Raw genomic sequence first — 87,884 nt, forward strand, 5'->3', positions numbered from 1 at the left:
CCAACAAAATCATCAAGTGAAGCTCTGCCTGAGCTCATAAAACTAATTAAACAAAATGGATATGTATTAGGTACAGTCAGTGATTTAATTTCTTCTAAACGAATCAATGAAGTTGAGAGCCATTTTAATTTTTGATAGAATAAAATAACCCACAAAAGTGAACAAAATCATTTAGGGTAGATTTGAAGTCACTGTAATAATATAAATGTATTTCAGGTGGGAAGCAGGAGGCTATTTAGTGAAAAAACAATACTTAAAAAACGGTTTGCGTGTCGTAACAGAAAAGCTACCAGCATGCAGATCTATTTCTTTTGGTATTTGGGTCAAAACAGGATCAAGAAATGAGAACATGCAAAACAATGGGGTCTCACATTTCATTGAGCACATGCTGTTCAAGGGAACAGATCGATTTTCCGCTGCTGATATTGCAGATTCATTTGATAGTATCGGTGGGAATGTGAATGCGTTCACTTCAAAGGAATATACTTGCTATTATACTAAAGTATTAGATCAACATTTAGATATTGCATTAGACGTGCTTTCAAGTATGTTCTTTAATTCAGTATTTGATCCAACCGAATTAAGGAAGGAAAAAAATGTAATTTACGAAGAAATTTCAATGTATGATGATACTCCTGACGAATTAGTTCATGATTTGGTGACTACTGCAGCATATAAAAACCACTCGCTTGCATATCCAATTTTAGGTTCTGAAGCTATTTTAGATCAATTACATAGTGAAGATTTGCGCAAATATATGAACAAACACTATCATATCAATAATACGGTAATCAGTATAGCTGGTAATATTGATGATTCAATTATTGAAAAGATTGAAAAATATTTTGGTGGATTTTCTTTAAATGGAGAAACTTTAACGTCTAATCCTCCAACTTTTGAAGCTGAGCAATTATATCATTATAAAGATACGGAACAAAATCATATATGTTTATCATTGCCTGGCTGTTCGTTAAAAGATCAAAATTTATATGCGATGACGTTATTGAACAGTTACATTGGTGGTGGCATGAGTTCAAGATTATTTCAGGAAATTAGAGAGAATAGAGGACTTGCCTATTCTGTGTATTCATATCATAGTGCTCATGAAGACAGTGGGCTGTTTACCATTTATATGGGAACCGCTCCAAAACAAACTCAATCTGTGTTGGATGTTACGACTGAAACGTTAGAAGCTATTCTAAATCAAGGCATGTCGGAAGAACAGCTAAGAAAAAGCAAAGAGCAATTAAAGGGCAGTTTGATATTAAGTTTAGAAAGTACTAGCAGTAGAATGAATAGACTTGGAAAAAGTGAATTAATGGTCGGAAGACATTTATCGTTAGATGAAATCATTGAGAAAATTGATTCCGTAACTACTTCAGAGATTAAAACGCTGCTAAGTAAAATGTTTAGTACACCATTTGCTATGGCTATGGTAGGTCAGAATGAAGATGATTATAAACATTTTAGGAGGGATCACCTTGTCATATAACGTACAAATTAAAAAAGTAGCAGCAGAGATCACATTTGATTTACCTAAAAAAATGACATCTTTAGCTAGTGGTTATGATCTAATTGCAGCAATTAACTCTCCATTAACGATCCAGCCAGGAGAAAGAGTATTAGTCCCATCAGGTATCGCAATTAGCATGCCTAACAATCTAGAAGCGCAGGTCCGCCCAAGAAGTGGATTAGCTTATAAACATGGGATTACTGCATTAAATTCTCCTGGAACGATTGATGCAGATTATAGAGGAGAAATTAAAGTATTGCTTATTAATCACAGCAAAGAAGAGTTTATCATACAACCAAAAGATCGAATTGCTCAGCTTGTATTTCAAGAGATACCAGAAATTCAACTAATAGAAGTCGAAGAGCTTACGGATACAGAACGTGGCGTAGGAGGATTTGGGCATACGGGAGTTAAAGCTGAAAATTAAATAAAATGTTGAAACTGAACTCGCCAATTGGCGAGTTTTCCTTTTTCTTATATGCTGATTATAGTCAGATAGCTTAGAGGGGTGAATGAAGATGGCTTTTAATAAGGAAATTTTCAAGGAATTTAAAAGTGATACTCCTTCAAATACTTTTTTAGATCAAAGACCTCTTTCAAATGACAGTACCATGCCTACCCTTATCGCGCAAATTACTTTTAACTGCTTAAAAACCAGAAGATCAAATCTGGTTAAATAGTATTTTTCATATCGATAACGATAATCCAACAAATGATGTTACAATATTTCATTTTATAATGAAAAATGAGGATATCATTTACTCTGCATCAACTGAAGTAGTTGAGGGAGGAGATGGGGATCAGTTTATTTTTTCACAGCAATACGTTGACAAAATTGAGGAGATAGAAAAAAATGTAACTTATAAAGTGATTGCGAATACTACAACAGGAGAAACTCAAGTTTTTTTACAGGGTCCAATTACGTTTACAGGTTCTAAAATAAATGATGATAAATAGTTTTGTCTATTGTTTACAGAAGTCTTATAAAGTTAGATGAAAATATTTATTTCACTAAAAGGCGAAACTAATCGTCTTTTTTTTAATGCTACATATGCTTGTTTATATACTTTTAAGACTCCGACAGAATTTTATTTATGTTATATCGGTATAACTTTTTTATTTTCCCAATCAGATCAATTTTGCGTGTTTTTTAGTTTGTAACTTAATCGTAGGCTTCAGCATATTATGAGTTATTGAAGGCGGCATAGAAAGGAGTTTAATGTTGATGTTAACAGGAATCCATGTTGCATTTTTAGGTGGAGATGCCAGACAATTAGAGGTCATTGAGAAATTTTCTGAATTGGATGCTTCCATAACATTAATTGGATTTGATAATTTAGAACCCAAATACAGTGGAGTTAAGCATGCAGAATTAAATGAAGAGGTGCTTAAAACCGTTGATGTCCTTATCCTTCATGCAGTAGTGGCAAATAATACAGGAAAAATAGATTCTATTTTCTCATCCAAGGAGCTGCAGCTTACTGAAAGTCATTTAAAAAGCCTTCCTAAACATGCTAAATTATATACAGGATTTTCAAAACCATATTTTAGAAGCTTATGTCAAGAAAATAGAGTTGAACTCATTGAGCTCTTTGAACGTGACGACGTAGCCATATACAATTCTATTCCTACAGCTGAAGGTGCGATTATGATGGCGATTGAAAATACGGATATTACAATTCATGGTTCAAGATGTATTGTTCTAGGGCTTGGAAGAACAGGGGTAACACTAGCAAGAACTTTAAAAGGAATAGGTGCTCAAGTGTCTGTAGGAGTACGTAGACATGAACATTTTGCTAGAGCATATGAAATGCAATTAAACCCGTTTTTATTAAGAGATTTATGCAAAGAAGTGACTGATATTGACTTGTTATTCAATACCATTCCAACTATGATAGTCACAGCAGAAGTCATTGCTCATATACCACATAGGGCAGTAATTATTGACCTTGCCTCAAAACCTGGTGGAACGGATTTTCGTTTTGCAGAAAAAAGAGGAGTTAAAGCAATGATCGCCCCAGGTTTGCCTGGAATTGTAGCCCCGAAAACAGCTGGACAGATCATAGCAAAAAGTCTAATTCAGTTGATATCGGAAGATTCTAGTGAATGGGGGAGTGAACATGAATTGGAAAAATAAAACAGTAGGATTTGCTTTGTCTGGATCACATTGTACAGTAGAGGAAGTGTTGCCAGAGATTCAAAGGTTTGTTGATGAAGGTGCATCAGTGATACCTATTGTTTCCGCAACATTAAAAAGTACGGATACTCGGTTTGGCAATGCAAAAGATTGGTTAAAAAAGTTGAAAGAAATCACAGGAAATGATATTATTTCTACAATTGTTGAAGCAGAGCCACTGGGGCCTTCAAAAAAACTGGATGTTTTGGTTATTGCTCCTTGTACTGGTAATACAACAAGTAAATTAGCTAATGCCATGACAGATTCTCCAGTCATCATGGCAGCGAAAGCACAGCTCCGGAATTTAAGACCTGTTGTATTGGCCATTTCTACAAATGATGGACTTGGTTTGAATGCCAGTAATATTGCAAAATTATATAATGCTAAAAATATTTATTTTGTACCGTATGGACAGGATAATCCAGAACAAAAACCCAATTCTTTAGTCGCAAATATGGATCTAGTCGTTGAAACTTGTGCGGCTGCTATAGAAGGTAAGCAAATTCAACCTATGATCATATCATATAATCCCTTATAAGAAAAAAACATGTTTTTGAAGACTAGGGGCAACAACATATTCAGAACCAAATGAGAGGAGTAAATAATAATGACAAATCAAAAATTATTCAATGTAGCTGTAGTTGGATCAACCGGTGCAGTAGGTGAACAGATCATTAAATTACTAGAAGAGAGAAACTTCCCTATTAATGAACTGAAATTGCTTTCATCTGCTAGATCTGCTGGAAATAAGATAGAATTTAAACATAAAGAAATAACAATAGAAGAGGCCACTCCAAATAGTTTTGAAAATGTTGATATTGCTTTGTTTAGTGCTGGTGGAAGCGTTAGTAAAGAACTTATTCCTCACGCAGTTGAAAGTGGGGCAATATGTATTGATAATACTAGTGCATTTCGAATGGATCCAGACACCCCGCTTATTGTACCAGAGGTAAATATTGATCAGCTAAATGAACATAAAGGCGTGATAGCGAATCCAAACTGTTCAACAATCCAAATGGTAGCGGCATTGAAACCATTATACGATCGTTATGGATTTTCTAGAATTATTACTTCTACTTATCAAGCTGTGTCCGGATCTGGCAGAAGCGCCATTGACGAAACATTGAAACAATCTAAGGATATAATTGAAGGTAACGAGGTGCAGCCTGATATTTTACCTGTTGGAGGCTTACCTGTTAAACATCAAATCGCATTTAATGCTATTCCTCAAATCGATAAATTTGTAGATAACGGGTTTACCTTTGAAGAAATGAAGATGATGAATGAAACGAAAAAAATTATGGGAGACGAATCACTAGAAATTACTGTAACTTGTGTTAGAATACCAGTCATTTATGGTCATTCTGAGTCCGTATATGTTGAGTTGAATTCAGATTTTGATATTGCAGAAGTGAGAACGATATTATCTGAAGCTCCGGGCATCGTTGTAGTTGATCAACCTGAAGAACAGAAATATCCACTTGCAACGGATTGCGCAGGAGAACTTGATGTTTTTGTTGGACGTATTCGTAAGGATTTAGCGAATCCTAGAGGTTTGAATATGTGGATTGTATCCGACAACTTATTAAAGGGTGCAGCTTGGAATGCGGTTCAAATCGCAGAATATATTGCAAAACAATCATAAAAATGAAACTATATTGGTCAATTTTGATATCTCATCATTTATGGGAACCTTTTATACTAGGGAATAGGTAAAAAGGTTTATAGTACTCTTTGCTAAGGCTCCTTAGATCGTATTCGAGGAGGAATGAAAAAGAGTGAGTATACTAGTTCAGAAGTTTGGCGGTACATCTTTGTCTAATGAATTTGCAAGATCACACGTGATAAAACATATTAAAAGAGCAGTTGAGCAAAAATATAAGCTTGTTGTTATTGTTTCGGCTATGGGCAGGAAAGGTGAGCCCTATGCAACAGACACCTTGTTAGATTTAATCAAAAAAAACGGGAATCAACTTCCACCGAAAGAAACAGATTTGTTATTAGGCTGTGGTGAAATTATCTCTGCCTCCATCATTTGTAGCTTATTAAATGATCATTCTATTTCTTCGGAGGTATTAACAGGTGCTCAAGCTGGGATATTAACGAATAATCATCATAATAAAGCATTAATTAAATCAATCCAGCCCAAACGGATCTTACAGCTGCTGGATCAGAACAAGGTAATCATCATAACAGGTTTTCAAGGCTGCAACGAAGCGGGTGATCTGACAACACTAGGCCGTGGAGGAAGTGACACATCTGCAACAGCAGTTGCATCAGCATTAAATGCTGAGATGGTTGACATTTTCACAGATGTTGATGGGATTCTAACAGCTGATCCAAGGATAGTGGAAGATGCGAAACCATTGAAAAAAGTATCTTATATTGAAATATGCAATATGGCTCAATATGGAGCTAAAGTTGTTCATCCAAGAGCTGTGGAAATAGCAATGCATTCAAATATACCACTTAGAGTGAGGTCTACTTTCTCAGAGGATGAAGGGACATTGGTTACAAATACGGAAACACTTCATGAAGAAAGCGTTGTACATGATCGATTAGTTACTGGAATAACCCATGTACCTCATGTTTCACAAATTCATATTACAGCAAGCCAAGGGCAATACGATTTACAATTAAAGGTTTTTAAAGCGATGGCACATCATCAAATAAGTGTGGATTTAATTAATGTAACTCCCTCAGGAGTCATGTATACTGTGTTTGATCATGAAATTGAAAAAGCGATATCAATATTGCGTGATTTAGGCTATGATCCGTTCTATCAATCCAAATGTGCTAAGGTATCGGTTATTGGTGGAGGAATTAATGGTGTTCCTGGAATCATGGCTAAAATTGTTGAGGCACTTACAGAAACGGATATTCAAATTTTACAATCAGCAGATTCAAATACTACGATTTGGGTACTAGTACATGCAGAATATGTGAAGAAAGCACTAAAATCTCTTCATAAAAAGTTCAACCTGCATAAATAGTATTATGATTTCCACTAAAAAGTAGCTTTTATGTGGCAAAGTACTTATAATAATCTTATGTTAATTACACAAATGTTTTTATAAAGGAGGAATGAAAGTGGATTTTGGAAGAATGATGACCGCAATGGTCACTCCTTTTGATCATAATCAGCACATAGATTGGGAACAAACAGAAAAACTCGTTGATTTTTTAATTGAAGAGCAGAGGAATGACTGCTTAGTAGTTTGTGGTACAACCGGAGAATCACCGACACTATCAGATGACGAAATGATGGAGTTATTCCGTAAAACAGTTCAATTTGCAAATGGACGTTGTAAAATCATTGCAGGGACAGGTAGCAATAATACATTTCATGCCATGAAAATGACCAAAGAGGCTGAAAAAACAGGTGTTGACGGTGTGCTATTAGTAGCGCCATATTATAGTCGACCTAATCAACAGGGATTATATGAACATTTTAAAACGATTGCAGAGTCTACAAATTTACCCATAATGATCTACAACATCCCTAAAAGATCAGGAGTAACAATTGAAGCTGAAACGATCATTCAATTATCGGAGATTTCAAATATTGTTGCTACTAAGGAAGCCCATAATGATCTTGATTTGATATCTCAAGTGATTGCAAAGACAGATGATGATTTTAAAGTATATAGCGGAGATGATGGTTTAACTCTACCTATGCTATCTATTGGTGCATATGGAGTAGTTAGTGTAGCAGGGCATATCATTGGGAAAGAAATTAAAGCTATGTTGTCTGCATATGTGAATGGGGAAATTAAAAAAGCAACTCAACTACATCATAAATGTCATGCCATATTTACAGGTTTGTTTTTATGCCCTAGTCCATCATTGACAAAATACGCCTTAGGATTATTGGATATGGATGTAGGAGGTATGCGTTTACCTATTACTGAAGCATCAGATGATGCTAAACAAATCATAAAAGATTTAATTGAAAAAAAATAATAAATTGAATTTACTGCAAAATCGTCTCCAATGTAAATGAGATGTGTTTATTGGAGATTTTTTTGTGGTTTAAATTTGTCTTGCGAGTTAAATATAACCTGCAATGATTAGATTGTATTTTTTTATTTTTATTGATTTTGAGAGCATTCAATAAAGCTAGACTGTACTTTTCCGGGTTATTTAAATTTTTTGGGAAACACTATACATAACGAGTTGACTTGAATAACATGCTTTCAATGTTGTATAATTATAGTAAGTGACTGGGTACGGTTATTTTTGGTTTTTGTTTTATTTAAATCGTCGTCAATTTGAAAATAATAGGAGGGACATTTTTTGTCTAAAAAAAATAATAAAATCACCATCTTTGCTCTTGGCGGCGCGGGTGAAATTGGTAAAAATATGTATGTTGTTCAATATGGTAATGATATTGTAGTAGTTGATTCTGGTTTGAAATTTCCTGAGGAAGATATGCTCGGCATTGATATTGTTATTCCTGATACGACTTATTTAAAGGAAAATATTGATTTAGTTAGAGGTATTATTCTTACACATGGACATGAAGATCATATCGGTGGACTGCCATATGTTTTGAAAGAACTGAATGTTCCAATTTATGGAACGAAATTGACTTTAGGATTAGTTGAAAATAAATTGCGCGAAGCGAATTTATTGGGTGCCACAAAAAGAATTCTAATCAATGCTGATTCTGAAATTACTTTAGGTAGTATGACTGCAACTTTCTTTAAAACAAATCATAGTATTCCAGACTCTGTTGGTGTCTGCTTAGACACCCCTGAAGGAGTAATTGTCCATACTGGTGACTTTAAATTTGATCATACCCCAGTAAATGATCAATATGCTGATTTGCATAGAATGGCTGAAATAGGTAACAAAGGTGTATTGGCTTTATTATCTGACAGTACAAATGCTGAACGACCTGGATATACAGGATCTGAAAAAAATGTTGGTGCTGAGTTGGAAAGAGCCTTCAGAGAAGCAAGTCAAAGAATCGTTGTAGCAACTTTTGCTTCTAACATTCATCGAATTCAACAAGTCATTGATGCTGCGGCAAAAACCAACCGATATTTGACAGTAATAGGTCGAAGTATGGTTAACGTTGTAGGTATTGCTTCAGAATTAGGTTATCTAATCGTTCCTGAAGGAATGCTGATCGAACCAGATGAAGTGAACAAATTAGCTGCTGATCGAGTTGTTATTTTATCAACCGGTAGTCAAGGCGAACCTATGTCAGCTCTGACACGTATGGCAAGATCAACTCATCGTAAAATAGATATATTACCTGGAGATACAGTCATTATTGCTGCTACACCAATCCCAGGAAATGAAAAACTTGTTGGAAGAACAGTAGATGAACTATTTAGACTTGGTGCAAATGTGATATATGGACCAGGAAGCACTTCTGGAGTTCATGTTTCAGGACATGGTAGCCAAGAGGAACTTAAACTCATGCTTAATTTGATGAGACCTAAATATTTTATTCCTATACATGGTGAATACCGTATGCTTAGACAGCACGGTAAATTAGCTGAATCCGTCGGTATTGAAGCAGAAAATATTTTTATTGTTGACAATGGAGATATAGTTGAAATTCAAAATGGAGCAGCAAGAAAAGCTTCTAAAGTACCTGCTGGAAATGTATTAATTGACGGATTAGGTGTAGGTGATGTAGGGAATATTGTACTTAGAGATCGAAAGCTCCTTTCTCAAGATGGAATTCTTGTGATTGTAGTCACTTTAAGTAAACAAGAGGGTAAGATCTTATCTGGACCAGATATCATTTCAAGAGGGTTCGTATATGTTCGAGAATCTGAAGGATTGCTTGATGAGGCGAATAAAATTGTTTCAGCAACTTTAAATAAATTAATGAGTGAAAATGTAAATGAATGGGCATCACTTAAAACACATGTTAAAGAAGCACTTGGACGATTTTTATATGAACAAACCAAAAGAAGACCGATGATTTTACCAATCATTATGGAAGTATAAATAAAAGAAATAGGACTTTTTTAGGATAAAACCTAAAGAAGTCTTTTTTTTCTCACATACTGGTGTAGAATTTCGTATAAATTTCTCTGCCTAACTCATACTATGAAGGATTCATTTAACGATGGAAGGAATGATATCATGAACAATAATCAAAAAGCAAGTGAAGTTGAGCCTCAAACAAATGATCAAAACAATAAAAATCCAACTGTAGAGAATATCCAACAACTAGGGCAAAATTCAACACTTCAAGCTGAATCAAATATATTTTGTATGACGATTATCGGTCAAGTTGAGGGACATATGGTACTTCCACCTCAAAATAAGACTACAAAATATGAGCACATTATTCCACAATTAGTTGCGGCAGAACAAAACGCAAAGGTTGAAGGTATTTTAATCATATTAAATACAGTTGGAGGAGATGTAGAAGCTGGCTTAGCGATTGCAGAAATGATCTCTACGATGTCAAAGCCGACTGTAACTATTGTGTTAGGTGGTGGGCATAGTATTGGTGTGCCAATCGCAGTTTCATCTGATTATTCCATTATCGCTGAAACGGCAACAATGACTATTCATCCGATTCGTTTAAACGGCTTAGTCATTGGTGTTCCTCAAACATTTGAATACTTAGATAAAATGCAAGAAAGAGTCGTTAAGTTTGTTACAGAACACTCAAATATTACAGAAGAAAAATTTAAAGAATTAATGTTCAAAACGGGTGAATTAACTAGAGATATAGGAACGAACGTTATTGGTTCCGATGCAGTAAAATATGGACTAATTGATACGGTTGGAGGATTATCTGAAGCAACAATGGAATTAAACAAAAAAATTGATGAATATAGACAAACAAAAAATGGAGGCATGGTTCAATGATTATGTATTCCATAGTTCCTCTAGATGATATCATTGAGGGAATTGAAAATAATGAACCTAGTCAAGAAATAGAATTAGATGGAGTTATTATGCAAGTTCAACCTATGAATTCTTATCAAGCTAGGATTGTTCGTTTAATTAGTCCCAATCCTCAGGATTATTTAAATCCAGCTTATTCTCCAGGTCAAACCATCTATTTTCATCCTCACATTGAAACATAATAGTTGAACAAGTCTTGAACACCTTTAGGAATAATGTGGTATAATTATATTTCTGGAGGTGTTCTTTTTGGCAAGAAAAAGAAAGAAGAAAAAATCAGTTAAAGTCAGCATGAAGTTTGAAATCTATGGAATTCTTATCATCATACTCTCCATAATATCCCTTGCAGGAAAAGAGTTGATTTCTGGGATCGGTGCTGTTGGACATGCATTTAGTTACATTTTTTATTTTTTATTTGGGACACTTTATTATATTCTCCCACTAATATTAATATATATTGGATTATATGTGATGATTAAGCGAGAATGGCCTTTGTCTTGGTCTTACAAGAAAACTGGAATTACGCTTATCATATTTGGTTTGCTCATATTTTTTCATATGGATTTACTTTCAAAGATGGAACCACAAGGTAATTACACAAGTTTAGACATATTGACAATTCCTTATCAAAATATGCTCGATCATTTATTGGATTCAAAAAGTGACGAGGCATTTATCAGTACTTTAGGGGGTGGCATGATTGGTGCTGTTTTATACGCAATGCTTCATTTTTTATTTGATGATCTCGGTTCACAGCTAATCATGATTACGTTCTTTATTATAGGAATAATGTGCTTAACTGGAATGTCATTTGTAGACGTTGCAAAAAATATAAAAACAAAAACCGCTAAAGTGAAACTGCCTTTTAAGCTTAAATTTAAAAATTTTTTTACCTTGTTTAAAGATTATAAAAATGCGAAATCGAATCGTCGATCATCTAAATATGAAGAGGATGAATTTGATGATAGTGATGATTTAGAAGAAAATTTTGTAGAAGAGTCTTTTCATGAAGCAACTATAGAAGACAAAAATGATTCTGACATAGCTACATTAGACCAACCGCCTTTTGAAAATGATAGTGGTGTTCAAATTAATATTGGCTCTAAGTCAAAAACTTTTGAAGTGAAAGAAAAAGTACCGACTCATGAAACACAGAAAGAAGAATTAGAACATCATTCTGATCAGGATGCTATGAATGAAAGTTTTCAGGTAACTTCAAGTCCAGCCAATACTAGTGAAGTTCAAGAGATATCCATAAAAACGGAATATTCTGATACATATCATTTACCTCCCATTAAGATATTGTCAAGCAAGATTAATGGTGGTGGAAAAAGCAGAAAAAGAAATCAGTATAGAACAAATGAAAAAAAGCTCGAAGCAACATTGGAGAGCTTTGGTGTAAGTGCGCGTGTAATAGATGTAGTTCCAGGACCTACAGTTACTAGATATGAAGTGCAGCCAGATATTGGTGTAAAAGTAAGTAGAATTGTTAGTCTTACAGATGATATTGCACTAGCTTTAGCTGCTAAAGACATTCGTATGGAAGCTCCAATTCCAGGGAAATCTGCAATTGGAATTGAGGTACCTAATTCAGAGGTTTCAGTAGTTACTTTAAAAGAAGTCATGGAGAGTTCCATTTTTTTAGAATCAAATGCAAGATTATCGATTTCATTAGGAAAAGATATTTCCGGGCAGCCTATTATAGCTGACCTTGCTAAAATGCCCCATTTATTGGTTGCTGGAGCAACAGGGTCAGGAAAGTCTGTTTGTGTGAATGGAATCATCACAAGCATATTATTTAAAGCAAAGCCTAATGAAGTAAAATTTCTTATGATTGACCCTAAAAAAGTAGAATTAAACGTATATAATGGAATCCCTCATCTGTTGGCGCCAGTTGTTACAGATCCAAGAAGAGCTTCTTTAGCACTTAGAAAAATTGTGAGTGAGATGGAAAATAGATATGAGTTGTTTTCAACTACAGGGACTCGGAATATAGAAGGGTATAATGAATATTTGAAACAAACACAAAGTGGAGAGCCATTGCCGTATATTGTTGTCATCGTTGATGAATTAGCAGATTTAATGATGGTTGCTGCGAATGATGTTGAAGATGCAATATGTAGATTGGCACAAATGGCAAGAGCAGCTGGCATCCATTTGATTATAGCAACACAGAGACCGTCAGTAAACGTAATAACAGGAGTTATTAAGGCGAACATACCTTCGCGTATTGCTTTTGGAGTATCCTCTCAAGTGGATTCTAGAACAATATTGGATTCAGTAGGGGCAGAGAAATTATTAGGACGAGGAGATATGTTGTTTCTACCAGTTGGTTTGTCTAAACCTATTCGAATTCAAGGTGCATTTCTCTCAGATCAAGAGGTTGAAACCGTAGTGAATTATGTTAAAAATCAGAGAAAGGCTGAATATAATGAAGATATAGTGCCTGAAGTGAATGATCAGGAAGAGGAAGAAACTGAGCCTAAAGATGAATTGTTTGATCAAGCTGTTCAAATCATTATTGAAGCAAAGCAAGCTTCCGTATCCTTATTGCAAAGAAAAATGAGAATAGGGTATACCAGAGCTGCTAGATTGATTGACTCTATGGAAGCAAAAGGTTATGTGGGACCATATGAAGGAAGCAAACCAAGAGAAGTGATGATTACAGCTGAACAATTAAATCAAAATCAGATGAGTTCATAAACGAATAGTTACTTTCAACTTTTCTCATAATAAGAAAAAGTATTCCACAATGGAAGTGAGAGAGGTTTGAAATATGCTGAATAAACGTTTGATACTCATCACCTTTTGTTTAATTATAGGTCTAATCACGACCTTTCAATTCAATTCCAATTTTGAAACAGAACAAACTTTTAGTGAAGCTACAGTGAAATATGGGTCTACTGGAAGTGATGTAAGAGAATTGCAAGGAAGACTTAAGCATTTAGGCTTTTATAATGGAAAGATTGATGGTGTTTTTGGAAGCAACACTAAGAAGTCAGTAACATGGTTTCAATGGGAATTTGGATTGGCTTCTGATGGCGTAGTTGGACCCAAAACAAAGCTTAAGCTTTGGGAAGCAACAAAAGCTTGGAAGCCTGAAGAAGATATACAAAACAATGTTACATATACGAATCATTCGGGTTACTCAACAAATGATTTAAACCTAATGGCCAATGCAGTTCATGGAGAAGCAAGAGGAGAACCATATATCGGTCAAGTCGCTGTTGCTGCCGTTATTTTGAATCGTATAGAATCTGAGAAATTCCCAAATACAATTTCAGGTGTGATTTTTCAACCGCTGGCATTTACTGCAGTTGCTGACGGGCAAATATGGCTTACACCAAATGAAGAATCTAAAAAAGCAGTAATGGATGCAATTAATGGATGGGATCCTACAGGAGGTTGTATATATTACTTCAATCCAGATACAGCTACCTCAGCTTGGATTTGGTCCAGACCTCAGGTGAAAAAAATAGGTCAGCATATATTTGCTAAATAAAATTGATTTTAATACAAATTAGCTTGTTCAATGAATTTTTATCACGTTTAGTTGAGCAAGCTATTTTTTAAAGTTTAATAAATCAAGAGAAGTTTTACAGAACACCATATTATGGTATACAATTTAAAGTCACTGAATAAATTGACAACAATCATAAATTAAAGGGGGAGTTAAGCTTGAGCAAGCCATTATTTGAGAGAACAAAGGTGAATCAAATCAGACTTCACGTTTTGCCTACCAAACGCTTTAAAACGTATGCCATTTCAGTTTATTTAGGTAGTCCATTATCTGAATCTACTGTTACGCCTTTTGGTTTAATTCCTTTTGTTTTAAGAAGAGGGTCTATGAAATACCCTGATACTAAACAGTTCCGAGAAAAATTAGATGACATGTATGGTGCAGGTTTTGGATTTGATGTCGTTAAAAGAGGAGATCATCAAATTATTAAATTTCAGATGGATGTCATTAATGATCATTTTGTAAATGAAAAAGAATCACTATTAAAACAATCGATGCAATTTTTAGGTAGCACCATCACAAATCCATATATTGAAAACGATGCATTCAGTAAAACATATGTGAGTGCAGAGAAGAATACGGTTCAAAAACGAATTGAAGGACTTATTAACGATAAAATTAGGTATGCTGCTGAAAGGTGTATACAAGAAATGTGTAAAAATGAACCGTATCGTTTATATGCTTTAGGTCAAATTTCTGATCTTCAGAAGATTACCTCTTCAACTTTATATGAAGAGTATAAACGATGGCTGCGCGATGCTGTTATTGATATCTATGTAGTTGGAGATACCTCATTAAATGAGGTGCAATCATTGATTGAACAATATTTTCCAATCCATAACAAACAGCAAACAGAGTATGAAGCAAAAGAAAGGTATATTAACTCATCACAGAAGCAAATCAAATCAGTGGTTGAAGAACTAGATGTAACTCAAGGTAAACTGAATATGGGGCTTAGAGCAAACGTTACTTATTCCGATACTGAGTATCCAACAGCGCTAATGTACAATGGAATTTTAGGTTCTTTTCCACACTCTAAATTGTTTGTAAATGTTAGAGAAAAGGAAAGTTTGGCATATTATTCCTCATCTAGATTTGAAGGGCATAAAGGAATAATTACCATTCATTCAGGTATTGAGATTAATAATTACGATAAAGCTGTTGAAATTATAAAAAAACAAATTGATGATCTAAGAAATGGCGTCATCAATGACATAGAATTAACACATACAAAAGCTATGATTTCTAATCAGCTTCAAGAAATTCAGGATTCTGCTTTTGAAATGATTGGATTCGACTTTAATAATATATTGTCAGGAAAAGAAAGAACAAGTGAAGAATTAATACAAGAAATAAATGAAGTGAATGTGCAAGCGATTTCAGCTTTTGCTGAAAAAGTTGATCTTGAAACGATTTATTTTTTAAGGGATAAGAAAGGGGAATCTTAAAATGAAAACTCTACCTTATGAAAAGCTGAATGAAACGATCTTTTTTAATCAACTTGATAACGGTTTAAAAGTTTTTATTTTACCAAAACCCGGGTTTAAAAAAACATTTGCAACTTTTTCTACCAATTATGGATCTGTGGATAATCATTTTCAAGTTGAAGGAAAAGAAAAAGTAAAAGTGCCAGATGGAATTGCACATTTTTTGGAACATAAAATGTTTGAAGAGCCGAGTGGAGATGTTTTTTCACAATTTTCATCACAGGGTGCTTCAGCGAATGCATTTACAAGCTTTGACCGTACAGTGTATTTGTTTTCAGCTACTGAACAGATTGATAATAATATTGAAACTCTGCTGAATTTTGTTCAAAACCCCTATTTTACTGCTGAAAGCGTGGAAAAGGAGAAAGGAATCATTGGACAAGAAATTAATATGTATCGGGATAATCCCGACTGGCGTTGTTATTTTGGTTTAATTGATGCGATGTATCACACTCATCCAGTACATATTGATATAGCAGGCACAATCGAATCTATTTCAAGAATAACAAAAGAGCAGCTGCTTGAGTGTTATTATACTTTTTATCATCCAAGCAACATGAATTTGTTTATAGTTGGTGGTGTTGAGCCTGAGCACATTATGCAAGTAATTACACAAAATCAAAATAGTAAGAAATATGAAAAACAAGGTGATATTGAACGTTATTTTGATAACGAACCAGCATCAGTAAAAGAAGCTAAAAAAATAACAATACTGCCTGTTTCTTTGCCAAAATGTTTGTTTGGTTTTAAGGAATCAGAATTGGAAACTGAACCAACTGGATTGTTGCAGAGAGAATGTGAAATGAAAATATTGATGGATATATTGTTTGGTTCTAGTTCTGGAATATACCAAAAATTATATGATGAAAAATTGATTACAGATCAGTTTTCACATGAGTATAATGGGCAATATGATTATGCATTTTCCATCATCGGTGGAGAAACAAGAGATCCAAAAACGCTGCTAAAAAGAGTTCGGGAAGAAATTGAGCATGTTATGAACCAAGGAATTAACGTGGTGGATTTTGAGAGAAGTAGAAAAAAGAAAATCGGCAGTTTTTTAAGGATGTTGAATTCACCTGAATCCATCGCAAGTGAATTTACAAGGTATCAATTTAAAAATATTGATATGTTTGATATTTTAAAGACTTATGAAAATATAAAACTTGAAAAAATTAACAATCGATTGCAAGCTCATTTTGATTGGGATAAAATGTCTGTTTCAATTGTTCAGAGTGAGGAGAGTAAATGAAATCATTATCGGAGATGACAGTGCTTATCACAGGTGGAAGCAGAGGTATTGGGGCTGCGATTGCAAAGCGGTTTTCAGAAATAGGGATTAATATTGTGATTCATTATTTAAATTCCCATGAATCAGCAAATGAAATTGCTCGCACATGTATTTCCAATGGTTCAAAAACAATAACAATTGCTGCTGACCTAAAATCAAATCAACAAATAGAGAGAATGAAGGAAAAGTTGGACTATCATGGTATGCAGCCTGATATATTAGTAAACAATGCAGGAGTTTCCCACTATGGTTTATTAACAGATGTAAATGAAAGCGACTGGGACGATGTTATTAATGTAAATTTAAAAGGGATGTTTTTAAGTACAAAAGCTTTTTTGCCTAATATGATCAATCAAAAATTTGGAAGAATCATTAACATTTCCTCCATCTGGGGTATTAGTGGTGCATCTTACGAAGTGCTGTACTCGACAACAAAAGGTGGAATGAATGCATTTACAAAATCATTGGCTAAAGAGTTAGCCCCATCTAACATTACAGTAAATGCAGTTGCACCAGGTGCTGTTGAAACAGATATGCTTGATAATTTAAATGATGAGGACAAAACCATCCTGCAAAATGAAATTCCTGCTGGAAGATTTGCTCAACCTGATGAAATCGCATCTTTGGTCTATTTTTTAGCCTTGCCTGAATCAAGTTATATTACGGGTCAAATCATTAGTCCGAACGGAGGTTGGTTGACGTAGTGCATTCTTGCTCAAAATGTTTTGAGCAACCTCTCCTTCGCATATTTCTTCTTACCTTTGTAAATATTATAACTGTTGATACAAATTCAACAAGGAGGAGGGATGGATATGTCAACCGTATTAGAAACATTTGACAAATGGAAACATTTTCTTGCTGATAGGGTAGAACAAGCTAAAAAAGCAGGAATGGGAGAAGATACGATTTCTAAACTTGCTTTTCAAATTGGTGAATTCCTCGACGACAAAGTGGACCCCAAAAATCCTGAAGAAAGATTGTTAAAGGAATTATGGGATGTTGGTAATGAAGAAGAAAGAAAAACGATGTCAAAGTTGATGGTAAAATTGGTAGAAAATACAACATAAATGAAATCCCCCACTTGGGGGATTTTTTAATGGAAAAGCACCCTTTTTTTTGATAAAATAAAAAATGTAAGGAGATAAATCACCAAAGTATCTAACAACATTCATAATTTGTTCATAGTTTTATAATTGACAGGCAGGTGTATTTTTTTGGAATATAAAAAATGGTATATGGAATATAAAATACATAGAAATCGACCAGGATTATTAGGTGATATTGCCTCAATAATGGGAATGTTAAATTTTAACATATTAACTATTAATGGAGTAGAAGATTCTAACCGAGGCATGTTATTAGAAACCAATGACGAGAATAAAATTGTAACGTTAAGAAATCTGATGGAAAATATTGATAATATTACATTAACTGCTTTGCGTCCACCTAAACTGGTAGATATTCTTGCTGTTAGACATGGCCGATTCATTGAACGTGATGATTCGGAAGATCTTAAAACTTTTCGTTTTACGCGGGACGAATTAGGATTGCTTGTGGATTTCTTAGGAGAGATTTTTAAGAGAGATGGCAATCAAATTATTGGATTAAGAGGGATGCCTAGAATCGGTAAAACGGAATCCATTATTGCAGGCAGTGTATGTTCTAAAAAAAGATGGATCTTTTTATCTTCTACTTTGTTAAGGCAAACTGTTCGAAGTCAATTGTTGGAGGACGAATTAAATCCAAATAATATATTTATTATTGATGGAATTGTGAGTACAATCCGTTCAAATGAGATGCATTACCATCTATTGCAGGAAGTAATGAGAATGCCATCAACCAAGGTGATTGAACATCCTGACATTTTTGTAAGAGAATCACAGTTTGATTATGATGACTTTAATTTCATTATTGAATTAAGAAATCATCCTGATGAAGAAATCGTAGTTGAGAATTTTACGAATCCTTTGAGTGACTTTTAGCTTTAAGTGCGAGTTTAACAAAATTTTAATAGGGGAGTGAAACATGTCTGAACTTGGTGAACTACTTAAGAAAGCTAGACTTGATAAGAATATCTCTTTAGATGAACTTCAAGAATTAACTAAGATACAAAAAAGATATTTAATTGCAATTGAGACAGGTGACTTCAATGCACTCCCTGGACATTTTTATGTCAAAGCGTTTATTAAAAGCTATGCTGATTCAGTCGGAGTTGATCGTGATCACGTGATGCAATTGTATCAGAACGACGTACCGACAGCTGCTAATCCTGGACCTAATGTAAGGAATATTCGCAGGAAAAAAAGAAGTTTTATAAGTACTGAAAAATTGACCAAATGGGCTGCCGTTTTTTTAGTCATATGTTTTATTGGATTAATTTTTGCAATCATTTATTACTTCTTGATAAGTGAAGATAAAGATCAGAACTTACTTGATGAAAACCCAGCTCTTACTTCCAAGCTAGAGGATGAACTAGCAGGTTCTCAGAATAATCCTGATAGTCCCATCGTTGATATCCAAGATCCTGAACCTGAACCTGAACCAGTTCCAGAGCCTCCCCCAGAACCAGAAGTTACTTTAGTCACAAGTGAAGGTGACACAAATACCTACACTGTATCCAATTCCGAAAAGCTTCAAGTTGAGATTAAAATCTTGAACAGAATATGGATGCAGGTTAAAAAGAATAACATAGATGGAGAAGAAATCCATCAGCAGCTATTTGAAACAAATCAAATAAACGAAATATTCCCAATTGAATCTCAAGATTCATTATGGATTCGACTAGGGAACGCTAATAATGCTGAAATTACCGTAAATGGAACTGTGATTGAGCAGGACATTGCAAATCCATGGAACTTTCAAATTAATTTGAAAAAATTTGACGAAAACCTAGAAGAAAATCCTGAGAGTGCTGCAGAATCCACGGATGAAAGCGCTAAAGAAGAAAATATAAATGAATAATCATTAAAAAGGCAGACTTGCATATAGTTTGCCTTTTTTGTAGTATAAAAAGGTAAAAATTTCTATAGGTGATGATTGTTGGAAAGGGGTAAGTATTATGGCTTCAGAATATTCATTTGATATTGTATCTAAGGTCGATCTGCAAGAATTAAGCAATGCAATCCATCAAGCAGAGAGGGAAATTCAAACTAGATTTGATTTTAAGGGAAGTAAAAGTGAGATTTCATTAAATGGTGAAGAAGTGACCGTCATTTCTGATGATGATTACAAACTACAAAGTGTCTTAGATATTTTAAAAACAAAGATGGTAAAAAGAAACGTTTCCGTTAAAAATTTGGAGTATGGTAAAGTCGAAGCTGCTGCTTCAAGTACAGTTAGGCAAAACATAAAGGTAAAACAAGGAATAGATCAAGATAATAGTAAAAAAATTAGAAAAATGATTCAGGATGAAAAACTCAAAGTAAAAACACAAGTACAAGGTGAACAAATTAGAGTGACCGGCAAGAATAAGGATGATTTGCAGAAAGTCATAAAAATGTTGAATGAGGCTGAATTAACGATTGAACTTCAATTTATAAACATGAGATAGAATTTAAAACACAGCTCCTACAAACTGGAATAAACTGTATTCTGGAGGGTTATTTTATTTTTGACAGCCTAATATGCATGTATTATACTTGTTAAGAATAAAATGCACATATATTTGGAGGCGCTATTGAATGAGTGAAAAAGTCAAACTAGTGACTCTTGGCTGTGAAAAAAATTTAGTGGATTCAGAAATCATGTCCGGTTTAATTCACGAACGAGGATACTCCATTACGGAAGATCAAAATGATGCAACCGTCATTATTGTGAATACATGTGGTTTTATAGATGCGGCTAAAGAAGAATCAGTAAACACGATCTTAGATCTTTCTGATCTAAAAACTACGGCTAGCCTAAAAGCTTTAATTGTTTCAGGTTGTTTAACACAAAGATACAAAGAAGAATTGATGCAAGAAATGCCAGAAATTGATGGCATTGTAGGTACTGGTGATTTTGATAAGATTAATCAAATCATAGACGAAGCCTTGGAAGGGAATAAACCTGCATATGTAGGCAATCCTATTTTCAATTATGAAACAGCATTGCCACGCAAAGTAACAACTCCTAGATATACAGCTTATGTAAAAATCGCAGAGGGCTGTGATAATGCTTGTACTTTTTGCAGTATTCCTATTATGAGAGGTGCATTTAGAAGCCGAAGTATAGAGTCTGTTTTAGCAGAAGTTGAACAGTTAGCTGAGCAGGGTGTAAAAGAAATTAGCCTAATTGCGCAGGATTCTACCAACTATGGTACAGATCTTTATGATCAATTTATGCTTCCGACATTGTTAAATCAGGTAAGTGAAGTTAAAGGTATCGAATGGGTTCGATTGCATTATGCTTATCCTGGTTTTTTTACGGACGAATTAATCGATACAATCGCTAAAAATCCTAAAATATGTAAATACATTGATATGCCTTTACAACACAGTGAAGATCAGATTTTAAAAAGAATGAGAAGACCAGGCAGACAAACGGATACAAGGGCACTGATTAAAAAGATTCGTGAACGAATACCAGAAGTTTCCTTGAGAACTTCTTTGATTGTTGGTTTTCCTGGGGAAACGGAAGAGGATTTTCAAAAACTATGTGATTTTGTGAAGGAAATCAAATTTGATCGTTTGGGTGTATTTACTTATTCTCAGGAACAGGATACACCTGCTTCTAGATTACCTGATCAACTTCCTGAAGATGTCAAAGAGCGAAGATCCAACATATTAATGGAAATACAAAGGGAGATTTCAAAAGAACAGAACAATAAACATATTGGTAAAATATTAGATGTTCTAATTGAAAGATACGATGGAAGAAATGATGTGTATATTGGACGTTCTCAATATGATGCACCAGAAATAGATGGAGAAGTATTTGTGTCGAACATAAAAGCTGACATTGGAGCAGTATACCCAGTTCGTATTACTCACTCTATTGAATATGACTTAACAGGGGAGGGGAATCTATGAACTTAGCCAATCGCATAACTTTGGCCAGGATTTTTTTGGTACCAATCATTATGTTCTTTTTATTGGTTAACTTAGATTTTCCACCTTTAGAATTTGCACAATTTGAAATAACTTACAGCCAAATCATTGCTACATTGATTTTTATTATTGCAGCAAGTACAGATGGATTAGATGGGTATATTGCACGTAAAAGGAAGATTGTATCAAATTTAGGCAAGTTATTGGATCCGTTAGCAGATAAGCTATTAGTTGCTGCTGTCTTAATTTCATTAGTAGATATGGAAAAACTAGATGCTTGGATTGCTATTGTCATTATTAGTCGTGAGTTTGCAGTGACTGGATTAAGACAAGTAGCACTATTGGATGGAAAAGTTGTGGCTGCAAGTAAATGGGGAAAATGGAAAACAGCTTCTCAGATTACAGCTATTATCGCATTGTTATTAAATAACTTTCCATTTACGTTCATAGGAATTCCATTTGATCTTATTGCTAGTTGGGTTGCTGTTATCATTACTGTTTATTCAGGTATTGATTATTTCGTAAAAAATAAATCTATCTTACATTTTTCAACAAATAAACAATAGGCCAGTTTTACTGCCTGTTGTTTTTGTTTTAGGAGGAGCATTGCATGAAAGCTGAAATCATTGCTGTTGGTACAGAAATTTTATTAGGGCAAATCGTAAATACAAATGCGCAATATTTATCAGAAGGACTAGCTCAACTAGGCATTGATGTGTATTTTCAAACCGTAGTAGGAGATAACAAACAAAGAATATATGATGTTCTAAAAACGGCACATCAACGTGCAGATCTAATTATTTGTTGTGGTGGACTTGGACCGACACAAGACGATTTGACAAAGGATATTTTTGCTGACTTTGTTGGAAAGCCGATGTATGTTCATGAGCCTTCTATGGAAAAAATGGTTCAATTATTTCAACAACGCGGGATAGAAATGACAGACAATAATATTAAACAAGCACATATTGTACCTGATTGTGAACCTTTGAAGAATGATACTGGGCTTGCAGTGGGTCTTGCTTTAACTCATAATCAACATCATTACATATTATTACCTGGTCCTCCTAGGGAGTTGAAGCCGATGTTTGAGCGTTATGCAGTACCTTGGCTGAAATCCCTCATAGGTGAGAAACTTCCATTGTATTCAAAGTACTTGAAATTTGCAGGAATCGGAGAATCTATATTAGAAGACCGACTAAAAGATTTAATGGAACAGCAAAAAGATCCTTCTATTGCTCCTTATGCTAAGGAAGGGGAAGTTTTAATTCGACTGACAACAAAAGCAGAGTCTGAACAGAAAGCCTATGAAAAAATGCAGTCAGTAGAGCAGGAGATTATGAATCGAGTTGGGAAATATCTTTATGCATCGGAGAATATTAGCTTTGAACAAGCTTTGATTAGTAAATTGGAATCTTTGGGTCTTAGTTTATCTGTTGCCGAGAGCTGTACTGGGGGGAAGCTTAGCGAACTCTTAACAAGTGTTCCAGGCAGTTCTTTAGTTTATAAAGGCGGTATTATTTGCTATAGCAATCAATTAAAGAATAAAGTGTTACACGTTCCTATGGAGGTCTTAGAAGGTGAAGGAGCTCCAGGAGCAATCAGCTCAGAATCTGCAGCATTATTAGCAGAAAACTTAAATCAACTCACGGATACAGACTGGTCTATTTCAATTACTGGCGTTGCAGGACCTACAATATCCGAAGGTAAACCTGTGGGACTGATCTATATAGGGATCAAGCAAAAAGGACGTCCTGCTGAAGTAAAGAAAATACAATTGCCAGGTAGTCGTGAGATGGTGCAACTAAGATCTGCCAAATATGCGTTGTATCAATTATGGAAGAAAATAAGGGAAATATAACAGAATGATATTTCCCAGGCAAGCGCATGAAATGATGCGAAAACCTTTGTTTCGACATGAAAATACATCGTTGGAACGACAATAAACTCTTGTTTCTTATTTTGGTTTCAGATATAATATTCATATCGGAAGCACCGTAACGAAGATTTTTCTTTGTTGCGGTTTTTTAAAAAACTTCAATCGAATATATGTTCGAAAAAATGCTTGGCAAGAACATAAAAACAAGGTATTATATGAGTATAAAGATGAAAAAAAGGAAGTGAGTTCTTTGACAGATCGTCGCGCTGCTTTAGATATGGCATTACGTCAAATAGAAAAACAATTCGGTAAAGGTTCCGTTATGAAATTAGGCGAATCTACTGGCACTCAAGTAGAAACGGTTTCAAGTGGAGCGTTAGCATTAGACATAGCGTTAGGAATAGGTGGCTTCCCTCGTGGAAGAATTATAGAAATCTTTGGACCTGAATCTTCTGGTAAAACTACTGTAGCTCTGCATGCTATAGCTGAAGCTCAAAAAGCAGGTGGACAAGCAGCATTTATTGATGCTGAACATGCACTTGACCCTGTTTATGCTAAAAAATTAGGTGTGAATATTGATGAAATGTTGTTATCACAGCCTGATACAGGTGAACAAGCATTAGAAATTGCGGAAGCATTGGTTCGAAGTGGAGCCATAGATATTATTGTTGTCGATTCTGTTGCTGCTTTAGTACCAAAAGCAGAGATAGAAGGCGAAATGGGAGATTCACATGTAGGGCTTCAAGCGCGCTTGATGTCCCAGGCTTTGAGAAAACTGTCAGGAGCTATTAGTAAATCAAAAACGATTGCAATATTTATAAATCAGTTGAGGGAAAAAGTAGGTGTGATGTTCGGAAATCCGGAAACAACACCTGGAGGAAGAGCACTGAAGTTTTATTCTTCTGTCAGACTTGATGTGAGACGCATAGAGACGCTTAAGCAAGGTAATGATATGGTAGGGAATCGAACACGTATAAAAGTAGTGAAAAACAAAGTAGCCCCTCCATTTAAACAAGCAGAGGTCGATATCATGTATGGCGAAGGGATTTCTCGTGAGGGAAGTATGGTTGACATCGGTACAGAATTGGATATCGTTAATAAAAGCGGAGCTTGGTATTCTTATGAAGGTGAGAGACTAGGACAAGGTAGAGAGAATGCAAAACAATTTTTAAAAGATAGTGTAGAACTTGCAGAAGAGATTGAAACAAAAATAAGGATAGCTACTGATTTGCTTCCGGATAAAGAGGAAGCAAAAGATGTTAAAGGTAACAAGGAAGAAGCTCCTTTAGCAACAAATGAATAATCTGTTGTGATCCTGAACGAATATCACTTGTAAAGCACCTTCCATGAAGGTGCTTTACTTTCATATATTAGGAGAGAAGATAGAATGACTACAGATTCTGCTGAAAATATGATTACCTTGGTTGAAAAACAAAAGAATAATCAAAATCGATACAATATTTACGTAAATGACCAATATGTATTTTCTGTTCATGAAGACATTCTGGTAAAACATCGTTTGCTTAAAGGTGAAGAGATAAACCAAACTAAAATGAAAAAAATCATAGAAGACGAGGAGACACAAATAGCCTATCGCCATGCGATTAGAATGATTTCTAGGAAACCCAAGTCAAGATATGAATTGAAGAAAAAGTTAATAGAAAAAGGTTACGAGGAAAGTCTTATTCATTCCGCATTAGATCAGTTAGAAAAAGAAAAATATATTGATGATTATAGCTACGCGGTTACCTTAGCAAATTATCGCATTAAGTACCAAAGGAAAGGTTTGAAGTGGATTGAACAAGAGTTGTCTCAAAAAGGAATCGAGAAAATGACAATTGCAAAAGTCACTGAAGAAGTTGACAAAGAAAGTGAATATAAAGCGGCTTATCACTTAGCTCAAAAAAGGTGGGAAAGGCACGATGGGGATACCATTCAAAAAAAATCTAAAATAAGTTCCTTTCTAATGAGAAGAGGATTTGAGTATTCTTTAATACGGAAAGTATTGCAGCAAATTGAAGAAGATGAAAGCCAAGAATGGTAGAATTACATTCATAACTTGACAACCTTAATTTATTAAAGATAAAATATTCATGTATATTCACCTATTTTTTTTCGCCAATTTTTATCAACATTCTGCCAAGTTTGAAAAACAATGATTAAATGAAAAAGTAAAAACGGATTAAAAAACCATATTATCCCAGGCTAACCCTTGGAGTTTTGTCAACGAGGAGGTGAAATGTATGGATCCCATCTTGACTGTCGTTCTCGTTGTTGGTGTTGGTCTAATGTGCTTCTTTATTGGTTATTTTATTCGCAAATCTCTTGCGGAAGCTAAGATCACTAGTGCTGAACATGCGGCTGAACAAATTGTTTCAAATGCGAAAAAAGATGCTGAAGCACTTAAAAAGGAAAATATATTAGAAGCTAAAGATGAAGCACACAAAATCCGAATCGAAGCTGAAAAAGACATTCGTGACCGTCGAAATGAAGTACAACGACTAGAAAGACGATTGTTGCAAAAAGAGGAATCGCTGGATAAAAAAATAGAATCTTTTGAGCGTAAGGAAGAAAAGATTGCCAACAAGGAGAAACAAATTGATGAAAGACAGGCACAAATTCAACTAATTCATGATAAACAAGTTTCTGAATTAGAGCGGATATCAAATCTTACCTTAACTGAGGCCAAAGACATTATATTAAATCGAGTTGAGCAGGAAACTCGACATGAAACAGCACAGCTTGTCAAAGAAATCGAACAAAGAGCGAAAGAAGAAGCGGATAAAAAAGCGAAAGATATCATTTCCCTTGCTATCCAAAGATGTGCTGCTGATCATGTTGCTGAAACTACAGTTTCCGTTGTCTCACTTCCTAATGAAGAAATGAAGGGTAGAATCATTGGACGAGAAGGCCGTAATATAAGAGCTTTAGAAACATTAACTGGTATTGATTTAATTATCGATGATACTCCTGAAGCAGTTATATTGTCTGGATTTGACCCAATCAGAAGAGAAATTGCTAGAACATCATTAGAAAAGTTAGTGGCTGATGGAAGAATTCATCCAGCTCGAATCGAAGAAATGGTCGAAAAATCAAGAAAAGAAGTGGATGAACGTATTCGTGAATACGGTGAGCAAGCTACATTTGAAGCTGGAGTTCACGGTTTGCACCCAGATTTAATAAAGATATTAGGACGCTTAAAATTCCGATCAAGTTATGGTCAAAATGTGTTAAGACATTCATTAGAAGTAGCTTATTTAGCTGGTCTAATGGCTGGCGAACTAGGAGAAGATATTACTTTGGCAAAACGTGCTGGACTTTTACACGATATAGGAAAAGCGTTAGATCATGAAGTAGAAGGATCTCATGTTGAAATTGGTGTAGAACTAGCGAAGAAATATAAAGAACATCCTGTAGTTATTAATAGTATCGCTTCACACCACGGTGATTGTGAAGCAACTTCAGTCATCTCCATGTTAGTTGGTGCGGCAGATGCGCTTTCTGCAGCAAGACCTGGAGCAAGAAGAGAAACATTGGAGACTTATATCAAACGTTTAGAGAAGTTGGAAGAAATCTCTGAATCATTTGATGGAGTTGAAAAGTCTTATGCGATTCAGGCAGGTAGAGAAATAAGAGTGATGGTTCATCCTGAACAAGTGGATGATGTTGAAGCATATCGACTAGCTCGCTCTATCACGACTCAAATTGAAGATGAATTAGAATACCCTGGTCATATTAAGGTGACCGTTATTCGAGAAACAAGAGCTGTTGAATACGCTAAATAGGATGATATTAAAAGTGGCTTATATAAGCCACTTTTATATTATCTAAAAAAAATTGAAATTACCTAAAACTCACCCTATGGTGATTTTTGTTTATAACATATGTTTAATGATTGAATATAGGCCCTAAGACAGGAGGAAAACAAAATTAAAGTATTATTTATTGGAGATATTGTTGGTTCTATTGGGAGAAAAGCATTGGAAGAAGTCTTGCCTAGATTAAAGCAAAAGTATTTCCCAGACATCATTATTGCAAATGGTGAAAATGCGGCAGGTGGTCGAGGAATTACTCGTAAAATAGCGAATCATTTTTTTGATTTAGGTGTGCATGGAATCACGATGGGGAATCATACATGGGATAATAAGGAGATTTTTGATTTTATAGATGATGAGAAACGATTGGTACGTCCAGCAAACTTTCCTGCTGGTACACCTGGAAGAGGTTTTTCAGTTATAAAAAATAGAAGTAAAGAACTAGTCATCATAAACTTACAAGGAAGAACTTTTCTTCCACCAATCGACTGCCCATTTGAGAAGGCAGATGAAATTCTTGAACAATTAAATCATAAAAATATATTAGTTGATTTTCATGCAGAAGCAACCTCTGAAAAAATTGCAATGGGTTGGCACTTGGACGGCAAAGTATCTGTTGTTCTTGGCACACATACACATGTTCAAACGAATGATAATCAAATTTTGCCAAATGGAACTGCTTATGTTACTGATATAGGAATGGTTGGTCCAAAGGAAGGTGTTTTGGGTATGGAACGAACAGCAGTATTAAGAAAGTTTAAAACTGCGCTTCCAGTTCGATTTACGCCTGCTGAAGGGAAATGGCAATTCCATGGTTCGGTTATACATATTGATGATGCTACAGGTCTAGCTAAAAAAATTGAGCTCGTTAGACTTGCTGAAGATGAAGTGATATTCGAATAAAATGTAAGATTAATAAATCTCTTTTCTTGAAAAGAAGGAATTTTTTTAATTTTCACGAATATTATTACTAATGCAAAGTATAGCCAAGGCAATCATTCCCAAGGAGGTACTGTCCATGGAAGTATTAAAAGTTTCTGCTAAATCCAATCCAAACTCCGTAGCAGGCGCACTGGCTGGTGTATTACGTGAGCGTGGAAGTGCTGAGCTTCAAGCTATTGGTGCAGGCGCACTAAATCAAGCGATAAAAGCTGTAGCTATTGCAAGAGGTTTTGTGGCACCGAGTGGGGTTGACTTGATTTGTATTCCTGCCTTTACAGATATAATAATTGAAGGAGAAGATCGGACAGCAATTAAATTAATTGTGGAGCCTAGATAATCCTAAATCTTATTGAACACCTGTTTACATTGTAGACAGGTTTTTTTATGTTTTAGAAGCGATTTTTTTGCTCTTTTTGAGCACTTATTCTATTTTTATATCAATTAGGAGGTTGTATCATGAAAATCATTGATGCTCATTGTGATGTGTTAATGAAAATGTATGAAAATGAGAACATACATTTTGATCATCACCTATTTCTAGATGTAACTAAATCTAGGCTATTAAAAAGCAATACATTAATGCAATGTTTTGCAATTTATATTTCCGAACAGATTAACAATCCAAACATAGATCATATTTTACAGTATGTTTATATATTTCACGATAAGGTGCTAAAACATAACAACTTTATTCATATAAAAAATAAATCAGACTTAAAATATGCATTAACAAAAAATAAAACAGGTGCTATGTTGACCTTGGAGGGTGTAGACGCGCTAGGAGGGAATCTAACTTATTTAAGAATACTTTATGAGTTAGGAGTTCGCTGCATTGGAATCACTTGGAACTATGGAAATTGGGCTGCTGATGGGGTGTTAGAGCCTAGAGGATCTTCATTTTCATTAAAAGGAAAAAAACTTGTTGAAATTTGTAATGATTTAGGGATTGTTCTGGATGTTTCACATTTAAATGAAAAATCATTTTGGGATTTTACTTCTTTCACAAACAAACCATTTATAGCATCTCATTCAAACGTATTTGATCTATGTAATCATGTACGAAACTTAAAAAAGAATCAAATTACAGAAATTATTAAAATAAATGGTAGAATAGGGTTATGTTTTTACCCGAGATTTGTCAATAATAGTGAGGATGCCTACATCAGTGATTTGTTAAAACATATTGAATATGTATGCGAACTAGGAGGAGAGCATCATTTAGGATTCGGTTCTGACTTTGATGGTATTGATCAATGTATGAATGATTTAAGGCATACAGGAGATTATATTACATTGAAGGAAACTTTATTGAAGTATTATCCAGAAAATATTGTGGAAGGTTTTATGTATAAAAATTGGTTTGATTTCTTTGAGGAAAACTTACCAAATAATTGAATTAGATGACTATTAATAGTAAAAATAGATTCTTTTATCGATTGATCTATTATTCGCATAGATATGATCTAAAATAACTATGTGTAATCTTTGTCAAAATCTATTGCTTTTTGTACCTTGAAATCTTAACATATTTATGAAACATATTTTAAAAATTTTGTGAAGTTTTTTTGAAAATTATATAAAATCTTATAGTGATGATTCGTTAAAGGAGTTGCATTTAGTGATTAGTCAATTGTCTTGGAAGATTGGTGGGCAACAAGGGGAAGGTCTTGAAAGTACAGATCGTATTTTTTCCACAGCTTTAAACCGTCTTGGTTATTATTTATATGGGTATCGCCATTTTTCCTCTAGAATTAAAGGTGGGCATACAAACAATAAGATAAGAATAAGTAAAAAACCTATACGCTCTATTTCTGATGATTTAGATATTTTAGTAGCATTTGATCAAGAAACGATTGATTTAAATGCCTATGAATTATGTGACGAGGGAGTTATAGTAGCAGACGCTAAATTCTCTCCAAAAGTACCTGAAGGTATTAAAGCGAGATTGTTTGCGGTTCCATTTACAGGGATAGCCGAAGAACTTGGAACATCCTTAATGAAAAACATGGTAGCAACAGGAGCATCTGCAGCATTGTTGGATTTACCAATAGATGTGATCAAAGAAGTAATCAAAGAAGAGTTTGGACGTAAAGGTGCTACAATTGTTGACAAAAATATTGAAGCGGTTTCCAAGGGAGCCGAATTTATTCAAGAACAAACAGGTGGACCTCTACCGGAACTGCAGATCGAGCCTGCAGATGGACAGAGACGTTTGTTTATGATTGGAAATGATGCGATTGGATTGGGTGCTTTAGTAGCCGGATGTAGATTCATGCCTGCATATCCCATTACTCCAGCATCTGAGGTTATGGAATATTTAATTAAAAGATTACCTAAATATAATGGTACTGTCATTCAAACCGAGGATGAAATCGCTGCAATCACAATGGCGATTGGAGCTAACTATGGTGGTGTACGTTCCTTAACAGCATCTGCAGGGCCAGGACTCTCCTTAATGATGGAAGGTATCGGTTTAGCTGGGATGACAGAAACTCCTGTAGTTATTGTGGATACTCAACGCGGGGGTCCAAGTACAGGATTACCAACAAAACAAGAGCAAAGTGATTTGAACGCTGTTATATATGGAACACACGGTGAAATTCCGAAGATTGTTATTTCTCCGAGTTCAATAGAAGAGTGTTTTTACGATACAGTAGAAGCCTTTAATTTAGCTGAGATATATCAATGTCCAGTAATTATCGTAACAGATTTACAATTATCCCTTGGTAAACAAACTGCTGAGAACTTAGAGTTCGAAAAGGTAGAAATTGATCGCGGTAAAATTGTAAGTGATATCGAGCCACGAGAAGATGGAAAATTATTTAAACGATTTGAAATTACTGAAGACGGAATTTCTCCACGTGCAATTCCTGGTACTAAAAATGGAATTTATCATGTGACTGGTGTTGAACATGATGAAGAAGGTCGTCCTTCAGAAGCAGCTGATAATCGTCAAAAAATGATGGATAAACGTTTAAGAAAATTAGAAAACATTCAAGTGACTAATCCAATTAAAGCAGATGCTCCACATGAAAATCCTGATCTATTAATTATCGGAATGGGATCTACAGGTGGAACTATTGATGAAGCAAGAACTAGATTAGAGAAGGATGGAATTTCTACTAACCATGCTACTGTTCGTTTAATGCATCCTTTCCCTACGAATGAATTAAAACCTTATATAGAAAAAGCGAAGAAAGTTGTTGTAGTAGAAAATAATGCGACTGGACAATTAGCTTCCCTAATAAAATTAAATGTTGGATACGCTGAAAAAATAGAGAATCATCTTAAGTATGATGGAAATCCATTTTTACCTTCTGATATTCATGAAACTTGTAAGGAGCTGAAATAGATGGCTACATTTAAGGAATTTAGAAATAAAATTAAACCTAATTGGTGTCCAGGCTGTGGAGATTTCTCCGTTCAAGCTGCGATTCAAAGAGCTGCTGCAAATACAGGATTAGAACCAGATGATTTAGCTGTTGTATCAGGTATCGGATGTTCAGGTAGAATATCTGGGTATATAAATGCAAATGGTTTACATGGAATTCATGGTCGTTCTCTTCCAATTGCTCAAGGTTTAAAAATGGCAAATCGTGAACTTACTGTCATTGCAGCAGGTGGAGATGGTGATGGACTTGCGATTGGTACTGGTCATACTGTTCATGCGATTCGTAGAAATATGAACATCACATACATTATTATGGATAATCAAATTTATGGTCTTACCAAAGGACAAACTTCTCCACGTAGTGCTTTTGGATTTAAAACGAAAAGTACACCTGAAGGATCTAAAGAAGGCGCATTACCACCATTAGAGCTTGCTCTATCATCTGGAGCTACTTTTGTAGCTCAATCTTTCTCAAGTAATTTAAAAGAAATGACCAATATTATTGAAGAAGGAATTAAACATGACGGATTTTCCTTTATCAATGTATTTAGTCCTTGTGTAACATTCAATAAAATCAATACGTACGATTGGTTTAAAGAAAATATTGTGAGTGTTGAAGATATTGAAAATTATGATTCTTCAGATCGAATTATGGCTATGTCTAAGTTGATGGAAAACGATGGAATGTTAACAGGTGTAATCTATCAAGATAAAACGAGAACAAGTTATGAAAATCATGTAGCAGGTTTTAAAGAAGAAGCGTTAAATAAACAAGATTTAGATTTATCTGAAGAAGAATTTGACCAATTAGTGGCTGAATTTAGATAATTTTTTGAACTTTTATGAAAGCATATGGTGAAAACCATATGCTTTTTTGTATAATTAAAAATTGACGGTATTTTTTCAAAACAAATGGGGTTGGGATGAATAGTACTAAAGGAAAAGTAACTTGATTTTTGGACATAATAGTAATAGAAATAAAAAGATCGTAAACTAGGGAGGAAGAAATCATCATGAAACAAGTTCCAGTTGGAGTATCTGCACGTCATATTCATTTATCTAAAGAGCATATCGAAATATTGTTTGGGAAAGATTATGAACTAACGGTATTGAAGGACTTATCACAGCCAGGACAGTACGCTGCGAATGAAACAGTGAAAGTGGAGGGAACGAAAAACTGTTTTGAAAAGGTTCGTATTTTAGGTCCAGCAAGAGGAGACAGTCAGCTCGAAATTTCCAAAACGGATTCATTTTATTTAGGTGTAAAAGCACCTGTACGTGAATCTGGTGATATTGAGGATTCACCTGGCATAAAAGTTGTTGGTCCTGCTGGTGAAGTAGAAATGGAAAAAGGGGTTATTATAGCTGCACGCCATATTCATTTTCATACAAGTGATGCTGAAAAATGGGGGATTCAAAACAAACAACTATTAAAAGTAAAGGTCAATGGGGAACGCCCTTTAATTTTTGAAGATGTCGTTGCTAGAATTTCGAATGACTTTGCTTTAGATATGCATATTGACACGGATGAAGCTAATGCAGCAGGTGTGAAAAATGGTGAAATGGCTGAGATTATTGATTAACAAATTACTCAATATTTTCCCTTTAAGCTCAGAAAAACACTAACGTTTAGCAAAAACTGTGGCATTAGTAAATCTTATACTGACAACAACTCTTCAGTCTTCGCCCTTGAAACTTGCAATCTTTAAAAAAGTTTCACCAGGTGTTATAATAAGAAGAATGTTTATTTTAGGTGAAAGGGTGTTGTACCATGTCTGTTAAATCCGATAAGGATTTTTCTATATATTTTAATCCACCTTCTTTAAATGACGCAAAAAAAAGAGGGAAAGAAGACGTAAAAGTGCATTATAATTTTTCTATACCTGAAGAAATGACAAGCTTTGGGGCAGGGAAAAAATATATGATTCGAACTTATGGCTGTCAAATGAATGAACATGATTCAGAGACGATGAAGGGTATGTTGGAGCAAATGGGGTATGAATCAACCGATGAGGCTTCAGATGCTGATATCATTTTATTGAATACATGTGCAATTCGTGAAAATGCTGAGGAAAAGGTGTTTGGACAGTTAGGGAGCTTAAAACATTTAAAGAAAGAGAATCCATCTCTAATTTTAGGCGTCTGTGGATGCATGTCACAAGAAGAAAACGTGATCAACCGTATTTTACAGAAGCATAATTTTGTAGATTTAATATTTGGAACGCATAATATTCATCGCCTACCACATTTAATAAAAGACTGTTATTTTAACAAAGAGATGGTTGTTGAAGTTTGGTCTAAAGAGGGCGATATCATTGAGAACCTTCCAAAAAAGAGAGAAGGTATGAGAGCTTGGGTTAATATTATGTACGGATGTGATAAGTTCTGTACGTATTGCATTGTTCCTTATACTAGAGGAAAAGAGAGAAGTCGAAGACCTGAGGATGTAATCGCGGAAGTACGAGATCTTGCACGTCAAGGTTTTAAAGAAATTACATTGTTAGGGCAAAATGTGAATGCATACGGGAAGGACCTTGAAGATATAAATTATCGTTTAGGAGACTTAATGGATGATATTCATAAAATAGATATACCTAGAGTTCGTTTTACAACCTCTCATCCGAGAGATTTTGATGATCATTTAATTGAAGTGTTAGCTAAAAAAGGAAACTTAGTAGAGCATATTCATTTACCAGTTCAATCTGGAAATACAGAAATGTTGAAAATTATGAGTAGAAAGTATTCCCGTGAACAGTATTTAGAACTTGTTGCTAAAATTAAAAAAGCAATTCCTGATGTTGTTTTAACTTCTGACTTTATCGTTGGCTTCCCCGGAGAAACAGAAGAGCAATTTGAAGATACAGTCTCTTTAGTAAAAGAAGTAGAATATGATTTTGCGTATACCTATATTTATTCTGCTAGAGAGGGAACACCAGCTGCTAAAATGAAAGACGATGTTCCTGAAGAAGTGAAGAAACAACGGTTACAGCGCTTGAATGAAACGGTAGCTGAGTCTAGTTATAAACAAAATGCGAAGTTACAGGGACAAATTGTTGAAGTGTTAGTAGAAGGAATAAGCAAAAATAATGCAAAGGTTCTAAGTGGTAGAACACGTACTAACAAATTAGTTCACTTTGAAGGAACAGCAGATCTCATTGGTGAATTAGTGCATGTTAAAATTAATAAAACAACCACTTGGTTTGTCAGTGGAGAGATTGTTAAACAAGCTGTTGTATAATTGGTTGCACCTTTATTATAAAATGGTAGGAGCGTGATTATTTTGTCCGAGGCAAAACAACGTTTGAATGAACATGGCATGCCAGAATATACCATTACTGAATTAGTTGTAAGAGATGATATTATGAAAAAAGCGAAGGAATTAGCTAGTTTAATCTCAACAACAGACGAAGTAAGAATGTATAAAGAAGCAGAGAAAAAAATAAATACCAGTGAAAAGATTCAAACCATGATTAGTAATATTAAGAAAAAACAAAAAGAAGTGGTTGCATTTGAATCATTTGAAAACCCTGAAATGGTGAGAAAAATAGAAACTGAACAAACAGAGCTTCAAGATGAGTTGGATAATCTACCGATAGTACAACAATTTCAACAAACACAAAGTGATATTAACTATTTACTTCAATTAGTTGTTTCTGTTGTTAGAGATACGGTTTCAGAAAAAATCAATCTTGATTCTGAAGTTTCACCACCACCTTCAAATTGCAGTGAATAAATCTAAAAATAAAGTGATTTACAAAATTAAAGCATTGTATTCTATGTTGATGAACAAAGAATGCAGTGCTTTTTTTGCAATAAATTGATATTGGAACAATGATCAATAAAAGGTCACGCAAAAAGCTGGAAACACATATTATACTGTGTTTCCAACTTTTTAAATACATTCTGTTATTTTAATAACGGTTGATACATCATTATGGCATGGTTTTCCGTGACATATTGATCTTCAATACATTCGTCATTTAAATTTAATACTTTGCGATGAATTATATTATGTCGTACGTAGTCTCCCCAATATTCTTGCGTAATTGCATGATCTTTTTCATAAATTTTATATTTGTGAATTGGTGGATGAGTTGTTCTCCACTCTCCAATCAATTGATCATTTTTTATATTGAGGTACAATTGATAGGTTTGACTAGTAGCGTTATAGATTTGTAGATCTAAATAGTTGTATACACATGTTGCACCACTACCAAAAGGTTGTGTGCGTTTTGCATCAGGGAATACATCATAGCTATGCCGATGACGTTCAGTTACAACTAGTGGTGTATGTAGTGTTATCCAGTAGATTAAATTTGAAAGCTGACATAAACCACCCCCTGTACCAGAGCTAAATTTTCCATAGTGTAAAATCATCCCATCCACATATCCTTTTTGCTTTGTTATTTTCCCAATTAATTTCCAATAGGAAAATGTTTCACCTGGTTGAATGGCTATATAGTTTAATTTTTGTATTGCAATTTTTAGATTCATCACTTTATTATGCTGCATCCACATGTCTACGTCTTTTAATTTTCTAAGCGTAGGGGTGTGATGTGAAATAACACAATACGGAAGCAAACTTTTATTATAAATTTGAGCAAATTTCTTTCTATTTCTTATCCATTTTAAATATCTTTTATATGTGTAATATTTTGAACCTAACCAAATACGAGACGAAGACCTAAGCTTAGGCCTTAAATGAATTAAAGGTTTAGTATTTATATTAATCACTCCATATATGTGAGCATATATTCTATTAAGTCGTATAAGTATCTTATCAAAAAACAATTTGCATGAAAACATAAGAAAGGAAAATCAAAATGAGAATAATTAATTTATCATTGTTTCTTTTATTGATGTTTATGTTAACCTCCTGTGGTAGTAGTGAGTTGAATTCACAAATTGAACAGCTTCAAAGTGTTAATAATGAATTATTAAATCAGGTCGATATAGTGATGGAAGAACTAGACTTGCTTAAAGAAGAAAACTTAAGTGTATTAAATCAAGTTGATCAAATGAATATAAAAAATGTACAGTTGCAAGAAGATATTAAATCATTACAACGTGACAACCAGAAATTACAGGCTGAAAATGCACAATTGAAAGATCAACTATTAGGTCAGGAAGAGGATGTTAATATACCGGAAGAAGCACCACAGGTTAATTTAGAAGATTTGATTTTAAACAAAGCAAATGAGGTGATATTACTTTTAAAGAATGAGAATATGGCACAATTGTCATCGTATGTGCATCCAAATAATGGAGTCAGAATTTCTCCTTATCCTTTTGTTAATGTGAATTCTGATTTAGTGTTTAGTGCAAATCAAATCTCAACTTTTATGACAGATAACAATGTTTATACTTGGGGAAGTTATGATGGTTCTGGTGAGCCCATTCAGCTCACTCCATCAGATTATTATAATGCTTTTATATATAGTGCAGACTTTGCGAATCCAGAACAAATCAGTTACAACCAAATATTAGGTGCTGGAAATATGATACAAAATAAAGTTTCCGTTTATCCGAATGCAAATATCGTAGAATTTTATTTTTCTGGCTTTGACCCTCAATATAACGGGATGGATTGGCAAAGTTTAAGTTTAGTTTTTGAAGAATACGACGGGGATTGGTATTTGGTTGGGATGATTAAAGGAGCTTGGACAATTTAAGTAGTGAAAATGTGTCAATAAGCTGAGCGCTTAAATATGAGAGGATTGAAATTGGATTAAATGAATGATTGAGAAAAATTAACAATAAGTTTTGATTGACAATTTAAATACTACAAATGTAATATATAAATATGTATTACGTTTGTAGTATTTTTATATGATTTTAAGGAGGCATAAATATGAAGATTTCAGATGCCGAGTGGAGAGTTATGGAGGAATTGTGGAAAAATTCTCCATTAACTTCATCAGAAATTATCGATCGGCTTAAGGATTCAAGTGAATGGAGTCCTAAAACGATTCATACTTTAATTAATCGATTAGTAAAAAAAGAGGTGTTGGGTGTGAATAAGGAAGGTAGATTTAAACAATTTCACCCTCTAATCTCTGCAGATGAATGCCGGAGACAAGAAACGACTTCTTTTCTAAAAAAGATCTACGATGGTTCTCGTCAAATGTTTTTATTGAATTTTATCAAAAATGAGAAGTTAACGGAGAAAGAAATTGAAGAATTAAAAGAGATACTTGAACAAAAAAAAGCAAGAGATTAATTCTTTTGAGTATTAGGAATTAGATACTTGCATCATTCAAGATTACATGTGCTTAACTTACTTGAATAAAAAGTGGGTGAATTAATGAATTTACAAGAATTATTTTTAATCGTATTACATTTTTCTCTCATAGGGAGTGTAGTAGCTTTAGTTATTCTCCTTATAAAAAAAGTGTTGAATGATCGTTTGTCTGCACATTGGCATTATTACATTTGGATTTTATTGATACTTAGACTTTTATTTCCTTTTAGTTTTGAAAGTTCTTTAAGTTGGAATAACTTCTTACCCTCGATAACAGAAAATACTTTCGATGAAGCTGTAGATACACCAGTTAATAGTCAGAATATCCTACCTTCTATAAATGTAGAGCCAAAAATAGATATCAATCAGCATGAAAGTTTAAATGAAATCAATGAACTCCCATTAAACTTTCAATCTAAGACAAATCTAACAAACTCATATTTACATCAAGAAGCGATCGGAATTGAAACTAATGAGTCATCATCAGAAAATGCTGCTGCAAAACAATTAATGGATCTCAAGCAAACACTAATAAATTTTTTTACTCTTAATACATTGGGGATGTTGTGGCTTTACGGTGCTTTACAAGTCTTTACGTTTTTATTCATCATCAATATAGAATTTAACTGGAAGTTATCTAAGAAAAAAAAATGTAAAGACGAAGAGGTTTTATCTCTACTAGAAGCATGTAAAAAGAAATTAATAGTGAATTCAAACGTAAAAGTTATTTATGATGAAAAGATAGATTCTCCTTCTATTGTTGGTTTTTTAGTACCGAAAATTGTGATTTCTAGGCAACTGTTTGAAAGCTTGTCAAAAGAGGAAAAGAAGTATGTGCTGCTGCATGAGTTGATGCATTTTAAAAAGAAGGATGTGTTTGTCCAATGGATTAGTATTATCGTTTTATCTATTCATTGGTTTAATCCGATTGTTTGGTACAGCTTTTATCGTTTACGTAAAGATTGTGAGTTATCTTGTGATGCATCCGTTTTATCCCAGTTAAAAAAAGATGAACAGTTGGCTTATGGAAACGCTTTGTTAAATGTTTTAGGAAAGGTATCAAAGCCTCCGCTCATTCCTAAAGCGATAGGGATGTCCGCTGGTTTATCAGATCTGAGATCCAGAATCATGAGAATTCATATGTTTAAAAAACAATCTATGAAATGGATAATGCTCTCTAGTGTTATAACTGCAAGTGTTGTGCTTGTAGGGTTCACTGTATTTGCTCCAAATAATAGTAGCAATGCTCAAAACACATTTGAAGCGGCAGATGGAAATATTCAATTTGATCAAATAACAGAAATTGAGCCTAAATCTATTGAACTCCAGGATTCAAGTTTCATCGATTTGGCGAAAGGAAAATGGAAAGATGCTTCAAGCATGAATCAGGCAGGATATCCTAATGATGCATCAACGGTTATCGATGACAAGATATATATAGCTGGAGGCTCTGTAGTTCAAGATGGGGTTTTTATATACTCTTCAAGTTTAGAAGTGTATGATCCTCTAACAGATTCATGGACACAATTGGCTAGTATGAATCAAACTAGAGACAATCATACAACAGTAGTGATCGATGGGAAAATCTATGTTATCGGCGGTTTTAGTTATGATGGAGAAGAGTTACGTTACTTATCAGATGTAGAGATGTATGATCCGGAGATGGATACATGGACACAATTGGCTGGTTTGAATCAAGCTAGAGCTTATCATGAAACAGAAGTCTTGGATGGAAAAATCTATGTTTTAGGGGGTCATGGAGATGGTGAAGATGATCGTGTACTGTCGAGTGTAGAAGTGTATGATCCAACAACAAATACATGGACACAACTAGCTACTATGAACGAAGCTAGATTTCATTTTGAGAGTGCAGTGATGAATGGGAAAATTTATGCTTTAGGTGGTCAGAGTGATAACGTTTTATCAAGTACAGAAGTATATGATCCAGCAACAGATACTTGGACAATGCTAGCCAAAATGAACAAAGGAAGAGAATTTTTCTCTGTAGAAATTATGAATGAAAAGCTTTATGCCGTTGGTGGATTCAATTCTAATTCTATGAGATCTAGAAAAGAAAATTATTTATCAAGTGTAGAAGTGTATGATCCAAAAACAGACAACTGGAATGAATTAGCTGATTTGAATCAAGCAAGAGACAACCATGCAACAGAAGTGATAAATGGTTACATTTACACTATTGGTGGATTTGGTGGAAATAATGATTTGAGGTATTTATCAAGTGTAGAAGTATATGATCCTGATACAAATCGATGGATTGAATCAGCGAATATAAATCAAGCAAGACATAACCATGCAACAGAAGTGATCAATGGTAAAATCTATGCATTAGGAGGTAATACGGAAGAAGAATATGTTACAAGATCTGTAGAAGTCTATGAGATGGGAGAAAAAGATGGATGAGATTATTGTTGAGTATCATTTTAAGTTTAGCTTTATTTAGCATTTTATATATGAACTTAGAAGGAAGTAATAATACAGAACCACAAGTGGAAGCGAACCCAAATCAATTAATGGATATTAAAAATGATCAAACACAAAACACAGAAAATCAACTGGTCAAGGTGGAAAAAGTCATTACAAAAGTTGATTTAGTAAATAAAGTAAAACAAATATTTCCAAACGAATTAGGGTCAGCTAAAATAGAAGATTTCACTTTTGATGGATACAATCCAGATAAACATGAGGAGTTTATATTGAATTATAGAAAAAATGGTGACGATGAGTATCACCCTTCGGATTTAAGAGGTACATTTTTATTTTATGGGAAAGAATTAACGCTAATTGCATTTTCCTTCGGTGGTGATGCAGCAACAGAAAATGCTGTGTTCCCTCCAATAGTTAACGTTGAAGAAAGTAGGGATGTAGCGGAAAAGTTTTTAGCTCAATTTTATGATATGAATGATTATGGTATGAAGATTAGTTATTATCAGGATTTTCAAAGACCTCTGACGAAACCTATTCAAACTGAGTTTGAGTTCTATAAAATGAAGGACGGAATCCGCATTTCAGACCAAGGGGGAAGAGTGCTTGTTCAAGGAGATGGGATGGTTCGAAGTTATAATTTCTACAATCAACCATACGAAAATTATTATGCTTCTCTACAAGAGCATACTTATGATTCTCCTAATGAAATGTTAACGGAGGAGGAAATTAAGAATCAATTAAACAATGATTTAAATGTACAATTGAAATACATTAGTAGATCTTATGGACTCGATAGTAAAGATATTTATTTAGCATATGTTATAGATCCTTCTATCTCTAAGATAAATGCACTAGATGGAACATATTCTTATTCTATAAACGGAGAATCCATGGAGATTAGTAAATTACAAGCTATATCAAAGTATCATCCTATACTAGAATCTAATCATAAATCAACATTTAATTTAAACAAAAACAATATCGAACAACACGCTTTGAAAATATTGGAACAAATATTAAAATTAGAACAGTCTGGGTTAAGTATTGAGAAAAATGAAGAACTTAGTGTTGAAAGATCATTGAAGTATTTGGTAACATACGATTCAAATCATTATGCAGAGATGATCATTGATGGGGTTACAGGAGACTTGTATTATTGGAGATTAATTGATGAAGTGGATTTGACAACACCAAGTGAAACGTCTGAATTAGTTCTAGATGAAGCTAGAGAAAATGCAATGGAATATATACATCAACTTTCTCCAGGTATATCTCAGCAAATTGTGTGGAGAGAGCACCCTGAAGACTACTCTACTGATAATGGTAATTATACATTCCAATTTTATAGATTAGTTAATGGGATACCATATGAAGGAGATAGAATCAATGTTACTATTTCTAAGCAGAATGGTGAATTAATGGGATATGTAATGTTTCTCGATCCTATGGATCAATTTCCTAAGGTTGACAGTGTTACAAGTGAAGAGGAAGCTTTATCTGCCTATCTAGATGGGATGTCAACAGATTTATATTATGAACATATATATACTGATTATTATGCTGATCTTGAAAAAGTACATTATAATCTAATTTACGAAGTTGATTTTACCATTGATTATGTGGATGCAATAACGGGGGAAAACGTATTAACCTATAGAGCAAATTCCTTCAAAGTACCTAATATTAAGGTCAGTCACCCTTGGGCAGAGGATGAAATTAATTATTTGATTCAATCTGGCTTTATCGTACCTGATGTTGATGGACAGATACGAGCAGATGAAGCTTTATCGGTTGAAGAAGGATTAAATATACTCATGAAATCTTTATATAATAAAAATTCTATTTCTAACTATGCTGAACGTTTAGGAGATTTTCAGACCTATCTCAACATTCGCTCGGATATGGATATCTATCCAATTGTAGAAAGTGCGGCTGTTAAAGGAATTATTGATACAGATCAAGAAACCTTTAATCTTGATGAGTTATTGACAAGAGAAAAACTTGCTTTCTGGTATGTTCAACTGTTAGGCTCAGACTTTATTGCTGAACAAGAGTTGGCATTCAACAACTTTGCTGATGAGCATCTCATTTCAGATAAATACGTACAACAAGTTAAAATCGCAAATGCATTTGGTCTTATTGCAATGAATGAAAATACTGAAATACGACCAAATGAGGCAGTTACTATAGCAGAGTTGGCTAAATCTTTTGGAGAATTATTTAAATTATCTATAATGATAAATAACGATAATAAATTCGTTATACATTAACAAAAGTACAAATAAGTTTATCTAAAATGACACACTTCCTAATATAATCACAGAGGAGTGTGTCATTTTAATTTCTTTTATATTAACAGTTAAAAACAACTGGATGAGTAAGTAGGGTGCATTTTTGATTTTTGATATATTACTCCTTAAATAAAAAGGAACATGTTAATATATAGAGGAAAATGTAATTTGATGTAGAATAACATCTGAATGACATCTGGTATGGATAAAGGAAGGTTAGTGTATTGAAAAAACTATTATTTCAACCAAAGTTAGCAACTAAAGCTGCCTTAATTTCACTTTTTGTTACCCTAGTTATGATTATACTATCATTATTTCGAGATACAACAATATCACTAATTTCTATATTATTAATGATGTTTACGATCATTCCTCATTATATCACTATCTTTTTTACAAAATCCTCAGACTATTTTGGTAACACTATACTGACTCTGTTTTTTTTCGTACATTTTATTTTTTATTTTCTCTTCTTGTATTTTGTTTTCATATTATTGCAAGTTGTTAAGAAACAACACCATAAAAATGAAATAGGATGTCTCATTATAATTATTTATTTGCTTTTGATATTCATGGTTACTATGTATTCTGTTGGCTCAATTTATAGTTAATTATTTTGAAAAATGAGTTATAGACTTTAGAAAAAAATTTATTACTAATGAAGAAGAAATTTGCAAGGAGAAGCTGATGGTACAAAAAAGTAATATATATTTTGGTCGCGTTATTTTTTAGAACTAATTATGATATGAATACTAAATGTAGAATGTTTTTATATAATGGTATTTTTAACGACGATGGCTCTTTTACTACAGTCATCACATTGATGAATATACTATTTACGATCAAAATGTGTTCTCTAATCAGTTTATTGTGGTTGGTTTTATTATGATAGGAATCCTTTTTTTGTTGGTATTTTTATTAAAGAAAAGGAAAGAGTGAATAAACAGTAATGATAAAAAGCAGATGATTATTTATGAAATTATGTTGATTTTGACTAATAAAAGTCAGGATAACATTGATATACCTAAAATTGATAAAGGTTAGAGTTCTAAATAGAACAAATGCTTCTGAATTTATTAAAGTGTATAAACACTAAGGGGATGAGTTAACACACATGGATATTGTAATCAGAGAGCTGATGGCTGAAGACCAGCATATTAAAATAGACTTAGATAATAGTTTTGTCGTTGACTCTGTCGCTGTTGTATCCTGCATAGAACAGCTGTTTAGTTATACAGTAAAAGAAGTTCCTACTTATATAAAAGAATATCCTGAAGATACAATTATCAAGGATTATTCTGAATTTATTGATAATCCAAAACAAATTATTTATTTGGCATTCTTAGGAGAAAAAGTTGTAGGTCAAATCATACTGAAAAAGTCCTGGAATCATTACGCTTATATCGACTACATCATTGTAGATAGTCAATACAGAAGAGATGGAATTGGTCAGAAACTAATCGAACAAGCTAAATACTGGGCGAGGACTGGTGGGATGCCAGGGATTTCGTTAGAAACACAAAACATTAACGTTAAAGCGTGCAAATTTTACGATAGGTGTGGCTTTAAAATAGGTGGAATTGACAATTATCTTTACAAAGGACTTGATCAACAAAGTAAAGAAATAGCTATATATTGGTATTTGTTGTTTGAGGAATAAATACAAAGTTACATTTTAGAGAATCATGAAAGTGAAATTTTACATAGATTATGATAAAACACTTACTTGTACTGACAAAAAATAATAATCCGTTATATTCCTTTTTATGAATAAATTTATATTTACGATATTGATATCCCTCCTGTATAATGACTCTTGAACATGCATTACATACTAACAAATGAGGATCATGGAGGAACTTATGAAGAAATATCGTAAGTATTTTTTTATTTTACTTGCATTGTTTTTAGTCGTTTCAGTTTCAGTTACTTTTATTAAAGTAGAAATATCGTATGAAAAACAAAACTCTATTATAGAAGATATATCAGATGATAAATATACTGATTTCATCTTTTTCAGATCGAATAATGAAATGTTGAATAATCTACTAACGATCATTCTCACTAGTACGGATAGTATAGTTGAAAAAGAAAGTTTATCTGATCTACATGCTTATGCAAATATTCTTGCTAGCAACCTAACGTTCAGCGCAGATTTGTTTGGTAATGAATTAGGAATGAAAGTGAGAAGTCAATATTATAATATTGATCGCTTGGCAACTAATTTATTGAATTACAAAGAATTGAATCATATTAACGTTGAAAAAGAAGTAGAGAACTTACAAACGGCTTTACATTTTTCAAAAAGAATCCAAGAAGCGTTGAATCAAATTTTAGAACAAGAAAATTTATATCGTGACTGGTTTTTGATAAAAGATAGTGAGCAAAAGAAAGCTATTTTACAGCAGCTGACCATTGATTTATCCAAACTACCAGAGTTGCAAATTGTAGATGCCAATAGCAAATCTTTTACTATACCTAGAACTTATCCGAGTTCAGGTGAGAAGCTGTTCGCGCACGAAGCAATAAACATAGCTAAAAACTTTTTAGATCCAAATAACGAAATGAAATATGATTATGGATATAAAATAAGCAAACAATCATTTCCCACATATGAAGTAGACTTATTTATAAATGAAGAAAAGAAAGGTAATGAAAGAATTGTATTTAATGTGGGCGTATACGATGGAAAGTTATATAGTGCACATCTAACGAATGAGGCTCACGCTGAATATGGTATAAAATACGATAAAAACATGTTTACATTTGAAGAAGGTAAAGAAAAAGCTTTGCAAATTGCAAAAGACATAGATCCTACAATGGATGAATTTAAGTTAGTTCATGCTGTTGATCACAAAGAGACAGCAACTTATACTTTTGTACCGATCATAAACAATATTGCAGTTCACTTTAAACCACTTGAGATTAATATACGATTAGATACAGGTGAGTTTACCCAGTTTGATGCTTCTTCTTACTTTGGTATAACAGATACAAATGTTACCACACCTGAACGAATTTTATCTATAGAGGAAGCAAGAAGTTATCTTCCAGAGCATCTAACCTTTGTAGACAAAGGGTTATTTCTAATTTATAACCGATATGGTGAAAAGGTATTAACATATGCTTTTGATTCAGACATAGGTACAACCACTTTTATTCATGTTGAAACAGGCAAAGAAGAGCTTGTTACGATACAATACGATTCACGTTCAATTTTAAAATATTAACTTTATAGGGGTAGAATATAATCTAGTGGATTCATATTCTATCCCTATTTATTATTCAACTGCATAGTTGTATTAATGAACCCGAATTTCCTAGATAATCAAAAAAGATTGACTTACAGAATGTGTTACACTATACTGTTGGTGTTACAGTATAGTGTAACACATTACCCAAAAGGTTGAAAAAGGAAGCGAGTGTTGAAAGTGTATACGGCAAAACAAATTACTGAAATGCTTCAGGAACAAGATTTTGATATCAACCTTCGAACGGTTAGATATTACACACAAATTGGTATTGTTCCGGCGTTAGAGCTTGTTGGGAATAAACGTGTTTATACTAACAAGCATTTAAATTATTTCCGAGCTATATTAGTTTTAGCTAAAACTGGAGAGTCCCTTGCTTCGATTCAAAAGAAATTACAACCACTCGATATAGAGGAAATCAAAAAGATTGGTGATCAAGCTGCATTTTTTCAATCTCATAACTTCCTAGAACATGAAACACATCAAGTAAGTGAAGATGTTTTAATTACCTTAAGTCCTAAAATCTCTGCTGAATTAAAACAGAGAGTGATTAATTCTGTATCACAAATCATTAAAGGAGATCAAAATAAATGATGAAACTTAAATGGGCAAAATCATTGATGGAAAATGAAGAGGGTACGAATTATCTCTGGATTCAATTTCAGAATGCTTATATTAAAAAAGAAGCCCGTTTAGCTATTCATCTTCCAGATGGCTTGCATCGTTCTCAGAATTTGAATGGGTATTTCGAAGATGAAGACGAAACAATTATAATTTATGAATTCACAGAAACAACTGACTTAGTGGTTGAGATCTTCACAGAAGAGTTAATTCCATGTGGAGAACGAACAATCTGTGTTGAAATGAGATTTATCGACGATAAAAATCAGCAAAGACAAATAAATGAATTCATCAAAATCCCATTAGTTAATGAGGATGAAGTAGATCTATTCAAATTGGATGAAGAAGTGGTTCGACGGGTGAAAAAATTCACTGCAGATTTTAATGAAGATAAAGAGAAGAGTGAAGAGTATGTTTTAAATCCATTAAATATAAGCCATGAACTGTCAGAATTAGAGGAAAAGTATAGAGTAGACTTCAATTTTAATGAACGGAGTGTTACCTTATGAATAAAGAACAAGAACATCCCCTTTTTACAGTAGAATATGAGTGTTCGTTAGGTGTAGTATATTATCGAAATGTAGTAGCAAGTGATTTTGAACAAGCTAAAACATATATCCATCAACAGCAACCAGATGTAATAATTAGAGCTGTTACTATGATGGAAGATGAAGCATAGATAGTATTGATACTCAAAAACTAGTAACCTTTGCTATCAATGGTAAATGGTCAGAGGCGGATGGAAAACTGTTCATTACTTCTGTATCAATCAATTTTATTTCCGAACTAATAAATATATAATCAATTCTCGATTTTGGACGAAGGGATGGATAAGTGTTTCCTGACCCAACACCCTTAATTTTCCAAACGTCCTGAAGTTGATTCGTTATTTTATTCCATGGTTTGGAACCTGCTTTCATATTCCAATCTCCCAAGAGTATGACCGGATATATAGCATTACATACGTGATTGATAATATAATTCGTTTGTTTTGCATGAAAATAACGATTTAGGCTCATGTGTGTCACCATGAATTGAAACAGCTTTCCGTTTATATTTATTGTTGTATCAAGCATTGACCTTTTTTCAACGAACCCTGGTACATAATTAAATGTATGACTTTTTTTAGTTAATATAGGGTATTTAGACAAAATTGCATTTCCATATTCCCTTGCAGTAGATGAATTTTTAGAAAGTATAGATAACGAAGGGCTATAGGCATGCTTTAACTTTAATCGATTTGCAAGCCAATAAATTTGATTTTGAAAATGACTTCTTTTTGAAAAATGTTTATCTACCTCATTCAACCCTATAATGTCAGCCTCACTTTCTTCAATTACATTTGCTATTCTATGTAGATCTACTTTTTTATCCATTCCTTCACCATGATGTATGTTATATGTCATGATTCTGATATTCAAAGATCAATTCCTCCTCTCAAATATTCGGTCAAGAATGAAGATTTTATCATATCTCATTTCGCTATTCGATATATTTTGTTAATGGACAATTTTTCATATTTAATTATACTAAACATATTACTATTTAAAATAGAAGGAGGGCCTTCTTCATGTTCAAAATGCTTTCCTTTATAAAGCCATACCGAATACATGCTAGTATTGCATGGATGTTTATGTTGATTGAATTATTACTGGAATTAATGCTTCCTTTTATTATCGCAAAAATGATTGATGATGGAATCCAAGAGTTAAAACTGGACGTGGTAATACACTGGGGGCTTGTTTTGGTTGCAGCCTCCATTGTAGTGTTTCTTTCAGGCATTATTAATACATTTTATGCTGCATATACAAGTCAAAATGTAGGATATGATATAAGAGAAAAATTATATAGCCAAATTCAATCTTTTTCACTATCTACTTTGACACGGTTTCAAACTTCAAGTCTAGTGACTCGTTTAACAAATGATGTTGCGCAGCTTCAACAGACGATATTTATGGGGTTACGTATTATGATGAAAGCTCCTTTGTTAATAGCCGGGGCAATCATAATGTCTTTCATTGTAAATGCTCGGTTGGCTATGTTTTTTATTATAGTAGTTCCATTACTCCTTTTTTTCTTAGTTTGGATATTTAAGAAAGCAGGAACTGCATTTGTTTCAGTTCAAAGAAGATTAGACCAAATTAACAGGATTATGAGAGAGAATCTAGGTGCGATCCGACTCATTAAAGTATTTTCACGAAAACAATATGAAATTAAGCGATTTAATAAGGAGAGTGTATCACTGCAGAAACAAACCATTTCAGCATTTCGCCTTATTGAAACCTCAACACCGATCACAATGTTAATCATGAATTTCATCATTATGACTTTTCTCTGGTTTGGCAGCATTCAAGTTCAAACTAATACCGCAACGGCAGGTGAAATTGTTGCATTAATTAATTATACTACGCGAATCATTAGTTTTTTATCTATCTTTTCTATGATGATTATGATATTTTCAAGAGCAAAAGCTTCTGCAGGACGTATCCATGAGGTGATGGAGACAAAATCTGATGACTTGAACATGAATGTATCATTTAAGAAAAATAGGGATGTTATAAATCATGGTCACATTTCGTTTCATCATGTTTCGTTTCAATATCCAGATGCTCAAGAATTCGCTCTGAAAAATGTTTCTTTTGAAGTGAAATCAGGGGAAACGCTGGCGATTGTAGGAGAAACAGGATCAGGAAAATCTACCATCGTTCAATTAATTGCACGTCTATATGATTGTTCTGAAGGAAATCTATGCATAGATGGTATGAATATTGAGGATTTTGCAGTCAAAAGTTTAAGGGATGATATTGGTTTTGTTCTACAGGAATCTCATTTATTCACAGGCACAATTAAAGATAATATAAAATGGGGTAACAAATTGGCAGCAGAAGAAGAGGTGATTGAAGCGGCAAAATCATCCCAGATCCATCATAATATTTTAAAATTCAAGAATCAATATGACACTCTAATTGGTCAAAAAGGAGTGAATCTATCTGGGGGTCAAAAGCAACGTTTGGCTATTGCCAGAGCATTGGTGAGGAAACCCAAAATTTTGTTATTAGATGATTGTACAAGTGCATTGGATGTAAAAACAGAGGCTAAATTATTGCAGTCCATAAAACCTATGAAATGTACTACAATCATGATTACTCAAAAAATCAGTACGGCAATGAATGCAGATCAAATATTAGTGATGAATAAAGGTGAGGTTGTAGGTTGTGGGAATCATGAAGAATTAATACACAATTGTTATTTGTACAGACAAATCTATGAAACTCAATATGGAAAGGAATAAAGCCTAATGCTCAAAGAGATATTAAAACCTTTTCAAATGCCAAGTCAAATATTAAAAGAAAATCCTATTGATAATACAAATAGAAAGAATATTGCAAAGAACAAACAAAGAGTTAAAAATTTGAATGGTACACTTCTAAAACTTTGGTTCATCATGTCGGAGTGGAAAAAACAAGTGTTTTTTGTCCTAGTAATGGTCCTAATAAGCTCTGGTTTAGGATTGCTTGGACCTCTTTGCGTAGGTTTTGGAATTGATAATTACATTGTGGCTTCAAATCAAAAGGGGTTAATTACACTATTGTTTTCTTTGGCAATCATTTATATTTTACATTCTATATCTGTTTGGCTGCAAAATGTACTGATGATACAAATTTCTCAAAATACAATATATAAATTAAGATCAAAGCTTTTTGAACATATTCATCTGCTTCCGTTATCTTTTTTTGACAAGAGGCAACATGGAGAGTTAATGAGTCGGCTTTCCAATGATATCGAAAATGTCAGCAATACATTAAATAGTTCAATTATACAAATTTTTTCTAGTGTACTCACATTAATTGGAACAGTATCCATTATGCTTTGGTTAAGTCCACTACTAACTTTGCTAACCTTCTGTGTAGTTCCCTTTCTTTATTTCGGAATTAAATTCATTACTAAATATACGGCTAAACTTTATAAACAACAGCAGTATAAAATGGGGTTATTAAATGGATTTGCAGAAGAAACTTTGTCAGGACAACAAATCATAAAAGTATTTTCACAGGAAGAAAAGGTAATTTCAGAATTTAAAATAAAGAATGAAGCTATATGTGAAGTAGGATTTTGGGCACAGACTATTGCTGGATTTATTCCAAAGTTAATGAATGTATTAAATTTTCTAAGTTATACTTTTATCGCTTGTATTGGAGGTGTTTTAATATTATATGAACAAGGTGGGGTAACGATAGGTGTGATTTTAATCTTTTTAGAATACTCACGACAATTTACTCGACCTTTAAATGAGCTAGCGAATCAGTGGAATTCTCTTTTATCCGCAATAGCTGGTGCAGAAAGAGTATTTGAAATCATAGACGAAAAAACAGAACGTCAAGATAAAGGAAGTAGCACTGAATTAACTTCAATGCAAGGTGAAGTTATTTTCTCAGATGTGTCTTTTTCATACGATCAGGAACACGGAGAAGTTATAAAACATATCAGTTTTCTTGCAAATCCAGGGGAGACAATTGCTATTGTAGGTCCTACAGGTGCAGGCAAGACAACCATTATTAATTTAATATCTTGTTTTTATGATCTGTTTGAAGGAGATATTTTGATAGATGGACATCGGATGGTGGATTTAAAACGTAGTAGTATAAGAAGACATATGGCCTTTGTTTTACAAGATTCCTATCTCTTTGAGGGTAGTATAAAAGAGAATATTCGGTATAGTCGTTTAAATGCTAGTGATGGGGAAGTAATCGAGGCTGCTAAATTGGCAGGGGCACACTCTTTTATTGAGGATTTATCGGAAGGTTATGAAACAAAACTTAAGCAGGATGGGAGTGGAATTAGTCAGGGACAAAAACAGCTTCTTGCGATAGCCAGAGCTATACTGGCTAATCCATCTATTCTAATTCTTGATGAAGCTACCAGCAGTATTGATACAGTGACAGAAATGACAATACAAAAATCAATAAAGAAACTGATGAACGGTAGAACAAGTTTTGTGATTGCGCATCGTTTAAATACGATTCAAAATGCAGATAAAATTCTTGTATTAAAGGAAGGGAAATTAATACAGCAAGGTTCACATGACCAACTTATTAAAGTAGATGGTTTTTACCGAGAGTTATATGAGAGTCAATTTTCTTATTCATAAAAAATATGACATAAATAAGACATTTATTGTGAATTGGGGGTATGGAGTAGCCTTGGCATTGCATATGTTAAATATAGGTACATAAAATGAATTCTTTTTTTTTCTAGGGTTTGTTGTAATTGTGCTTGGGAAACTTTGAGTAAAAAAGGAAAGGTAGAACGAGAGGAGGGATTTAAAAGATGAATTAAATATATAAAATAAAAAAAGAAGGGTAAAACGACTAGAAAACGACATTATTTAATTGGTTATAATACAATATGTTCTTAGATGATAGGAAACCTGAATCATTTACCTGTATCATGATCCCTCAATACATGTAATTACTGTAGTTCCTCGATAGTTAATCATTATTATTTATATTTCATTCCTTAGCATTGTAATAGAACTCTATTCTATGTTTAACTGTGTTCTAATTTAAAATATATGAAGTAAATTTGCACATTTTTGAAATGGATTTCAATGAAAAAGCGTATTTAAGAACACATAATGTAAACCCTTCTTGGTAATTGGTTTTTCACCTGTTAATGAGGTAGATATGAAAATACTTAGGAGGAAAATTTATGGTCAAGAAAATGTTAGCGGTTTCAATAATATTATCATTAGTTATCACTTCTTTAATTACAGGTAGTATAGCTAATGCAGCTGATTATACTGTGGAATTCCATACATTGGATGAAAGTTCTTCACAGGTTACATTTACATCTAATGTGAACACAAGCTGGGTGGATATTCATTATTCTATTAATTCAGGTACTGAGTTAAATGAAAGAATGAATCAAAACGGAAGTGCATTTACTCTTGATTTAAACAATCTGAATGAAGGAGATTTAATAAGTTATTGGTTTACTTATAATGATGGAGACCCAGCTTATAATACCCCAACATTCACTGATACTCATAACTCAACCGATCCCACCGATCCCACTGACCCTACAGATCCTACAGATCCCACCGATCCCACTGATCCAACAGACCCTACAGATCCAGAACCGAATCCTGTCGATCCACTTGTAATAGATGATTATAATCAATCATCGCAATGGAATACTAGTCAGAATGATTTAGGTCAATCAATTATTAGAAATGGAGGGACCTACAATCTCGAAGGAAATGTAAATCTATATTTCTTTTTTAATGGTGGGGCCTCTGGGGAGTCTTTTGATAATTATATCAATAGAGACATATCTGACTATGATACTTTGGAGCTTGTAATAAAAGGTGGATCTGGCGGTGAAGAAGAAGATATCAACCTTATATTAAATGATGGATCAAATCACTTATTGCCATTAGCTGATTATGGTACATTAACCACAGACTACAGTTCAATTCAAGTTCCATTAGCTGATTTTCAATCAAATCTTACGATAACTGAATATTTACGTTTTGAAGGAATTGGAACTGCTAAAATTGTTCGTATTGATGAAATTGTACTTAAGTCTACAGGTATATCTCCTACCGATCCGACGGACCCAACCGATCCCACAGACCCGACAGATCCAACGGATCCTACAGACCCAACCGATCCAACGGATCCTACAGACCCAACCGATCCAACGGATCCAGGCCCAGCACCACCTTTCCCAGTTGGAGATGGAGTGATGACATTCCAACTTCAAAATGGAACGATAGGTCAATATTCAGATGATGAAATTTATTGGTCTATTTTAGGATACAACAAAGCTACAGGACAGCTTAGTTATGTAGATCCAAATGGGAATTTAATTCCAAGTTCAGTCAGTGATAATGATGCTCCTGGACATTTAACTAAAAATGGAGAAAATTATTCAAATTATTTCTATAAAATGAGTGAAGTGGATTGGGTTTCTATGCCTGAGATTGATTCTGGGAGAATGTTTATTAGTTTAGGAACTCCATTGTACATTAAAATAAACTTAGCTGCCGATGGTAGAGTAGGATTTGCAGGACCAGATCTAAATAATCCAACCGATCCGAATCAGGATGTTTATTTTGAGTGGGTGGAGTTTACGATTGATGAGTGGGGGTATCACGGAAATTCAACGAGAGTCGATCAATTTAGTTTTCCAATTACTACAAGATTGATTGGATCAGATGATTATGACAGAATTGTAGGTGAAACTTATTCAAGAGATGAATTAATTGCAGCTTATAGCAGTGAAGTGCCTGAAGAATTTAGAACTTTAGTTCAAGAGCCTTATCGAATTGTTGCACCTGGTAAAGGAGAGTTTAGACCAGAAGGAATTTACGGTAACTATTTCGATAACTATGTAAATGAAGTATGGGATTTTTATAGAACAAATGAATTAACATTTACAGCAGAAGCGGGAACGTTTAGCGGTCATGTGGTAGGAGAGAATTTTGTGTTTTCAAAAGATGGAGGCCCCTATAATTTAAATATTCAGGGCAAACCTACTACCCTCCAAGTATTTGAATGTTCAGGACCAATGGATACTGGGAGTCCAGATGAAAAGGTAGTAGAAGCGCAAATTTGTGCAGCATTAAATAGAGGGATGATGTATGATCCTGCAAATTGGAGTAATGCTAATTTCTTTTACAAAAATGATACGGCTAATTTCTATGCAAAATTCTGGCATGACTATAGTATTGATGGATTAGCTTATGGTTTTGCCTATGATGATGTGAGAAACTTTAGTACTTTGTTAGAACATCCAGATCCAGATGTTTTGTTTATAAACGTTGGTTGGTAATGACTTTTAATCATATTTATGAATGGAAAAATGGTTGTTATCTATATTTAAATACGATATAATACTTAAAATTATTGATAAACTGCCTATGAAGAGATTCCAACTCGGAGGCGTTTTCGTCAAGGGACCACTTTATCCCCTAAGTTAACCGGCACCGCCCGTTATCGCGGAACCAAAGAGGATCAAACCATTTTTGTTTGATCAAGTTGGGTGGCACCGCGAGTAAAGCGCTCCTCGTCCCATAAGGATGAGGGCGCTTTTTTGCATTTTTTACATTGAAAAGGGAGTGTGGTTAACATGTTGCAATTAAAATGGATTAAGCAGAATGATGAAAAAGTTCAAACAGCAGCTGATCAGAAGGGAATTAATATCTCTATTAAGGAGCTTTTGATTTTAGATGAGGAAAAACGAAAGCTTAGAAAGAAGGTTGAAGATTTACGTTTCAAGAGAAATAAGTTGTCTCAGGAAATTGGTTTATTGAAAAGAAGCGGGGAAGACGGTCTGATTGAAGAGTTAAAAAATAAGGTGAAAGATATTAATGAAAAGCTGTTAACAATTGAATTTGACCTAAAAAATGTAGAGAATCAGTTTGATGAAATGATGTTGCAAGTTCCTAACATTATATCTGAAGATACCCCCATTGGCAGCTCTGATAAGGATAACGTTGAAATAAGACGTGTAGGGGAGCCTATGATAGAAAATAAACAATTAAAAGATCATGTAGCTTTAGGAGAGATGCATGATATGATTGATATTGCTCGAGGTGTTAAAACAGGTGGTAGTCGCAGCTATTTTTTAAAAGGTATAGGGGTTCTTCTTCATCGTGCTGTTGAACAATTAGCCTTTGACATACTAATTAAAAAAGGCCTTACACCACTAGAAGTGCCTGTAATGGTTCGTACAGATGCTCTTACGAACACTGGTTATTTTCCACTTGGTAAAGATCAGACTTACAAACTTGTTGATGAAAACAAATGGCTTGTAGGCAGCTCAGAAGTACCACTTGTTTCTTATTATGCAAATGAGATTGTAGACGTTGATTTGCCGTTAAAATTTTCAGCGTCTTCTAAATGTTTTCGAAGTGAAGTCGGCTCTTCAGGTAGGGATGTACATGGACTATACCGTGTCCATCAATTCGAGAAGGTGGAACAGGTTGTTCTATGTAAAGCGGATGAAGAAATTTCTAATCAACTATTGCTAGAGATTACTTCAAATGCAGAGGAAATTTTACAGCTACTTGAACTGCCATATCGCGTAATGGCAGTATGCAGTGGCGATATGTCACAAAAAACATATAAACAATTTGATATAGAAACCTGGATGCCGAGCAGAAATGCTTATGGAGAAACTCACTCTTCATCAAATCTATTGGATTTTCAGACACTTCGTTCAAATATTCGTTATCGTGATGAGAATGGGGAGCTTAACTTTTGTTATTCTTTAAACAATACTGCAATAGCATCTCCGCGTATTTTGATCCCATTGCTTGAAAATCATCAGCAGGAGGATGGCTCAATACAAATTCCAAAGGCATTGCAAAAGTATATGAATGGTATGGAAAAAATAGTTCCAGTAAAAATGAAGTGCTGCAAATGATAAAGAAAATGTGCTTAAATTAGAATGGAACAACCTAATTTAAGCACAAATTCCTATAAAGTTAATTATAGAAGTTATTAACGAGACAGCATGCACCTCTGTATTTGTTATTAATCAAAAAGGGAGAGGAGAATATTATGTTGCATAGCCAGCAGAAACTAACCCAAATAAAAGAATTACAAGAAATTTGTGAAAAAGAAGAACCGATTTCATTAAAACTGAACTGGGATAATTTAAGAACACGAAAGGTAAATGAGAAAAGGGATTTTTTCTATGAAGAGAAGGGGGAATTAGTAGGCTTTTTAGGTTTGTATTTGTTCGGTACAAAGATAGAGGTTTGCGGAATGGTTCACCCAGATTATCGAAAAAGAGGAATTTTTTCGACTTTAATACAAGAGGCTTTGACGTTATGTGATAGAGAAAGATTCTCTACTATTTTATTGAATGCTCCTGCTTCATCTCTTTCAGCAAAACAATTTTTAGAGAATAAGTATTCTTATCGTTTTTCAGAGTTTCAAATGCAATGGAAAGCAACCTCAATATCTCCTTCCTCAGAGGTTGTCGTTCGAAAGGCAAAAAAAGATGATCTGGAACTAGAGGTTGAATTAGATGTACGATGCTTTCAATTTAGTGAAGAAGAGTCAAAAAGCTTGAATGCTAGAGTTAAAGGAGAGGAAAATAGATTTTTTTATATGATTGATTATACTGGACAAACGATTGGGAAAATAACAGTAGACCGTGCAAATGGTGAAGCTTGGATATATGGGTTTGCCATATTGCCAGAGTATCAGGGAAGAGGAATTGGACGGAAAGCTTTGATGAATACGGTTTTGGCTGAGCATGAAAAAGGATATCCAGTCTTTTTAGAAGTAGAAGCTACGAATAAAAATGCATTGAAGCTGTATACAGATTGCGGTTTCGAATCATATAGTGTTCAAGATTATTATGAAGTAAGGCGATAACACGACAGTGGTGCTTATACAGGAGGGTTTCTATTTGGATTACGTAAAAATAATTGAGAAAAAATTTATGAATTCATTTAAAGTTTTAAATGGTTTACCAAATTATTTTGGAATTGAAGAAATGGATGGATTTGAGTTTGAAAAAGTAGGATTTCAAAATAATTTAACAAAGTTGATAAAGGTTGGAGGCAATTTAGGAATAAATAGAATAGGTGCTCTAATAAATAGGAAATCTATGGGTGATCATTGGAAGAATTTCTGTAATGTAATATTCTTAAGAAATATACCGATAGGAATATCTATTCCGCACATTGAACCTGGCACATTAAATGAAGGAAGATTATTCTATTTCGGAATCTTGCCAGAACATAGAGGTAAAGGATTAAGTTCTGTTATTCACTATCAATCTTTAATTATGTTAAAACAAATGGGAGCAACCTATTACATAGGGAGTACACATGATGAAAATATAAAAATGCAAAAAGTATTTCAAAGAAATGATTGTATAACAAGAGCACATACAGAATCGTATTATTTATACTTGAATAAGTAATTTTTGCTTGTGTAAGTAATATTAAACATCAAAAACAATTTATTTCTTATTCCTCAGATTGACGTATTCTATATGTAACTCTAAAAGAATATTCAATCTTTTTTCACATTTCGCTTTAATCTTTCGGTTTTAACGAGCCTATAGAAAGATGGTTTAGCAAATCCATACTTCATAATATTAAAATCCTATTGATTTTTAGCTAGGATCATTTAGTCTTCATCACCAAATCCACAAGTATACAAATTCTTACATCACATTTTTTAAACTCTTTTTTATAAATATAATATCTTCTTAATTCTAGAGTCTCTTTGATCAAATGAATTTTAACAGCATGACAAAAGGCTAAATAGAAAAAGATGATAAAGGTTAGTTAATTTGTCGTTTGCTTTTGTCGAATAAAGTCATAGAAACCCCCTAGTAAATGTCTCTTTTGGTCGATAAATCCCACTCATGCTATGATGTAACCACAATATTTGAAATTTCATGTATATTCAGGATTTGTTGAATATTGTCATTTTTTAGTAATGATAAGGGTGTGATTCTTTAAATGAAGCTAAGTTGAATACGGTATGTTAATACAAATCAAAGTTAGAAGAGGATTTAATTTATGTGAGGAGGAAATAAATTTGTTAGCAAAAAGTAGAGACAAAATGATTGCTAAAAGTGTTGTTGAATTGATTCAAATCTTAAATTCCCAAAAGGACGAGAGTGAGATGTTAATTCATTTGTTTTCAATATTACATAAAACGGATGCAACGAGACTATACTTTGAAAATCGTATACGTGAAGAACAAATAAAAATTATTGCAATTAATGATTTTATTAGTTTATTGGGACCTGGTTATGTTTATTTAGGGGTAAAGGGCGGGTACCCAAATAACATTCGAACTAGAAAGTATTAAACTCATATATAACTATGATCTTCATATTAAGAAATCCAATATTAATTTACTAGAATAGAGTTATATTAACAACAAATTTCTCTGAATATACGAGGGAGGAGATAGACTTGGGTAGAAAAAAAGAATATGTAAAAATTGTTGAACGAGAGTTATATCACTATCCTTCATTATTAGCTGCTATAAAAAATACAGACATTCAAGGTTTAACTGCGAAGTATAACATAACCACTTCAAGTGGGAGTAATATATTTAAACCAGTTGAAAACACTGTAGTAAATATTGCAGAGAAGGAAGTGAAAGTGAATCAAATTCAAAAAGCACTTAAAGCACTTACAGATATAGAACGTGAATTAATAGAGTTTAGATATTTTGATCCAAAGCAACCAAGTGATATTATAGTTATGCTGGATTTGGGTTTCAAGAATACTGCTTATTATAAGATTAAATCCAAAGCTATATATAAAATGGCAATCTCTTTAAATATTATCTAAGAGTATAAAACACGAATAAAATGAGAATGAAATGCGAATTAAAACATGTAGAGATTATACTATAATAGGGGTGAGGTTACTCTGCCCATTTAGAGACATTATACCTCAAGTTATAACAAGGTTACGGTTCTATCCGTAACCTTTTTAATTTTTAAAAATAGAGAGGAGGTTTTTGGATTGTGATAAAAGGAGGGGATTTTTTATTAGTAGGAGATAACAAATTTAAGAGAGGTGGTCATCCATCATTAACATTGAAGATGTTAGAGATTATACTTCGTTTCAAAGTGTGAAAAATAGAACTGACTTGCAAATTGAGTTTGACTTAATTCAAGCAGAAACTGAGATTTACCGCTATGTAGGTCATCAATTTACAGAATTTGAAAATGACCTACCGGACAAAATAAAACTGGCATTTATTAAAATCACTGAATATTATGCACTTATTAATTCAGATGAAGGTGTGATAAAAGGTTATCAGTCGGAATCCATTGGAGATTATTCATATACGATAGGTATGAACCCTAATCAGTTTTCTGTAACAGAGTTTCTTAAGTTATTAGATGAGTATGTGCAAGAGGGGGGATAACTTTGGGATATATAAACTTACTTTCAGATCGATGTTTTATCTATCATCTAAATGAAATTGAATCAATAAACTCTTTTACGTTTATCGACGAAATTGATTTTGTTTATAACGATATTCCAGATGAATTAACAGTCTCTTGTTATTTTGTACCGATAGATTTAGATGAGGAATCTATCATTAACAATGAACCTTTTTTTTTAGTTCATGAAAAATTTAGAGTTTTTTTTCCTATTAATACAGATATAAGATTAAATGATTTGGTTGAGTGGAACGGTGTTAAATATAAAGCTGAGAAACCTATGGTAAAACGTGAGCATCATATTGAAGTTCTGGTAAAAAGAAACAGTCATTTATAACGAGATGACTATGATTCTATTCATAGTAAAGGAGGAAAAAGATCAATGAGAGAATTGGAATTGAATTCTATTATTAAGTTCTGTTATGAATTGTTGCCTGAAATGAACTTTTATACCAAATCTGTTCCACAAGATTTTAAAGTTCCCTCTATATATTTTCCACCAGCTGGAGCAAAGATGAAACCATTCTCTCAAGCAACATTTGCATTAGAAAATGTACTTTCCATGATTATTTTTGACAAAAGTCGGCAAAAAGCATTTTTTTCGGCTGATAAAATCATGTATTCAATAATTGAAGGAAATAATAAGATTCCTATTGTAACAGAGGAAAATATAGAATCAGGAAGTTTATATGTAAATGATGTAAACATTGATCTAAAAGAAAGTCATATAGACGATCTATTTATAGTAGTTTGTACATTAACGTGGGATAGCAAAGGATTTAATAGTAAAAGAATGAAAGATTATGAAAAAATAAATGAAGTAAATATGAATTTAAATTAGGAGGAATTAAGTATGGCCGGAGGAAGTTGGGATCCAATTACAGATAAAGTAAGACCAGGGGTTTATATTAATTTTGTAGATGCTGCAACAGAAACAATTAGAGGTGGAGATACAGGTTCGGTTGCATTAGCCGTTAAATCTTATTCAGGTACGGCAACAGAAAAAACATTTTATTCTTTGGAAGGAACTGATGCAATTTCAAATGCAATCGAATTGTTTGGTGAAGGAAATATTAAACCAATTCAACGAGCATTAAAAGGTGGAGCTAAAGAGGTATTAGTGTATACAATGCCTACATTAATTGATACAGCAGCATATGATGCAATGTATGGAGCACTAGATACTAGATCATTTAATGTCTTTGCATTTGGTGGAGAATTTGCAGATGAAGAAGGTAGCTTAAAAACATGGGTACAAAGAAATCGCCAAGAAGGAAAGCACTTTATGGTTGTAACTGGAAGTACTGAATCGATTGATCAAGAGCCAGCAAATGGAAATGCACGTTCTGGTGATCTTGAAGATGACTATATAGTAAATCTTATTGTTGGGGGGATTGAAGAAGGAGAAAATATTTCTTCTGCTAATGAAGCTGCATATTTGGCAGGTATTATAGCTGCAACACCAATTAATAAATCCATTACTTACAAAAAACTGGATTTAGAAGATGTAAATAAGAGATTAACTAACGCAGAAATAAAAACTGCTTTAGAAGCTGGTTCACTTGTACTAGTTCATGATGGAGAGCAAGTAGTCATTGAGAGAGGCATTACGACAAGTGGTTCAAAAATTCGAAAAGAACGTGCTAGACAAGCTATTCAAACTACATTGCAACAAAATATTTCTAAAATGTTTATTGGGAAAATTGATAACAATGTGGATGGTCAGAAGGCTCTTATTAGTGCAGTCAAAGCATATTTTGAAACGTTGGCCAACTCCAATGTGATAACAAGTAATTTTTCAGTGGATTTGAGCCAGGATTTTGAAAGTAAAGGTGATCAAGTCTACCTTGATTGTTATGTAACAGAAGTAGATTCAATGGAAGAAATTTATTTTAGTATTTTTGCATAAATAAGGAGGAATAGTAAATGTTAGATGATAGAAAAGTAATTAATGGTAGCATGGGTGAATGTTGGCATGAAGGAGTTTGGTTGACAAATATCACAAGCGTGGAAGCTTCAGTTGAAATTTCTAAGGAAGAAGTAAAACGAGCAGGAACAAGATGGACTGGGCATAAAGTGACTTCACTTAAAGGAACTGGAACGATGAGTGGTTATAAGATCACATCAGATTGGGTAGAGCGTATTGGTCAAATTGCAAATGATAGAAACGGTGAATACCGTACAGAAATTATTGCTAAACTGGATGATCCAGAGGCATATGGTGCTTATCGTGTCAGATTAAAAGATGTAAGTTTTGATAAAATTGATCTACTAAAATATGAGCATGGTGCTCTAGTTGAAGAAGAGTTAGCCTTTACATTTAGTGGATTTGATCTATTAGATACTTTTAAAGCAGAGTAATATTTTAAAAGGAGTGAAATGAAATATGGCAAAAGAACAGATTATTGATGAACAAAAAGAAAAAAATGATGTGTTAAAAGCACTATTAGATGTCAAACAAGAAGTAAAAAGAGATGTGTTTATGAAAAGATTTGGAGTGAATTTCACTATAAAGGCTATTGATGGAGAAGTCATTGATAGAATTGAAAATCAAGCAACCTATCAGGTGCGTCAGGGGAATAAAAGGATAGATAAAGTAGACCAGCAGAAATTTGCAGCGCTTCTTATAGAAAAGGGTTGTTTAAATCCAAGTTGGAAAGAAAAAGATTTACTTAATAAATATAATACATCAGATCCTACAGAAGTAATCAAGAAAAGATTATTAGCAGGTGAAATTTCAAATCTTGCATCAGAAATTATGGATATTAGTGGATATGAAGAAGATTTTCAAGTGATTGAAGAAGTAAAAAACTAATTAAGGAGGGGGGGGAGGCTTACTTATTACACTCCATTTTTCAGAATCATCATATCCCCCCTGATGAAATCTATAATAAACCTTTCAAAGTTAAAAGTTTTATCTATGCATCAGAAATTATCACATTAGAAGAGAGGGAAAAAAATATGGGTAAATGAAAGAAAGGAGGGAAAGTGTGACAATATATAAAAAAAGTTTGGTATTAAAACTCGATTCCAGAAAAAAATTTACTAATCAACTAACTAATATGAGCCAATCTATTCAAAGAGTTAATGATACGTTAAATAGCTCAAACTGGACTTTATCTGAATTCAATCGTATCACAGATCGTTTAGTGATTAATCTAAGTAACCTAGTAAATAATATACGGAATAAAATTAATCTATTAAAAGGCATAATTCTAGATTTATGTAATTTGATTAATCGCATCATATTTAAACAGATTCCAGTAGAGTTGAAAGTTAAACTGGAACATCCTCAAAATCCATCAACTGGTACTAATGTAAGGAGCTTTTCAGGAACAATAAGCACTAATATAAACAATATAAGTCATTTTAATAGTACGAAGAATATAAGCTCTAATATAAACAATATAAGTAATAGTACTAAAAATATAAGCAAAACCAATACTAATCACAATATAGAATTGAATTTTACATTTGAAACTGGTTCAGGAACTGATGGATCTGATATTTTTAGTAGAATAAAAGATCGTTTTAGTTCCTTTTTTAATCCCAATAGCCTAGTGAAGGGTGCAAAGACTGCTAATTCAATACTAGGTCCTTTAATTTCAGCATCAGGAACAGTATTTAAACATTTAGAGAAAAAAGACCTTGATAGTGCTAATCGAAATGGAACCCCTCCTTCATCGAAATGGACAAAATTAAAAGGCTTTACAGGAAAATTGGGTCCTCTGTCCACTATAGCTGATATTGGTTTCGGAATTGCAGATATAATCAAATCTCCCAAAGAAGAACGAGCAGGGAAAATAGGGGAAGTAGCAGGGAAGTCAATTGGAGGTATAGCCGGAGGAATTGGTGGTGCAGCAGGTGGAGGGTTTTTGGGTTCATTGATACCAATACCCGGAGCAAGTGTTGCAGGAGCAGTAGCAGGTGGTTTTTTAGGAAACAAATTAGGGAGCTTTCTTGGAGGTAAAATAGGTTCAAAGGTTGGCAACTTTATTGGTGGAGTTGACTTTAAGGGAATTGGAGATTCTATAAGCTCCTTTTTTAAACCAGATACTCTATTGAAGGGTGCAAAGACTGCTAATTCAATACTAGGTCCTTTAATTTCAGCATCAGGAACAGTATTTAAACATTTAGAGAAAAAAGACCTTGATAGTGCTAATCGAAATGGAACCCCTCCTTCATCGAAATGGACAAAATTAAAAGGCTTTACAGGAAAATTGGGTCCTCTGTCCACTATAGCTGATATTGGCTTCGGAATTGCAGATATAATCAAATCTCCCAAAGAAGAACGAGCAGGGAAAATAGGGGAAGTAGCAGGGAAGTCAATTGGAGGTATAGCCGGAGGAATTGGTGGTGCAGCAGGTGGAGGGTTTTTGGGTTCATTGATACCAATACCCGGAGCAAGTGTTGCAGGAGCAGTAGCAGGTGGTTTTTTAGGAAACAAATTAGGGAGCTTTCTTGGAGGTAAAATAGGTTCAAAGGTTGGCAACTTTATTGGTGGAATTGACTTTAAAGGAATTGGAGATTCAATTAGAAATTTAACTCGATCAGTATTTAATTTTAATCCGGATAAATTACTCCAGACAAATAGAAGTACAAACCCTTTCTCGAATAGAGGTAGTAGTAAACAATATAGTATGTATAGTCCATTTTCTGAAAATCATGTTAAAGAAACTGATCAAGTTACATCTGAACAATTTGAATCATTTAAAGTAGAATTATTTGAATTGTTGAAACAACTATTAAATAAAAATAATTCTATAATTTTACCCAAAATGGCTGATACGATCGTTGTAAGAGAAGAGGCAGATATAGATAATATCGCTACTAAACTGGAAACCAATCTTAGAAATACAGGGGGATTGATGGCATGATGGAATTTTGGTTAACGTTTAATAACAATGCAGAAGTACTACAATTACCTGTTAATCCTGATTCAATTCGTATTTCTTATGGTATGAAATATACAGATTTAAATGTATCTCAATTGGGAGAATATAGCATTATTAACAATAAGACACTTTCTGAATATAGTTTCTCATCTTTTTTTCCTAGAGACGAGAACCCATCATTTTGTGAATATAGTAATATCCCTAAACCTTGGACAGCAGTAGAAAAAATACGTACTTGGCAAACTTCAGGTAATCCATTAAGGCTTACAATTACTGGTACACCTATTAATTCCGCTGTAACGGTTCGTAACTTTGATATTGAGGAGAAAGCAGGCGAGGTGGGAGATCTCTATTATTCATTATCTTTAAAGGAATATAAGTTTATTACTTTTCAAACCATTACTGAATCAAATACTACTCAGGAATCAGAACGGCCACCTGTACAAAAAGAGTCAGTTTCTGGAAAAACATATATTGTTAAAAGTGGAGATTCTTTATATAAAATTGCTACTAAATTTCTTGGTGAAGGGTCAAGATATAAAGAAATTTATGAATTAAATATGAAATTGATAGGTTCAAATCCGAATTTAATCTTCCCTGGACAGAAGTTGATCTTACCATGATTAGTGTATTTTATACCTCTCTAAGTGATAATAAAAAGACGGTGATTGATCCTATAGTAAAATCCGTTAGCTGGAGCGGAGATATTATGCAAGCTGCAAGAACATGTAAACTAGAACTTTCCAATACTTTAAACGGAAAAAATCAAAAAATAAAAATTGAATCAGGTGGCTTAATTCAACTCCTTTATGAAGATGTAGAAATTTTCAGAGGAGTTATTTTTTCAGATAATATAAAAAGTACAGGTGCTCAATCAGTTACCGCGTATGATGAAAATATGTATCTCTTAAAAAATACAGATACTATAAAACTAAGAAATAAAACTGCTTCTACATTTATAAAAGAGGTATGTAGTACATTTGGTATTCAGACGGGTCATGTTACAAATACCGATTATGTGATTTCCAAAATGATCTTTAAAGAAAAAACGCTATGGGATATGTTTGTGACAGTTTTAACGGAAACTAAAAATCATACAAATCGTAAATTCGTTATTACAAGTTCCAAAGGGAAACTGAACTTATATGAACGAAAAGAGCAATTAGTGAAATCGGTTATTGAAAACGGTGTAAACTTATTAAATGCTGATTATCAGAAAGATATCAATGATATGAAAACGAAAGTGAAAGTGGTTGGCGAAAACGACAAATCTTCTACAGTTCAAGACGATTCGTTAGTTGCAAAATTTGGAATGATGCAACATTATGAAAATGCTATTCAGATCAAGAATGAGAGTGAATTAAATCGTCTGGCCACAGAGAGATTAAAACAAAAATCGGTAATCGATGATGAAGCAAAAGTATATGCACTAGGTAATATTGAGGTCATAGCTGGTAAATCGGTATATGTTTCAGAATCCTTAACAAAGATCATTGGTGGATATTATGTATCTACAGATGAACACAAGATTGAAGGTAAAGAACATACGATGTCTTTAACACTTACGGCAACAGATGAACTACCAACATTAGAATATGAGGAGGAATAAAGATGGAAGGTAGCCCTTATTCAAAGCTTATTCAACTTATGAGTAGACATGGATATAACAAAGATATGAATATTGAGTTTGCAACAGTCGTTTCCGATCCACCCGATCTCAAGATAAAAATAGATCATATGAATTTGGAATTAGATGAGGAAGACCTCATTGTATCAGAACATCTTACAAAACACGAAAGACAAATTAAACTGACAGGTGATAATCTTTCGCTCATTGGGGATGTCGTTACTGGAGAAATGAGTGACGATGGAGAGCATTCACACTATTTTACATTTAATAATACTTTCGGATCTACTGATGAAGATGGAGAACATACTCACTATCTACAATCATTAGATGTTAGTGTAGGTAAGATGCAAGTAGAAGGAAGCTTGGAATTTACGGATGAATTAAAGATTGGAGATCGTGTTGCGGTAGCTGTTCTACAAAATGAACAGCTTTATTTAATTATGGATCGAATTTCTGTTTAACAATAGGAGGGAAATGAATGGCTATTTCGCCTTATACGATTTTGGAAATTGAAGATATTGAAACAAATACAGAAAAAGAGGTTCACCCTTCAATGACATATGAGTTTAATTTTGATATTGGAGAGTTTACAGAAAATATTATAGATGAAATAGATGCCTTACGGCAATTTATAAGAAAAGCAATTTCAACCACTCGATTAAAATATCTAATATATGATCAACAATATGGTTGTGAATTAACAGACCTTATTGCATTAGATTTAAAACCTAATTTGCTTGCCAGTGAAATCGAAAGGGTTATTAAGGAAGCTTTAATTTATGATGAAAGAATCAAAGATGTAACAGAATTTATTATTGATTATATCAACGATCAATTTCATGTAACTTTTAAAGTAATAACTAATACAGGCACAATTATTGCTGAGGAGGTGATCAGTTAATGTTTGAGGATCAAACAGCGAATGTTATACTGAATCGGATGTTATCAAAAATATCCAATGAATTTGATAAACGTCAAGGTTCAATAGCATATGATATGGTTGCTCCTGCTTCTATGGAACTAGAGCAGGTATATATAGAAATGGATAATATATTAAATTTTGGTTTTGCAGATACGACCTATGGGGAATTTTTAGAGCGTCGGTGTGCGGAGGAAGGATTGTACAGAAAAGAAGGTGAGACAGACCAAGATTTATATAAACGTTATCAAATTAAGGTGAGTAATCCTATCACTAGCAACAACATAACTCAATTTAAATTATGGGCACTTGAAGTTCCGAATGTTTCTGATGCAAAGGTTTACCCTATATGGAACGGAAGTGGTACCGTCAAAGTAGTGATACTTGCCAGTGATAGAAAGCCTCCCAGTGATTCACTTGTTCAAGAAGTTTATGAATTTATTGAAAATAAAAGAGGTGTTGGAGTAACTCTTACTGTAGAAGGTGCTGCAGAAGTGACAATCAATGTTACTGTCAGTCTTACTTTAAAAGCGGGTGCAAATCCAGAAATCGTCAAAGAAACAATAAAAGAGAATATTACATCTTATTTAGCAAATTTAGCTTTTACTGATCCTATTGTTCGATATACAAAAATTGGAGATGCAATTTTAAATGCTCAAGATGTTATTGATTACGTTAATTTGGAATTAAGAATAGAGGATCAAGATGAAATATTTATATCAAAAAATATTGAAGTTGCTGACTATCAGGTAGCAATTTTAGGGAGTATAACTATAAATTAATTGAGGAGGAATTTCAAATGGCAGCTATGTCAAATTATTTAGAAAATAAAATATTAGAAGGAACATTAAGAGGGGTAACATATAACGCACCAAGTACTATATATTTAGCTTTATTTACTTCAGATCCAACAGATGCAGGAACAGGGATAGAGGTTTCACAGAATGGTTATGAAAGAAAGGAAATTACTTTTGATAGTCCGTCTAACGGAAGTACCACAAGTAATACAGATGTATTATATGATGTTGCTATTGAAGCTTGGGGTACAATAACACATATTGGAATATTTGATGCGAATAGTGGGGGAAATCTATTATTTCATGGTGCGCTAACAGCAACTAAAACGATTCTTGAAAATGATCAATTAAAAATTAATACCGGAGATATAACGGTTACTCTAAATTAGTTAGGGTGATGAATAATGGGAATTATAAATGCGATAGCATCATTAAATGGACAAAGTAATATAAATGTAATCCAACCCCAAAAAATAATAAATGGATTACAACAAGGAATCAGTTTCTATGCTTCTTTTAATGGAACGACTGTTCCAGAGATTGGCGAATTAATGCCGTTTAGTTTTGGATCGTTTGAGCTTATTGGTGACAGGTTAGGTGTAGTTGTGGATAATCCAAACGATGCAGTCATGCCTATTTTTATGAATAAAAGTGAAGGAACGATCCAATTAACATTGGATCCTTCTTCAATGTTAGGTATTGAAGAGTCAAATCGTTGTTATTTATTCACAACTAGGAACAATAATATGAATGCTTCGTTTCTTCATGCGATATATGAGAAAGAGAATGAGTTTCTAAAAATTTATTTATATGTTGATAATACAGAAGTAAATTTGTTTGGAAATCTATTTCATCAAGATCAGCAAATAAAAACTATACGTATTACTTGGAAAGAAGAAGATTATGCGAGACTTTTCATAGATGGGATTTTAGAAGATGAGGTAATGATTTCAAATTTTAATGTATCTCCTGGTACCATTTCATTAGCAGATCATATAGATCTAAACCTTAGAAGACGAAGTACCTATGTTACGGCAGATTTTTATATTCTAAGTAAAGATATCGGGATGCAAGAAATTATAAATCCAACAATTATTGTTGGGTCTTCTTCTTTTATAACAGAAAAAGTCATTCTCACAACAACTGCAAAGATAACAGACATACATTGTCAAACAATCATGTCTGTAGAACAACCAGTTCTAACAACGAAAGTGTCCAAAATGAATATAGAGGCAAATATTAATGTTATTATAAATCAACCAATTAACATCACTCCTACAGATGTAAATGAATTAAATAATGTAAGTTCCATAAATATTAGACCAGTTCTTATAACAGGGATACAGATCTTAAATATTGGAGCGGTATCTAATATATTAGTGAATCAACCTTTGAATATTACTCCGATATTTGTGAATGAATTAATAATTAATAGTTCTGCTAATACAGTTCAACCTATTAAAATAACTCCTATTGAACAAATTTATGAAATGAACATCCAGAATTCAATTGAAGTCAATGCTAAAAAATTTAAAATTGTTAGAGCTTCTTTACAAACAGATTCAAAATTGGAGTCTTATATTTATGATCGTTTTATAAACCAAGATATATTTGATTCCATTCCCAAATATTATGGTTCCAGTAATTTAATGACGGATAAAGTTAATGCTGAAGCTAATGAATTTGTAAGAGTGAACGCGATGTTATATGACCTATTGGATCAGTTATTCATTGACACAGCTACTTGGGGATTGCATCGATTTGAAACTATTTTAGGAGTTACTCCTCATGAAAACAGTACCTTTCAAGAAAGACGAGAAGCCCTTCAATTTAAACGAATGAAAATAAAGAACTTGGATGTTTCAACACTTGAACAATTATTGTTTGAATATTTTTATGAATCTATCATTTTGGAAGATAATAACAACTATAAAATAAATATTAAAATTCAAGAAAGAGAAATCCCGGATGAAGATTTAATAGCGGTGTCAGAATTTATAAGGGGAATTATACCAGCTCATATGGATTTTGAATTTGATTTTAGATACTTAGAGTGGAATTTACTAGATTTATTCACTTGGGAAGAATTAGAGGATCTGTCTTGGTTGCAGATGTTATTTCACTTAGGAATTAGTATTCTTTTATTAAAGTGGTTCAGAATCGATTCATCGTTGAAGTGGAAGCAATTACAAGGGGTTTCTTGGAAAGGTTTGAGAGAATACAGATATTTAGAAAAATAAAATATCAAAAATAAAGGGAGTGAAAATTAAGTTGAGTACCAATAAAACGCCTAAATTAAATCTTCATAGTTGGGTTTTAGAGGACAATGTAGAACTAGATGAATTTAATGAAAATTTTAATGCAATTGAGGAAGCAATAGTAGAACTAGGAGGAATAAATGTAAAGTGGTTTGGGGCAAAAGGGAATGGCATACAAGATGATACGGCAGCTATCCAAAAAACGATTGATTACGCCATTGTAGATGACGACATTTCCACTGTTTTTATCCCTGACGGAGACTATCATATCACAGGTCAATTAAACGTCACCAAATCCATTAATATCACTGGAGGTCATATGCACAACACCATTTTAAGATGGGGAGGGGCAGATGATGGTGTTTCGGATTTAATTCATATTGAAAACCCTGATGGAAGCAGAATAGATGGGTTTACAATCAGTCACCTTACTGTTCGGGGCGCTCCAAGGAACGGGATTTCTCTTATTAATACCCATTCCTTTACTGTAGAAAACGTGAGGTCAAGAAATCATGGTCAAGATGGTTACTATTGCAATTATGCTTGGAAAGGGATGTTCTTGGCAAGTGAAGGTAATTTAAACGGGCGCAACGGATTTCATAGTGAAAATGAAAGTCAGACGGTGAACTTCATTAACTGTTGGGCTTATGCGAATTCGTGGGTAGGCATTAAGCCCGATCGAAAAAGTATGATTGAAGGTTGCACATTGGAAGCAAATGAATATGCAGCCGTTCATGTCATAGATGTGGATAACGTGCATATTGCAGGTTGCTATTTTGAAAATAATAAAGGATTTTCACCCCTTAAACCGACATACCCAACCTGCATGATCTTTGCTGAAAATTCAAGAGGTCTTGTGTTATCAGGAATGGGCTGTTTTGAAATCTCTGATTATGCCGTTAAATTGGATAATATGAAAAATGTTGTGATTAACGGATGTTCGGGAAAAAAAGCAGGTGGAGATGTATGGTCTTATGATTGGGATGAACATGGAGCCATTGGTTTATATGTGACGGAAACATGTGAAAACATTATGCTCGTTGGTATGGAATCTGTTCCAATGAGAATAGAAAATGAAAATTCTGTTCATCGAATACACAACAGTGAAGCCTTTGATTTGATGAATGGGGAAGGATTTTATAGAACAGAAGGCGAAACAGCAGGATTAGCGAGAGGACTAGAACCGCAGACAAATAATACGGGTGTATCATTATCATTGGTACCTTTTCCATATGGAGACGATTTAGCACAACAAATTACATGTGCAACGTCAGCCCCTGAAGATGCTTATGAAGGTGATGGAGGATTTATCAAAAGACTCAATTTTAAACCAGAAACGGATTATTCTGTTAGCTTTTGGATAGAAAATGAACATCAAATTTTATTGCGAGATACAGATGGAAATAGAATGACAGGAGGTTCCGACATTACCAATGCAGTAAACGGTGGTGCTAGTGGCGAAGGATGGAGTGATAACAATGGATGGAGAAAGCTAGTATTCAACTTCAAAACTTCGCTTAATCCAATCAATGATTATATTGAATTTAGAGGGAAACACGATGGCATTTCCTTTAAAATTGCAAGACTAGAAATTGTGGAAGGTGCTTATGATATTGCTAGTTTCCCTAAAATACTTGAACAAGAAGAAATCAATGTAAAATCTTTCGGGGCAAAAGGGGATAGCGTAACTGATGACACGCAAGCAATTCAATTGGCGATTAATTATGTTGAATTACGAGGTGGAGGATCAGTTGTTATTAGCAATCCACATGTTATTACAGATACTTTGATTCTTAAAAATGATGTTGTCCTAGTAGGTAAAAATGATGCAAAATTGATTATAAAAGAAAATATTAATGGCATACAAATCAATAACAATACAAGTATACTAGGTAAGCTTGATATTGAAGTTAACTTCTTCAACTATAACAGTTCAGTAATCCATATTAATGGAGCAGATGACATAAGACAAAGAAATAATCGTATCGAAAACTTGAATATCATTGGTCATAGTGATGTCACTGGAATGGGAAATGGGATCCATTTAGACTGCTCTATGAATGACTCAGCGGTTAGCTATGTCATCTTCGTCAATATCAATATTAGAGGTTTTGAAAGAGGGATATTTCTTGATGCACCTGACCTAAATGAAAACACAGATTGGAATTATGTAAATGGAAACATGTTCAATAAGCTGATCATTAGTGACTGTGATTATTATATTTATGGTTCGGGAGATCATGGAAGTCACAATAATGCAGATGGAAATACCTTTACTGATTTTCAATTGCAGTGGAACACCAGGTGCGTTGAAATGATTCATATTGAAGGTTGGTTAAACTCTTTTAACGGCTTCTGTTGGGACATCGCAAATGAATCTACAGCAAAATTATTAAATTTAACTTCTACCTCTGAACGTAATAATTTTTATTTAATGCAGTTTGGAACTGATAATTATATTGATGATGGGGAAAGTAACTTCATAAGTTTTAGAGAATTTGACCGTTTTAATAGTGCTTCTAGTAGTCAACATTATCCTATTAAAGAAGGTGCGAACCTAGAAAGTTGGCAAGAAGGTGCATTATATAATTTCAACGGTGAATACGATGACATCTTACATGCGGCGGATAAGGTTCATACAGTTACAGAATTATCTGGAGTAGAGAATATTTCTAGTGGTGCATTAAGATATGTATTTAGTGGAAGTTCAAGCAAGCAGATTGTGTTAGATTTAACAGACAATAAATCCTATTCTTTTGAAATTGATATAAATGCCTCAAATTATCATAATGTTTCGAACAGCTATCTAACTGGAGGGATTCGGAAGTTAGCTTTTTTATTTTCTCATGGTAGAATACCTCGAAGTATTCAAGTTGATATTACAGACAATCAAGGAACAGAATATTCTACAACAAAGATAATAGACACAGATTTTAAAGGCACCGCTGTAGAAATGCAGATTTGGGTAAATGATGGATTGAATGCTAAAATTCAAAAGATGATTGTTACAATTACAGGCGCACATGGTTCAGATGTATGGTTAGCAAGAATTATGGCTAAATCTTTTTACATTGGAGGAACTAGATTTCTTTCAAATGGCGGAGACAACTATTTTGGAAACATTAATTTTATAAGAAATCAAGACGGTCCAGTTTTCACATCTCCTAATGGAACTAACTATAAACTAAAAGTGGATGACAATGGCAATCCATACACAGAAGAAGTATAAGGAGTGTGGTCAAGAGTACAAAAAGCTCAATTTTTAAATCTTCATAGTTGGGTATCGAATGATAATGTCAATATGGAAGAAGCCCCTGGAAGAAATGGATTTTATAGTGGCAGTAGAAGATGGAATGGATAAGTGGTGTGCCACAGTATAGAAATGATTCATGTTGAAGGGTTCACAATTAATTTAAGTTCAAATAAAACGTCTAATTTAAATCTTCAAAGTTGGAAATTGATAATACTAGAAATGATAACAAATATCATAGAATCTGATGAGGGAAATAAAATATACTACTACTACTTGTATATCATTAGACAATGGAGGCACTGTTATCGAAAAACAAAACTATTTCATATATAGGCTTAAAAACAACCTGTATTCATACGGTTTTTTAAGCCTTTTAAAAGTTTATTAAAGAACTAAATTCATAAAAACTATTCAAGGGGGGCAGTAAATTTTGAGTACAAATAAAACAGAAACTCTTAAATTGCATAATTGGGAAGGTTCAGACAATGTATCAAGAATTGAATTTAATGAAAACTTTAACATTTTAGATCAAGCAATAGCAGATCGTGGTGTGAATGTTAAATGGTTCGGTGCAAAAGGAGATGGAAAAACAGATGATACACAGGCACTAACTTCTGCTTTTGAGTATATTTCAAATAATGAAAAAATAGTAAAGTTATTTTTTCCTTCTGGAAATTATAGAACAAGAAACTTTTCTGCAATTGATTTAAACAGTGATATTCACGTTATAGGTGAAAATGCTACTATTATTTTTGAAACAGACGGAGAATTACTGAACATTATTAATGAAAATTTGTATATTCATTTTCAAAACATGAATTTTATAGCAGAAACGACAGGTTTATTTGTGATTTTGTGGAGACTCGGAACCATTTTTACTAAAGAAATCATATTTGATAACTGTTATTTTGAAGGAGATTTATCTGCTATTCGATATTATATGGATGAAAATACTAATCCATTGATAACTAAATTCGGTGTAGGATTTTTTAGGTTAGTGGATTGTAAAGTGAAAAATACGAATAACTCCTTTATGGTTTTAAGTGATTGTCCTTCTGATCATATTGTAATTGAAAGAAATTATATAAATAATTTCAGTTATCAATTTGCGAGTATAGCAATAGAAAATGGTCAAGACACCTATGAGGCATTACTTGATTCTAAAAAGTTACTTACAGTTAAAAATAATTTTGTTTATTGTGATGACGATTGGTGGGGCCAAGTAGGCAGTGGAGGCTATTATTCTTTCGTACTGTTTGAAGGTGCGAAGGTGATCTACGAAAATAATCATGTTGAAGGTATGAAGTATGATGGAAATATAGCACTATATGATATCTATGCCAGTGTAAGAGAAATATATTATACCAATAATACTTGGATAAATAATATAAGCTTCTCTGATTTAAATTATAAGGATTCCAGTGCTACTAATACGCTGATGAAAGCAAAGAATGGACCCGGAGCTTTTAAAAGGTACTTTGCAAACAACTATTTCAAGACGACAAAAGAATTTGCAGAAATGCATGGAAAAGACCCTGAACAAATGATTGTACATTTTATGGACTTATCTGATACGGCAGATGAATGGATTATCAAAAATAATACCTTTCATATTTATAGAATGAAATTTAGTCCTTCAAGTGAGGACATATATAGTATGAAGGTTGTTGATAATGAGATTGAATGTGAACATGCAGAAGGTGCAATCATTTATTATAGAACTAATTCAAATGTTGATTATGCTAATAAATCACATGTATTAAAAGGAAATACAATACGCATTAGAAAAAGACAGTTTGAAGGAACAATAACACTAGTTAAAACAGTTGATTACTCCGACAATCAAAATTCAATACCTTTAGTAGTGGTTGAAAATAATAATGTTATTGCACCACTTGCTTACTGTATAGATAATATTCGTACTGAAAAATTAATTTTTAAGGACAACTATGTTGAGCATAAGGATGATGAAAATGTGGATTTATATGCTGGTGTTATGTATGGTCCTGATACAAAAATAGGAGAATTGGCAAATATAAACAATAATTTTGTTAGTAAGATAGGAATGTTCTTTGAGCCTAGAACCTATCATGGACATTCAGAAGTTACGGAAGACTTCACGATTACACGAAAAGGAGTATCATCCTATAATTCATCTTTTCAATTTGAAAAGTATAATCCAGATGTACAAACACAAAGATTTTTGAGAGACTATGAAATAACCTCTAGTGAAGGTACAGTTAAATTTAGATTAATTGTGCAGTATGGATATGACAGTCAAGCGGATAGAAATTATGTTACTTACATGAATAGCTCAGGAGAACAGCGAACACGTTTATTATATTATCAAGAGGATGATATAAAAGAAGGCGATGGAGAATCTGTATTTCTATATGATTTTGAAGGTGAAGGCCCGCAAATAGAAATAAAATTTGAAAATAGTGAAAGCTATTCTATCTTTCATATCCCTAACTTTGTAGATGAAACAAAAGAATATACTTTACACATTAGAATGAGAAATTTTCCTACTACTGAAACGAATTTACCTGTAGTATCACTTGCAGGAACAAGCTTATCAACAACAGCTAATGTAAGAGATTTTGGAGCAACAGGTGACGGGGTGACGGATGATGCTGCAGCCATTGATAGTGCTATCGCATACATGGAGGCTAATCCGAAGGTTGTAAACCTTTATTTTCCTAAAGGTGTTTATTTTGTAACAGATAGATTAGTTGTTCCTAGCACCACTAATATAATAGGTGATGGTATGACGCACTCTATTATAAATACTACAGATGGAGCTGACGGAATTATCGTTTCAGATATAGGTGACAATCAAAGTGTACATTGGCGTGATTTTACAATCAATGGAGGAGGTCGTGACGCTATTCATGTAGGCGGAGGGTTCGCTGATTTTAAATTTACGAATGTGTCAGCCAATAATGCAAGCAGACATGGATTTTATTTTGTATCCTGTGAAAACGGTGTTTTTGAAAACTGTGTTGCTCAAAATAATGCAGAATGTGGATTCTACAGCGATAATACAGATAACGTAACTCATCTAAACTGTAAAGCAATTAATAATGTGACAGGTATATTTCTTGGGGATTACAGTGTGGTAAACTCATGTATATTTAAAAATAATCATATGGCCGCTATACATGCCGATGGTGTAATTAGTTTAGGAATAAGAAACAACATTTTTGATACACCTGTAACACCTTCGCCTACTGAAAATCAGTATCTTATTTTATTAGAAAATTGTCAGGCAGTTGAAATAGCTTCACAGTATGTTTTTAGGCATGTTGATATGGCAATAGGCATTTATAATAGTCATCAAATCACTTTATCTGCATTAGCAGGACTTGTAACTTTAGAAAACTGGTTGGAAGGTGATTACACAGGTTTATTTGTTGATTCAGATTCAACGAATATAACAATCACTTCAAACAATAATTATCCTTTTATTATTGAGGACCCAACAGAAATTAATATTATTTCAACACAAAATGAGAAAAGGGATGCTTTAGATGGTTTGGGAATCATACGGGAAGAAAGTTCAGATCATGCAGGTTTTGCAAATGGATGGATTCCAGATGATGGGATGACAGGTGTTATAATTGAAGATTCAAAAGCATGGGGCAATTGGTTACAGCAAGTAACACCTTCCTCTGCACTTCAAAAGGTATCTATTGATAAAAAAGTTAGATCTAACACTAGATACACAGTAGGGATTTTATTGAGAAATGAGATGGACGTAGCAATCCATTTTCCATCTGGGGTTCAAAGTAGCACTATCCCACCTACTGGCAAAGGCATGAGATTTTTGACATTTACTTTCAGTTCTGGTTCCAGTCCTGATGATCTTCTAAGTATTTTGTTATTAAATGGTGAAGGAATGAATTGTGAAATTGGTGGTGTTAAAATAGTTGAAGGTTATTATCATACAACTAATTTTCCCCTTGCAAAAGAACAGCATTTAGTTGAAAAACCTACTTTTATTAATGTGTTAGATCATTTTGCAGACCCAACAGGAGTGGAAGATTGTTCAGAGGCTTTTGATTTAGCTGTAGCAGAAGCAATAAACAAAGGTATTTCTAATATCTATATTCCCACAGGAAGATATGAATTGTCTGATATATGGAAAGTACCTAACTATATAAATATATATGGTGATGGTATGAATAATACAATTTTAAATTCTACAGATCAAAGTGACGCTATCAGAGTATTATCATTAGATAGAGTTAGTTTACATTGGAGAGATTTTTCAGTGAATTGTGATGGTGGAGGTAGAGATGGACTACATTTAACAGGTGTAGATAACTTTAAGTTATCTAACATAAAAGTTACTGGAGCCGCTGAAAATGGAATCTATATTTCAACATCTTCACAAGGTATTATTGAAAACTGTGTAACAGAGGATAATATATTAAGAGGTATTTATGCAAATAACGCAGACGGATTGAAAATTACTGGTTGTAGAATTTCAAGAAATAATGTAGGTGTATATGCACAAGATTATTGCTTTATCGAATCTAATTATTTTGATTCAAATACTTTTTCAGATATACATTTTGAATTCATAACGTTTGGTATCATACAAGGAAACTATTTTGCTGAGTACCTTCCTGTAACACCGACTCCAGATTCACACTATATATTAGTTGAGAATTCAAGAGGTATTCAGATACAAGGACAACAAGTCTTTATGGAAAGAGGTACAGCTATAAAGCTTGTTGACAGTCGAGCAATTACAATGTCTGCTTTATCGTCATCTTTTATTGAAGCGTCAAGTTGGCAAGCTGGACATTTAGGATTATTTGTTGAAGCTGATTGTGCAAATATTATATTAATGGCAAGTGATAACGTACCTATGAATATTGTAAACAGTGATGATGTAACAATACTTTAATTAAATATTACATGCACAAATCAGACCTTAGACCATATAAAATGAGTGGTCTTATTTGTATATAAAAGTTTTAAAAAATTTAAGTGGAGTATTTTAATGAAAGAAGGCATTTTTATTTCGACAGTAGTAGTAATAGGTGCTTCATTACTTCACTGAATTTATTAGTAACCATAGTTTCGCAAAATTGAAATGAATCGGAATAATTCAGTGTAGAGGGGGAATGAAATTGAGTACAAATAAAACAGAACATTTAAAATTGCATAATTGGGAAGGCACAGATAAAGTTTCAAGGCAAGAATTTAATGAAAACTTTAGTATGATAGATCAAGCTGTTTCAGAAAAAGCGGTTAATGTTAAATGGTTTGGTGCTTTAGGAGACGGTTCATCCGATGATACAGATGCGTTACAAAATGCTGTTAATTTTACACTGGAAAGAGGAGGAAACTTATATATACCAAATGGTGAATTTATTCTTACAAGTCAACTTAATATTATAGGTGCTTTAAACATTACAGGTAATGGAATTAATCAAACGATTTTAAAATGGGGTGGATCAGATGACGGAGTTTCTAACTTGATCAATATCGTGAGTCCTGATGGTAGAATAGATGATTTTAAGATTGTAGACTTAACAGTATCGGGAGCACCTAGACATGGATTTTTCTTATATGATACTCATGCATGGACCTTTCATAATGTAAAATCAGAAAGAAACGGTGGAGACGGTTTTCGATCTGAGTATTGTTGGAAGGGTTCTTATTATAGTTGCCAAGCATATAGAAATGGTGAAAATGGATTTCAAAGTACAAATGAAGGTCAGACAGTTGAGTTTATTAGCTGTTGGGCATTATCTAATACATTAGCTGGAATAAAACCTGCTCAGAAGTCTATTATTGCTGGAGGGACAGTTGAGAATAATGGTTTAGCAGGTCTTCACATTACGAATAGTAGTGTCAGTGTTAATGGAGTATATTTTGAAGCAGAATATAGTCCTCCAAATGAAAACAGTTATACTTATCAAGTTCTGATAGAAAACACTTTTTCAGTTTCAATTAGTGGTAGTAACTGTCTTGAAAAGATGGATATTGGATTAGGGATTTTCAATTCACAGGATGTTTTTATAAATGGGTGTGGCGCTAAGAATAGAGCGGAAGTATATGCTTGGGATGATAGAGAGCAAACAGGTATCTGGGTAGGTAATAGGACAGGTGATAATGTAGGGCAACCTTGTGAAAATATTGTGTTTGCTGGTTGTACACCAGTTCCAATGCTGATTGAAGATTATAATTCTGTCATCATTGTCGGAGATGCAGTTGAAGACATACTCGGGGGAGAAGGGTTCTTTAATACAGAAGGAGAAATTACAGGACTAGCTAGTGGAATTGATGGTTTATCTGGAACTCCTGATTTAGAATTAGTGGATACTATACCTTATAAAATGAGAGGTAGTCGTGCTCAAAAAGTAAAAGTATTAGCAAAATATGATGGATTCTATAAGTATGTAAATGTTAAACCCAATACATCCTATACAATTGCTTTTTGGTACTACAGTGAGGATGCTAAAGTCTATATTGAAAACGCAGAAGGAAATCGATTAGGTGGATCAGACTTATACCCTAGAACTATACGACCATTTTGGAGGCATTATGTTTTTAACTTCACTACTGGAGAAAATGTAGAGAACTACTATATTAGAGTGAGATCAAGAAATGAGACTGGTACTTTTTATATAGCAGATATGATATTAACAGAAGGCGCATTTAGATCTACAAACTTTCCTATAAATGATGTAAAAGTAAGTAGCAATAACACAAAAAAGGAAGAAAGTTCAGGAGTAAATGTAAAAGATTTTGGAGCAAAAGGTAATGGTGTTACAGATGATACACAGGCAATTCAAGATGCTATAGATCATGCCATAGGTATAAAAAGCACTGTTTTTATACCTAGCGGTGAATATATCATTACAAGTCAAATAAATATTATACAAGGTGTCAATATCACGGGTAGTAGTATAAAGCACACCATACTAAGATGGGGTGGTATAGAGGATGGTATTTCTGATTTACTTCATATTGAAAATCCAAATGGAAAGATCAATGATTTTAAATTAAGTCATTTTACTGTGGAGTATGCACCAAGGTATGGAGTGTATTGTTATCAAACACATGCATGGATTGTAGAATGTGTTAGATCAAGAAACAACGGTAGTGATGGATTTTTCAGTGAAGAATGCTGGAAAGGCACATTCTATAGTTGTCAAGCAAATTACAACTCTGGTAATGGATTTCATGGAAGTCTCGTCAATGGTCAAACGGTAGAGTATATAAGTTGTTGGGCATTTCAAAATGTACTTGCTGGAATTAAACCTGCAAATCGTTGTGTTATAACTGGAGGAACAGTGGAGGCTAATGGACTTGCAGATATTCATATAACGCAAAGTTATGTAGATATTAGTGGCGTATATTTTGAGGGCGCAACTGATCAGCCAGATACTGCTACTGGACCAAACACATATCATTTACTAATTGAAAATACTCATTCCATTCATGTTAGTGCTTCTAATTGTTTTGGTAGAGTTGATATTGGAACTAAGGTAATAAATTCAAAAGGTATCGTATTCAATGCTTGTGGTGGAGGTGATGAATCAGCAGGGGGAAAAGAAAACACATACGCTTGGGATAGAACGTATCAAACAGGTCTTTGGATTGATAAAGATTGTGAAAATGTAGTTCTAAATGGATGTAGCTCAGTTCCTACAATTATAGAAGATTTTACTAATGTTATTGTAGCAAGTAATGAAGTAACAGATCTATTAAATGGATCAGGATTCTTTAATGAAGAAGGTGATACATTAGGATTAGCAAAGGGATTAGAACCTGAAAATGGTGGGGGCATCATGTCTTTAATTGAGACGATGCCTTATAGGATTAGAGGACAATATGTCCAACAAATTACTGCTGAAGAAAGCTACCAAGGATTTATTAAAAGGTTTGATGTAAAACCTAACACCACTTATTCTATTGCTTTTTGGTATTTTAGTGATGATGTTCAAGTATATCTAGATGATCCGATTCAGCAACGTATTACGGATTCAGATTTATATCCTAGAGATAACTGGAGATATTATGTGTTTCAATTTACAGTTCCTGAAACGGTTATCCAAGATTTTGTAACTTTTAGAACTAGAGATATTGGTACATTTGCAATTGCTGATTTAATCATTGTTGAAGGTGCATACGATATGACTTCATTTCCTCTTGGAAATGTTACTTCATTAAATGAAGAAGAAGTAATAGAAGATAAAACCATAAAATACCTTTCTAATGTTGATTTATTGAACGGATTAGGTGTATTTAGTCAATATAATGATAGTGGTATTGTATCTGAATTAGAGCCAAGAGCTGGAGACCCATTGCTTGCAGGAACACCAGAATTAATTAAATCAGATGAAGCCGTAGGTGAATACCTTCAAAGAATTAATTCTGACGGGTCATATTATCACGGACTATATATTCGTTACAATTTTCAACCTAATACAGCTTATACTTTTGCAATTATAGTTAGAGGTACTACAAGTTTCACTATAGAAAATTCAGAAGGTATTAGTATGGGGAAAGAGGTACTAACAGAAGAATTTCTAATTTTTAATTACAACTTTACAACTTCTGATACACCTGGTGATAAGTTAGATTTTTATAATAGTAGAGAAGTCGGTTATTATGAAATAGCAGGATTTAAATTAGTTGAAGGTACCTATACACTAGATGATTATGATGAAGTCTTTCATTCAGATGAAATTCCAAAAGTAAGTGGTGTATGGGAATCACCAATTGGTACAAGATACAACATAACAATTGATAATACAGGGAATTTTGTAAGTACATTATTAGAATAAGCACAAATTAACTTAATCCGTCTGTATACGGTTTTTTTTATGCAATTTTACAGGAATAGGGGGGAATTCTAATGAGTGGAGATGAAGCAATTAAGCAGCGTATTGATGTACTAGAGAGAGACATAAAAGAATTTAAAGCTGAGATGAAGGGTATGAATGAACGCATTCGCAATACTGAATTATCTGTATCCAAAATTGAAATTATGATGGACCAAATGTCTCATGATTGGAAGGAACTTAAAATACAGTTAGACCGTTTAATATTAAATCAAAGTCAAGGATGGCCTAAGATCACCATTGAAATTCTAAAATGGTCAATATTGATAATTGGATCTTTATTAGGGATTAAAATGGTAATTTAAAGGAGGTTTTAGATTGAACAAACCATTAGTTATATGGGATGCCGGACATGGTGGATCAGACACAGGAGCACATGCATTTGGTACTAAAGAGAAAGATTGGACTTTAGAAGCAGCCTTATATCTTCATAATAGGTCTAAAGAGTTAGGGATTCCTACACATATAGTAAGAGAAAAGGATATTACACTAGAGGCACTACCACGCACTACAATAGTTAAAAATAGTGGTGCAACTTTTTGTATATCATGTCACTTTAATGCTTTTAATAGCCAAGCTAAAGGAGTAGAGACAATCTATTCTATTTTTAAAGGCAGTCATGATAGTAAAGGACTTGCTGAGAAAATTGCTTATGCTATTTCGAATGAAGGAATGGATTTTAGAAGAGTATTTTCTAGACAAGGTACAAATGACTTCGATTATTATTATATGCATCGTATGACGGGAAAAGTAGAAACGGTAATCGTAGAGTTTGGTTTTATAGATAATGAGGGTGATTATGATAAATTACGATTTAAAGAGTTTCGAATAAAACTCTATGAAGCTACCTTACGGGCATTTTGTGAACATACAGGAAACCTATATCAATTGCCAAACTCTTCAATTGATGTTCTTGATGAATATTACAAAGTTCAAATATTTGCGGGCAGCTTATCAGGAGCAGAGAAAGTAGCACAAGAAGCAGAAAATAAAGGTTTTGAAACCTTTATTGTTAAAGAAAAGAAATAAAAAAGGGGGATTTTAAGATGGATTTAGAAATTAACGGGGTTTTAATTGTTGCATTAATTACAGGCTTTGTAGAACTATGTACTCGAATTGGATTGAATAAAAGATATGCTCCAATTATAGCTGTTGGATTAGGTATAATATCAGGAATCTTTTATATAGATGCAGCGAATATTCAAAATAGTATTTTAATAGGAATTACTTTAGGTTTATCAAGTGTTGGTTTATATTCTGGTACTAAAAATACTTTATTAAATAAAACATTGAATGATAAGAAAATATTAGATTCACACATGAAATAAACGAGTTAATAATAATGATAGGATTGTAGCAATGAAATATCATATGGGTTTTTAAATAAGACGAATATAAACGTCTTTTTTTGTTGGGTATAATCATCCAAAGTTATGCTAGGGGCGGGGGCATGGATGATTACATATTTGATATTAAACTAAAGTATCGGTTATTTTAAATCTCCAAATCCACAAACTCACTTACATCATGCTCTTTTTTCAGCTCTCTATATAAATAGTTTTGCTTCGTAATTCTAGGATCGCTATGATCCAACGTATCTGCTATATGATCAAGAGGAGCCCCGTTGGAATAAGCGGTTCGTGCGAAAAAGTGTCTTAAAAAATGGGGAGTCACTCTTTCACCTTGAACTGTAGTTAAACCAGAATGAGCCAATTGTTTTGATAGAGTTGTAGACAAACTTGATAATGAATACCTTTTACCATAACGATTAGGGTAGAAGGGGGATTCATCATCAGAATTCAACTCTATATCTAATCCAACTCTACCTCTATATTCCTTGATCTCTTCTAGTACATAATCCTTAATTAACGCATGGCGAACTTTATCTCTTTTTGTGACGGTTTTCAAATAATACTTTTTCCTCTTTGAATCGTAATATAAATCTGACCAGCTTGGAGTTATAATCTCTGCAAGCCGTAAACCACTTGTAGCAAGCAGCATAATGATCGATTTTACCTTTGGATTATTTTCATAATATTGAATGGCTTGTCTCATTTGTTCTATGGATATATCTCTTTCAACTACTTCAGTTTTATCTATCCTGACTGGATAAAACCCTCTGGTTAAATCCTTCTTTGTATATCTTTCTTGATAACACCATTTTAAAAAACTTTTAACGATATTCAATTTCTTAGTTATTGTGCTGCTTTTATCGTACATTTTTTCAATATGGTTTTGATATCCTTCTATATTTCTACGACTCAACTTCCGTATATCTTCTACCTCATATTCCTTGATCACATATAAAAATTGCAATAATTCTCTTACATACTCTTTTTTTGACTTTTCTTTTCTATTCTTTCCTCTCATATGTATGTACACATAGATCATTTCGACGTTACTCAAATATCTATAATCATAATTTCCGTATTCATCCTCATTTTGCGAGAATTTGCGATGAATGCTTACATACCCTCCCTCATTTAATAATAGGGTTACCATCTCCTTTTTATGCTTTTCAATCAAATTGTGGTTTTCAAATTTATTTAACATCAATTCATTTAATTTAATTTTCAAAAATATCACCCGCGTAATATAAAATATTAAATCTAATTATATCAAAGTAACTAATAAAAAGTCTATTCGTTTCGAAATATTATATATGATTTTAAAATAAAATAATAGGTTATTAGTTTATATTGACTGTAATTAATATGTTTTATATGTATGTTTCTATATTTAAAAAGTTATATTAGTGTGATATAATTTAATAAAGTTATTTTATTAATGTTAATTTTGTAATTGAATTTAAATTTATAAAAATGAATAAGTTAATTAAAGTTAAAAGTGGATGGTGTTTAAATTGAAAAAGTATATGAGTATTACAGAGGTAGCAAATGAGTTTAATATAAGTAAAACATCAGTTTATAAGCTGATGGAGCATTCAAATACAGAAAAAAGGTTGGAACCTATCAATAAAGAGACTCATAGAGGGGATGGGGGGTACAGATTTAAAGCCCAGGATGTAGAGAGAATTAAAGCGTTTTATGAGAAAAAAGACTTAACTTCTTCAGATGCAGCAAAAATATTAAACGTATCAACAACCTATATACATAAATTAATTAAAAATAAAGAAATAAAGTATTATGAGGATGAATATAAGGGGAAACGAACGTATTTTATTAAAAAAGAAGAGGTAGAGCAATACAAATTGGATCATCCTGAGCTTGAGAAAAATGAAACGATTTATCATAAAAAAGAGGGATTGTTCTTGTTTCAACCGTTTAAAAAAGGAGATCAATTAGCTCGAATTCACAAAATAAATAGCAGAGGGAAGAAAAAGGTAGCAGCATTTTTGATTACTGAAAATGGAGAAGAAATACCATATGAAAAAGCGGATGAGGAGGGGTGGAAGAGAGGTGTTGTTTTAGAACATAAAAAGAATATCACCACTTATGGAACTGCTAAATTTGAATTCCCCAAACCAGCGGCTATAAATTCATTAATTTATGATATGATCGTGGAAATGCTCAAGCATATTGGAGCAAACAATATGAAAATAGATGTAGGAGATAAAATAGTAGTTGAAGTAAAAAAGTCAGAATTAAAAGGAATTCAATCACAGACACATTTTGACTATATCGATGCAATGAAAAAATTTATTGTTGAAGGGAAGATAGTAGAAAAATATGATGGTGTATTAATAGATACTGGTCTAACTCCAATGACATTTTATGTAGATGAACAATCAAAAGAGAAAATAATGAATGAAATAAGTGAAGCGGGAGTCTCGATGCATGAATGGTTTAAACGGAAGATTAGCGAGTGATGATCGGTTCTGGATTAGGGTGACCACTTGAAGAGTTTTCAATGAGAGTATATTCAATAGCAGCTGGTATTAGCTGCCAACATTTTTTCTGCCACTTCGTCTATAAAGGTTGCTACTTCACCGTATAATTCCTCAGAAGCTTTATGCAGTTCAAAAAAATGCTCTCCAATTACAAACCAGTGAAATTGTTTAATTTTTTGTACATTACATTTAAAATTGCCAATAATTGATTTAAACTATGATAAGAATAATGAATAAATTTATTACTTCAACCGTTCAACAAAATGCCATTTAAATTTTGTCTTGTCTTGGGACGTGGATCTTCTACAATACATTGGGAAAACGTACGATTGTTAATGCATGATTTTTTTAACGTAAAGTTACACAAACAAGAATCCTCAATTATCTCATTTTGATCACAAGGGGAATTTTGAACCTCATGCTATTGTGGTTTTAAAAGAAAGATTGATCATTTAAAAGAATGTTTGATCGTTTAAAAGAAAGATCGATACAATTGTAAAATAGATTGATCAAAACTCATGAATTAGAATGTGATTCATAAGTTTTTTTTGACTCTCATATTACATAAAAGAGGTCATATTGTGGAACAACAAGTTTTTTTATTGATTTATAGAAGTGAAAGTTTTAAATGCTAATAGAATTATTTCCGATAGGGTACGTTTTTCTAAAACTAGGCAACATAAAACTTTTCAGTTTCTTGATATTGAAAGCAATCTAAAAGTTGCATATAATTGATACATGAATTGGGATAAAGACACTATATTCAAAGCACTTGGCGACTCGACTCGGCGGCTTATTTTAGACGAGCTTTCCGAACGAAAAGAGCTGACTTTGTATGAACTGACGGCACGTCTCATTATGAAGCACGACCTTTCCATTTCGAGACAGGCGATCGCTAAACATCTTACTACATTGGAAAATGCAGGGCTGGTAAAATCAAAACGAAAGGGAAAATATCGAGTAATTATGTTTAACAACGAACCACTTAAAAACTTACTGAAAGGATGGATAGAATAATTTTATAATATCGGAACAGGAATTTCTGACGAATGTGTAGGATGTTCAGCTTACTACAAGATTGTTAGCACATCAAAATAATGAGGGAGGCAACAACAGTATGAAAATCGTTGTTACTAGTATATTTGTACAAGATCAAGACAAGGCACTGGAGTTTTATACAAAAAAGCTTGGGTTTGTAAAAAAGGAGGACGTTCCCGTCGGAGAATTTAGGTGGTTAACTCTTGTTTCTCCCGATGATTTGGATGGAACAGAGATTTTACTAGAACCAAATGACAATCCTGCCGCCAAAGATTATCAAAAGAAGATATTTACCGATGGCATCCCAGCAACAATGTTTGGCGTTGAAGATATTTATAAAGAGTACAAAGGGTTAATAGCAAAAGACGTGAGGTTTACTATGGAGCCGACAGAAATGGGCGAAATCACAATGGCTGTCTTCGACGATACATGCGGGAACCTTATTCAGATAGTGCAGAAGTAACCTAGTATTAAACGACTTTATGGAAGTTTTAAGTTTGGTGAAGTGTTTGTTGTTTGTTATAAAAAAAGAACTTTTACCCTGTCCTATTTATAGGATGGGGTTATACATTTTATAAGGTCTTAAGATTAAATTTGTTATCATACTATAATGGCAATGTAATAATCAGAATAAATTATAGTAGTGATCTTCGACAA

General features: G+C 33.3%; 80 protein-coding genes (1 of these 80 cut by a window edge). 76 read left to right on the forward strand and 4 right to left on the reverse strand.

Features of this window, described 5'->3' with window-relative positions:
* The 35 genes from Q5Y73_RS05190 to Q5Y73_RS05360 all read left to right on the forward strand — a co-directional run.
* A protein-coding gene (locus Q5Y73_RS05190) for a polysaccharide deacetylase family protein (RefSeq protein WP_305990755.1) crosses the window boundary here: on the forward strand, window positions 1-135 show its 3' end. 861 nt of this gene lie to the left of the window's left edge; only the last 135 of its 996 coding nucleotides appear in the window; the start codon falls outside the window, past its left edge; the stop codon is at window positions 133-135.
* A 103-nt stretch (window positions 136-238) separates the two neighbouring features.
* Window positions 239-1,492, forward strand: coding sequence for a M16 family metallopeptidase (locus tag Q5Y73_RS05195; RefSeq protein WP_305990756.1), 1,254 nt, complete (start codon window positions 239-241; stop codon window positions 1,490-1,492).
* Window positions 1,482-1,940 carry a dUTP diphosphatase gene (gene dut / locus Q5Y73_RS05200; protein WP_305990757.1) on the forward strand — a complete coding sequence of 153 codons (459 nt, stop codon included), beginning with the start codon at window positions 1,482-1,484 and terminating at the stop codon, window positions 1,938-1,940. The genes Q5Y73_RS05195 and dut overlap by 11 nt, the downstream gene beginning before the upstream one ends.
* 311 nt (window positions 1,941-2,251) lie before the next feature.
* Complete coding sequence (locus tag Q5Y73_RS05205) at window positions 2,252-2,470, forward strand: hypothetical protein (RefSeq protein ID WP_305990758.1); 219 nt, start codon at window positions 2,252-2,254, stop codon at window positions 2,468-2,470.
* 268 nt (window positions 2,471-2,738) lie between these two features.
* Complete coding sequence (dpsA, locus tag Q5Y73_RS05210; RefSeq protein WP_305990759.1) at window positions 2,739-3,650, forward strand: dipicolinate synthase subunit DpsA; 912 nt, start codon at window positions 2,739-2,741, stop codon at window positions 3,648-3,650.
* The gene (locus tag Q5Y73_RS05215) at window positions 3,634-4,227 is read left to right on the forward strand and encodes a dipicolinate synthase subunit B (RefSeq protein WP_305990760.1); all 594 of its coding nucleotides are present in this window, start codon (window positions 3,634-3,636) and stop codon (window positions 4,225-4,227) included. Before dpsA ends, Q5Y73_RS05215 begins: the two co-directional genes overlap by 17 nt.
* 69 nt (window positions 4,228-4,296) lie before the next feature.
* Window positions 4,297-5,334 carry an aspartate-semialdehyde dehydrogenase gene (locus Q5Y73_RS05220; protein ID WP_305990761.1) on the forward strand — a complete coding sequence of 346 codons (1,038 nt, stop codon included), beginning with the start codon at window positions 4,297-4,299 and terminating at the stop codon, window positions 5,332-5,334.
* Between the two features lie 133 nt (window positions 5,335-5,467).
* Window positions 5,468-6,682: an aspartate kinase gene (dapG, locus tag Q5Y73_RS05225; protein ID WP_305990762.1), complete on the forward strand. Its 1,215-nt coding sequence runs from the start codon at window positions 5,468-5,470 to the stop codon at window positions 6,680-6,682.
* Window positions 6,683-6,773: 91 nt separating this feature from the next.
* A complete protein-coding gene (gene dapA / locus Q5Y73_RS05230; protein WP_371320146.1) occupies window positions 6,774-7,652 on the forward strand; it encodes a 4-hydroxy-tetrahydrodipicolinate synthase in 879 nt (292 codons plus the stop codon).
* 333 nt (window positions 7,653-7,985) lie between these two features.
* On the forward strand, window positions 7,986-9,659 hold the full coding sequence (locus Q5Y73_RS05235) for a ribonuclease J (protein ID WP_305990764.1): 1,674 nt from the start codon (window positions 7,986-7,988) through the stop codon (window positions 9,657-9,659).
* Window positions 9,660-9,797: 138 nt separating this feature from the next.
* Window positions 9,798-10,535, forward strand: a complete 738-nt coding sequence (locus tag Q5Y73_RS05240; RefSeq protein WP_305990765.1) for a ClpP family protease — start codon at window positions 9,798-9,800, stop codon at window positions 10,533-10,535.
* Window positions 10,532-10,756, forward strand: coding sequence for a YlzJ-like family protein (locus Q5Y73_RS05245; protein WP_305990766.1), 225 nt, complete (start codon window positions 10,532-10,534; stop codon window positions 10,754-10,756). The genes Q5Y73_RS05240 and Q5Y73_RS05245 overlap by 4 nt, the downstream gene beginning before the upstream one ends.
* A 67-nt stretch (window positions 10,757-10,823) precedes the next feature.
* Window positions 10,824-13,277, forward strand: coding sequence for an FtsK/SpoIIIE family DNA translocase (locus Q5Y73_RS05250; protein WP_305990767.1), 2,454 nt, complete (start codon window positions 10,824-10,826; stop codon window positions 13,275-13,277).
* 76 nt (window positions 13,278-13,353) lie between these two features.
* Window positions 13,354-14,076 (forward strand): spore cortex-lytic enzyme, encoded by a 723-nt coding sequence (gene sleB / locus Q5Y73_RS05255; RefSeq protein ID WP_305990880.1) that lies wholly within the window; start codon window positions 13,354-13,356, stop codon window positions 14,074-14,076.
* A 176-nt stretch (window positions 14,077-14,252) separates the two neighbouring features.
* Window positions 14,253-15,542, forward strand: a complete 1,290-nt coding sequence (gene yfmF, locus Q5Y73_RS05260; RefSeq protein WP_305990768.1) for an EF-P 5-aminopentanol modification-associated protein YfmF — start codon at window positions 14,253-14,255, stop codon at window positions 15,540-15,542.
* A 1-nt stretch (window position 15,543) separates the two neighbouring features.
* The gene (gene yfmH / locus Q5Y73_RS05265) at window positions 15,544-16,833 is read left to right on the forward strand and encodes an EF-P 5-aminopentanol modification-associated protein YfmH (protein ID WP_305990769.1); all 1,290 of its coding nucleotides are present in this window, start codon (window positions 15,544-15,546) and stop codon (window positions 16,831-16,833) included.
* A complete protein-coding gene (gene ymfI, locus Q5Y73_RS05270) occupies window positions 16,830-17,576 on the forward strand; it encodes an elongation factor P 5-aminopentanone reductase (RefSeq protein ID WP_305990770.1) in 747 nt (248 codons plus the stop codon). Before yfmH ends, ymfI begins: the two co-directional genes overlap by 4 nt.
* Window positions 17,577-17,684: 108 nt before the next feature.
* On the forward strand, window positions 17,685-17,939 hold the full coding sequence (locus Q5Y73_RS05275; protein WP_305990771.1) for a DUF3243 domain-containing protein: 255 nt from the start codon (window positions 17,685-17,687) through the stop codon (window positions 17,937-17,939).
* Between the two features lie 147 nt (window positions 17,940-18,086).
* Window positions 18,087-18,854 carry a DUF3388 domain-containing protein gene (locus Q5Y73_RS05280; RefSeq protein ID WP_305990772.1) on the forward strand — a complete coding sequence of 256 codons (768 nt, stop codon included), beginning with the start codon at window positions 18,087-18,089 and terminating at the stop codon, window positions 18,852-18,854.
* Between the two features lie 43 nt (window positions 18,855-18,897).
* Complete coding sequence (locus tag Q5Y73_RS05285) at window positions 18,898-19,833, forward strand: helix-turn-helix domain-containing protein (protein WP_305990773.1); 936 nt, start codon at window positions 18,898-18,900, stop codon at window positions 19,831-19,833.
* A gap of 97 nt (window positions 19,834-19,930) precedes the next feature.
* Window positions 19,931-20,422: a YajQ family cyclic di-GMP-binding protein gene (locus Q5Y73_RS05290; RefSeq protein WP_305990774.1), complete on the forward strand. Its 492-nt coding sequence runs from the start codon at window positions 19,931-19,933 to the stop codon at window positions 20,420-20,422.
* A gap of 130 nt (window positions 20,423-20,552) precedes the next feature.
* A complete protein-coding gene (rimO, locus tag Q5Y73_RS05295) occupies window positions 20,553-21,881 on the forward strand; it encodes a 30S ribosomal protein S12 methylthiotransferase RimO (RefSeq protein ID WP_305990775.1) in 1,329 nt (442 codons plus the stop codon).
* The gene (gene pgsA / locus Q5Y73_RS05300) at window positions 21,878-22,465 is read left to right on the forward strand and encodes a CDP-diacylglycerol--glycerol-3-phosphate 3-phosphatidyltransferase (RefSeq protein WP_305990776.1); all 588 of its coding nucleotides are present in this window, start codon (window positions 21,878-21,880) and stop codon (window positions 22,463-22,465) included. Before rimO ends, pgsA begins: the two co-directional genes overlap by 4 nt.
* A 44-nt stretch (window positions 22,466-22,509) precedes the next feature.
* Entirely contained in the window at window positions 22,510-23,760 is a 1,251-nt protein-coding gene (locus tag Q5Y73_RS05305) for a competence/damage-inducible protein A (RefSeq protein ID WP_305990777.1), read from the forward strand.
* A 268-nt stretch (window positions 23,761-24,028) separates the two neighbouring features.
* The gene (gene recA, locus Q5Y73_RS05310; RefSeq protein ID WP_305990778.1) at window positions 24,029-25,081 is read left to right on the forward strand and encodes a recombinase RecA; all 1,053 of its coding nucleotides are present in this window, start codon (window positions 24,029-24,031) and stop codon (window positions 25,079-25,081) included.
* Between the two features lie 84 nt (window positions 25,082-25,165).
* Complete coding sequence (locus tag Q5Y73_RS05315) at window positions 25,166-25,822, forward strand: RecX family transcriptional regulator (RefSeq protein ID WP_305990779.1); 657 nt, start codon at window positions 25,166-25,168, stop codon at window positions 25,820-25,822.
* Window positions 25,823-26,021: 199 nt separating this feature from the next.
* Window positions 26,022-27,563 carry a ribonuclease Y gene (rny, locus tag Q5Y73_RS05320; RefSeq protein WP_305990780.1) on the forward strand — a complete coding sequence of 514 codons (1,542 nt, stop codon included), beginning with the start codon at window positions 26,022-26,024 and terminating at the stop codon, window positions 27,561-27,563.
* Window positions 27,564-27,707: 144 nt separating this feature from the next.
* The gene (locus Q5Y73_RS05325) at window positions 27,708-28,496 is read left to right on the forward strand and encodes a TIGR00282 family metallophosphoesterase (RefSeq protein WP_305990881.1); all 789 of its coding nucleotides are present in this window, start codon (window positions 27,708-27,710) and stop codon (window positions 28,494-28,496) included.
* 115 nt (window positions 28,497-28,611) lie between these two features.
* Window positions 28,612-28,872 carry a stage V sporulation protein S gene (locus tag Q5Y73_RS05330; RefSeq protein WP_305990781.1) on the forward strand — a complete coding sequence of 87 codons (261 nt, stop codon included), beginning with the start codon at window positions 28,612-28,614 and terminating at the stop codon, window positions 28,870-28,872.
* A gap of 119 nt (window positions 28,873-28,991) precedes the next feature.
* The gene (locus Q5Y73_RS05335; protein WP_305990782.1) at window positions 28,992-29,930 is read left to right on the forward strand and encodes a dipeptidase; all 939 of its coding nucleotides are present in this window, start codon (window positions 28,992-28,994) and stop codon (window positions 29,928-29,930) included.
* Between the two features lie 223 nt (window positions 29,931-30,153).
* The gene (locus Q5Y73_RS05340; protein ID WP_305990783.1) at window positions 30,154-31,887 is read left to right on the forward strand and encodes a 2-oxoacid:acceptor oxidoreductase subunit alpha; all 1,734 of its coding nucleotides are present in this window, start codon (window positions 30,154-30,156) and stop codon (window positions 31,885-31,887) included.
* Entirely contained in the window at window positions 31,888-32,754 is an 867-nt protein-coding gene (locus Q5Y73_RS05345) for a 2-oxoacid:ferredoxin oxidoreductase subunit beta (RefSeq protein WP_305990784.1), read from the forward strand.
* A gap of 185 nt (window positions 32,755-32,939) precedes the next feature.
* Window positions 32,940-33,509: a phosphate propanoyltransferase gene (locus Q5Y73_RS05350; RefSeq protein ID WP_305990785.1), complete on the forward strand. Its 570-nt coding sequence runs from the start codon at window positions 32,940-32,942 to the stop codon at window positions 33,507-33,509.
* A 188-nt stretch (window positions 33,510-33,697) separates the two neighbouring features.
* A complete protein-coding gene (gene miaB / locus Q5Y73_RS05355; RefSeq protein ID WP_305990786.1) occupies window positions 33,698-35,164 on the forward strand; it encodes a tRNA (N6-isopentenyl adenosine(37)-C2)-methylthiotransferase MiaB in 1,467 nt (488 codons plus the stop codon).
* A 42-nt stretch (window positions 35,165-35,206) separates the two neighbouring features.
* The gene (locus tag Q5Y73_RS05360) at window positions 35,207-35,659 is read left to right on the forward strand and encodes a YlbF/YmcA family competence regulator (protein WP_371320147.1); all 453 of its coding nucleotides are present in this window, start codon (window positions 35,207-35,209) and stop codon (window positions 35,657-35,659) included.
* 173 nt (window positions 35,660-35,832) lie between these two features.
* Here the strand turns inward: Q5Y73_RS05360 and Q5Y73_RS05365 are convergent, their stop codons facing one another.
* Complete coding sequence (locus Q5Y73_RS05365; protein WP_305990883.1) at window positions 35,833-36,651, reverse strand: VanW family protein; 819 nt, start codon at window positions 36,649-36,651, stop codon at window positions 35,833-35,835.
* A 98-nt stretch (window positions 36,652-36,749) separates the two neighbouring features.
* Between Q5Y73_RS05365 and Q5Y73_RS05370 the strand changes: the two genes are divergently transcribed.
* The 4 genes from Q5Y73_RS05370 (at window position 36,750) to Q5Y73_RS05385 (ending at window position 42,882) form a co-directional block, all read left to right on the forward strand.
* The gene (locus Q5Y73_RS05370) at window positions 36,750-37,598 is read left to right on the forward strand and encodes a hypothetical protein (RefSeq protein ID WP_305990787.1); all 849 of its coding nucleotides are present in this window, start codon (window positions 36,750-36,752) and stop codon (window positions 37,596-37,598) included.
* Between the two features lie 179 nt (window positions 37,599-37,777).
* The gene (locus Q5Y73_RS05375; RefSeq protein ID WP_305990788.1) at window positions 37,778-38,146 is read left to right on the forward strand and encodes a BlaI/MecI/CopY family transcriptional regulator; all 369 of its coding nucleotides are present in this window, start codon (window positions 37,778-37,780) and stop codon (window positions 38,144-38,146) included.
* 84 nt (window positions 38,147-38,230) lie between these two features.
* Entirely contained in the window at window positions 38,231-40,588 is a 2,358-nt protein-coding gene (locus Q5Y73_RS05380) for a M56 family metallopeptidase (protein ID WP_305990789.1), read from the forward strand.
* Window positions 40,585-42,882, forward strand: coding sequence for a YcdB/YcdC domain-containing protein (locus tag Q5Y73_RS05385; RefSeq protein ID WP_305990790.1), 2,298 nt, complete (start codon window positions 40,585-40,587; stop codon window positions 42,880-42,882). Before Q5Y73_RS05380 ends, Q5Y73_RS05385 begins: the two co-directional genes overlap by 4 nt.
* A gap of 262 nt (window positions 42,883-43,144) precedes the next feature.
* Here the strand turns inward: Q5Y73_RS05385 and Q5Y73_RS05390 are convergent, their stop codons facing one another.
* The gene (locus tag Q5Y73_RS05390) at window positions 43,145-43,273 is read right to left on the reverse strand and encodes a hypothetical protein (protein WP_305990791.1); all 129 of its coding nucleotides are present in this window, start codon (window positions 43,271-43,273) and stop codon (window positions 43,145-43,147) included.
* 744 nt (window positions 43,274-44,017) lie between these two features.
* Between Q5Y73_RS05390 and Q5Y73_RS05395 the strand changes: the two genes are divergently transcribed.
* From Q5Y73_RS05395 to Q5Y73_RS05415, 5 genes are all read left to right on the forward strand, one after another.
* Window positions 44,018-44,563 carry a GNAT family N-acetyltransferase gene (locus Q5Y73_RS05395; RefSeq protein ID WP_305990792.1) on the forward strand — a complete coding sequence of 182 codons (546 nt, stop codon included), beginning with the start codon at window positions 44,018-44,020 and terminating at the stop codon, window positions 44,561-44,563.
* Window positions 44,564-44,765: 202 nt separating this feature from the next.
* Complete coding sequence (locus Q5Y73_RS05400) at window positions 44,766-46,133, forward strand: PepSY1/2 domain-containing protein (RefSeq protein WP_305990793.1); 1,368 nt, start codon at window positions 44,766-44,768, stop codon at window positions 46,131-46,133.
* 192 nt (window positions 46,134-46,325) lie between these two features.
* Entirely contained in the window at window positions 46,326-46,748 is a 423-nt protein-coding gene (locus tag Q5Y73_RS05405) for a MerR family transcriptional regulator (protein ID WP_371320148.1), read from the forward strand.
* Window positions 46,745-47,284: a hypothetical protein gene (locus Q5Y73_RS05410; RefSeq protein ID WP_305990795.1), complete on the forward strand. Its 540-nt coding sequence runs from the start codon at window positions 46,745-46,747 to the stop codon at window positions 47,282-47,284. Before Q5Y73_RS05405 ends, Q5Y73_RS05410 begins: the two co-directional genes overlap by 4 nt.
* The gene (locus Q5Y73_RS05415; protein WP_305990796.1) at window positions 47,281-47,454 is read left to right on the forward strand and encodes a hypothetical protein; all 174 of its coding nucleotides are present in this window, start codon (window positions 47,281-47,283) and stop codon (window positions 47,452-47,454) included. The genes Q5Y73_RS05410 and Q5Y73_RS05415 overlap by 4 nt, the downstream gene beginning before the upstream one ends.
* 13 nt (window positions 47,455-47,467) lie before the next feature.
* On the opposite strand, the gene Q5Y73_RS05420 is transcribed toward Q5Y73_RS05415, so the two are convergent.
* Window positions 47,468-48,196, reverse strand: coding sequence for an endonuclease/exonuclease/phosphatase family protein (locus tag Q5Y73_RS05420; protein WP_305990797.1), 729 nt, complete (start codon window positions 48,194-48,196; stop codon window positions 47,468-47,470).
* Window positions 48,197-48,345: 149 nt separating this feature from the next.
* Here Q5Y73_RS05420 and Q5Y73_RS05425 point away from each other — a divergent pair, with 149 nt between their 5' ends.
* From Q5Y73_RS05425 to Q5Y73_RS05565, 29 genes are all read left to right on the forward strand, one after another.
* The gene (locus Q5Y73_RS05425; protein ID WP_305990798.1) at window positions 48,346-50,067 is read left to right on the forward strand and encodes an ABC transporter ATP-binding protein; all 1,722 of its coding nucleotides are present in this window, start codon (window positions 48,346-48,348) and stop codon (window positions 50,065-50,067) included.
* Window positions 50,068-50,073: 6 nt separating this feature from the next.
* Window positions 50,074-51,924: an ABC transporter ATP-binding protein gene (locus tag Q5Y73_RS05430; protein ID WP_305990799.1), complete on the forward strand. Its 1,851-nt coding sequence runs from the start codon at window positions 50,074-50,076 to the stop codon at window positions 51,922-51,924.
* A 560-nt stretch (window positions 51,925-52,484) separates the two neighbouring features.
* Window positions 52,485-54,611: a glycoside hydrolase family 64 protein gene (locus tag Q5Y73_RS05435; RefSeq protein WP_305990800.1), complete on the forward strand. Its 2,127-nt coding sequence runs from the start codon at window positions 52,485-52,487 to the stop codon at window positions 54,609-54,611.
* A 297-nt stretch (window positions 54,612-54,908) separates the two neighbouring features.
* Window positions 54,909-56,207, forward strand: coding sequence for a serine--tRNA ligase (gene serS, locus Q5Y73_RS05440; protein WP_305990801.1), 1,299 nt, complete (start codon window positions 54,909-54,911; stop codon window positions 56,205-56,207).
* Between the two features lie 137 nt (window positions 56,208-56,344).
* Window positions 56,345-57,169, forward strand: coding sequence for a GNAT family N-acetyltransferase (locus Q5Y73_RS05445; protein ID WP_305990802.1), 825 nt, complete (start codon window positions 56,345-56,347; stop codon window positions 57,167-57,169).
* A 34-nt stretch (window positions 57,170-57,203) separates the two neighbouring features.
* On the forward strand, window positions 57,204-57,722 hold the full coding sequence (locus Q5Y73_RS24780; protein WP_371320149.1) for a GNAT family N-acetyltransferase: 519 nt from the start codon (window positions 57,204-57,206) through the stop codon (window positions 57,720-57,722).
* A 626-nt stretch (window positions 57,723-58,348) separates the two neighbouring features.
* On the forward strand, window positions 58,349-58,624 hold the full coding sequence (locus Q5Y73_RS05455; protein ID WP_305990803.1) for a hypothetical protein: 276 nt from the start codon (window positions 58,349-58,351) through the stop codon (window positions 58,622-58,624).
* Window positions 58,625-58,731: 107 nt separating this feature from the next.
* Window positions 58,732-59,115: an ArpU family phage packaging/lysis transcriptional regulator gene (locus Q5Y73_RS05460; protein ID WP_305990804.1), complete on the forward strand. Its 384-nt coding sequence runs from the start codon at window positions 58,732-58,734 to the stop codon at window positions 59,113-59,115.
* 286 nt (window positions 59,116-59,401) lie between these two features.
* Window positions 59,402-59,701, forward strand: coding sequence for a protein YqbG (gene yqbG / locus Q5Y73_RS05465; RefSeq protein WP_305990805.1), 300 nt, complete (start codon window positions 59,402-59,404; stop codon window positions 59,699-59,701).
* 2 nt (window positions 59,702-59,703) lie between these two features.
* On the forward strand, window positions 59,704-60,057 hold the full coding sequence (locus tag Q5Y73_RS05470; protein WP_305990806.1) for a DUF3599 family protein: 354 nt from the start codon (window positions 59,704-59,706) through the stop codon (window positions 60,055-60,057).
* A gap of 45 nt (window positions 60,058-60,102) precedes the next feature.
* Window positions 60,103-60,561, forward strand: coding sequence for a hypothetical protein (locus Q5Y73_RS05475; RefSeq protein ID WP_305990807.1), 459 nt, complete (start codon window positions 60,103-60,105; stop codon window positions 60,559-60,561).
* 12 nt (window positions 60,562-60,573) lie between these two features.
* On the forward strand, window positions 60,574-61,629 hold the full coding sequence (locus tag Q5Y73_RS05480; RefSeq protein ID WP_305990808.1) for a phage tail sheath subtilisin-like domain-containing protein: 1,056 nt from the start codon (window positions 60,574-60,576) through the stop codon (window positions 61,627-61,629).
* 17 nt (window positions 61,630-61,646) lie between these two features.
* The gene (locus Q5Y73_RS05485) at window positions 61,647-62,081 is read left to right on the forward strand and encodes a phage tail tube protein (RefSeq protein WP_305990809.1); all 435 of its coding nucleotides are present in this window, start codon (window positions 61,647-61,649) and stop codon (window positions 62,079-62,081) included.
* A gap of 25 nt (window positions 62,082-62,106) precedes the next feature.
* Window positions 62,107-62,535, forward strand: coding sequence for a phage tail assembly chaperone (locus tag Q5Y73_RS05490; RefSeq protein ID WP_305990810.1), 429 nt, complete (start codon window positions 62,107-62,109; stop codon window positions 62,533-62,535).
* Between the two features lie 175 nt (window positions 62,536-62,710).
* Window positions 62,711-64,597, forward strand: coding sequence for a hypothetical protein (locus Q5Y73_RS05495; RefSeq protein ID WP_305990811.1), 1,887 nt, complete (start codon window positions 62,711-62,713; stop codon window positions 64,595-64,597).
* Window positions 64,594-65,238, forward strand: coding sequence for a LysM peptidoglycan-binding domain-containing protein (locus Q5Y73_RS05500; RefSeq protein ID WP_305990812.1), 645 nt, complete (start codon window positions 64,594-64,596; stop codon window positions 65,236-65,238). The genes Q5Y73_RS05495 and Q5Y73_RS05500 overlap by 4 nt, the downstream gene beginning before the upstream one ends.
* Window positions 65,235-66,224 carry an XkdQ/YqbQ family protein gene (locus tag Q5Y73_RS05505; RefSeq protein WP_305990813.1) on the forward strand — a complete coding sequence of 330 codons (990 nt, stop codon included), beginning with the start codon at window positions 65,235-65,237 and terminating at the stop codon, window positions 66,222-66,224. Before Q5Y73_RS05500 ends, Q5Y73_RS05505 begins: the two co-directional genes overlap by 4 nt.
* 2 nt (window positions 66,225-66,226) lie before the next feature.
* The gene (locus Q5Y73_RS05510) at window positions 66,227-66,706 is read left to right on the forward strand and encodes a DUF2577 domain-containing protein (protein WP_305990814.1); all 480 of its coding nucleotides are present in this window, start codon (window positions 66,227-66,229) and stop codon (window positions 66,704-66,706) included.
* Between the two features lie 17 nt (window positions 66,707-66,723).
* Window positions 66,724-67,146, forward strand: a complete 423-nt coding sequence (locus Q5Y73_RS05515; RefSeq protein ID WP_305990815.1) for a DUF2634 domain-containing protein — start codon at window positions 66,724-66,726, stop codon at window positions 67,144-67,146.
* Entirely contained in the window at window positions 67,146-67,946 is an 801-nt protein-coding gene (locus Q5Y73_RS05520; RefSeq protein WP_305990816.1) for a baseplate J/gp47 family protein, read from the forward strand. Before Q5Y73_RS05515 ends, Q5Y73_RS05520 begins: the two co-directional genes overlap by 1 nt.
* A gap of 17 nt (window positions 67,947-67,963) precedes the next feature.
* Window positions 67,964-68,350, forward strand: a complete 387-nt coding sequence (locus Q5Y73_RS05525; RefSeq protein ID WP_305990817.1) for a phage tail fiber protein — start codon at window positions 67,964-67,966, stop codon at window positions 68,348-68,350.
* Window positions 68,351-68,365: 15 nt separating this feature from the next.
* The gene (locus Q5Y73_RS05530; RefSeq protein WP_305990818.1) at window positions 68,366-70,201 is read left to right on the forward strand and encodes a putative phage tail protein; all 1,836 of its coding nucleotides are present in this window, start codon (window positions 68,366-68,368) and stop codon (window positions 70,199-70,201) included.
* 31 nt (window positions 70,202-70,232) lie between these two features.
* Entirely contained in the window at window positions 70,233-73,448 is a 3,216-nt protein-coding gene (locus Q5Y73_RS05535) for a glycosyl hydrolase family 28-related protein (protein WP_305990819.1), read from the forward strand.
* A 3-nt stretch (window positions 73,449-73,451) separates the two neighbouring features.
* Complete coding sequence (locus Q5Y73_RS05540) at window positions 73,452-73,580, forward strand: hypothetical protein (RefSeq protein ID WP_305990820.1); 129 nt, start codon at window positions 73,452-73,454, stop codon at window positions 73,578-73,580.
* Between the two features lie 322 nt (window positions 73,581-73,902).
* Entirely contained in the window at window positions 73,903-78,387 is a 4,485-nt protein-coding gene (locus tag Q5Y73_RS05545; RefSeq protein ID WP_305990821.1) for a right-handed parallel beta-helix repeat-containing protein, read from the forward strand.
* Between the two features lie 226 nt (window positions 78,388-78,613).
* Complete coding sequence (locus tag Q5Y73_RS05550; RefSeq protein WP_305990822.1) at window positions 78,614-82,282, forward strand: glycosyl hydrolase family 28-related protein; 3,669 nt, start codon at window positions 78,614-78,616, stop codon at window positions 82,280-82,282.
* Between the two features lie 71 nt (window positions 82,283-82,353).
* Window positions 82,354-82,644: a hypothetical protein gene (locus Q5Y73_RS05555; RefSeq protein WP_305990823.1), complete on the forward strand. Its 291-nt coding sequence runs from the start codon at window positions 82,354-82,356 to the stop codon at window positions 82,642-82,644.
* Window positions 82,645-82,657: 13 nt separating this feature from the next.
* On the forward strand, window positions 82,658-83,368 hold the full coding sequence (locus tag Q5Y73_RS05560; RefSeq protein ID WP_305990824.1) for an N-acetylmuramoyl-L-alanine amidase family protein: 711 nt from the start codon (window positions 82,658-82,660) through the stop codon (window positions 83,366-83,368).
* 17 nt (window positions 83,369-83,385) lie between these two features.
* A complete protein-coding gene (locus tag Q5Y73_RS05565; protein WP_305990825.1) occupies window positions 83,386-83,667 on the forward strand; it encodes a hypothetical protein in 282 nt (93 codons plus the stop codon).
* Window positions 83,668-83,833: 166 nt separating this feature from the next.
* On the opposite strand, the gene Q5Y73_RS05570 is transcribed toward Q5Y73_RS05565, so the two are convergent.
* Window positions 83,834-84,916 (reverse strand): tyrosine-type recombinase/integrase, encoded by a 1,083-nt coding sequence (locus tag Q5Y73_RS05570; RefSeq protein WP_305990826.1) that lies wholly within the window; start codon window positions 84,914-84,916, stop codon window positions 83,834-83,836.
* A 286-nt stretch (window positions 84,917-85,202) separates the two neighbouring features.
* Here Q5Y73_RS05570 and Q5Y73_RS05575 point away from each other — a divergent pair, with 286 nt between their 5' ends.
* From Q5Y73_RS05575 to glxB, 3 genes are all read left to right on the forward strand, one after another.
* The gene (locus Q5Y73_RS05575) at window positions 85,203-86,168 is read left to right on the forward strand and encodes a helix-turn-helix domain-containing protein (RefSeq protein ID WP_305990827.1); all 966 of its coding nucleotides are present in this window, start codon (window positions 85,203-85,205) and stop codon (window positions 86,166-86,168) included.
* 759 nt (window positions 86,169-86,927) lie between these two features.
* Complete coding sequence (locus Q5Y73_RS05585) at window positions 86,928-87,206, forward strand: ArsR/SmtB family transcription factor (RefSeq protein WP_160645976.1); 279 nt, start codon at window positions 86,928-86,930, stop codon at window positions 87,204-87,206.
* Window positions 87,207-87,306: 100 nt separating this feature from the next.
* A complete protein-coding gene (gene glxB / locus Q5Y73_RS05590) occupies window positions 87,307-87,690 on the forward strand; it encodes a methylglyoxalase (RefSeq protein WP_305990828.1) in 384 nt (127 codons plus the stop codon).
* Window positions 87,691-87,884 lie beyond the last annotated feature (194 nt).

Source organism: Chengkuizengella axinellae (genome assembly GCF_030730905.1).
Lineage (GTDB): Bacteria > Bacillota > Bacilli > Paenibacillales > KCTC-33759 > Chengkuizengella > Chengkuizengella axinellae.

Bases quoted from the DNA above. Each gene is read 5' to 3' on its own strand.
- Q5Y73_RS05305 (WP_305990777.1), top strand. From the start codon at position 22,510: ATGAAAGCTGAAATCATTGCTGTTGGTACAGAAATTTTATTAGGGCAA.
- Q5Y73_RS05330 (WP_305990781.1), top strand. From the start codon at position 28,612: ATGGAAGTATTAAAAGTTTCTGCTAAATCCAATCCAAACTCCGTAGCA.
- yfmH (WP_305990769.1), top strand. From the start codon at position 15,544: ATGAAAACTCTACCTTATGAAAAGCTGAATGAAACGATCTTTTTTAAT.
- Q5Y73_RS05395 (WP_305990792.1), top strand. From the start codon at position 44,018: ATGGATATTGTAATCAGAGAGCTGATGGCTGAAGACCAGCATATTAAA.
- Q5Y73_RS05380 (WP_305990789.1), top strand. From the start codon at position 38,231: ATGAATTTACAAGAATTATTTTTAATCGTATTACATTTTTCTCTCATA.
- Q5Y73_RS05375 (WP_305990788.1), top strand. From the start codon at position 37,778: ATGAAGATTTCAGATGCCGAGTGGAGAGTTATGGAGGAATTGTGGAAA.
- Q5Y73_RS05480 (WP_305990808.1), top strand. From the start codon at position 60,574: ATGGCCGGAGGAAGTTGGGATCCAATTACAGATAAAGTAAGACCAGGG.
- Q5Y73_RS05245 (WP_305990766.1), top strand. From the start codon at position 10,532: ATGATTATGTATTCCATAGTTCCTCTAGATGATATCATTGAGGGAATT.
- Q5Y73_RS05220 (WP_305990761.1), top strand. From the start codon at position 4,297: ATGACAAATCAAAAATTATTCAATGTAGCTGTAGTTGGATCAACCGGT.
- Q5Y73_RS05290 (WP_305990774.1), top strand. From the start codon at position 19,931: ATGGCTTCAGAATATTCATTTGATATTGTATCTAAGGTCGATCTGCAA.
- Q5Y73_RS05585 (WP_160645976.1), top strand. From the start codon at position 86,928: ATGAATTGGGATAAAGACACTATATTCAAAGCACTTGGCGACTCGACT.
- Q5Y73_RS05565 (WP_305990825.1), top strand. From the start codon at position 83,386: ATGGATTTAGAAATTAACGGGGTTTTAATTGTTGCATTAATTACAGGC.
- Q5Y73_RS05515 (WP_305990815.1), top strand. From the start codon at position 66,724: ATGGCTATTTCGCCTTATACGATTTTGGAAATTGAAGATATTGAAACA.
- Q5Y73_RS05555 (WP_305990823.1), top strand. From the start codon at position 82,354: ATGAGTGGAGATGAAGCAATTAAGCAGCGTATTGATGTACTAGAGAGA.
- Q5Y73_RS05410 (WP_305990795.1), top strand. From the start codon at position 46,745: ATGATGAAACTTAAATGGGCAAAATCATTGATGGAAAATGAAGAGGGT.
- Q5Y73_RS05415 (WP_305990796.1), top strand. From the start codon at position 47,281: ATGAATAAAGAACAAGAACATCCCCTTTTTACAGTAGAATATGAGTGT.
- Q5Y73_RS05475 (WP_305990807.1), top strand. From the start codon at position 60,103: ATGAGAGAATTGGAATTGAATTCTATTATTAAGTTCTGTTATGAATTG.
- Q5Y73_RS05215 (WP_305990760.1), top strand. From the start codon at position 3,634: ATGAATTGGAAAAATAAAACAGTAGGATTTGCTTTGTCTGGATCACAT.
- Q5Y73_RS05315 (WP_305990779.1), top strand. From the start codon at position 25,166: ATGACTACAGATTCTGCTGAAAATATGATTACCTTGGTTGAAAAACAA.
- Q5Y73_RS05510 (WP_305990814.1), top strand. From the start codon at position 66,227: ATGGAAGGTAGCCCTTATTCAAAGCTTATTCAACTTATGAGTAGACAT.
- Q5Y73_RS05445 (WP_305990802.1), top strand. From the start codon at position 56,345: ATGTTGCATAGCCAGCAGAAACTAACCCAAATAAAAGAATTACAAGAA.
- Q5Y73_RS05520 (WP_305990816.1), top strand. From the start codon at position 67,146: ATGTTTGAGGATCAAACAGCGAATGTTATACTGAATCGGATGTTATCA.
- Q5Y73_RS05485 (WP_305990809.1), top strand. From the start codon at position 61,647: ATGTTAGATGATAGAAAAGTAATTAATGGTAGCATGGGTGAATGTTGG.
- rimO (WP_305990775.1), top strand. From the start codon at position 20,553: ATGAGTGAAAAAGTCAAACTAGTGACTCTTGGCTGTGAAAAAAATTTA.
- miaB (WP_305990786.1), top strand. From the start codon at position 33,698: ATGTCTGTTAAATCCGATAAGGATTTTTCTATATATTTTAATCCACCT.
- Q5Y73_RS05385 (WP_305990790.1), top strand. From the start codon at position 40,585: ATGAGATTATTGTTGAGTATCATTTTAAGTTTAGCTTTATTTAGCATT.
- Q5Y73_RS05500 (WP_305990812.1), top strand. From the start codon at position 64,594: ATGATGGAATTTTGGTTAACGTTTAATAACAATGCAGAAGTACTACAA.
- Q5Y73_RS05490 (WP_305990810.1), top strand. From the start codon at position 62,107: ATGGCAAAAGAACAGATTATTGATGAACAAAAAGAAAAAAATGATGTG.
- serS (WP_305990801.1), top strand. From the start codon at position 54,909: ATGTTGCAATTAAAATGGATTAAGCAGAATGATGAAAAAGTTCAAACA.
- Q5Y73_RS05430 (WP_305990799.1), top strand. From the start codon at position 50,074: ATGCTCAAAGAGATATTAAAACCTTTTCAAATGCCAAGTCAAATATTA.
- Q5Y73_RS05345 (WP_305990784.1), top strand. From the start codon at position 31,888: ATGGCTACATTTAAGGAATTTAGAAATAAAATTAAACCTAATTGGTGT.
- Q5Y73_RS05275 (WP_305990771.1), top strand. From the start codon at position 17,685: ATGTCAACCGTATTAGAAACATTTGACAAATGGAAACATTTTCTTGCT.
- Q5Y73_RS05435 (WP_305990800.1), top strand. From the start codon at position 52,485: ATGGTCAAGAAAATGTTAGCGGTTTCAATAATATTATCATTAGTTATC.
- Q5Y73_RS05205 (WP_305990758.1), top strand. From the start codon at position 2,252: ATGAAAAATGAGGATATCATTTACTCTGCATCAACTGAAGTAGTTGAG.
- rny (WP_305990780.1), top strand. From the start codon at position 26,022: ATGGATCCCATCTTGACTGTCGTTCTCGTTGTTGGTGTTGGTCTAATG.
- Q5Y73_RS05530 (WP_305990818.1), top strand. From the start codon at position 68,366: ATGGGAATTATAAATGCGATAGCATCATTAAATGGACAAAGTAATATA.
- Q5Y73_RS05285 (WP_305990773.1), top strand. From the start codon at position 18,898: ATGTCTGAACTTGGTGAACTACTTAAGAAAGCTAGACTTGATAAGAAT.
- Q5Y73_RS05370 (WP_305990787.1), top strand. From the start codon at position 36,750: ATGAGAATAATTAATTTATCATTGTTTCTTTTATTGATGTTTATGTTA.
- pgsA (WP_305990776.1), top strand. From the start codon at position 21,878: ATGAACTTAGCCAATCGCATAACTTTGGCCAGGATTTTTTTGGTACCA.
- Q5Y73_RS05335 (WP_305990782.1), top strand. From the start codon at position 28,992: ATGAAAATCATTGATGCTCATTGTGATGTGTTAATGAAAATGTATGAA.
- Q5Y73_RS05350 (WP_305990785.1), top strand. From the start codon at position 32,940: ATGAAACAAGTTCCAGTTGGAGTATCTGCACGTCATATTCATTTATCT.
- dapA (WP_371320146.1), top strand. From the start codon at position 6,774: ATGAAAGTGGATTTTGGAAGAATGATGACCGCAATGGTCACTCCTTTT.
- dpsA (WP_305990759.1), top strand. From the start codon at position 2,739: ATGTTAACAGGAATCCATGTTGCATTTTTAGGTGGAGATGCCAGACAA.
- Q5Y73_RS05425 (WP_305990798.1), top strand. From the start codon at position 48,346: ATGTTCAAAATGCTTTCCTTTATAAAGCCATACCGAATACATGCTAGT.
- Q5Y73_RS05400 (WP_305990793.1), top strand. From the start codon at position 44,766: ATGAAGAAATATCGTAAGTATTTTTTTATTTTACTTGCATTGTTTTTA.
- Q5Y73_RS05390 (WP_305990791.1), bottom strand. From the start codon at position 43,273: ATGATCGTAAACATCATTAATAATATAGAAATTAGTGATATTGTTGTA.
- Q5Y73_RS05525 (WP_305990817.1), top strand. From the start codon at position 67,964: ATGGCAGCTATGTCAAATTATTTAGAAAATAAAATATTAGAAGGAACA.
- glxB (WP_305990828.1), top strand. From the start codon at position 87,307: ATGAAAATCGTTGTTACTAGTATATTTGTACAAGATCAAGACAAGGCA.
- ymfI (WP_305990770.1), top strand. From the start codon at position 16,830: ATGAAATCATTATCGGAGATGACAGTGCTTATCACAGGTGGAAGCAGA.
- Q5Y73_RS05240 (WP_305990765.1), top strand. From the start codon at position 9,798: ATGAACAATAATCAAAAAGCAAGTGAAGTTGAGCCTCAAACAAATGAT.
- Q5Y73_RS05505 (WP_305990813.1), top strand. From the start codon at position 65,235: ATGATTAGTGTATTTTATACCTCTCTAAGTGATAATAAAAAGACGGTG.